This window comes from Streptomyces sp. NPDC003036, assembly GCF_040611175.1.
Classification (GTDB): Bacteria; Actinomycetota; Actinomycetes; order Streptomycetales; family Streptomycetaceae; genus Streptomyces.
Genome location: NZ_JBEXNO010000027.1, coordinates 1 through 103,321 on the forward strand (window position 1 = coordinate 1; position 103,321 = coordinate 103,321).

Annotated in this window: 96 protein-coding genes and 1 tRNA gene; 56 read left to right on the forward strand and 41 right to left on the reverse strand. The window is 71.7% G+C overall.

Going from position 1 to position 103,321, the window contains the following annotated elements:
* Positions 1-976 (forward strand): cyclopropane-fatty-acyl-phospholipid synthase family protein (locus tag ABZX67_RS20565; protein ID WP_355362143.1); only part of this gene is annotated, 976 nt, incomplete at its 5' end.
* Between the two features lie 62 nt (positions 977-1,038).
* Here ABZX67_RS20565 and ABZX67_RS20570 read toward each other — a convergent pair.
* Together ABZX67_RS20570 and ABZX67_RS20575 are read right to left on the reverse strand one after the other, a co-directional pair.
* Positions 1,039-3,579: an ABC transporter permease gene (locus tag ABZX67_RS20570; RefSeq protein ID WP_355362145.1), complete on the reverse strand. Its 2,541-nt coding sequence runs from the start codon at positions 3,577-3,579 to the stop codon at positions 1,039-1,041.
* Positions 3,580-3,651: 72 nt separating this feature from the next.
* Positions 3,652-4,422, reverse strand: a complete 771-nt coding sequence (locus tag ABZX67_RS20575) for an ABC transporter ATP-binding protein (RefSeq protein ID WP_355362147.1) — start codon at positions 4,420-4,422, stop codon at positions 3,652-3,654.
* 396 nt (positions 4,423-4,818) lie between these two features.
* Here ABZX67_RS20575 and ABZX67_RS20580 point away from each other — a divergent pair.
* Positions 4,819-4,900: transfer RNA gene (locus ABZX67_RS20580), tRNA-Leu, on the forward strand.
* A 67-nt stretch (positions 4,901-4,967) separates the two neighbouring features.
* On the opposite strand, the gene ABZX67_RS20585 is transcribed toward ABZX67_RS20580, so the two are convergent.
* Complete coding sequence (locus ABZX67_RS20585) at positions 4,968-5,618, reverse strand: hypothetical protein (protein WP_355362149.1); 651 nt, start codon at positions 5,616-5,618, stop codon at positions 4,968-4,970.
* A gap of 69 nt (positions 5,619-5,687) precedes the next feature.
* Between ABZX67_RS20585 and ABZX67_RS20590 the strand changes: the two genes are divergently transcribed.
* Positions 5,688-6,566, forward strand: a complete 879-nt coding sequence (locus tag ABZX67_RS20590) for a Bax inhibitor-1/YccA family protein (RefSeq protein ID WP_355362151.1) — start codon at positions 5,688-5,690, stop codon at positions 6,564-6,566.
* 77 nt (positions 6,567-6,643) lie between these two features.
* Here ABZX67_RS20590 and ABZX67_RS20595 read toward each other — a convergent pair whose 3' ends face one another.
* Positions 6,644-6,874 (reverse strand): DUF4287 domain-containing protein, encoded by a 231-nt coding sequence (locus ABZX67_RS20595; protein WP_355362153.1) that lies wholly within the window; start codon positions 6,872-6,874, stop codon positions 6,644-6,646.
* Between the two features lie 99 nt (positions 6,875-6,973).
* Between ABZX67_RS20595 and ABZX67_RS20600 the strand changes: the two genes are divergently transcribed.
* Positions 6,974-7,309 carry a hypothetical protein gene (locus ABZX67_RS20600; RefSeq protein WP_355362155.1) on the forward strand — a complete coding sequence of 112 codons (336 nt, stop codon included), beginning with the start codon at positions 6,974-6,976 and terminating at the stop codon, positions 7,307-7,309.
* Here ABZX67_RS20600 and ABZX67_RS20605 read toward each other — a convergent pair.
* The 3 genes from ABZX67_RS20605 to ABZX67_RS20615 form a co-directional block, all read right to left on the reverse strand.
* The gene (locus tag ABZX67_RS20605; protein WP_355362322.1) at positions 7,293-8,156 is read right to left on the reverse strand and encodes a hypothetical protein; all 864 of its coding nucleotides are present in this window, start codon (positions 8,154-8,156) and stop codon (positions 7,293-7,295) included. The two genes, ABZX67_RS20600 and ABZX67_RS20605, sit on opposite strands and share 17 nt — an antisense overlap.
* Positions 8,157-8,450: 294 nt before the next feature.
* Positions 8,451-9,671, reverse strand: a complete 1,221-nt coding sequence (locus ABZX67_RS20610) for an acetyl-CoA C-acetyltransferase (RefSeq protein ID WP_355362157.1) — start codon at positions 9,669-9,671, stop codon at positions 8,451-8,453.
* 156 nt (positions 9,672-9,827) lie between these two features.
* On the reverse strand, positions 9,828-10,844 hold the full coding sequence (locus tag ABZX67_RS20615; protein WP_355362159.1) for an SGNH/GDSL hydrolase family protein: 1,017 nt from the start codon (positions 10,842-10,844) through the stop codon (positions 9,828-9,830).
* Between the two features lie 106 nt (positions 10,845-10,950).
* Between ABZX67_RS20615 and ABZX67_RS20620 the strand changes: the two genes are divergently transcribed.
* Complete coding sequence (locus ABZX67_RS20620) at positions 10,951-12,339, forward strand: cystathionine beta-synthase (protein WP_355362161.1); 1,389 nt, start codon at positions 10,951-10,953, stop codon at positions 12,337-12,339.
* A 233-nt stretch (positions 12,340-12,572) separates the two neighbouring features.
* Here ABZX67_RS20620 and ABZX67_RS20625 read toward each other — a convergent pair whose 3' ends face one another.
* From ABZX67_RS20625 to ABZX67_RS20640, 4 genes are all read right to left on the reverse strand, one after another.
* Positions 12,573-13,412, reverse strand: coding sequence for a histidine kinase (locus ABZX67_RS20625; protein WP_355362163.1), 840 nt, complete (start codon positions 13,410-13,412; stop codon positions 12,573-12,575).
* A gap of 23 nt (positions 13,413-13,435) precedes the next feature.
* The gene (locus ABZX67_RS20630) at positions 13,436-14,053 is read right to left on the reverse strand and encodes a hypothetical protein (protein WP_355362165.1); all 618 of its coding nucleotides are present in this window, start codon (positions 14,051-14,053) and stop codon (positions 13,436-13,438) included.
* Between the two features lie 11 nt (positions 14,054-14,064).
* Positions 14,065-15,486, reverse strand: a complete 1,422-nt coding sequence (locus ABZX67_RS20635; RefSeq protein ID WP_355362167.1) for a hypothetical protein — start codon at positions 15,484-15,486, stop codon at positions 14,065-14,067.
* An 88-nt stretch (positions 15,487-15,574) separates the two neighbouring features.
* The gene (locus ABZX67_RS20640; RefSeq protein ID WP_355362169.1) at positions 15,575-16,042 is read right to left on the reverse strand and encodes a hypothetical protein; all 468 of its coding nucleotides are present in this window, start codon (positions 16,040-16,042) and stop codon (positions 15,575-15,577) included.
* A 263-nt stretch (positions 16,043-16,305) separates the two neighbouring features.
* Here ABZX67_RS20640 and ABZX67_RS20645 point away from each other — a divergent pair, with 263 nt between their 5' ends.
* Together ABZX67_RS20645 and ABZX67_RS20650 are read left to right on the forward strand one after the other, a co-directional pair.
* Complete coding sequence (locus ABZX67_RS20645) at positions 16,306-17,145, forward strand: MurR/RpiR family transcriptional regulator (RefSeq protein ID WP_355362171.1); 840 nt, start codon at positions 16,306-16,308, stop codon at positions 17,143-17,145.
* Positions 17,146-17,254: 109 nt separating this feature from the next.
* Complete coding sequence (locus ABZX67_RS20650) at positions 17,255-17,818, forward strand: hypothetical protein (RefSeq protein ID WP_355362173.1); 564 nt, start codon at positions 17,255-17,257, stop codon at positions 17,816-17,818.
* Between the two features lie 9 nt (positions 17,819-17,827).
* On the opposite strand, the gene ABZX67_RS20655 is transcribed toward ABZX67_RS20650, so the two are convergent.
* The 7 genes from ABZX67_RS20655 to ABZX67_RS20685 all read right to left on the reverse strand — a co-directional run bounded on the left by ABZX67_RS20655 (position 17,828) and on the right by ABZX67_RS20685 (position 23,231).
* Complete coding sequence (locus tag ABZX67_RS20655) at positions 17,828-18,217, reverse strand: hypothetical protein (protein ID WP_355362175.1); 390 nt, start codon at positions 18,215-18,217, stop codon at positions 17,828-17,830.
* A gap of 85 nt (positions 18,218-18,302) precedes the next feature.
* On the reverse strand, positions 18,303-18,674 hold the full coding sequence (locus ABZX67_RS20660) for a hypothetical protein (RefSeq protein WP_355362177.1): 372 nt from the start codon (positions 18,672-18,674) through the stop codon (positions 18,303-18,305).
* A gap of 2 nt (positions 18,675-18,676) precedes the next feature.
* Entirely contained in the window at positions 18,677-19,189 is a 513-nt protein-coding gene (locus ABZX67_RS20665; RefSeq protein WP_355362179.1) for a roadblock/LC7 domain-containing protein, read from the reverse strand.
* A complete protein-coding gene (locus ABZX67_RS20670) occupies positions 19,186-19,878 on the reverse strand; it encodes a transcriptional regulator (RefSeq protein WP_355362181.1) in 693 nt (230 codons plus the stop codon). Before ABZX67_RS20670 ends, ABZX67_RS20665 begins: the two co-directional genes overlap by 4 nt.
* Positions 19,875-20,306, reverse strand: coding sequence for a hypothetical protein (locus ABZX67_RS20675; RefSeq protein WP_355362183.1), 432 nt, complete (start codon positions 20,304-20,306; stop codon positions 19,875-19,877). Before ABZX67_RS20675 ends, ABZX67_RS20670 begins: the two co-directional genes overlap by 4 nt.
* A gap of 129 nt (positions 20,307-20,435) precedes the next feature.
* Entirely contained in the window at positions 20,436-21,797 is a 1,362-nt protein-coding gene (locus tag ABZX67_RS20680) for an APC family permease (protein ID WP_355362185.1), read from the reverse strand.
* 39 nt (positions 21,798-21,836) lie between these two features.
* On the reverse strand, positions 21,837-23,231 hold the full coding sequence (locus ABZX67_RS20685) for a diaminopimelate decarboxylase (RefSeq protein ID WP_355362187.1): 1,395 nt from the start codon (positions 23,229-23,231) through the stop codon (positions 21,837-21,839).
* A gap of 124 nt (positions 23,232-23,355) precedes the next feature.
* Between ABZX67_RS20685 and hutU the strand changes: the two genes are divergently transcribed.
* From hutU to hutI, 4 genes are all read left to right on the forward strand, one after another.
* On the forward strand, positions 23,356-25,020 hold the full coding sequence (hutU, locus tag ABZX67_RS20690; protein WP_355362189.1) for a urocanate hydratase: 1,665 nt from the start codon (positions 23,356-23,358) through the stop codon (positions 25,018-25,020).
* A gap of 11 nt (positions 25,021-25,031) precedes the next feature.
* A complete protein-coding gene (locus tag ABZX67_RS20695; RefSeq protein WP_355362324.1) occupies positions 25,032-26,222 on the forward strand; it encodes an allantoate amidohydrolase in 1,191 nt (396 codons plus the stop codon).
* Positions 26,213-27,553, forward strand: a complete 1,341-nt coding sequence (locus tag ABZX67_RS20700) for a formimidoylglutamate deiminase (protein WP_355362191.1) — start codon at positions 26,213-26,215, stop codon at positions 27,551-27,553. The genes ABZX67_RS20695 and ABZX67_RS20700 overlap by 10 nt, the downstream gene beginning before the upstream one ends.
* A 74-nt stretch (positions 27,554-27,627) precedes the next feature.
* The gene (gene hutI / locus ABZX67_RS20705; protein ID WP_355362193.1) at positions 27,628-28,875 is read left to right on the forward strand and encodes an imidazolonepropionase; all 1,248 of its coding nucleotides are present in this window, start codon (positions 27,628-27,630) and stop codon (positions 28,873-28,875) included.
* A 329-nt stretch (positions 28,876-29,204) separates the two neighbouring features.
* Here hutI and ABZX67_RS20710 read toward each other — a convergent pair whose 3' ends face one another.
* Both ABZX67_RS20710 and ABZX67_RS20715 read right to left on the reverse strand, forming a co-directional pair.
* Entirely contained in the window at positions 29,205-29,738 is a 534-nt protein-coding gene (locus tag ABZX67_RS20710) for a hypothetical protein (RefSeq protein WP_355362195.1), read from the reverse strand.
* A 320-nt stretch (positions 29,739-30,058) separates the two neighbouring features.
* Entirely contained in the window at positions 30,059-30,982 is a 924-nt protein-coding gene (locus ABZX67_RS20715; protein ID WP_355362197.1) for an RNA polymerase sigma factor SigF, read from the reverse strand.
* Positions 30,983-31,213: 231 nt separating this feature from the next.
* On the opposite strand from ABZX67_RS20715, the gene ABZX67_RS20720 reads away from it, so the two are divergent.
* Both ABZX67_RS20720 and ABZX67_RS20725 read left to right on the forward strand, forming a co-directional pair.
* Positions 31,214-31,582, forward strand: coding sequence for an STAS domain-containing protein (locus ABZX67_RS20720; RefSeq protein ID WP_355362199.1), 369 nt, complete (start codon positions 31,214-31,216; stop codon positions 31,580-31,582).
* A gap of 573 nt (positions 31,583-32,155) precedes the next feature.
* On the forward strand, positions 32,156-32,548 hold the full coding sequence (locus ABZX67_RS20725; protein WP_355362326.1) for an ATP-binding protein: 393 nt from the start codon (positions 32,156-32,158) through the stop codon (positions 32,546-32,548).
* 87 nt (positions 32,549-32,635) lie between these two features.
* Here ABZX67_RS20725 and ABZX67_RS20730 read toward each other — a convergent pair whose 3' ends face one another.
* A complete protein-coding gene (locus ABZX67_RS20730; protein WP_355362201.1) occupies positions 32,636-34,141 on the reverse strand; it encodes an oligopeptide:H+ symporter in 1,506 nt (501 codons plus the stop codon).
* 499 nt (positions 34,142-34,640) lie between these two features.
* On the opposite strand from ABZX67_RS20730, the gene ABZX67_RS20735 reads away from it, so the two are divergent.
* Positions 34,641-35,318, forward strand: a complete 678-nt coding sequence (locus ABZX67_RS20735) for a response regulator transcription factor (RefSeq protein ID WP_355362203.1) — start codon at positions 34,641-34,643, stop codon at positions 35,316-35,318.
* A 14-nt stretch (positions 35,319-35,332) separates the two neighbouring features.
* Positions 35,333-36,598, forward strand: coding sequence for an ATP-binding protein (locus ABZX67_RS20740; RefSeq protein ID WP_355362205.1), 1,266 nt, complete (start codon positions 35,333-35,335; stop codon positions 36,596-36,598).
* A 3-nt stretch (positions 36,599-36,601) separates the two neighbouring features.
* Here ABZX67_RS20740 and ABZX67_RS20745 read toward each other — a convergent pair whose 3' ends face one another.
* Positions 36,602-37,129 (reverse strand): GtrA family protein, encoded by a 528-nt coding sequence (locus tag ABZX67_RS20745; RefSeq protein ID WP_355362207.1) that lies wholly within the window; start codon positions 37,127-37,129, stop codon positions 36,602-36,604.
* A 138-nt stretch (positions 37,130-37,267) separates the two neighbouring features.
* Here ABZX67_RS20745 and ABZX67_RS20750 point away from each other — a divergent pair, with 138 nt between their 5' ends.
* The 4 genes from ABZX67_RS20750 (at position 37,268) to ABZX67_RS20765 (ending at position 41,391) form a co-directional block, all read left to right on the forward strand.
* Entirely contained in the window at positions 37,268-38,419 is a 1,152-nt protein-coding gene (locus ABZX67_RS20750) for a 5-(carboxyamino)imidazole ribonucleotide synthase (RefSeq protein WP_355362209.1), read from the forward strand.
* Between the two features lie 37 nt (positions 38,420-38,456).
* A complete protein-coding gene (gene purE / locus ABZX67_RS20755; protein WP_355362328.1) occupies positions 38,457-38,930 on the forward strand; it encodes a 5-(carboxyamino)imidazole ribonucleotide mutase in 474 nt (157 codons plus the stop codon).
* Positions 38,927-40,132: a dipeptidase gene (locus ABZX67_RS20760; protein ID WP_355362211.1), complete on the forward strand. Its 1,206-nt coding sequence runs from the start codon at positions 38,927-38,929 to the stop codon at positions 40,130-40,132. Before purE ends, ABZX67_RS20760 begins: the two co-directional genes overlap by 4 nt.
* A gap of 170 nt (positions 40,133-40,302) precedes the next feature.
* On the forward strand, positions 40,303-41,391 hold the full coding sequence (locus ABZX67_RS20765) for a dipeptidase (RefSeq protein WP_355362213.1): 1,089 nt from the start codon (positions 40,303-40,305) through the stop codon (positions 41,389-41,391).
* Between the two features lie 13 nt (positions 41,392-41,404).
* Here the strand turns inward: ABZX67_RS20765 and ABZX67_RS20770 are convergent, their stop codons facing one another.
* The 3 genes from ABZX67_RS20770 to ABZX67_RS20780 all read right to left on the reverse strand — a co-directional run bounded on the left by ABZX67_RS20770 (position 41,405) and on the right by ABZX67_RS20780 (position 43,632).
* On the reverse strand, positions 41,405-41,779 hold the full coding sequence (locus ABZX67_RS20770; protein WP_355362215.1) for a VOC family protein: 375 nt from the start codon (positions 41,777-41,779) through the stop codon (positions 41,405-41,407).
* A gap of 95 nt (positions 41,780-41,874) precedes the next feature.
* The gene (locus tag ABZX67_RS20775; RefSeq protein WP_355362217.1) at positions 41,875-42,171 is read right to left on the reverse strand and encodes a hypothetical protein; all 297 of its coding nucleotides are present in this window, start codon (positions 42,169-42,171) and stop codon (positions 41,875-41,877) included.
* A 117-nt stretch (positions 42,172-42,288) separates the two neighbouring features.
* Positions 42,289-43,632, reverse strand: a complete 1,344-nt coding sequence (locus ABZX67_RS20780; RefSeq protein WP_355362219.1) for a UDP-glucose/GDP-mannose dehydrogenase family protein — start codon at positions 43,630-43,632, stop codon at positions 42,289-42,291.
* 179 nt (positions 43,633-43,811) lie between these two features.
* Here ABZX67_RS20780 and ABZX67_RS20785 point away from each other — a divergent pair, with 179 nt between their 5' ends.
* The 8 genes from ABZX67_RS20785 to ABZX67_RS20820 all read left to right on the forward strand — a co-directional run bounded on the left by ABZX67_RS20785 (position 43,812) and on the right by ABZX67_RS20820 (position 50,811).
* Complete coding sequence (locus ABZX67_RS20785; RefSeq protein ID WP_355362221.1) at positions 43,812-44,969, forward strand: acyl-CoA dehydrogenase family protein; 1,158 nt, start codon at positions 43,812-43,814, stop codon at positions 44,967-44,969.
* A 123-nt stretch (positions 44,970-45,092) separates the two neighbouring features.
* On the forward strand, positions 45,093-45,656 hold the full coding sequence (locus ABZX67_RS20790) for a GNAT family protein (RefSeq protein ID WP_355362223.1): 564 nt from the start codon (positions 45,093-45,095) through the stop codon (positions 45,654-45,656).
* A 4-nt stretch (positions 45,657-45,660) separates the two neighbouring features.
* On the forward strand, positions 45,661-46,125 hold the full coding sequence (locus tag ABZX67_RS20795; RefSeq protein WP_355362225.1) for a hypothetical protein: 465 nt from the start codon (positions 45,661-45,663) through the stop codon (positions 46,123-46,125).
* Between the two features lie 54 nt (positions 46,126-46,179).
* Positions 46,180-46,500: a multidrug efflux SMR transporter gene (locus ABZX67_RS20800; protein ID WP_355362227.1), complete on the forward strand. Its 321-nt coding sequence runs from the start codon at positions 46,180-46,182 to the stop codon at positions 46,498-46,500.
* Positions 46,500-47,084: a TetR family transcriptional regulator gene (locus ABZX67_RS20805; protein WP_355362229.1), complete on the forward strand. Its 585-nt coding sequence runs from the start codon at positions 46,500-46,502 to the stop codon at positions 47,082-47,084. The genes ABZX67_RS20800 and ABZX67_RS20805 overlap by 1 nt, the downstream gene beginning before the upstream one ends.
* A 1,170-nt stretch (positions 47,085-48,254) precedes the next feature.
* Positions 48,255-48,989, forward strand: coding sequence for an ATP-binding cassette domain-containing protein (locus ABZX67_RS20810; protein ID WP_355362231.1), 735 nt, complete (start codon positions 48,255-48,257; stop codon positions 48,987-48,989).
* Positions 48,986-49,963 (forward strand): hypothetical protein, encoded by a 978-nt coding sequence (locus ABZX67_RS20815; RefSeq protein WP_355362233.1) that lies wholly within the window; start codon positions 48,986-48,988, stop codon positions 49,961-49,963. The genes ABZX67_RS20810 and ABZX67_RS20815 overlap by 4 nt, the downstream gene beginning before the upstream one ends.
* Positions 49,960-50,811: a hypothetical protein gene (locus ABZX67_RS20820; RefSeq protein WP_355362235.1), complete on the forward strand. Its 852-nt coding sequence runs from the start codon at positions 49,960-49,962 to the stop codon at positions 50,809-50,811. Before ABZX67_RS20815 ends, ABZX67_RS20820 begins: the two co-directional genes overlap by 4 nt.
* 115 nt (positions 50,812-50,926) lie before the next feature.
* Here the strand turns inward: ABZX67_RS20820 and ABZX67_RS20825 are convergent, their stop codons facing one another.
* The 3 genes from ABZX67_RS20825 to ABZX67_RS20835 all read right to left on the reverse strand — a co-directional run bounded on the left by ABZX67_RS20825 (position 50,927) and on the right by ABZX67_RS20835 (position 53,462).
* A complete protein-coding gene (locus ABZX67_RS20825; protein WP_355362237.1) occupies positions 50,927-51,718 on the reverse strand; it encodes an ABC transporter permease in 792 nt (263 codons plus the stop codon).
* Positions 51,715-52,713, reverse strand: a complete 999-nt coding sequence (locus tag ABZX67_RS20830) for an ATP-binding cassette domain-containing protein (RefSeq protein ID WP_355362239.1) — start codon at positions 52,711-52,713, stop codon at positions 51,715-51,717. The genes ABZX67_RS20825 and ABZX67_RS20830 overlap by 4 nt, the downstream gene beginning before the upstream one ends.
* A gap of 74 nt (positions 52,714-52,787) precedes the next feature.
* Positions 52,788-53,462, reverse strand: a complete 675-nt coding sequence (locus ABZX67_RS20835) for a DUF4097 family beta strand repeat-containing protein (protein ID WP_355362241.1) — start codon at positions 53,460-53,462, stop codon at positions 52,788-52,790.
* Positions 53,463-53,690: 228 nt separating this feature from the next.
* On the opposite strand from ABZX67_RS20835, the gene ABZX67_RS20840 reads away from it, so the two are divergent.
* The 8 genes from ABZX67_RS20840 (at position 53,691) to ABZX67_RS20875 (ending at position 61,359) form a co-directional block, all read left to right on the forward strand.
* Positions 53,691-54,434, forward strand: a complete 744-nt coding sequence (locus ABZX67_RS20840; RefSeq protein WP_355362243.1) for a helix-turn-helix domain-containing protein — start codon at positions 53,691-53,693, stop codon at positions 54,432-54,434.
* A 358-nt stretch (positions 54,435-54,792) separates the two neighbouring features.
* On the forward strand, positions 54,793-55,083 hold the full coding sequence (locus ABZX67_RS20845; protein WP_355362245.1) for a hypothetical protein: 291 nt from the start codon (positions 54,793-54,795) through the stop codon (positions 55,081-55,083).
* Positions 55,084-55,087: 4 nt separating this feature from the next.
* The gene (locus ABZX67_RS20850) at positions 55,088-55,444 is read left to right on the forward strand and encodes a hypothetical protein (RefSeq protein ID WP_355362247.1); all 357 of its coding nucleotides are present in this window, start codon (positions 55,088-55,090) and stop codon (positions 55,442-55,444) included.
* Between the two features lie 177 nt (positions 55,445-55,621).
* On the forward strand, positions 55,622-55,915 hold the full coding sequence (locus ABZX67_RS20855; RefSeq protein WP_355362249.1) for a lactococcin 972 family bacteriocin: 294 nt from the start codon (positions 55,622-55,624) through the stop codon (positions 55,913-55,915).
* 122 nt (positions 55,916-56,037) lie between these two features.
* Entirely contained in the window at positions 56,038-58,200 is a 2,163-nt protein-coding gene (locus ABZX67_RS20860; RefSeq protein ID WP_355362251.1) for a hypothetical protein, read from the forward strand.
* 55 nt (positions 58,201-58,255) lie between these two features.
* A complete protein-coding gene (locus ABZX67_RS20865) occupies positions 58,256-58,933 on the forward strand; it encodes an ATP-binding cassette domain-containing protein (protein ID WP_355362253.1) in 678 nt (225 codons plus the stop codon).
* Entirely contained in the window at positions 58,930-60,393 is a 1,464-nt protein-coding gene (locus ABZX67_RS20870) for a hypothetical protein (protein WP_355362255.1), read from the forward strand. Before ABZX67_RS20865 ends, ABZX67_RS20870 begins: the two co-directional genes overlap by 4 nt.
* A 99-nt stretch (positions 60,394-60,492) precedes the next feature.
* Positions 60,493-61,359, forward strand: a complete 867-nt coding sequence (locus ABZX67_RS20875; RefSeq protein WP_355362257.1) for a GNAT family N-acetyltransferase — start codon at positions 60,493-60,495, stop codon at positions 61,357-61,359.
* 114 nt (positions 61,360-61,473) lie between these two features.
* Here ABZX67_RS20875 and ABZX67_RS20880 read toward each other — a convergent pair whose 3' ends face one another.
* Together ABZX67_RS20880 and ABZX67_RS20885 are read right to left on the reverse strand one after the other, a co-directional pair.
* The gene (locus ABZX67_RS20880; protein ID WP_355362259.1) at positions 61,474-62,334 is read right to left on the reverse strand and encodes a helix-turn-helix domain-containing protein; all 861 of its coding nucleotides are present in this window, start codon (positions 62,332-62,334) and stop codon (positions 61,474-61,476) included.
* Positions 62,335-62,612: 278 nt separating this feature from the next.
* Positions 62,613-63,053 (reverse strand): ATP-binding protein, encoded by a 441-nt coding sequence (locus ABZX67_RS20885; RefSeq protein WP_355362261.1) that lies wholly within the window; start codon positions 63,051-63,053, stop codon positions 62,613-62,615.
* 145 nt (positions 63,054-63,198) lie between these two features.
* On the opposite strand from ABZX67_RS20885, the gene ABZX67_RS20890 reads away from it, so the two are divergent.
* Together ABZX67_RS20890 and ABZX67_RS20895 are read left to right on the forward strand one after the other, a co-directional pair.
* The gene (locus ABZX67_RS20890; protein ID WP_355362263.1) at positions 63,199-64,047 is read left to right on the forward strand and encodes a helix-turn-helix transcriptional regulator; all 849 of its coding nucleotides are present in this window, start codon (positions 63,199-63,201) and stop codon (positions 64,045-64,047) included.
* On the forward strand, positions 64,044-64,250 hold the full coding sequence (locus ABZX67_RS20895) for a DUF397 domain-containing protein (protein WP_355362265.1): 207 nt from the start codon (positions 64,044-64,046) through the stop codon (positions 64,248-64,250). Before ABZX67_RS20890 ends, ABZX67_RS20895 begins: the two co-directional genes overlap by 4 nt.
* A 41-nt stretch (positions 64,251-64,291) precedes the next feature.
* Here ABZX67_RS20895 and ABZX67_RS20900 read toward each other — a convergent pair whose 3' ends face one another.
* Positions 64,292-65,590 (reverse strand): LCP family protein, encoded by a 1,299-nt coding sequence (locus ABZX67_RS20900; protein WP_355362267.1) that lies wholly within the window; start codon positions 65,588-65,590, stop codon positions 64,292-64,294.
* A gap of 118 nt (positions 65,591-65,708) precedes the next feature.
* Here ABZX67_RS20900 and ABZX67_RS20905 point away from each other — a divergent pair, with 118 nt between their 5' ends.
* From ABZX67_RS20905 to ABZX67_RS20915, 3 genes are all read left to right on the forward strand, one after another.
* Positions 65,709-66,257 (forward strand): acyl-CoA thioesterase, encoded by a 549-nt coding sequence (locus ABZX67_RS20905; RefSeq protein WP_355362269.1) that lies wholly within the window; start codon positions 65,709-65,711, stop codon positions 66,255-66,257.
* Between the two features lie 113 nt (positions 66,258-66,370).
* Positions 66,371-66,736 (forward strand): hypothetical protein, encoded by a 366-nt coding sequence (locus ABZX67_RS20910; RefSeq protein WP_355362271.1) that lies wholly within the window; start codon positions 66,371-66,373, stop codon positions 66,734-66,736.
* A gap of 2 nt (positions 66,737-66,738) precedes the next feature.
* A complete protein-coding gene (locus ABZX67_RS20915; protein WP_355362273.1) occupies positions 66,739-69,300 on the forward strand; it encodes an ABC transporter substrate-binding protein in 2,562 nt (853 codons plus the stop codon).
* A 766-nt stretch (positions 69,301-70,066) separates the two neighbouring features.
* On the opposite strand, the gene ABZX67_RS20920 is transcribed toward ABZX67_RS20915, so the two are convergent.
* Positions 70,067-71,548 (reverse strand): LCP family protein, encoded by a 1,482-nt coding sequence (locus ABZX67_RS20920; protein ID WP_355362275.1) that lies wholly within the window; start codon positions 71,546-71,548, stop codon positions 70,067-70,069.
* A gap of 125 nt (positions 71,549-71,673) precedes the next feature.
* Here ABZX67_RS20920 and ABZX67_RS20925 point away from each other — a divergent pair, with 125 nt between their 5' ends.
* Entirely contained in the window at positions 71,674-72,714 is a 1,041-nt protein-coding gene (locus ABZX67_RS20925; RefSeq protein WP_355362277.1) for a glycosyltransferase family 2 protein, read from the forward strand.
* A gap of 71 nt (positions 72,715-72,785) precedes the next feature.
* On the opposite strand, the gene ABZX67_RS20930 is transcribed toward ABZX67_RS20925, so the two are convergent.
* The 4 genes from ABZX67_RS20930 to ABZX67_RS20945 form a co-directional block, all read right to left on the reverse strand.
* Positions 72,786-74,453, reverse strand: a complete 1,668-nt coding sequence (locus ABZX67_RS20930) for an LCP family protein (protein WP_355362279.1) — start codon at positions 74,451-74,453, stop codon at positions 72,786-72,788.
* Positions 74,454-74,483: 30 nt separating this feature from the next.
* Positions 74,484-76,241: an LCP family protein gene (locus ABZX67_RS20935; protein WP_355362281.1), complete on the reverse strand. Its 1,758-nt coding sequence runs from the start codon at positions 76,239-76,241 to the stop codon at positions 74,484-74,486.
* Positions 76,242-76,440: 199 nt separating this feature from the next.
* Entirely contained in the window at positions 76,441-77,793 is a 1,353-nt protein-coding gene (locus ABZX67_RS20940; RefSeq protein ID WP_355362283.1) for an LCP family protein, read from the reverse strand.
* Between the two features lie 165 nt (positions 77,794-77,958).
* A complete protein-coding gene (locus ABZX67_RS20945) occupies positions 77,959-78,711 on the reverse strand; it encodes a TIGR03089 family protein (RefSeq protein ID WP_355362285.1) in 753 nt (250 codons plus the stop codon).
* A 138-nt stretch (positions 78,712-78,849) separates the two neighbouring features.
* Between ABZX67_RS20945 and ABZX67_RS20950 the strand changes: the two genes are divergently transcribed.
* From ABZX67_RS20950 to ABZX67_RS20960, 3 genes are all read left to right on the forward strand, one after another.
* Positions 78,850-80,253 (forward strand): peptidoglycan recognition protein, encoded by a 1,404-nt coding sequence (locus ABZX67_RS20950; protein ID WP_355362287.1) that lies wholly within the window; start codon positions 78,850-78,852, stop codon positions 80,251-80,253.
* A gap of 111 nt (positions 80,254-80,364) precedes the next feature.
* Complete coding sequence (locus ABZX67_RS20955) at positions 80,365-81,447, forward strand: NDP-sugar synthase (protein WP_355362289.1); 1,083 nt, start codon at positions 80,365-80,367, stop codon at positions 81,445-81,447.
* 71 nt (positions 81,448-81,518) lie between these two features.
* Positions 81,519-82,490: a DNA-3-methyladenine glycosylase 2 family protein gene (locus ABZX67_RS20960; protein WP_355362291.1), complete on the forward strand. Its 972-nt coding sequence runs from the start codon at positions 81,519-81,521 to the stop codon at positions 82,488-82,490.
* A gap of 60 nt (positions 82,491-82,550) precedes the next feature.
* On the opposite strand, the gene ABZX67_RS20965 is transcribed toward ABZX67_RS20960, so the two are convergent.
* From ABZX67_RS20965 to ABZX67_RS20975, 3 genes are read right to left on the reverse strand one after another with little or no spacing between them, the layout of a single operon-like run.
* Positions 82,551-83,888: a coenzyme F420-0:L-glutamate ligase gene (locus ABZX67_RS20965; RefSeq protein WP_355362293.1), complete on the reverse strand. Its 1,338-nt coding sequence runs from the start codon at positions 83,886-83,888 to the stop codon at positions 82,551-82,553.
* On the reverse strand, positions 83,885-84,841 hold the full coding sequence (cofD, locus tag ABZX67_RS20970; RefSeq protein ID WP_355362295.1) for a 2-phospho-L-lactate transferase: 957 nt from the start codon (positions 84,839-84,841) through the stop codon (positions 83,885-83,887). The genes ABZX67_RS20965 and cofD overlap by 4 nt, the downstream gene beginning before the upstream one ends.
* Before the next feature lie 13 nt (positions 84,842-84,854).
* Positions 84,855-85,376 carry a cysteine dioxygenase family protein gene (locus tag ABZX67_RS20975; protein WP_355362297.1) on the reverse strand — a complete coding sequence of 174 codons (522 nt, stop codon included), beginning with the start codon at positions 85,374-85,376 and terminating at the stop codon, positions 84,855-84,857.
* A 684-nt stretch (positions 85,377-86,060) separates the two neighbouring features.
* Here ABZX67_RS20975 and ABZX67_RS20980 point away from each other — a divergent pair.
* The 3 genes from ABZX67_RS20980 (at position 86,061) to ABZX67_RS20990 (ending at position 91,883) form a co-directional block, all read left to right on the forward strand.
* Positions 86,061-86,324 (forward strand): WhiB family transcriptional regulator, encoded by a 264-nt coding sequence (locus ABZX67_RS20980; protein WP_023588371.1) that lies wholly within the window; start codon positions 86,061-86,063, stop codon positions 86,322-86,324.
* A gap of 325 nt (positions 86,325-86,649) precedes the next feature.
* Positions 86,650-90,345, forward strand: a complete 3,696-nt coding sequence (locus ABZX67_RS20985) for a glycosyltransferase family 2 protein (RefSeq protein WP_355362300.1) — start codon at positions 86,650-86,652, stop codon at positions 90,343-90,345.
* On the forward strand, positions 90,342-91,883 hold the full coding sequence (locus ABZX67_RS20990) for a DUF5719 family protein (protein WP_355362302.1): 1,542 nt from the start codon (positions 90,342-90,344) through the stop codon (positions 91,881-91,883). The genes ABZX67_RS20985 and ABZX67_RS20990 overlap by 4 nt, the downstream gene beginning before the upstream one ends.
* 16 nt (positions 91,884-91,899) lie before the next feature.
* Here the strand turns inward: ABZX67_RS20990 and ABZX67_RS20995 are convergent, their stop codons facing one another.
* Positions 91,900-92,307 (reverse strand): metallopeptidase family protein, encoded by a 408-nt coding sequence (locus ABZX67_RS20995; protein ID WP_355362304.1) that lies wholly within the window; start codon positions 92,305-92,307, stop codon positions 91,900-91,902.
* A 243-nt stretch (positions 92,308-92,550) separates the two neighbouring features.
* On the opposite strand from ABZX67_RS20995, the gene ABZX67_RS21000 reads away from it, so the two are divergent.
* The 8 genes from ABZX67_RS21000 to ABZX67_RS21035 all read left to right on the forward strand — a co-directional run bounded on the left by ABZX67_RS21000 (position 92,551) and on the right by ABZX67_RS21035 (position 100,950).
* On the forward strand, positions 92,551-92,991 hold the full coding sequence (locus ABZX67_RS21000; RefSeq protein WP_355362330.1) for a DUF3499 domain-containing protein: 441 nt from the start codon (positions 92,551-92,553) through the stop codon (positions 92,989-92,991).
* 53 nt (positions 92,992-93,044) lie between these two features.
* Complete coding sequence (locus ABZX67_RS21005) at positions 93,045-94,412, forward strand: phosphomannomutase/phosphoglucomutase (RefSeq protein WP_355362306.1); 1,368 nt, start codon at positions 93,045-93,047, stop codon at positions 94,410-94,412.
* 265 nt (positions 94,413-94,677) lie between these two features.
* A complete protein-coding gene (locus ABZX67_RS21010) occupies positions 94,678-94,860 on the forward strand; it encodes a Trm112 family protein (RefSeq protein ID WP_355362308.1) in 183 nt (60 codons plus the stop codon).
* Positions 94,861-94,925: 65 nt separating this feature from the next.
* Positions 94,926-96,062 carry an SIS domain-containing protein gene (locus ABZX67_RS21015; RefSeq protein ID WP_355362310.1) on the forward strand — a complete coding sequence of 379 codons (1,137 nt, stop codon included), beginning with the start codon at positions 94,926-94,928 and terminating at the stop codon, positions 96,060-96,062.
* 50 nt (positions 96,063-96,112) lie between these two features.
* Positions 96,113-97,294 (forward strand): mannose-6-phosphate isomerase, class I, encoded by a 1,182-nt coding sequence (gene manA, locus ABZX67_RS21020; RefSeq protein WP_355362312.1) that lies wholly within the window; start codon positions 96,113-96,115, stop codon positions 97,292-97,294.
* A 99-nt stretch (positions 97,295-97,393) separates the two neighbouring features.
* Complete coding sequence (locus ABZX67_RS21025; protein ID WP_355362314.1) at positions 97,394-98,365, forward strand: cation transporter; 972 nt, start codon at positions 97,394-97,396, stop codon at positions 98,363-98,365.
* Between the two features lie 311 nt (positions 98,366-98,676).
* Positions 98,677-100,134 (forward strand): adenosylhomocysteinase, encoded by a 1,458-nt coding sequence (gene ahcY, locus ABZX67_RS21030; RefSeq protein WP_355362316.1) that lies wholly within the window; start codon positions 98,677-98,679, stop codon positions 100,132-100,134.
* A gap of 201 nt (positions 100,135-100,335) precedes the next feature.
* Positions 100,336-100,950, forward strand: a complete 615-nt coding sequence (locus ABZX67_RS21035) for a hypothetical protein (protein ID WP_355362318.1) — start codon at positions 100,336-100,338, stop codon at positions 100,948-100,950.
* A gap of 3 nt (positions 100,951-100,953) precedes the next feature.
* Here ABZX67_RS21035 and ABZX67_RS21040 read toward each other — a convergent pair whose 3' ends face one another.
* The gene (locus ABZX67_RS21040) at positions 100,954-101,829 is read right to left on the reverse strand and encodes an RDD family protein (protein WP_355362320.1); all 876 of its coding nucleotides are present in this window, start codon (positions 101,827-101,829) and stop codon (positions 100,954-100,956) included.
* Positions 101,830-101,960: 131 nt separating this feature from the next.
* Between ABZX67_RS21040 and ABZX67_RS21045 the strand changes: the two genes are divergently transcribed.
* Positions 101,961-102,968 (forward strand): stage II sporulation protein M, encoded by a 1,008-nt coding sequence (locus ABZX67_RS21045; RefSeq protein ID WP_355362332.1) that lies wholly within the window; start codon positions 101,961-101,963, stop codon positions 102,966-102,968.
* The last annotated feature ends 353 nt before the right edge of the window (positions 102,969-103,321 follow it).

The window sequence follows — 103,321 nt, forward strand, 5'->3', positions numbered from 1 at the left end:
GGCGGCGGTCCGCGGGCTGGTGAAGATCGCCGGGCCCTGGCCGCCGCCCCCGCCGCCCGCCGAGGAGGTCCGGCGGCGCACCGGGCCGCTGCACACCAAGCGGCGCGACAAGGAGGCCATCAGCCACCACTACGACGTCGGCAACGACTTCTACGAGCTCTTCCTCGGCCCCTCCATGGTCTACTCCTGCGCGTACTGGACGGAGGGCGGCACCCTGGAGGACGCGCAGCGCGACAAGCTCGACCTGGTCTGCCGCAAGCTCGGCCTCAAGGAGGGCGACCGGCTGCTCGACGTGGGCTGCGGCTGGGGCTCCATGGCCATCCACGCCGCCCGCGAGTACGGCGCCAGAGTCGTCGGCGTCACGCTCTCCACCGCACAGGCGGCCTTCGCGCGCAAGCGCATCGCCGACGAGGGCCTCACCGACCGGATCGAGATCCGCGTCCAGGACTACCGGGACGTCAGGGACGGCCCGTACGACGCGATTTCCTCCATCGGCATGGCCGAACACGTCGGCGCCGTCCGCTACCGCGAGTACGCCGACGACCTGTACGCCCTGCTCAAGCCGGGCGGCCGGCTCCTCAACCACCAGATCTCGCGCCGCCCCGAGCCGGACGAGACCGCGTACCACGTGGATCCGTTCATCGACGCGTACGTCTTCCCCGACGGCGAGCTCGCACCCGTCGGCCGCACCACCGCCACCCTGGAGGAGGCCGGGTTCGAGGTGCGCGACATCGAGGCCATCCGCGAGCACTACGCCCTCACCCTGCGCCAGTGGGTGGCCAACCTGGAGGCCCATTGGGCCCAGGCGCAGCGCGTCACCTCCCCCGGCCGCGCCCGGGTCTGGCGCCTCTACATGGCGGCGTCCGCCGTCTCCTTCGAGCGCAACCGCATCGGCGTCAACCAGATCCTGGCGGTGAAGACGCCCGAGAGCGGGGCGTCGGGCATGCCGCTGCGGGCGCGGGTCTGGGGCGGCTGACAGCACGAGGGCCGGGCCCCCGCACCGCGGGAACCCGGCCCTCCGGCCGATCGGGTCAGGCGCTACTCCGCCTTGATCGCGCTCAGCATGTTCAGCTTCGCCGCGCTGCGCGCCGGCCACATCGCGGCCAGGACGCCGACCAGGCCGGCCAGCACCAGGAAGATCCCGATCCGGTCCCACGGCACGACCATCGCGTACCCGGGGATCGAGCCCTTGAGGGTCTGGCCGATGGCCCAGCCCAGGAAGGTGCCCATCGCGACGCCGACGAGCGCGCCGAACAGCGAGATGACCACGGCCTCCAGGCGGATCATGCGCTTGACGCGGCGGCGGTCCAGGCCGATCGCCCGCAGCATGCCGATCTCCTGCTGCCGCTCGAAGACGGACATGGCGAGGGTGTTGACGACCCCGAGGACCGCGATGATCAGGGCCATCGCCAGCAGGCCGTACATGATGTTCAGCATCATGTTGATGATGCCGCCGAACTCGTCGCGGATGTCCTGCTTGTCCATGACCTTGATGGCCGGGTTCTGGCCGAGCGCGTCGACCAGGGCCTGCTCGGCGGCCGCGCTCTCGCCGCCGTCCATCTTCACGAGGATCTCGGGGAGGTACGGCTTCGGCTGGTGCGGGTCGAGCACGGAGAGCGGGGCCATGACGGTGGAGACCATGTCGTTCTTCTCGTACGTGGCACCGATGGCGAGCTTGCCGCTCTTGCCGTCGTCGTACGTCACCGGCAGGGTGTCGCCGGTCTTCCAGCCGTGCTTCTTCGCCGTCTCCTCCTCGACCGCGATCCGGCCCTGGCCGAGCGAGGCCAGCGAGCCGTCGACGACCGTGATGTTCATGACCTTCTCGATGTCGCCCGGGACGACACCCGACACGGACCGGTCCACGCCGTCCAGCGTGAGGAACGAGGCCTGCTGCGGCGAGACCGCCGTCACGCCCTTCGCCTTCTGCACGGCGGTGAGCGCGGACCGGTCCATGCTCATGCCCTCGCCGGCCATGCGGATCATGTAGTCGGCCGTGATGTGGTCCGTGGTGCTGCGGTCCACGGCCTTGCCGATCGAGACGCCCATCACGGACAGGCCGGTCACCAGGGTGAGCCCGATCGCGAGCGCCGAGGCGGTGGCACCGGTGCGGCGCGGGTTGCGCACGGCGTTCTGGCCGGCGAGCTTGCCCGAGACGCCGAAGAGGCGGATCAGCAGCGGCCGGATGAGCGCGATGACCGGGCGGGACAGCAGCGGGATGAGGATGATCAGCCCGATCAGCGCGAGGAACGCACCGCCGGCCACGATCCACTTGCCGTCCTTGCCGACGGCGACACCCCACAGGATGACGGCCGAGCCGAGCAGCGTGACGGCCGCGCCGATGCTGTTGCGGACCACCAGGGACTTGGTCGTCGGCGCCGCGTGCACGCTGCTCATGGCGGCGACCGGCGGGATCTTCGCGGCGCGGCGGCCCGGCAGGTAGGCGGCGATCACGGTGACGAGGACGCCGACGGCGATGCCGGAGAGGATCGCGGTCGGGGAGACGACCAGCGGGCCGCCGGGGACCTTGAGGTCGAAGGCGTTCATGCCGGAGCGCAGCCCGACGGCGAGGCCCAGGCCGAGCGCGAGGCCGACCGCCGAGGCGATGGCGCCGACCAGCAGGGCCTCCATCAGCACCGACCTGGTGATCTGCTTGCGCGAGGCGCCCACGGCGCGCATCAGCGCGAGCTCCTTGGTGCGCTGGGCCACCAGCATGGTGAAGGTGTTGGAGATCAGGAAGACGCCGACGAAGAGCGCGATGGCGGCGAAGCCGAGCATCGCCTGGTTCATGCCGCTCATGCCCTCCTCGATCATCTTCGCCTCCTCGGCCGCGAGGGCGGCGCCGGTCTGGGCCTCCGCGTCCTCGGGGAGCAGTGGCTCGATCTGGGCGAGGATCTTCTCGTCGGAGGCGCCGGGGGCGGCGGTGACGGTGACGTTCTGGAAGTACCCGGGCTGGAGGTAGAGCTTCTGCGCGACGGAGGTGTCGAAGAGCACCAGGCTGCCGCCCGCGCTGACCTGGCCGTCGTCGGTGGTGAACACGCCGGAGAGGGTGTAGGTGTGCACGGGGCCGTTGGTCGCGACGCGCACGGTGTCGCCGACCTTGTACGCGCCCTTGGCGGCGGTGTCCTTGTCGAGCGCGATGTCGCCGGGCTTGACAGGGCCGGTGCCGTCGACGAACGCGTACCGCTCGTCCTTGCCGTCCTTGCCTGGCGCGAAGTTGGAGCCCTTGTTGGTCCAGCCGTTGCCGATGAGCTTGCCGCTGGGGTCGGCGACGCCCGCGAAGCCGTCGACGCGGCCGGACGCGGAGGCCACGCCGTCGAGCTTCGCGATCCGCTCGACGGTGGCGGCGGAGATGCCGGGCTGCTGCTTCTCGCCCTCCCCGGCGGGGCCCTGCCCGTACGAGGTGACGGCGACGGCGATGCCGTCGTAGCCCTTGGCGGTCTGGTTGCGGAAGGCCTGGGAGAGGGTGTCGGTGAAGACCAGGGTGCCGGAGACGAAGGCCACGCCGAGCATGACGGCGAGCACGGTCATCAGCAGCCTGGCCTTGTGCGCGAGCACATTGCGCAGGGCGGTACGGAACATGAGGTGAGTCCTGGGGTGGGTGCGTACGGGGGCGGTCAGCCGGCCCGGCCGGCTGTCAGCTGGTCGGCTCGTTCAGCTGGTGCGGCCCTTGGTGTCGAACTCCTTCATGCGGTCCAGCACGCCGTCCGCCGTCGGGCGGAGCATCTCGTCGACGACGCGGCCGTCCGCCAGGAAGATCACGCGGTCCGCGTACGACGCGGCCACCGGGTCGTGGGTGACCATGACGACCGTCTGGCCCAGCTCGCGCACGGAGTTGCGCAGGAAGCCCAGGACCTCGGCCCCGGAGCGGGAGTCCAGGTTTCCGGTGGGCTCGTCGCCGAAGATGATCTCGGGGCGGGAGGCGAGCGCGCGGGCGACCGCGACGCGCTGCTGCTGGCCGCCGGAGAGCTGCGCCGGGCGGTGGGAGAGGCGGCCGGACAGGCCCACCATGTCGATGACCTTGCGCACCCACTCCTTGTCGGGCTTGCGGCCCGCGATGTCCATCGGGAGCGTGATGTTCTCGGCCGCCGTCAGCGTCGGCAGCAGGTTGAACGCCTGGAAGATGAAGCCGATCTTGTCCCGGCGCAGCTGCGTGAGCTGCTTGTCCTTGAGGGAGCCGAGCTCGGTCTCGCCGATGCGCACGGAGCCGGAGCTGAAGGTGTCCAGGCCGGCGACGCAGTGCATCAGGGTCGACTTGCCGGACCCCGACGGGCCCATGATGGCGGTGAACTCGCCCTGCCCGAACTCCACGGTGACCCGGTCCAGGGCGACCACCTGCGTCTCGCCCTGTCCGTAGACCTTGGACAGATCCGTGGCGCGGGCGGCCACCGCGGTGGTGCGGTGAGCGAGGGGGGTGGTGGTCACGAGGGTGCTCCTGTCGGGAACGGCGGTTCGAATCGAGGACCTGTCCATCGTCCGCGCCGACCACCCCGCCGGACGTCCGTCCCCGTGCCCGTATCCAGGGCAGCCTGGAGTCGGACCGGGCGGCTCGCCCCTCCTCCTGAGGTATGACGCGACCCCTGAGAACCGCTCCGCCACCCGGCCCGGCGGCCCACGCAGCGGACCGAGGCGGCGACTTTCCGTCATTCCTTTGCGCAGTTCTTTGCTGCCGCGAGTCCGGTCCGGCTGCCGCGCCACACCGTTCACCTGCGCTGACGCTCCCTCAAGCGTCAATAAAATAAGACAACATCGGGCCAGCGTTCCGCTGTTCGAGGGAAGTGCCCGGATAGGCTCATGTGCCAACGCGGAGCCGCGCGCCGCGCCCGGGTGGTGGAATGCAGACACGGCGAGCTTAAACCTCGCTGGCCTTTGGGCCGTGCCGGTTCGAGTCCGGCTCCGGGCACTCACCGACCGCACCGCCGGGAGCGGTCCCACGGCCCTTGGTGCGGGGGGTTCCCGCACGCACACGGTCAGCCATGCACCCCGGCGGCGGCCGGGACCCCGGCCGGCAGGAAGCGGACCACGCCGTCCTCGTCGTTGAACGCCACAATGTCGGTGGCCCGGGCGCGCACGTCCGGGTGGGCGTTGGCGGGTGCGCCCGCCGATCGGCGACCGCGAACATGGGCAGGTCGTTGAGGTGGCCCCCGTACACGGTCAGCGGCTCCCGCCCCGCCCCGACGACCTCCGCCAGGTGCCGTACGGCGCGCCCCTTCTCCGCCTCCGGGTGCGCCACCTGCACCTCGGTCCACCCCGGTGCGCAACGGTTCGCTGCGGCCGGCACGGCGGCGCTGGCGCCGAGCGCCCCCTTCGAGCGCGGCGCCGGCCGCGCCGGCCTCCTCGTCCCGTACGAAGGCGATCAGCGCGGCGGTGCGGACCCCGGCCGCCGCGACGGCCCAGGCCGCCGACGCCGGGGTCGCCGTACGGGCTAGGGCGGGCAGCACGGCCTCGGGGCCGAGGGTGCGATGGGCCAGGTGGCGGCCGGAGCCCAGCTCGGTGAGGAACGCCCCGTTCAGCTCGACGACCGGCAGGCGCAGCGGCACCCCGGCCGGCAGGCTGCGCACGGCGACGGCGCTGACCGCCCTGTTCTGCGCGTTCCGCCCCGAAAGATCCTCCCCGAGCACTAGGGTGTTTCCTTTGCGTCCCCATTACTCTTGTCTCAAGGCCGCGCACGGCGGCCATGGAGGAGTGAGATGAGGAGCAGCAACCCGGTCTTCTCGCGACGGGGGTTCAGCCGCGACAACGGCGGCTACGCGGGCTTCAACGCGCAGCAGCCGGCCGGGGGCCCCGCCGCTGGAACCAACCCGTACGCGACGAACCCTTACGCCACCAACCCCTATGCGCAGGACACCGCGCAGCTTGGCGCCCCGCAGGGACCGGCGCGCACGGGGGCCATGACGATCGACGACGTGGTGACCCGCACGGGCATCACGCTCGGCACGGTCTTCGTCACCGCGACGCTCGCCTGGCTCCTGCTGCCCGTCGACCCGGCGAACATCGGCAGGTCGTACGGCATCGGCATCGGCGCGGCCCTGGTCGCCTTCGTCTGCGCGATGATCCAGGCCTTCAAGCGCAAGGCGTCGCCCGCGCTGATCCTGGCGTACGCCGCCTTCGAGGGCGTCTTCCTCGGCGTCATCTCCAGCGCCGTCTCCACGTACGTCACGCCGGGCGCGGTCCCGCAGGCGGTGCTCGGCACCATGGCGGTCTTCGCCGGCGTGCTCATCGCGTACAAGATGCGCTGGATCCGCGTCACCCGCCGCTTCTACGGCTTCGTGATGGCGGCCGCGCTCGGCTTCATCCTGCTGATGGCGGTGAACGCGCTGTTCGCCCTCTTCGGCGGCGGTGACGGCCTCGGCTTCCGCAGCGGCGGCCTCGGCATCATGTTCGGCGTCATCGGCATCATCCTCGGCGCGTGCTTCCTGGCCCTGGACTTCAAGCAGGTCGAGGACGGCATCACCTACGGCGCGCCGCGCGAGGAGTCGTGGCTGGCGGCCTTCGGCCTCACCATGACGCTGGTGTGGATCTACCTGGAGTTCCTGCGGCTGATCTCGATCCTGCAGGGCGACGACTGACGCCACCCCCGCACCACACGGAAGGCCCCGTACCGGCGACTGCCGGTACGGGGCCTTCCCGTCTGTTCCGTGTGCCGTCAGAGCAGTTTGCGGGCGGCCCGGCGCAGGTCGTACTCGTGGATGATCGCCTTGGCGTGCCCGTACGCGAGATTGTGCTCGCCCCGGAGCCAGCTGACCTTCTCCTCGAAGCGGAGGAGGGAAGGCCCTTCCTCGACGGTGCGAAGCCAGTCGGCCACTTCACGGCCGGTGCAGGCGGGAATGCGCGCGAGCAGATTGCGGTGGGTCTCTTCGGAGAAGACTTGGGACATCGGCGCCTCCGGACGCTGTGCGCGTGTGCTCCTTCACGTCACCGTGCCTGAGCGTTCGCGTATTGGCAACAGTGCCGTACCGGCGCATAGGGTCGCGGCGTGGTGGACACGACTGAACTGACCCGTGCCGTGGAACGTTTCGCCGACCGGCTGCGGGCCGCCCCGCAGAGCCGCCTCCAGCGGGGTGCGGCCGCCGAAGGGCTCGCGCTGGCAAGGGAGTTGGCGCTGCGGGCGCAGCGCCTGGAGGACCCGGCGGCGGAGCCGCGGACCATGCCCGACGCGGGGGTGTTCACGGTCGCGGACCAACTTGTGGTGGCCGGTAACGACCTGGCGGAGGTTCTGCGGACGCCTTCGTCCGCCGGCGCCGCGGCCGCCGAGCAGCTGGCCGAGGCCGTGCAGCTGGTGGAGCGGGCGGCGGCTAGAGCGAGGCTATGACGCGGTCGGCGAGGACGTAGACGTTCTCGGCGCCGCCGTCCCCCTCGCCGTCGGCGTCGCCGCACGCGAAGGTCAGGGCGTACGCGCCGGAGACGCCCGAGCCGCCCAGCAGGACCGGTGCCGCGCCCTTGCGCAGCGCGTCCGCGAGGCGCTCGGCGGTCTCGCGGTGGCCGGGGGTCATGCACAGCGTCGTACCGTCGGCGAAGACGTACACGTCGAGCGTGCCGAGGGGGCCGGGGCGTACGTCGGTGAGCGCCGTCCGGGCCGCGGCGAGCTCCTCCAGGCGGGCCACGGTGCGCTCGTGGTCGGTGACGACGGGCGTCTGGACCGGCACGAAGTCCGGGTGCGAGGGGTGGCGGCGGCGGGCGGCGGCGAGCTCGGGGGAGTCGTCGGGGAACTCGGGGAGCTCGTACTCGGCGGCGTACTCGGCGTAATCCGCGTCGTCGCGGTCGCGGTCGCCGTCGAGGTCCAGGGCCTCCAGGCCCACGAAGTCCGCCTGGCGCGGCACGAAGAACGGGCCGTCGTCGGACAGGCCGGACAGGCCGCCGCCCAGTAGCGTGCCGGGCGCGTCGGCGGCGTCACGGGCCTCCTGGGCGGCCCAGAAGGCGCGTGCCTCGGCGAGCTCGCGCTCGCGCTCCTCGGCCAGGGCCTCGGCGACGGCGGCGCGTATGTCGTCGGTGGTGGTGCGGGCGTGAGGGACGGCGGGGGCGCGGCCGACGAGATCGTGCGCGGCGGCCAGATCGGTGCGCAGGGCGGCCACCTGCTTGCGCAGCCCGTGCGCGGCGTGCAGGGCGGCGGCGCCCACGGCCGTGGCGGTGGCCGTCGTCATCAGCAGGGCGAGAGACATGGCGCTCACTGACTTACTCCCGGTTTCAATCGATCCCCCGCACTTCCTACATCAGCTTGTCGTGTGCTCGCGCCCCCTGTCAGTGCATTACGTCACGAATTGGACAGGTATTTTGGCTCGCGCATTTACCTGATCGACAGCCTGACCTGCATAAACGGATCTCCCCCGGGATGTAGGTCACATCCTGGGGGAGATTCGGTCACGGCTGGGACGCGGTGCGATTAACTGCCCAGCTCAGCTCAGCCGCTCGCTCTTTTGGTCGCGGTTCGCTTCGCTACCGCTGCGGGCAGGTGCTCAGCTCAGCCGCTCGATGACCATCGCCATGCCCTGGCCGCCGCCGACGCACATCGTCTCCAGGCCGAACTGCTTGTCGTGGAACTGGAGGCTGTTGATCAGCGTGGTGGTGATGCGCGCGCCCGTCATGCCGAAGGGGTGGCCGACGGCGATGGCGCCGCCGTTGACGTTCAGCTTCTCCAGCGGGATGTCCAGGTCCCGGTAGGACGGGATGACCTGCGCGGCGAACGCCTCGTTGATCTCGACCAGGTCGATGTCGCCGATGGTCAGCCCGGCGCGGCGCAGCGCCTGCTTGCTGGCCTCGACCGGGCCGTAGCCCATGATCTCGGGCGACAGGCCCGAGACGCCGGTGGAGACGATCCGGGCGAGCGGGGTCAGGCCCAGCTCGCGCGCCTTGGTGTCGGACATGATGACGAGCGCGGCGGCGCCGTCGTTCAGCGGGCAGCAGTTGCCGGCGGTGACGAGGCCGTCGGGGCGGAAGACGGGCTTGAGGCCCTGGACGCCCTCCAGGGTGACGCCCGCGCGCGGGCCGTCGTCCTGGGAGACGACCGTGCCGTCGGGCAGCGTCACCGGGGTGATCTCCCGCTGCCAGAAGCCGTTCTTGATGGCCTCCTCGGCGAGGTTCTGGGACCGCACGCCGAACTCGTCCATGTCCTGGCGGGTGACGCCCTTGAGGCGGGCCAGGTTCTCGGCGGTCTGGCCCATCGCGATGTACGCGTCCGGGAGCAGGCCGTCCTCGCGCGGGTCGTGCCAGTCGGCGCCCTCCTGCTGCGCGCGGGCCGCGGTGCGGGCCTCGGCCTCGGCGAAGAGCGGGTTGTGGGTGTCGGGCAGGCCGTCGCTGGTGCCCTTCACGGAGCGGGAGACCATCTCGACGCCCGCGGAGATGAAGACGTCGCCCTCGCCCGCCTTGATGGCGTGCAGCGCCATGCGGGAGGTCTGGAGCGAGGAGGAGCAGTAGCGGGTGACGGTGCAGCCGGGCAGGTGGTCCATGCCCATCTGCACGGCGACGATACGGCCGAGGTTGTGGCCCTGCTCGCCGCCGGGCAGGCCGCAGCCGAGCATCAGGTCGTCGATGTCGCGCGGGTCGAGCTCGGGCACCTTGGCGAGCGCGGCCTGGATGATCGTGGCGGTCAGATCGTCCGGCCGCAAGTCCTTCAGCGAGCCCTTGAAGGCCCGGCCGATGGGGGAGCGGGCGGCTGAGACGATCACGGCTTCGGGCATCGGGGCTCCAGGTGCGGTGAGGCGGATGGCGGACCTGTGAGGTGAAGTTACCTGCACGTACCGCGCAGGTCACTGCACGGAACGTGTGACGAGCGCCGCATTTCTAAGCGCTCGCTCAGCCGGACGGCGTACGGGGTCGGGCGGACGCGTACGGGCTCAGGCGTGCCGGTGCGGCGGCTCCGGCGGCTCCGGCATGGGCGACGGGTCCGTGACCAGGGGCAGGCGACGGCGACGGCGGTGCTTCAGGCGGGCCCAGGGGGCGCGGGCCGGGGTGACCTCCGTACCGGCCTCCTCCGCGGCCTCCGCGGCCGCCTTCGCGACCGGCAGCACGCCCTCGCGGCGGTCCGCCTCCAGCCGCTCCTCCTCCGGCCAGGCGCCGAGCACCGCGCAGACCGTCGGCAGGACGGCCATGGCCGCCGTCGCGTACCCCTCCGCCGAGGGGTGGTAGTTGTCGGCGCCGAACATCTCGCGCGGGTTGGCCTCGAACTCCGGACCCAGGAGGTCGCCGAGCGACACCGTACGGCCGCCCTGCTCCACGACCACGATCGTCTGGGCGGCGGCCAGCTGGCGCGAGGCCCGCCGCGCCACCCAGCGCAGCGGCTGGTAGACCGGCTCGATCGTGCCCAGGTCGGGGCAGGTGCCGACCACCACCTCGGCGCCCGCCGTGCGCAGCCGGCGCACCGTCGTCGACAGGTACCGCACGGACTGCGTCGGCGACATCCGGTGCGTCACGTCGTTCGCGCCGATCATGATCACGCACACGTCGGGGACCCGCCCCGGGTGCGCGAGCAGCAGCGTGGCCTGGCGTTCCAGGTCGTCGGAGCGGGCGCCGGGCAGGGCGACGTTACGCAGCTCGACGGGGCGTTCCGCGACCGCAGCGAGCCCCGAGGCCAGCAGCGCGCCCGGCGTCTGGCCGGCCCGCCGCACACCCTGGCCCGCCGCCGTAGAATCACCCAGAAGGGCGAGCCTGACCGGCTCGGCGCCCTCGAAACCACGGCCGTAGAGCCCGTCAGCCGCCGGTGGCAGCGGCGCCACCCCGCCGCCCACGGAACGCTTCGCCAGCTGGACCTCCGCCAGCAGCACCCCCACCGCCGCCGCGCCCAGCAGCCCGAGGCCCCCGCCGCCGTACGCCGCTCCCGCGGCGATCCGTCGCGCCACCCTCGCCCTCGACATAGGGGCAGCCACCTCCTCCAGGCCGGTTCAAGAGCTAACTGCCCCGTAACCGCCTCGTCCTACGCATACGCTGGCGGGACCATTACGGAGACCCCGGAGAACTACGGTGCAATTCCACGATTCGATGATCAGCCTCATCGGCAACACCCCGCTGGTGAAGCTCAACAGTGTGACCGAGGGCCTGCAGGCAACCGTCCTCGCCAAGGTGGAGTACTTCAACCCGGGCGGTTCGGTGAAGGACCGCATCGCCCTGCGCATGATCGAGGCGGCCGAGCAGAGCGGTGAGCTCAAGCCCGGCGCCACCATCATCGAGCCCACGTCCGGCAACACGGGCGTCGGCCTCGCGATCGTGGCCCAGCAGCGGGGCTACAAGTGCGTCTTCGTCTGCCCCGACAAGGTCTCCACGGACAAGATCAACGTTCTGCGGGCGTACGGCGCCGAGGTCGTGGTCTGCCCCACGGCGGTCGACCCCGAGCACCCGGACTCGTACTACAACGTCTCCGACCGGCTCGTACGGGAGACGCCCGGCGCCTGGAAGCCGGACCAGTACTCGAACCCCAACAACGCGCGCTCGCACTACGAGACCACCGGTCCCGAGGTGTGGGACCAGACGTCCGGGAAGATCACGCACTTCGTGGCGGGCGTCGGCACCGGCGGCACCATCACGGGTACCGGCCGCTACCTGAAGGAGGTCAGTGGCGGCAAGGTCCGCGTCATCGGCGCGGACCCGGAGGGCTCGGTGTACTCCGGCGGCTCCGGGCGTCCGTACCTGATCGAGGGCGTCGGCGAGGACTTCTGGCCCAGCGCGTACGACAGCAGCGTCACGGACGAGATCATCGCGGTCTCCGACAAGGACGCCTTCCAGATGACCCGGCGCCTCGCCAAGGAGGAGGGCCTGCTCGTCGGCGGCTCCTGCGGGATGGCCGTCGTCGCGGCGCTGCGGGCGGCCGAGGGGCTCGGCCCGGACGATGTGGTGGTCGTGCTGCTGCCGGACAGCGGCAAGGGCTACCTTTCGAAGATCTTCAACGACGAGTGGATGGCGGACTACGGCTTCCTGGAGGAGGCCGGCCCGTCCGCCAGTGTCGGTGACGTCCTGCGGCACAAGGAGGGCGACATCCCCAAGCTCGTCCACATGCACCCCGAGGAGACCGTCGGCGAGGCCATCGAGGTCCTGCGCGAGTACGGCGTCTCCCAGATGCCCATCGTCAAGCCGGGCGCCGGCCACCCCGACGTCATGGCCGCCGAGGTCGTCGGCTCCGTCGTCGAACGCCAGCTGCTGGACGCCCTGTTCACCAAGCGGGCCTCCCTCGACGACCCGCTCGAGAAGCACATGAGCCCGCCGCTGCCGCAGGTCGGCTCGGGCGAGCCGGTCGACGACCTCATGGCCGTGCTCGGCACGTCGGACGCGGCGATCGTGCTGGTCGAGGGCAAGCCCACCGGTGTGGTGAGCCGTCAGGACCTGCTGTCGTTCCTCGCGAAGGACCGCAAGCAGTAGCTTCGCGCAAACGGTACGAGCACGTCATGTCGCGGCAGCACCCGCTTAACACTGCTCGTGCACAGTTGTCCTTGTCGGCGTCAGGAACCTCCGGAGCGGCTCCCGGACCTTCCGCACGCCGCGGACGCGGAGACCGGCCCTGACCCGGGCCCGTGTCCCTCGCGGGGACCGCCGTCGTCCCGCCCCCCGGCAACGGGGGTGCGGCGGTCCCCGCGGCTCTCACCACCTGGGGATCAGGCCGCGGCGCCGCGGATCTCGGCGTCGTCCGGGAGCAGCTCGGTGATCCTCGTCCAGATGGTCTTCGCCTCGACGCGGACGAGCCGGAAGGGGCCGCCCGGGGTGATCTTCTCGGCGGGCACGGGCTCTTCGGGGAGTTCCCGCAGCCAGTAGCCCAGGGGGCCGCAGTCCCAGACGGCGAAGCCGCGCGCCGAGACGCCCGCCTGCTCCCCGGAAGTCCCCCGCCAGGCGGCGGTCATGCGCCAGCTGGAGCGGAGCTCGCACATCAGCTCGGTCAGGAACGTCAGGGACGGCTCGGCAAGCGTGCCGGTCGCCGCCATGGAGCGGTGCACGAGGTCTCGCTCTTCCTCGCCGGACCTGGCCCGGGCCGCGCCGTCCAGTCCGGCGAATCCCGCCTCGATCGTGCCCACGGTGGTCTCCAGGACGGAGAGGGGCGTGGCGGGGGAGACCCGGGGCTGCTGAAGGTTCACCATGTCGGCGAGCTTCCAGACCAGCATCTTCGGCTGGACGCAGGAGTACTCGGCCTCGGCTTCCCCCGGCCACGCCTCGTGGGCGACGACGTGGTCCTCACCGATGAGCATGCCGTGGCGCAGGTCTCCCTGCCGGCCGGCCGCCTCCAGGGATATGACCACCCCGGGATTCAGGACCGTCTTGAGCAGCGGCAGGAGCGAATGGACCAGTTCACCACCCGGGTTGATCAGGCCGCTGTCCACCAGCTCCTTACGGGCGGTGGCCAGATCTTCGGGCACCTCGTTCCCGGCCGCGAGCTCGCACAGCACGATGAGGTGATCGTCGGCCAGGCGGAACCGGGACCGGGAAATGTCGAACGAAGGCATACGTACTCTTTTGTTAGTCGCGGTCAGGGGGTGTAGGTCTCGGCCCAGAAGTGGGACAGCCTCGAGAAGCCGGCACGCACCACGCCTCCCCGGGTGAGAACGGCCCGGTCGACTCCGGCGAAGAGAACCGCCAGGGCAAGATCGGTGGGCAGGACCCGGCCGTTCGCCTGGACGGAGACCTTCTTGTTCTTCCCGAGCCCCGACTGCCGCACCGTGAGGACGACGCCGGGGTCGTCGGCGTCGGGCTTCCGCGAGAGCGTGTACGCCTTCCGATTGATCGCCGTCAGCCTGTAGTGGTCACCCAGGTACGTCATGCGCAGGGAACGGCCCCTCTTCGTCATGGCGAATCTGTTCCGGCTCAGTGACACGAGGCCGTCGCCCACGCGCGCGGTCGCGCGGTTCAGGGTCGGCATCCCCACGAGTTCGGCGTGGATGCCGCGGGTCTCAAAGGTGGCCGTCGGAATGAGACCACCGCTCACCTGTGTGGCGATGCGCTCGTCGACGTAGGGAGGCGCGGGCCAGAGGACGCGGATGTCCCCGTATTCCGGAGACGTACCCTGCCAGGCTCGCTGCAGCGGCGTGCCCCGAGACCGCTCCCCCTTCCAGAAGGTGAGCGTGAACGGGGTGATGGTGGTGTGCATGGGATCTCTCGCTAGTCGAACGGATTGAGGGCGCTGCCCAGCTTCTTCGCACCGCTGGAGATGCCTTCCCCGATGTCCGAGGCCTTGTCGCCGATCCAGTCGCCAGCCTTCTCGATCCCGTCGCCGATGGCCTCGTGGTTGTCCCAGATCAAGCAGCCGGCGTACACCAGGCCCGTGCCGAGCGCCACGCCGGCGGTCACCGGGCTCGGTGCCACGGCCAGCGCGGTCAGGGACCCGTTGAAGACCGTGCCGCTGAGGTCCGAGGCGAACTTGGACGGCTCGGCCTTGATCATGTCCGGGTTGTAGGTGGACAGATTCGCTATGCCGTAGGCGGTCGCCGCGACGCCACCCACCACACCGGCGCCACGAAGCCAGCCCGCGGTCTTCGCCGCTTCCGCGAGACCGCCGTTCCTGGCGACGGTGATCAGGCTGGCCTCGGCCGCTGTGGGGACGAAGGCGGAGCCGGCCCTCGCGTACGCGAGCTTGGCGGCCTCGTCCGAGCCGGTGAGGGCGCCCACCAGATTGGGTGGCATACGGCTCCAGAAGCTGCCCGGGGCGGCGGAGGCGATCCGCGCGTTGATGCGGCTCCCCAGGAAGGTGCCGGCCGCGGTGATCGGCTTGTTCTTCGTCAGGTACTTGTACAGCTTCAGGCCGGCCGAGCCACTGTTGGCCACCGCCCTGGCGAAGGCGCCGGCCGTGACCGTGCCCTTCTGGACGGCTGCGAAGAGGTCCGCGATCTCTTTGCTGCCGCTGATCTTCTCCACACCGGTGCGCTGCAGGCGCAGCAGGTAGTCCTCGAGGGTCTCGTTGTCGCGGATCTTCAGCGCGGCGAGCTGCGTACGATCCTGCTTCTGCTGGTCGTCAGCCGCCGAGACCTTCCCGGCGTCGCCGTTGAAGCCGGTGCCGAGCGTTTCGTCGTTCTTGGCGCCGTAGCCGTCCTTGACGACGGCCTCCAGGTCCTTCTTCAGGTCCTTGTCCGCGTCGTCGACGGCCTTCACGCAGGCCTTGATGTAGTCGGCCCACGACTGCTCGCTCTCCCGGACGGACCGGGCGTGGTCCGGGTCGTGGCGGGCGGCCTCGCGCTCGGCCGGGGTGAGCTTGTCCCAGTCGTACGCGACGTTGCCCTGCTCGGACACCTTCATGCCGGCCTTGACGGCGTCGGCGCGGGCGTTCTCCAGCTGCTTCTTCAGCTCGACGAACTGCTGGTGGGCGTTGCGCAGCAACGTGGCGGTCGCCTTGGCCTGGGTCTGGGCGGCCTGGTACTCGTAGCGCGTCGCGGCGAAGTTCGTGCGCGCCGCGAACTCGCTCTGACCCTGCCAGTTCCTGATCTTCTCGACGTTGTCCCGGTAGGCGATCTCGACCTTGTGGATTTCGGCCGCCATCGACTGCCACTTCTCGGCAGCGGTGTTCAGAGGGCCGAAGTCCGTGGACATGACTTCGTGGTACGTCAGCATTCTGTTTCCCTACGGGCGACGGGGCATCGGCATCGGCATCGAAGTCGTACGAGCGCCGTGACGGCGCTCAGTACGAGTTGAAACTCGATGGGACGCTGTTGATCCGCTGACCGCGGCCGGAGTCGACCCCGCCCAGGGTGACCACGGTGCTCCGCAGGGCGCGACTCTCATGGTGCAGTCGGCCGATGAGCGTCTTGACCTGCTTGTCCCACGTGGACTCCACGGTCTTGAGTCCGGCGGCGGTCTCCCAGCCCTTGAGGGAACCGATGGCGCCCGTCGTGGCCTCGTCCGCCCACTTCGTGGCGTCCGTGGTCTGCTTCACCAGGGAGTTGTCGATGGTGTTGGCGGCCGCGCGCTTCTCGGCGGGTGAAGACTCCAAGATGCCGCCCGGGCCTGCGACTCCGCCGCCGCCGCCCGGATCGGCGGGCAGCTGATTGAGCCGCATCGATGTCGCCTGCCTGGCCGCCGCCTCGTCCCGCAGCTGGGCCCATTCCTGGTCGAACCCCATGGCGCATCCCCCGATGCTGTTGATCATTGATCACAATGTGATGTCGCATTGTATGTCCGGCGGCGTGGGGCTTGGAGACGGTAGGCCGGGACCCTTATAGGGCTTCATCGCGATAACTCGGTCTCAACAAGGGCGAATTGAAGTCACGAGGCGATCAGCGCGGTTCGTGCGCGGCGCCGGCGCGGACCGGGCACCGAGCCCCGCTTCCCCCGGCATGCGCCTCTTGCATATGGTTTATTCAGTCACGGCGGTGACTGAATAAACACGCCGGTGAGGATCAGGGGGACGGGATGAGCGACAGCCCCGCCGCGCGGCTGCAGGCGCTCTTCGAAGGGCACCGGCTGACGCCGACGCAGCGCAGGATCGCGCACTGGATGGTGCGGCGCGCCGCCGATGTGCCGTTCCTGTCGAGCGTGGAGCTCGCCGAGCTGGCCGGGGTGAGCCAGCCGTCCGTGACCCGCTTCGCGGTCTCCCTCGGCTTCGACGGCTACCCGGGCCTGCGCAAGTACCTGCGCGAGGTGGCGCCCGCCGAGTCCGCGGCGGCCGGGGCGTCGGAGTTCAACGAGTACCAGCAGGCCGTCCACGCCGAGATCGAGAACCTGCGCCACCTCGCCGGGCTGCTCGCCGACCCCGAGCCCGTCGAGCGGGCCGGGCGGCTGCTCGCCTCCTCGCGGCCGCTGCCCGTGCTGGGGCTGCGGGCCGCCTCCTCGCAGGCGCGCGGCTTCGCGTACTTCGCGGCCAAGGTCCACCCCGACGTACGGCTGCTGGACGAGGGCGGCAGCATGCTCGTCGACCGCGTCGACGGCGCCGTGCGGGCCGGGGCCACGGTGCTGCTCTGCTTCGCGCTGCCCCGCCACCCCAAGGAGGTCGTCGAGGCGCTCGCGTACGCGCGGGAGGCCGGCCTCACGGTGGTGACCGTCGCGGACTCGGCGTTCGCTCCGGTCGCCAAGCACAGCGACGTGCTGCTCCCGGCGGCCGTCGGCACCGGGCTCGCCTTCGACACGGCGTGCGCGCCGATGATGCTGGGGCGGGTGCTGCTGGAGGCGATGTGCGACGGGCTGCCGGACGCGCAGGCGCGGCTGGAGGAGTTCGACGCGGGGGCGGCCGCGCGCGGCCTCTTCGTGGATTAGCGGCGATTCTCAGGCCGCGCGCGGATTCTCAGGAGACGTTAAGGGAAGGGCGTTAGCCTTCCGCCGCACAGACGCATCGGTGTCGCAGCGGTGAGTTGAGGAGGCGGACGTGGCGCGGGGCGGTCAGGCGCTGGCGAGAGTGGCCGTGGTCGTACGAGCGGGGGTGGCGCCCCTGTGGTGGCCGGGGTTGCTGGCCGCCGGGCTCGGGGCGCTGGTGCCCGGGCTGACCGGGCGGCGCATCGGACTGCTCACCGGGGCCGCGCTGTTCCTGGTGACGGCCGCGGCGGTGGCCCTGGCGCGGCGGGGGCGGTACACGCGCCTGGCCGCGGAGGCCACCCGGGCGGCGCGCGCCGACTTCCTCCAGGACCGGGCCGTGACCGCCCGCGCCTGGCGCCGCTCGCGCCGCTGGTGGCTGCTGGGCGCCTTCCTGGCCGCGCTGGGCCTCTCCTTCGCACTGCCCGGCGCGGGCGGGCTGTGGCTGGCCGGTGCCGGTGCGGGCCTGTGGCTGAAGGCCGTCTGGCTGGGCCGCTGGGAGCACCGGCGCGAGACGCTGCTGTGGGTGCGTACCGACTGGCTCGCCAAGGGCCCCGTCGGCAAGCCCGTGCGCGCGTACCGCACCACGGGCATCGCCGCGGGCGACGCCGCACCGGGCGGGGCGCGGCGCCGCCGCTGACGGGCCGTGTCAGAGGGCCAGCGCGAGGGTCATCGCGAACGGAACCGGGACCAACACGGCCGTGCCGAGCCACACCCCCCGTCGGCCGCCGCGCCGCAGCGGCAGCAGCACGTCGACGAGGAGCACCAGCCCGAGGACGAGCAGCCCGGACACCGCGAGCAGGAACATCGCGGGACCCGCGTGGTCCAGGGTGGTGTAGTTGCAGTTCGTGAGCCCTGGCCGGGCCGCCTCCGCCACGCTGCGGCAGTCCATCGGCAGGTACTCCGTCCAGAGCCACCACGCGAGGTGCAGCGGAATCATCGCGGGCACGCCGAGGGCGAGGTTCACCACGCCGGGCAGCCAGACGCCGCCACCCCTCGGCCGTCGGCCACCCTCGGCTTTCCCGTCCGTTCCCGGCACTCTCACCCCTCCTGCCCCTTCGCCGTGTGCTGGGAGGGACGGCAGTGATCCGGTCGCCGGTTCCGCGACGGGCCGCGGGCGGGCTTCAGACCTCCAGCTCGGCCTCGATCCGGCGGAGCTGGTGGCGGGCCATCGCCAGGTTGGAGCGCTCCTTGTCGAGGGCCAGGTAGAGGAACAGACCCGAGCCGCCACGGCTCTTGAGGAGGCGGATGAGGTGGTACTGGGTGCCCAGGGTGATCAGGATGTCCTCGATCTCGTCCTTGAGCCCGAGCATCTCCATCGTGCGGACCTTGGCGCGGACGACGTCGGTGTTGCCCGCCGCGGCGATCGCCAGGTCGAGGTCCTTCCCGCCGCCTATCGTGCCGAGGGCCATGCCGCTGGTGTAGTCGACGAGTGCGGCGCCCAGGGCGCCGTCGATCGTGGTGGTTTCCTTCAGGGCGGTTTCGACGTTGGCCATGCTCATGCTTCCTTCGGTGTGTGGGACGGCGGTGTGTGGGACGGCGGTGTGTGGGACGGGCGGGGCGGAATCGGGGGCCGCGCGGGCGGCCGTTGCTGCGGTACGAGGGCGGCGTCGACCACGCTGCCGATGCGGGCGCTGGAGCGGCGGGCCTCCAGGTGGAGGCGGCCGACGTTGACGCGGGGCTCCGCGAGGAGGGTCAGGACGGCCGAGCCGCCCGCCGCGTACGTGGCGACGTAGCCCTCCTCGCCACGGACCAGCAGCTCGCGGAAGCCGCCCTGGCCGGTCGCGTCGGTGAGCCGCTGGGCCACGCCGAGCGCGGCGGCCGTCAGCGCGGCGACGCCTTCCGCGATGCCGGTGTCGCCGCCCGTGTCGTGGGCCAGGACCAGGCCGTCGGCGCTCGCCGCGAGGGCCCCGGTCAGCTGCGGGAGCCGGGCCCGCAGGCGTCTGAGCTCGCCGAGCACCTGGGCCTGGGCTTCGGCGTGGGCGTGGGCTGCCGTGCGGGTCTTCGTCACAGGTGGGCCTCCAGGGCGTCGCGGAGCCGGTGGAGCAGGGCGGTGTCCGGGTCGGGGACGGTCGGCGGCATCCAGCGCGGGGGCGAGGGCGCCGGTTCCAACGGCGTCGCGATCAGCCCCGCCGCCGCGAGCCGCCGCACCTCCAGCAGCGTGTGGAAGGCGGGCCGCCCCAGCGCGCGGGCCAGCTCCGTCGGCGTACGCGTCCCGTCGGCGTACGCGAGGAGCGCGCGCTGCCGGAGGGTGACGGTCTGGCCGGGGGCCGCCGGGCGGGCCACCACGGGCGCGGTGTCGACGGCCGGGTACGGCCACACGCCGTCCAGCAGCTCGCGGCGGCGCCGGGTCTCGCGCTCCACGTCGGCCAACGGGACGGGCCGTACCGGAGGGAGGGGACCGGGCCGCTCGACGGGCCCGTACCGGAAGCGCGTGGGGCCGCTGCCGGGCGTCAGCGCGAAGAACGCCGCGTCGAACAGGGCGCCGAGGCGGCAGATCTCCAGCTCGCCGTCGCCGAGCCGCCGGTCCGGCGGGAGCCGGCCGCCGGCCGTGAGCAGGACGTCGAGGCCGGGTGCGACGGGGCTCTCGGCGTGCACCACGCGGCCGTCGACGAGGTGGAGCGTGCCGTGGTCGCGCAGCAGCGCGCCGGTGGCGGCCTCGGCGGCCAGCCGGAGCAGCAGGGGGGAGACGACGGTCATCCGAGGACCAGCCGTTCCGCGAGGTCGCGCAGGCGGATGCGGGCGAGGGCGAGGTTGCCGGTGGAGCGGTCGAGCCAGAGGTGGAGGAAGACGCTGCTGTCGAAGGTCGTCTCGACGAAGCGCAGGACGTGGTAACCGGAGCGGGTGGTGACGATGACGTCCTCGACGGGCGGCCCCTTGGGTAACTCGCCGCCGCCCGGCCCCTCTTCCCGTAACTCCTCGTCCTCCGCGCCGGGCCCGGCGAACGACTCGTACTCGGCCGCCGCCCGCGCCAGTTCGGCCGTCTCGGCGGCGGTCGTCTCGTGGTCGCCCACCGGCGAGTCCCCGATGACGCCCAGCGCCAGACCGCTGGTCCAGTCGACGAGGGCCGCTCCCCGCGCGCCCGGCACGGTCATGGCGTGGAGCAGGCACTCATCGATTCCGGGCACGCGGGCTCGCCTCCCTGATCCCCGTTGCGTGGACACGGCAGTGACGGCGACGTTACGCAACGTTCGCCCGCCCGGAGGGAGTTCTGGCATTTTCCAACGGAACATGCGCCCCAGACGGTACGGTTCGCCTCACGCCTCGCCGCGTGCGCGCATCACCACCTTGTTGACCGCCCACAGCCCGATGCCGATCGCCAGCAGCACGCCCGCCCTGATGTAGACGTCCGCGTCCCGGTCCGCGAGCGGGCTCGCCAGGATCAGGGACGTGACCGCCCCGAGGACCGGCAGCGCCGTCGGCGTACGGAAGTGCGCGTGCCCGACGCGGTCCCGGCGCAGGACGAGCACCGCGATGTTGACCACCGCGAAGACGCACAGCAGCAGGAACGCGGTCGTGTCGCCGAGCCCCTCGATCTCGCCGGTGGACACCAGGCCGATGGCCAGGAGCGCCACGAAGACGATGCCGACGACCGGCGTGCGCCGCCCGGCGAGCACGCGGCCCATGGCGCGCGGCAGGATCCGCTCGTTGGCCATGCCGTAGCAGAGCCGCGAGGCCATCATGATGTTGATCAGCGCCGAGTTGGTGACGGCGAACAGCGCGATCAGCGCGAACGCCTTGGGCGGGAAGTCCAGCCCGCCCGCCTTGACCACCTCCAGCAGCGGCCCGCTGGACTTCTCCAGCGTGCGGTGGTCGACGAGGAGCGAGGAGACCAGCGCCACCAGGACGTAGATGGTGCCGGTGACGGCGACGCCGGTGAAGATCGCCCGGGGGAAGGTGCGCACCGGGTCGCGGGTCTCCTCGGCCATGTTGACCGAGTCCTCGAAGCCGACGAAGGCGAAGAAGCCCAGCGCGGTCGCGCCGAGGACGCCGGTGAGCAGCGCGTACCCGGTGCCGGTCGCCGTGAGGTCGCCGAGGCGCGACGGTTCGCCCTCGCCCGTGAGCACCGCCCACGCGCCGATGGTGAGGATGACGAGGAGGCCCGTCAGCTCCACGACGGTGAGGACGACGTTCGTCTTCACCGACTCCGACACGCCCCGCAGGTTGAGCGCCGCGAGGGCGAGGATGAACAGGATGGCGATCAGCGTCGGCGGGATGGCGCCCTCGGTGAACTCGGCGAGGTAGTCCCCGCTGAAGGCCCGCGCGGCGGCGCTCGCGGACGACAGCCCCGAGCACATCACCATGAAGGCGACGATGAAGGTGAGGAAGGGGACCTTGAACGCCTTCTGGGTGTAGAGGGCCGCTCCGGCGGCCTTCGGGTACTTGCCGACGAGTTCGACGTACGACGCCGCCGTCAGGAGCGCGACGACGAAGCCGATCAGGAACGGCAGCCAGAGCGCGCCGCCGATCTTGCCGGCCACCTTGCCGGTGGTGGCGTAGATGCCGGTGCCCAGGATGTCGCCGATGACGAAGAGGATGAGCAGCTTCGGCCCGATGGCCCGCTTGAGCGTGGGCTCGTCTCCGGTCTCAGGACCCTGCTCGGGTGCGTGCGTTGCCATGGGGGACATCTGCCCGGCCGGGGCGGCGTCAGTCGGCCGTCAGTCCGTCACGAGTGCGTCCGGGTGCGTCAGTGCGTCCGGGTGCCCGCCGCCCGCCTCCGCGACGATCTCGGCCACCGTCTGCGGCGGCCGCACGGTCGCGAAGCGGACCGTCCCGTCACCGTCGGCGGCGTAGCCGTACACGCCGGGGCGGGGGAGGGAGTTGTACGCGTAGTGGTGCGCGAAGTAGTACGCCCCGGTGTCCAGGGCCGCGACGACATCGCCCGGCCGCAGCAGGGGCAGCGGGCGCGCGACGGCGAGGAGGTCGCCCGCGAAGCAGGCGGGGCCCGCCACGTCCTGGTCGACGGCCGGGCCCGTCCTCGGCAGCCCCTCCGCGTCGTACGCGGCGATCCGCAGCGGCCAGGAGGTGGGGTCGTAGACGGTACGGGTGGCGACCTGGACGCCCGCGTGGGTGACGGCGATGGGCCGGGAGCCGGACGTCTTGGCGTACTCGACGCGGGCGAGGACCGTGCCGTGCTTGGCCGGCAGGGACCGGCCGAACTCGGTCACCAGGCCGTAGCGCCCGTCGAACAGCCCCGGCACCTCGGCGGCGAGGAGGCGGGCGTACTCCGCGTACGTCGGGGTCTCCTCGTCGGAGGCGAAGTTCACCGGGAGGCCGCCGCCGATGTCGAGGGTGTCGACCTGGCGGCGCCCGGCGGCGGCGTTGATCTCCTCGGCGAGTTCGTACGCCGCGCGGACGCCGGTGACGAGGAGGGACAGCGGCAGGCCCTGGGAGCCGGAGTGGGTGTGCAGCCGGGTGAGCCACGGGCGGTCGAGGTACGCCTGGACGACGCGGGCGCGGGCGCCCTCGTCGCGCAGCGCCACGCCGAACTTGGAGGTGGGGGTGGCGGTGGACAGGGCGTCGATGGTGCCGCCGCCGATCTGCGGGTTCACGCGCAGGCCGAGGGGCGAGGCGCTGGGCGCCTCGTCGAGCAGGGCGTCGATACGGGCCAGCTCCTGCGTGTTGTCGGCGTTGACGGCGATCCCGAGCGCGAGGGCCTCGCGGAGTTCGGCGGGCGTCTTGGCGGGCGAGTCGAGGACGATCCGGGCCGGGTCGACCCCGGCGGCGCGGGCCAGGGCCAGCTCGCCGGGGCTCGCGACCTCGGCGCCGAGCCCCGCCTCGTACAGCAGGCGCAGGACGGGGACGAGGGGGCAGGCCTTGACGGCGAAGGCGTGCAGGACGGGCGCGTCGGTGACGTCCGCGAAGGCGGCGCGCAGGGCGGCGGCGGAGGCGCGGACGCCGGCGAGGTCGAGGAGGGCGGCGACGGGCTCGTCCTCGGTGAGGAGGGCTTGGTCGACGGCGGCCCGTACGGCCTGATCGCGCGCTGCCGCTCGGGCTTCGCGGAGTGCTCGTACGGCCTCGGGCGGCGCCTGGTCGCGACGGTCTGAAGCCATGTCCTCCAGCCAATCACCCGGTGTGCGCGACCGCAGCCGTTGACTACTTCTATTCAGCAAGTCAGTATGTGAATAACTGATTCTGCAACACGTCTTCGTGCAGTCGTTTCGAGGAGGCATCCCCATGTCAGGACCCCGCCCCGTACGGGCCCCGCGCGGTACGGAACTGAGCGCCCTGGGATGGCAGCAGGAAGCCGCCCTGCGGATGCTGCAGAACAACCTCGACCCCGAGGTCGCCGAGCACCCCGACAAGCTCGTCGTCTACGGCGGCACCGGCAAGGCCGCGCGCGACTGGCGCTCCTTCGACGCCATGGTCCGTACGCTGCGGACACTGAAGCAGGACGAGACGATGCTCGTTCAGTCCGGCCGCCCGGTCGGCGTCATGCAGACCCACGAGTGGGCGCCGCGCGTCCTCATCGCCAACTCCAACCTGGTGGGCGACTGGGCCAACTGGGAGGAGTTCCGGCGCCTGGAGCAGCTCGGCCTGACCATGTACGGGCAGATGACCGCCGGCTCGTGGATCTACATCGGCACCCAGGGCATCCTCCAGGGCACGTACGAGACGTTCGCCGCCGTCGCCGCGAAGAAGTTCGGCGGCACGCTGGCCGGAACCATCACCCTGACGGCCGGTCTCGGTGGCATGGGCGGCGCCCAGCCGCTCGCCGTGACGATGAACGACGGCGTGGCCATCTGCATCGACTGCGACCCGCGCGCCATCGAGCGCCGCATCGAGCACCGGTACCTCGATGTGAAGGCCGACTCCCTCGACCACGCGCTGTCCCTCGCCACCGAGGCCCGCGACGCCCGCAAGCCGCTCTCCATCGGCGTCCTCGGCAACGCCGCCGAGCTCGTCCCGCAGCTCCTCGCGATGGGCGCGCCCATCGACATCGTCACCGACCAGACCTCGGCCCACGACCCGCTCGCGTACCTGCCGGTCGGCGTCGCCTTCGAGGACATGGCGGCGTACGCCGCCGAGAAGCCCGCCGACTTCACCCAGCGGGCCCGCGAGTCGATGGCCCGTCACGTGGAGGCCATGGTCGGCTTCATGGACGCGGGCGCCGAGGTCTTCGACTACGGCAACTCCATCCGCGGCGAGGCGCAGCTCGCCGGCTACGACCGGGCCTTCGCCTTCCCCGGCTTCGTCCCCGCCTACATCCGGCCCCTCTTCTGCGAGGGCAAGGGCCCCTTCCGCTGGGCGGCCCTGTCCGGCGACCCCAAGGACATCGCCGCCACCGACCGCGCGATCCTCGACCTCTTCCCCGAGAACGAGTCCCTCGCCCGGTGGATCAAGATGGCCGGCGAGCGCGTCCACTTCCAGGGCCTGCCCGCCCGCATCTGCTGGCTCGGCTACGGCGAGCGCGACCGCGCGGGCGAGCGCTTCAACGACATGGTCGCGAACGGCGAGCTCTCCGCGCCGGTCGTCATCGGCCGCGACCACCTCGACTGCGGCTCCGTCGCCTCCCCGTACCGCGAGACCGAGGCCATGCTCGACGGCTCCGACGCCATCGCCGACTGGCCGCTCCTCAACGCCATGGTGAACGTCGCCTCCGGCGCCTCCTGGGTCTCGCTCCACCACGGCGGCGGCGTCGGCATGGGCCGCTCGATCCACGCGGGCCAGGTCACGGTCGCCGACGGCACGCCGCTGGCGGGCGAGAAGATCCGCCGCGTGCTGACCAACGACCCGGGCATGGGCGTCATCCGGCACGTGGACGCCGGTTACGACATCGCGGAGAAGGTCGCCGACGAGAAGGGCGTGCGCGTCCCGATGCGCGAGGGTGACCAGGCGTGACCTTCCACGAGATGTGGGCCGAGCTCGCGCCCGTCGGCCGGAACCGGGACAGCGGCGGCTACCGCCGCTACGCCTGGACCGAGGCCGACCGCGACTGCCGCGCCTGGTTCCGGGCTCAGGCGGAGGCGCGCGGCCTGACGTACGAGACCGACCGCAACGGCAACCAGTGGGCCTGGCTCGGCGACCCCCTCGGCGAGGGCGCGATCGTCACCGGCTCGCACCTGGACTCGGTCCCGGACGGCGGCGCCTTCGACGGCCCGCTGGGTGTGGTGTCCTCCTTCGCGGCCCTGGACGAACTCCGCCACAGGGGTGTGGAGTTCCGCCGGCCGGTCGCCGTCACCAACTTCGGTGACGAGGAGGGGGCCCGCTTCGGCCTCGCCTGCGTCGGCTCCCGGCTGACAGCCGGGCAGCTGACCAAGGAGGCGGCGTACGCGCTGCGCGACGGCGACGGCGTCGCGCTGCCGCAGGCCATGGAGGCGGCCGGGTACGACCCGGAGGCCATCGGCCCGGACCCGGAGCGGCTCGCGCGCATCGGCGCCTTCGTCGAGCTCCACGTCGAGCAGGGCCGGGCCCTGGACCTGTCGGGCGACCCGGTCGGCATCGCCTCCGCCATCTGGCCGCACGGCCGCTGGCGGTACGACTTCCACGGCGAGGCCAACCACGCCGGCACCACCCGGCTGGTGGACCGGCGCGACCCGATGCTGACGTACGCCGAGACGGTGCTCGCCGCCCGCCGCGAGGCGGAGCTGGCGGGCGCGGTGGCCACCTTCGGCAAGATCGCGGTCGAGCCGAACGGCGTCAACGCCATCCCGTCGCTGGTGCGTGGCTGGCTCGACTCGCGCGCGGCCGACCAGGAGACGCTGGACACCGTCGTGACCGGCATCGAGCGGGCCGCGCGCGAGTACGCCGACCGGCACGGGATCGACCTCACGGTCGTGCGGGAGTCCTTCACGCCGGTCGTCGAGTTCGAGCACGCGCTGCGCGACGAGCTCGCCAAGATCCTCGGCGGCGGCATCCCGGTCCTCGGCACCGGCGCCGGACACGACGCGGGCATCCTGTCGGCCTCCATCCCGACGGCCATGCTGTTCGTGCGGAACCCGACGGGCGTCTCCCACTCCCCGGCCGAGTCCGCGACCGAGGACGACTGCGTGGCGGGCGTCCGCGCCCTCGCCGACGTACTGGAGGGACTGGCATGCGCGTGACCACGTACTGGCTGGAGCACGCCTGGCTGGACCCGGCGGTCGAGTCGGGCGTGGTCCTGGAGGTGGCGGCGGACGGCCGGATCGCCGCCGTCCGCACCGGCGTCGCCACCCCGCCGCCGGGCGCGACCGTCCTGCGGGGCCTGACCCTCCCGGGCCTGGCGAACGCGCACAGCCACGCCTTCCACCGGGCCCTGCGCGGCTCCGTGCAGGTCGGCAGCGGGACTTTCTGGACCTGGCGCGAGGTCATGTACGGGGTCGCCCAGCGGCTCACCCCGGACTCCTACCACGCGCTCGCGCGGGCGACGTACGCCGAGATGGCCCTCGCCGGCATCACCGCCGTCGGTGAGTTCCACTACCTGCACCACGCGCCCGGAGGCGCCCCCTACGCCGACCCCAACGCCATGGGCGAGGCGCTCGTCGCGGCGGCCGCCGAGGCGGGCATCCGGATCACGCTGCTCGACACGGCCTACCTGTCGAGCGGCTTCGGCGAGCCGCCCAACGAGCACCAGCTGCGCTTCTCCGACGGCACGGCGGACGCGTGGGCGGAGCGCGCCGCGCTCCTCAAGGAGCGGGAGCACGCCCGCGTGGGCGCCGCCATCCACTCCGTACGCGCGGTCCCCGCCGACCAGCTCGCCACGGTCGCCCAGTGGGCCGCCGAGCGCCGGGCGCCCCTGCACGTCCACCTCTCCGAGCAGACGGCGGAGAACGAGGCGTGCCTGGCGGCCCACGGCCGGACCCCCACCCGCCTGCTCGCCGACCACGGCGTGCTCGGCGCGCACACCACCGGCGTCCACAACACCCACCTCACCGACGAGGACATCGCCCTGCTCGGCGCCTCGGCCACCGGCACCTGCATGTGCCCGACGACCGAGCGCGACCTGGCCGACGGCATCGGCCCGGCCGCCGCCCTCCAGCGGGCCGGCTCGCCCCTGTCGCTGGGCAGCGACAGCCACGCGGTGATCGACCTGCTGGAGGAGGCGCGCGCGATGGAGCTCGACGAGCGCCTGCGCACCCGCACCCGTGGCCACTGGACGGCCGCCGCGCTGCTGCGCGCCGCCACCGCCGACGGCCACGCTTCCCTCGGCTGGTCCGACGCGGGCCGCCTGGAGGCGGGCGCGCTCGCCGACTTCACGACGATCGCGCTCGACTCGGTCAGGACAGCGGGGCCGCCACCGCGTCTGGCAGCTGAGACGGCGGTATTCGCCGCGTCGGCAGCGGATGTGCGCCATACGGTCGTGGGAGGCCGCCATGTCGTGCGGGACGGGGCCCACGCCCTGGTCCCGGACGTCCCCCGGGCACTGGCGGACGCGATCGCCGCCCTGCGCGACTGACGCGACCGACCCCGCCGGTCCCGGCACCGGCAGCACGACCGACGCCCGCACGACCGAAGGAGGCATCCCTCACCATGAGCAGCGGTCCGGAGACCACGAACACCCCCGCGGCGACGCCCGCCCCCGCCACGACGAACAGCGCCGTCGCGGCGACGGCGACCGTCATCACCAACATCGCCAGCCTGGTCACCAACGACCCCTCCCTCGGTGACGGATCCCCCCTCGGCCTGATCCGGGACGCGGCCGTCGTCATCGACGGCGACCGCGTCTCCTGGATCGGTGAATCCAGCAAAGCACCCGCCACTGACAATCGGGTCGACGCGGGCGGCCGGGCCGTCGTCCCCGGCTTCGTCGACTCCCACTCCCACCTCGTCTTCGCGGGCGACCGCACCGCCGAGTTCAACGCCCGCATGTCCGGGCAGCCGTACGCGGCCGGCGGCATCCGCACCACCGTCGCCGCCACCCGCGCCGCCACCGACGAGGCCCTCGAAGCGAACCTCACCCGCTATCTGCGCGAGGCCCTGCGCCAGGGCACGACGACCTTCGAGACCAAGTCCGGCTACGGCCTCACCGTCGAGGACGAGGCCCGCGCCCTGCGCATCGCCGCCCGCCACACCGACGAGGTCACCTACCTCGGCGCGCACATCGTCTCCCCCGACTACGCCGACGACCCGGCCGGCTACGTCGACCTCGTCACCGGCCCGATGCTGGAGGCGTGCGCCCCGCACGCCCGCTGGATCGACGTCTTCTGCGAGAAGGGCGCCTTCGACGGGGACCAGGCACGGGCCATCCTCACCGCCGGCAAGGCGCGCGGCCTGCACCCCCGCGTCCACGCCAACCAGCTGTCGTACGGCCCCGGCGTCCAGCTCGCCGTCGAGCTCGGCGCCGCCTCCGCCGACCACTGCACCCACCTCACGCAGGCCGATGTGGACGCGCTCGCCGGCGGCGACACGGTCGCGACCCTGCTCCCCGGCGCCGAGTTCTCCACCCGCGCCGAGTGGCCGGACGCGCGCCGCCTGCTCGACGCGGGCGTGACCGTCGCCCTGTCCACGGACTGCAACCCCGGCTCCTCGTTCACCTCCTCGATGCCGTTCTGCGTCGCCCTCGCCGTGCGGGACATGGGCATGACCCCCGACGAGGCGCTCTGGTCCGCCACGGCCGGCGGCGCCGCCGCCCTGCGCCGCGACGACATCGGCCGCCTCACCCCCGGCGCCCGCGCGGACCTGGTCCTCCTCGACGCCCCCTCCCACGTCCACCTGGCCTATCGCCCGGGCGTCCCGCTGACCACGGCGGTCTGGCGCGGCGGCCGGCGGGCGTTCTAGGGGTGGGGGCGGCGGCAAAACCTGGTACCGCAGGAGACGCCCGTCTCCTGTACGGGCAAGGGCGGCGCGGAAGGAGCGCTGGCGGGTCTGGGAGCGGAAGCGCCGGAATGCGGCCCTGACGCCGTCGTAGACCAGCCTGAACGCGTCGATGGCCCGCTCGGCGGCCGACCCGTTCCGCCTTGACTCCCTCGTTCCCGACGCGGTTCGCCGGCGGTGTCACCGCGCTGATGTCGGCCGGACCCGTGCCCGCTCCCGCTCGCAGCGGTGCGGACCATGAGGGCCCCGGTGGTCCGGCGCCGGACCACCGGACGGCCGGGCGCCGACGCTGGTTACTGCTCGACGCGGAAGTAGGCGAACTCGCGGAAGTTGGGCAGCACCGTGTTGAACAGCTGGAGCCAGCCCTTGCCGCCGGAGGGGTAGGTGGCGTAGTTCTTGTGCTTGTCCGCGATCAGGAATCCACCGGACGACGGGACCACCTGGAAGACGGTGGCGTTCTCGCGCGTGTCCAGCCTGACGCCGTTGCCGACGCCCCTCCAGTAGGTGTATCCGCCCCAGTGACCGCTGGTGCTCTCGATGGTGTAACCGTCCCCCTGCTGGCGGAAGACGACCTTGGTCCCCTTGCTGCCGCTGTCGTTGGTCAGCAGTGCGTAGTCCCAGTTGGCGTACACCTCGATCGTGACGCCGCGGTTGCTGGCGTTCTCGATGAGGTGAACAGGGGTGTCCACCGGGACCGCGGCGGCCGCCCTCGCCGCCGCGACAGCCGGGGTGTTCGCCGGGTCGGCCTGAGCCCCGGGGACGGCGAGCGAGACGACACCGACAGAGGCGAGAACAGCGGCGACCACAGTACGGCGAAACGCGAACATATCTTCTCCTTCGATCACACCGACACTCGACCGAACGGGCCACGCCGCTTTCCGCGCACCCCCGTCGATCACCATCCGTGTTCCGAGGAAGCGCCCCCCATGCGACCGGTTCGGGCCCATCACCCGAATCAGCGACGCCGCGCCCGTCAGGCGATCGTCACGCGTCACTTCATGACGAAATGCGTAAGCCGCGTACCGCATGTGATCCCCTCGCCCCAGGGGACGATCCCGTCAAGACGCCGCAAGGGCCCATTCCTTGACGGAAGGGGCCCTTGCGGCAGGCGGTCACACCGGGGTGCGCCGGAGGTGGAACGGGGGAGTCACTCCTCCACGGTCAGCCCCTTGCGGAGCTTGCCCAGGGTGCGGGAGAGCAGCCGCGAGACGTGCATCTGCGAGATGTTGAGCTCCTCGCCGATCTCCGACTGCGTCATACCGGCGACGAAGCGCAGGGAGAGGATCTTGCGGTCGCGGGCGGGCAGCGAGGCGATCAGGGGCTTGAGGGACTCGATGTACTCGATGCCCTCCAGGCCGTTGTCCTCGTAGCCGATGCGGTCCGCGAGCGCGCCCTCCGTGTCGTCCTCCTCGGGCTGGGCGTCGAGCGAGCTCGCGGTGTACGCGTTGCTCGCCGCCATGCCCTCGACGACCTCCTCCTTGGTGATGCCGAGTTTCTCGGCGAGCTCACCGACGGTCGGCGAGCGGTCCAGCTGCTGGGCGAGCTCGTCACCGGCCTTGGCCAGGTCGAGGCGGAGCTCCTGCAGCCGGCGCGGGACGCGCACGGACCACGAGGTGTCGCGGAAGAAGCGCTTGATCTCTCCGACGATGGTTGGCATCGCGAAGGTGGGGAACTCGACCCCTCGGGCGAGCTCGAACCGGTCGATGGCCTTGATCAGGCCGATGGTGCCGACCTGGATGATGTCCTCCATCGGCTCGCTGCGGGAGCGGAACCGGGAGGCGGCGAACTTGACGAGGGCGAGGTTGAGCTCGACGAGGGTGTTGCGGACGTACGCGTACTCGTGCGTGCCCTCTTCGAGCGTCTCGAGGCGGGCGAAGAGCGTCTTCGACAGAGCCCGCGCGTCGAGCGCTGCGACCTCGTCGTACGGCGGGATCTCGGGCAGGTCGCTCAGACCGCTCGGACCGCTCGGACCGCTCGGGTGGTCGGGGGTGTGGATGAGTTCGGGCGGAGTTGCCGACGCCGCGTCGGGGGTACGCGTCTCGTCGAGCCGGGGTGACATGGTCTCCTCCATCGTTCTCGGCATAAGGCCGCCGATGCCGAATTGCGTCGCTGCGGTGTGCGGCGCCTCCAAAGCCGGCTGGGTGGGTCGATGAGTGTCCCTACTAGGCCTACCCGCTCTTCCTAGGTCGTTGCAAGTGTCAATTGTCCCATATGTCTGACTAACGGGGGAGTCCGACTACCGGCCGATCGAAGGAGGGCGTAGGGTTCTACCGACTCAACGGCATCGGCGAAGAGGGGCGGCATGGACCGCGGGACGGTCGGCAGCGCGAATCAAGGCCGGCTCAGCGTCGGGGTCCAGACGGTGGGCCGCAGTGAGATCGTCACACCGGTGGGTGAGTTGGATCACCACACCGCGGATCTGCTGCGCGAACCGCTGGAAGCCGCGCTGGCACAAGGGCGTTCACGGTTGGTGGTCGACTGCTCGCAGCTTGCTTTCTGCGACTCCACCGGCCTCAACGTCCTGCTGGGGGCCCGGCTCAAGGCCGAGGCGGCAGGGGGTGGAGTCCATCTGGCCGGAATGCAGCCCGTGGTGGCACGCGTCTTCGAGATCACCGGCGCGGAAGCGGTCTTCACCGTGCACGACTCCCTGGAAGCGGCGCTCGCCGACTGATCCGGCGCACCCTTCCCGAGCCGCCGCGCCCCCAGTGCCGCCGAGCACTGCCGCGACGGCCGACGGCGGCTGGTCGGGTTGCTCACGCGCATCGGATGACGAACCGGGTGTCGTACCCGCAACTCCGGGCAGAAGAACCTGCGCGAGGGCGTGACGGGTGGGACTCCGCGACTCTCCGTATCGAAACTTATTGGCAATGGCGAACTGGTGAATCGGTGAGGTGAAGCGCTGATGGGCAGCACCCAGCAGCATCCGCCGAGCGGCCTCGGCGGCGAGCCGGGCGGCGCGGGCGTCGGCGCGGGTGCCGAACCTGTCGCCGGCCCCGTCAAGGGTGTCGACGCCACGGCGCAGCGGGCCGCGGCAGCCGGCGGGACCGCGGTCCGCGCCTCCTCCTCCACCGGGCCGGGCACGCCGCCCGGCACACCGCCGGGCACCCCGCCCGGCTCCGGTGCCAGGGCACGCGCCGCGTCGGGTACGCCGTCGGGTGCGCAGTCCGGCCCGTCGTCCGGCGCCCCGGCCTCGCCGGACGCCGCGTCGCCGCGTCCCGCCTCCGAGGGCGGTCGGTTCCGGAGGCTGTCCCTGGGCAGTGCCAGCGGGATCGTTCCGCTCGCGCGCGACTTCACCCGGCAGGCGCTCTACGACTGGGGCTGGCTGCCCGCCGCCACCGCCGACCGGCGCGCCGCCGCCGAGGACGTCCTGCTCGTCGTCTCCGAGCTCGTCACCAACGCCTGCCTGCACGCCGAGGGCCCCGAGGAGCTGCGCGTCTCGCTCGACGCCAAGGTGCTGCGCCTGGAGGTCGACGACCGCGGCGCCGGCCAGCCCGCGCCCCGCACCCCGCACCGCGCCGGGCGGCCCGGCGGGCACGGCATGTTCATCGTGCAGCGCCTGTGCCTCGACTGGGGGGTCGTACGGGCCGACGGCGCCCCGGGCAAGACGGTCTGGGCGGAACTCGCGGCCCCGGCGTAACCGCTCTCGTACGAAGGAACGGCGAAGGGCCGCCGTACCGGATGCATCCAGTACGGCGGCCCTTTTCGTGCCCTGCGGGGGCAGGGGTCAGTGCACGCCGCCCATGAGGGGCTGCACCTTCCGCCGGTACATGAAGATCGCGACACCGGCGAGCACCGCGAGCGCGCCCTGGCTGGCGAACCACCACGTGGTGTCGGTCGGCGCGCCCATCAGCTGGAGCAGCGCGATGACCGAGTCGCCGGCGGTGACGGCCAGGAACCAGACGCCCATCATCTGCGAGGCGTACTTCTGCGGCGCCAGCTTGGTCGTCAGCGACAGGCCGACCGGCGAGAGGGTGAGCTCACCGACGGTCTGGATCAGGTAGACCGAGCACAGCCAGAGCGGGGTGACCATCACGCCACCCGCGGAGGCGGCCTGCGCCAGCATCATCACGAAGAACGAGGCGCCGATCAGCACCAGGCCCTGCGTGAACTTCACCAGCGTGCTGGGCTCCTTGGAGCGGCGGGCGAGCGCCACCCACAGCCAGGCGAAGACCGGGGCCAGCGCCATCACGTACAGCGGGTTCAGCGACTGGAACCAGCTGGCGGGGAACTCGAAGCCGAAGAGGGAGCCCGCGGTGTTGTGCTCCGCGAACAGGCTCAGGGTCGAGCCGGTCTGGTCGTAGATGCCCCAGAAGACGGCGGCGGCGACGAAGAACCAGACGTACGCCGACATCCGGGACCGCTCGACCTGGTCCAGGTCGGTGTCGCGCTTGATGCGCACCAGGTACCAGGCGGGCAGCACCAGGCCGAGGATGGTCAGCGGCCACAGCACCCAGTCGATGGTCAGCTTGCCGGCCAGGCCGGCGATGCCGTACGCGACGGCCGCGACGGCCAGCCAGATCAGCGCCTTCTTGATGATGCCGGCGCGCTCGGTGTCCGACAGCGGCGCGGGCACCTGGTTCGACTCCGGAGCCAGGTTGCGGAAGCCCAGGAAGTAGAAGGCGAGGCCGAGGGCCATGCCGATGCCGGCCATGGCGAAGCCGTAGTGCCAGTTGATCTTCTGGCCCACGTAGCCGATGGTCAGCGGGGCGACGAAGGCACCGAGGTTGATGCCCATGTAGAAGATCGTGAAGCCGCCGTCCCGGCGCGGGTCGTTCTTGTCCCGGTACAGGTGGCCGACCATCGTCGAGATGTTGGCCTTGAGCAGACCGGAGCCGGCGGCGATGAACGCCAGGCCGATGAAGAAGGAGATCTCCGTCGGCAGGGCCAGCAGGAAGTGGCCGGTCATGATGACCGTGCCGGAGATCGCCACGGTCTTCCGGGCACCCCACACCCGGTCGCCGAACCAGCCGCCCGGCAGCGCGAGGAGGTACACCATCGCGTTGTAGACGGAGTAGATGGCGACGGCGGTCGCCGTGTCGAAGCCGAGACCGCCCTTGGCCACGGAGGCCGACAGGTACAGCACGAGCAGGGCCCGCATGCCGTAGAAGCTGTAGCGCTCCCACATCTCGGTCATGAAGAGATTGGCCAGACCGCGGGGGTGGCCGAGGAACGTCTTCTCAAGGCCGGCGGCAGTGCTGCCGGCCGGGTCCCTCGTCAGGCTGGACGCCATGGTCGATCCTTGCTTGCTCGGGACGCGCCATCCGCTTCGTGAGCGTGACGCGCCCGGTGGGGGGCGCGGCCGGCACCGGCGCGCGTTCCGCCCCCGTCCCCCCGACGCCCGGACAGGGGTTCGCCCCCGTGTCGCACACGGAGGCGAGGGATCGGACGCACCGGGATCCACGCCCCGACAGGCGCGTCGTCGCGCATCGGGGCCCGGCCCACAGGTCGTTCACTGCCTCAAGGCTGGCAGGGCCGGCCCCGGGCAGAAAAGAGACCCTTGGCGCTCTTGGCGGGCCAAAGGTCCCGGAGTACTGCATCAGGCGTCTCGCCACCATACGACACGACAGTGGCGGATATGGAAGGACTTGAGATATGGATCACAGGGATACATGGAACCATCTGCCCATAATCGAAGGTGATGAACAGGATGCCGCCCCATAGTCCCAGGGAAAGTTGATCAAGCGTCGATCCCGCTCCGGCGCGTACCCCGCGCGGACTACCATCAGCCCATGACCCGTGTACTGCTCGCCGAGGACGACGCATCCATCTCGGAACCGCTGGCCCGCGCCCTGCGGCGGGAGGGGTACGAGGTCGAGGTGCGCGAGGACGGACCGACCGCGCTCGAGACGGGACTCAAGGGCGGGGTCGACCTCGTCGTACTGGACCTGGGCCTGCCCGGCATGGACGGGCTCGAAGTGGCCCGGCGCCTGCGGGCGGACGGCCACACGGTGCCGATCCTGGTGCTGACCGCCCGCGCCGACGAGGTCGACACCGTTGTCGGGCTCGACGCGGGCGCGGACGACTACGTCACCAAGCCGTTCCGGCTCGCCGAGCTCCTCGCCCGGGTCCGGGCCCTGCTGCGGCGCGGCTCCGCCGAGCCGGCCCCGGCGCCCGCCACCCACGGCGTACGCATCGACGTCGAGTCGCACCGCGCCTGGATGGGCGACGAGGAGCTCCAGCTCACGGCGAAGGAGTTCGACCTGCTGCGGGTCCTGGTCCGGGACGCCGGCCGGGTCGTCACGCGCGACCAGCTGATGCGCGAGGTGTGGGACACCACCTGGTGGTCCTCGACCAAGACCCTCGACATGCACATCTCCTGGCTGCGCAAGAAGCTCGGCGACGACGCCGCGAACCCGCGCTACATCGCCACCGTCCGCGGCGTCGGCTTCCGCTTCGAAAAGAGCTAGGACCGGGTAGGACCGTGCGCCGCCGACTGATCAACTCCACGCTCGCGGTGGTGCTCGTCGTCATCGCCGTCTTCGGGGTCTCCCTCGTCATCGTCGAGACCCGCACCATCAGCAGCAGTGCCCAGGAGAGCGTGGACTCCGAGGCGGTGAGCCTGATCTCCATCGTGGAGAGCCGGCTGATCGGCGGGGAGCCCGTCAACCCCGACATCCTCGCCGAGCAGAGCGGCGCCAAGCGGTACGCCGTGATCCGCATCCCCGGGCGCCCGCCCATCGAGATCGGCGAGCGTCCCGACGGCAGCGTCATCCGCGGCACCGCCGAGGGCGAGCGCGGCGAGACCGTCACCGTCGAGGAGCCGCGCTCCACCGTCACCGCCGAGGTCGGCCGCACGCTGCTGATCATCGGCGCCGTGGCGCTGCTCGCCGTGATCGCCGCCGTCCTCCTCGCCGTACGCCAGGCCAACAGGCTCGCCTCGCCGCTCACCGACCTCGCCGAGACCGCCGAGCGGCTCGGCTCCGGTGATCCCCGGCCCCGCCACAAGCGGTACGGCGTGCCCGAGCTGGACCGGGTCGCGGACGTCCTGGACGCCTCCGCCGAGCGGATCGCCCGCATGCTCACCGCCGAGCGCCGGCTGGCCGCCGACGCCTCGCACCAGCTGCGCACGCCGCTGACCGCGCTCTCGATGCGGCTGGAGGAGATCTCCGTCACCGACGACCCCGAGACGGTCAAGGAGGAGGCGCACATCGCGCTCACCCAGGTCGAGCGGCTGACGGACGTGGTCCAGCGCCTCCTGACGAACTCGCGCGACCCGCGCACCGGCTCGGCGATCGCCTTCGACCTCGACGAGGTCGTCAAGCAGCAGATCGAGGAGTGGCGCCCGGCCTACCGCAGCGCCGGGCGGGCCATCGTCCGCTCCGGCAAGGTCGGCATGCGCGCGGTCGGCACCCCCGGCGCGGTCGCCCAGGTGCTCGCCGCGCTGATCGAGAACTCCCTGATGCACGGCGGCGGCACGGTCGCGCTGCGCACCCGCGTCATCGGCAACCAGGCGGTGGTGGAGGTCACCGACGAGGGCCCGGGCGTCCCGCCCGACCTCGGCGCGCGCATCTTCGAGCGGACCATCAGCGGCCGCAACTCGACCGGCATCGGCCTCGCCGTCGCCCGCGACCTGGCGGAGGCGGACGGCGGCCGGCTGGAGCTGCTCCAGCAGCAACCGCCGGTCTTCGCGCTCTTCCTGAGCCGCGAGGTGCCCAGCCGCAAGGAGCACCCGCCGACGGTGCGGTGAGCGTTACCGGCGAGGCCCCACCGGCTCGGCGGCGGGCTCGTCGTGGTGCCGCCGCTGCTCCAGGAACGATTCGGCAGCGGGCGGCGCGGCCTCGGCACCCGGCAGCGTACGGAACACCCAGGTGCGGTACGACCAGAAGCGGAAGAGCGTCGCGACGCCGATGCCGAAAAACTTGAAGAAGTTGCTCTGCAGCGGGCTGTCCCAGCCGAAGCCGTACGTCGCGGCGAACAGCACGCCGTTCTCGATGACCATCCCCACCACGCTGAAGGCGAGGAAGAGCGAGAGCTCGCGCGTACGGCCGCTCTTGTCACGGTCCCGGTACGTGAAGTAGCGGAAGCCCACGTAGTTGAAGGCGATGGCGATGACGGTCGCGATCAGGCTGGCCCGTACCACCGGGATCTCGGTGGTGTGGCGCACCAGGTTGAAGACCGCCATGTTGACCAGCAGTCCGAGGCCGCCGACCACCCCGAATTTGGCGATCTCGCGGACGAGCCGGTCCAGCCGCACCCGCAGTGCGCCCCGTTCACTCATGGTGATCTCACAGCCCCGTCCGGTCGAGTGGGTCAACCAAGCCATGCTAACCAGGGCCCGCCGGCGCCGCTCGAGGAGCGGAAACGAGCCCCTTCCCCGGGGAGGGGGGTCCTTCCCGGGGCCGGATACCCTAAGAGGGTGACGTTCCCGGTAGTAGGCATGGTGGGCGGCGGTCAGCTGGCCCGGATGACACACGAGGCGGGCATCCCCCTCGGCATCAGATTCAAGCTCCTCAGTGACACTCCCCAGGACTCCGCGGCGCAGGTCGTGAGCGAGGTCGTCATCGGCGACTACCGCGACCTGGACACGCTGCGTGAGTTCGCGCGCGGCTGCGATGTGATCACCTTCGACCACGAGCACGTACCGACCGAGCACCTACGGGCCCTGGAGGCTGACGGCATCCCCGTCCGCCCGGGGCCCGACGCGTTGGTGCACGCCCAGGACAAGGGCGTGATGCGCGCGAGGCTCGGCGCGATCGGCGCTCCCTGCCCGCGCCACCGCATCGTGGCGGACCCGGCCGACGTGTCGGCGTTCGCGGCGGAGGGCGGCGGCGAGGGCGACGGCTATCCCGTGATCCTCAAGACCGTGCGCGGCGGGTACGACGGCAAGGGCGTGTGGTTCGTACGCTCCGAGGCCGACGCCCACGAGCCCTTCCAGGCCGGGGTGCCGGTCCTGGCGGAGGAGAAGGTCGACTTCGTCCGCGAGCTCGCGGCGAACATCGTCCGCTCCCCGCACGGCCAGGCCGTGGCGTACCCGGTCGTCGAGTCGCGTCAGGTCGACGGTGTCTGCGACACCGTGATCGCCCCGGCGCCCGACCTCTCGGCCGAGCTGGCCGGGCAGGCGCAGGAGCTGGCGCTGCGCATCGCCAAGGAGCTGGACGTCGTCGGCCACCTCGCCGTCGAGCTCTTCGAGACCCGCGACGGCCGCATCCTCGTGAACGAGCTGGCCATGCGGCCGCACAACTCCGGCCACTGGACCCAGGACGGCGCGGTCACCTCGCAGTTCGCCAACCACGTGCGTGCCGTGCTCGACCTGCCGCTGGGCGACCCGCGCCCGCGCGCCCCGTGGACCGTCATGTGCAATGTGCTGGGGGGCGACTTCCCGGACATGTACCAGGCGTACCTGCACTGCATGGCCCGCGACCCGCAGCTGAAGATCCATATGTACGGCAAGGACGTGAAGCCCGGCCGCAAGGTGGGGCACGTCAACACCTTCGGCGACGACCTGGACGACGTGCTGGAGCGCGCGCGCCACGCCGCCGACTATCTGCGAGGAACGATCGTTGAGTAACGCACTCGGTCAGAACGGACCCCTCGTGGGCATTGTCATGGGCTCCGACTCGGACTGGCCCGTCATGGAGGCCGCGGGCGCGGCCCTCGACGAGTTCGAGATCCCCTACGAGGTCGACGTCGTCTCCGCGCACCGGATGCCGCGCGAGATGATCGCGTACGGCGAGCGCGCGGCGGACCGCGGCCTGAAGGCGGTCATCGCGGGCGCGGGCGGCGCGGCCCACCTGCCGGGCATGCTCGCCTCCGTCACCCCGCTGCCGGTGATCGGCGTCCCGGTTCCGCTGAAGTACCTCGACGGCATGGACTCCCTGCTGTCGATCGTGCAGATGCCGGCGGGCGTGCCGGTGGCGACGGTCTCGGTGGGCGGCGCGCGCAACGCCGGTCTGCTCGCCGCGCGGATCCTCGCGACCTCCGACCCGGAGCTGCTGGCCCGCATGACCGACTTCCAGCAGGACCTGAACGACCAGGCCACGGAGAAGGGCAGGCGGCTGCGTTCGAAGGTGGGCAAGTGACGGCCTCCGGTCCGTCCGAGGCGCTCCTCGCCGAGGCGCGCGAGCTGCTGGGGGACTTCCCCGTGGTGGACGGCCACAACGACCTGCCGTGGGCGCTGCGCTCGAAGGCGTGGTACGACCTGGACCGCCTCGACATTGCGGCGGACCAGACGGGCCGGCTCCACACCGACCTCCGCCGGCTGCGGGCCGGCGGGGTCGGGGCGCAGTTCTGGTCGGTGTACGTGCGCTGCGAGCTGACGGGCGACGACGCGGTCAGCGCCACGCTGGAGCAGATCGACTGCGTCGACCAGCTCCTGGCCCGCCACCCGGCGGAGCTCGCGCCCGCGCTGACGGCCGACGACATGGAGGCGGCGCGGGCGGCCGGCCGCATCGCCTCCCTCAAGGGGGCCGAGGGCGGCCACTCCATCAACAACTCGCTCGCCACCCTGCGGGCGCTGTACGCCCTCGGCGTCCGCTACATGACGCTGACCCACAACGACAACGTCCCGTGGGCCGACTCGGCGACCGATGAGCCGGGCGTCGGCGGCCTGTCCGCCTTCGGCCGCGAGGTCGTCCGCGAGATGAACCGCCTCGGCATGCTGGTGGACCTCTCGCACGTCGCCGCCACGACGATGCGCGACGCCCTGGCCACCTCCGAGGCGCCGGTGGTCTTCTCCCACTCCTCCGCCCGGGCGGTCTGCGACCACCCGCGCAACATCCCGGACGACGTGCTGGCGCTGCTGCCGGCGAACGGCGGCGTGGCCATGGTCACGTTCGTACCGAAGTTCGTCCTCCCGGCGGCGGTGGAGTGGACCCGGCGCGCCGAGGAGAACATGCGGGAGCACGGCTTCCACCCGCTGGCCACGACCCCGGACGCGATGCGCGTCCACGAGGCGTTCGAGGCGGCGAACCCCCGGCCGATGGCGACCGCCGCGACCGTCGCGGACCACCTGGACCACATGCGCGAGGTGGCGGGCATCGCCCACATCGGCATCGGCGGCGACTTCGACGGCACAGCCTTCACGCCTTCGGACCTGTCGGACGTCTCGGGGTACCCGAACCTCATCGCGGAGCTCCTGTCCCGCAAGTGGTCGCGTACGGACATCGCGATGCTGACGTGGTCGAACCCGGTCCGCGCCCTGCGCGACGCCGAAGCGGTCTCCCGGGACCTGGTCTCCCGCCGCCCGCCGTCGAACGCCACGCTGGAGTCGCTGGACGGCTGAGGGCCGTATGCCCCCCGACGGCTGTACGCCCCCCGAGGGCCGTATGCCCCCCGAGCCCGGGCACGGGGGGCATACACCCGAACGCAGTACACCGCCGCGACCCCCGGCTCCCCCCGTGCCACCGTGGCCCTATGGCTCGCAACGCCGTTCACGGAGCCGGAGCCCCCGTCATGGCAGACCTGCAGGACCTTCCCTACGTCGCCCCGGCCACGGCCGGTGCACCCGACGGCACGACGGGCGGTGTCACCGCCGCCGAAGCCCCCACGCCCGCTGAGACCGACCTCGCGCGGGCCCGGATCCTGCTCGCCGCGCAGCTTGTCGTGGACGGGCACAACACCCTCGCCCAGGAGCTCGACCGCACGCACCACCACGCCCTCCAGCACGGTGAGGCCGCGCTCGACACCGACATACCCCGCATCCGGGCAGGCGGCGTCGGCGCCCAGTTCTGGTCGCTGCACGTGCCCCGCTCGTACGCGGCGGACCGCCTAATCGGCGGCACCCTGGACCTGATCGACGCCGTACGGACCCTCATCGAGTCCTGCCCGGAAGCCCTCCGCCTCGCCCTCACCGCCGCCGAGATGGCCGCCGCCCGCGACTGCGGACGCATCGCCTCGCTCCTCGGCCCCGTCTCCGGCGCCGCCCTCGGCGACTCGCTCGGCACGCTGCGCGCGTACCACGCCCTCGGCGTACGCAGCGCGGGTGTCGCGGGCGCCCGCTGGGCCGCCGGGCCCGACGGCCTGACGCCCTTCGGGCAGGACGTCGTCCGGGAGATGAACCACCTCGGGGTGCTCGTCGACCTGTCCGGCGCCTCCACCGACACGATGCGCCACGTCCTCGACGTCACCAAAGCGCCGGTGATCCTCTCCCACTCGGCCGCGTACGCCCTCACCCCGCACCCGGCGAACGTCACCGACGACGTCCTGCGCCGCCTGCGCGCCAACGGCGGCGTGTGCATGGTGAGCTTCGCGCCCGACCAGGTCGCCCGGCTCCGCGAGGCCCCGGCCACGCTGCGGGACGTCGTCGACCACCTGGAGCACGTCCGCGAGGTCGCCGGGCCGGAGTGCCTGGGGCTCGCGGGCTCGTACGGCATGGCGACCCACGCCCCGCACACCATCGGCCTGGAAGACGCCTCCTGTTACCCGAACCTCATTGCCGAGCTCCTGCACCGCGACTGGCCCGAGACCGACATCGCCGCGCTGACCTGGGGCAACGCGGCGCGCGTCGTCCGGGAGGCGGAGGCGGTGGCGCGGGGCGCCTGACTACGGACACCCCCTAGGCGCGGCAGAGGCAGAACGGATGCCCGGCCGGGTCCGCGTACACCCGCCAGGCGCGCTCGCGGTCGTCGGCGTCCAGCGCCTTCGCGCCGAGGGCGAGCACCCGCTCCTCGGCCGCGTCGAGGTCCTGGACGTCGAGGTCGAGGTGGAACTGCTGGGAGTTGCGGTCGGCCCGGGGCCACTCGGGCGGCTGGAGCCCGGGTGCCCCCTGGAAGGCGAGCCGCTTCCCGTCGGGCAGGCGCAGCTCCACCCACGTGTCCTGCTCGCCCGGGTCGATGGTGATCTCGCCGCCGAGGACCGCGGCGTAGAACTCGGCGAGCCGTCGCGGTGCGGGGCAGTCGATCGCGGTCAGGGCGAGCGTGGCGAAGCCCATGGACGTCCTCCTTGGCGGATCAGCGGGCACGGACACGCGCGTACCCGGCCCGCGGGAGCTGGGCCGGGAGCCGGCGGACTGTCGGGACGGCGACGTCAGGCGCCGAGGAACTGCTGCACGCCTGTGCGGACGTCGTCGGCGTTCATCACGGGGAACACCGTGATCTTCGCGTTGAACTCCATGAACAGCGGCTCGCAGATGACCGGCAGCTGAGAAGGTTCCTCCAGGTCGAAGACGAGGAACGCGGTGCGCATCCCGTCCAGCGCCCCGAAGTACGCGGCTTCCGGCTGCAGCCGTTGCATAAGAGGTCCGAGGACCTCGTCCAGCCTGTTGGCCTTGATCGCAGCGCTGCCCTTCTCCGTGTCCATCTGGCACATCAGCATGGTGCGCATGAGCCGCCTCTTCCGGGTCGAAGTCACTTCCACTCGGACCCAGTGTTCGCGGCCGCGCGGTGCGCCGCATGCAGTCGGACCCCATCCGGGTGGCGGCGCCCGGGCACCCCGATGCCCCTACGCGCGCGGGCGGCCCATCGCCCGGTACGTCCACCCCGCCTCGCGCCACCGGACCGGGTCCAGCGCGTTGCGGCCGTCCAGGATGAGGCGGCTGTTGACGACCTCGCCCAGCTCGCGCGGGTCGAGCTCGCGGAACTCGCGCCACTCCGTCAGGTGCAGCACCACGTCCGCGCCGTGCACGGCCTCCAGCGCGCTGTCCGCGTACGCCAGCGTCGGGAAGACGCGCCGCGCGTTGTCCATGCCCTTGGGGTCGTAGACCGTGACCTGGCCGCCCTGGAGGTGGATCTGCCCGGCGACGTTGAGCGCGGGCGAGTCCCGGACGTCGTCCGAGTCCGGCTTGAACGCCGCGCCCAGCACCGCGACCCGCTTGCCGAGGAAGGTCCCGTCGCCGAGCGCCTCGCGCGCCATGCCGACCATCTGGCCGCGCCGCCGCATGTTGATGGAGTCGATCTCGCGCAGGAAGGTCAGGGCCTGGTTGGCGCCCAGCTCGCCGGCGCGCGCCATGAAGGCGCGGATGTCCTTCGGCAGGCAGCCGCCGCCGAAGCCGATGCCGGCGCGCAGGAACTTCGCGCCGATGCGCTCGTCGTAGCCGATGGCCTCCGCCAGCTTGGCGACATCGCCGCCCGCGGCCTCGCACACCTCCGCCATGGCGTTGATGAAGGAGATCTTGGTCGCCAGGAAGGAGTTCGCGGCGGTCTTCACCAGCTCCGCCGTCGGGAAGTCGGTCACCACGAAGGGCGAGCCTTCCTCCACCGGAGTGGCGTACACCTCGCGCAGCAGCTTCTCGGCCGCCGCGCTCTCCACGCCGACCACGATCCGGTCCGGGTGCAGCGTGTCCTGCACGGCGAAGCCCTCGCGCAGGAACTCCGGGTTCCACGCCAGCTCCGCGTCCGCGCCCACCGGCGCCCGCTCGGCGAGCAGCCGGGCCAGCCGCTCCGCGCTGCCGACCGGCACGGTCGACTTGCCGACGACCAGCGTCGGGCGCTTGAGGTGCGGGGCGAGGGAGCCGAAGGCGGCGTCGACGTACCGCATGTCACACGCGTACTCGCCGTGCTTCTGCGGAGTGTTCACGCACACGAAGTGGACGTCGCCGAAGGCGCCGACCTCCTCCCAGGAGGTGGTGAAGCGCAGCCGCCCGGTCGAGCCCTCGATCCCGGCGACGTGCTTGCGCAGCAGCTCCTCGAGCCCCGGCTCGTACATCGGGACGCGGCCGGCGGCCAGCATCTCGATCTTCTCGGGTACGACGTCGAGGCCCAGCACCTCGAACCCCAGCTCCGCCATGGCCGCCGCATGGGTGGCGCCGAGGTATCCGGTGCCGATCACAGTGATCTTGAGGGCCATGCGGTTCTCCATTGACGAGCGGGAGGCGGTGCGCGCCCGAGCATAGCCGCGCCCCGCCCCGGGCACGTTTTCGCCGGAGCCGCGCTGTCAGCAAGGTCACCTATGCCATTCCGGTTCCGGCGCACTAAAATTCGGGTTACTTAACGGTAGTTAGCACACGCCCAGGGGAGTGAGTGATCGTGGCGGGAACGCCTGATTTCGACCTGTACCGCCCGTCCGAGGAGCACGACATGCTCCGGGACACCGTCCGCTCGCTCGCCGAGGCCAAGATCACGCCGTTCGCCGCCGCGGTGGACGAGGAGGCCCGCTTCCCGCAGGAGGCGCACGACGCCCTCGTCGCCGCCGACCTGCACGCGGTGCACGTCCCCGAGTCGTACGGCGGCGCGGGCGCCGACGCGCTCGCGACCGTGATCGTCATCGAGGAGGTCGCGCGCGCCTGCGCCTCGTCCTCCCTGATCCCGGCCGTGAACAAGCTCGGCTCTCTCCCGGTGATCCTCTCCGGCTCGGAGGAGCTGAAGAAGAAGTACCTGGGCCCGCTCGCCAAGGGCGAGGGCATGTTCTCGTACTGCCTCAGCGAGCCGGACGCGGGCTCGGACGCCGCGGGCATGAAGACCCGTGCCGTCCGCGACGGCGACTTCTGGGTCCTCAACGGCGTCAAGCGCTGGATCACCAACGCGGGCGTCTCCGAGTACTACACGGTCATGGCCGTCACCGACCCTTCGATGCGTTCCAAGGGCATCAGCGCCTTCGTCGTCGAGAAGTCCGACGAGGGCGTCTCCTTCGGCGCCCCGGAGAAGAAGCTCGGCATCAAGGGCTCCCCGACCCGCGAGGTCTACCTCGACAACGTCCGCATCCCCGCCGACCGCATGATCGGCGAGGAGGGCACCGGCTTCGCCACCGCGATGAAGACGCTGGACCACACCCGCATCACCATCGCGGCCCAGGCGCTCGGCATCGCGCAGGGCGCGCTGGACTACGCCAAGGGGTACGTCCAGGAGCGCAAGCAGTTCGGCAAGCCGATCGCCGACTTCCAGGGCATCCAGTTCATGCTCGCCGACATGGCCATGAAGATCTCCGCCGCCCGCGCCCTCACCTACCAGGCCGCCGCCGCCTCCGAGCGCGGCGACGCCGACCTCACCTACCTCGGCGCCGCGGCCAAGTGCTTCGCCTCCGACATCGCGATGGAGGTCACCACGGACGCGGTCCAGCTGCTGGGCGGCTACGGCTACACCCGTGACTACCCGGTGGAGCGGATGATGCGCGACGCCAAGATCACCCAGATCTACGAGGGCACGAACCAGGTCCAGCGCATCGTGATGGCGCGCAACCTGCCGTAAGCCCCCCGGCGGGCCCTCTCCGGCTCGGCCCCGCACCCGGCGCACCGCAGCGTGCGCCGGGGCGGGGCCGCTCCACTTCACGGGGGGATGGACGCCGCGCCCGCCCCGTGATCATCTGGCGGAATGATCTCTGGAACGACCTCCGGAACGACCTCCTTCTGGACCGGCGAGCGGATACGCCTGCGCGGTATCGAGCCCGACGACTGGCGCGCGTTCATGCGCTTCGCCACGGACGAGGAGCGCCTGGGCGACCTGCTGGGCCCGCCCCGCTCCACCGAGAGCCACCGCGTCTGGGCGCGGGAGCGGGCCGCCGTCCCGCCCGACGGCGACTGCTTCCAGCTGGTGATCGAAGCCACCGGCTCGGGGGAGGCGGTCGGCGCCGTCGGCACGAACCACGCCGACCCGCGAGCGGGCCGTTTCGAGTACGGCGTCACCATCGCCGCCGAGCACCGGGGCAAGGGCTACGCCTCGGAGGCGGTGGCACTGCTGCTGCGGTTCATGTTCGCCGAGCGGCGCTACCACAAGTGCGAGGCGCGGATCTTCGCGCACAACGAGGCCTCCCTCGCGCTGCACCGCCGCCTCGGCTTCGTGGAGGAGGGCCGCCTCCGCGACCACGTCTTCCTCGACGGCCGGCACCACGACCTGGTGCTGATGGGCCTGCTCGCCGGGGAGTTCGCGGGGCGTTAGGACGATGAGCGAGACGAGAGCGATCTCTGCCGCGGTACGCATGCTGGAAGCCATCCGGCAGCTCACCCCACTGACCCGCGAGGGCGTGGCGGCCTTGTTCGCCGCGCAGGGCTGGGACGGCTCCGGGGCCTCCTGGGACAAGGACGGCACCGGAGGCTGGGTCCACCCCTACAACGGCGGTGTGCGCGTCGAGTTCACCCTCTGGATGCGGGAGCCCGACGAGGACACCGGCTACTTCGACGACGTGGAAGCCGCCTACGCGGCGGGCGAGCGGGCCCTGGCCGCCTTCCTGCCCCGGCTGGAGTCGTCGGCGCTGGCGCGGCACCTGCGGCCGGCCGGGAGTACGGAAGAGGACGCGGACGAGTTCGTCGCCCACAAGAGGTGGTCCCTGGGCGGCCGCACGCTGGTGGCCGGCGTCGTGCAGGAGGACACGGACCTGCCGGTGCGGGTCGTCCTCGCCTTGGAGTAGCAGGCCCTCCACTGTTGTGTACGCCTGTACGCAACGATGCGTACACTCGTACACATGGGATACGGACTGCTGGCCGCGGCCATCGCCGCGGAGGTCGCCGGGACGACCGCCATGAAGTACAGCGAGGGGTTCAGCAGGCTGTGGCCCTCGCTGGGCGCGGTGGCCGGGTATCTGGTCGCCTTCGCGCTGCTCGCGCAGACCCTCAAGGTGATCCAGGTCGGCACGGCGTACGCGATCTGGGCCGGAGTGGGCACCGCGGCCGTCGCCGCGATCGGCATGTTCTTCCTCGGGGAGTCCACCGGCCTGGCCAAGCTCGCCGGGATCGCCTTCGTGATCATCGGCGTCGTCTTGCTCAACCTCGGCGGGGCGCACTGATGGCGGCGGCGACGACACGGCGGTACGACCCCGAGCGGCGCCAGCGGATCATCGACGCCGCGATCCGGGTGGTGGGCCGCGCCGGCATCGCCGGCCTGAGCCACCGCACCGTCGCCGCCGAGGCGGACGTACCGCTCGGCTCGACGACGTACCACTTCAAGACCCTCGACGACCTGCTCGTGGCGGCCCTCCGGCAGGCCAACGAGGGCTTCGCCAAGGTCGTACGCGAACACGGCGACGCCCTCACCGACCCCGGCCGCGACCTCGCCGCCGAGCTGGCCCGGCTGACCGGCGCGTGGCTGGGCGGCGACCGCACCGGTGTGGAGCTTGAGTACGAGCTCTACCTCGCCGCCCTGCGCCGCCCCGCACTGCGTGCCGTCGCCGCCGAGTGGGGCGAACAGGTCACCGAGCTCCTCACCCGACGCACCGACCCGCGCACGGCACGCGCCGTGATCGCGCTGCTCGACGGCATCTGCCTGCACGTGCTGCTGATGGGCGGCGCGTACGACGAGGAGTACGCGCGCGACGCCCTCGCCCGCATCCTCGGCACAGGCGCCGGCCCCGCTGCCGATAGCGCCGAGTAGCGCGTACGCGTCACTATGTGAGGGCCTACTTCCAAGTGCTTGAGCCGTGGCGTCTGTCCCACCAACCCCGCCGCCGTCGAAGCTCTAGTTGACGTCGAGTGCGACGAGCTGCGCCGACGGATCCGGGCAGATCGTGCCGTGTGGCTGGAGAGCGGGTTTTTCGAGCTGCTTGAGGGGTATGCGCCCCGTAGAGGCCAGCGGTGACCGGGGGCCCGCTCTGTGGCGGCGGCTGGCACATACCGGACTCTGGTGGCGACCCGGGTCACTTGACCATCGTCCTCGTCCCCATCCCAGCCGGGCGAGGAGTGGGAGGGTTTGGCTGAATCCCTCTACGGACTGCGCACCTTCTACCGTAGAGCGGCGGAGCGCGGCTGCGACGTGGTCAAGCACTTTGCAAATGATGGCCCAACGGCCTTCCGAGGCTGGGGAGGGCGGCTCCAGAGCGCTGTCGGACGAGCGGGACTGCAGGCGCGGGGACGATGCGCACCAGCGCCTCTGGGGCTGTCCGCTCTAGCGATTTCTGCCTTCGCAGCGGCCACCGTATGGGAAAAGGTTCACATCCGTAACTGTTGCGCTCAAGCTTCCAGCGGATCCAAAGGCGCGGCGGATACCGCGCACAGCCCTGAGCAGGGGCGATGCATTTCGGTCAACATCAGGCCGTGAGGTTGCAGGAGAGTTGGCCATTGATGATGATCAATCGGCTTTTGCAACCTACCCTGGAAGGGTCACTCTCAGTGATAGTCGCGATGCGGCGAGCGGCTACGGCTCTGGCTGCGGCCGCTCTTATTCCCCTCGCAGGTGCTACCAATGCCAGCGCCGTTACCGACTCCTTCGGCTGGACTGCCTCGGCGTTTAGTAAGGGGAGCGAATCCCGTCGCTGGGATTCGGCGGGTGGTAACACCCAGGATCAGTACTCGTGCACCAGAACGCAGGGTTCCAGAGGTGGATACGTCGAGTACAAGTTGTTTAAGGCCGTCGACTGGGCGCCGGACCCCTACATGGGCATTACCACCTTTGAGTGCTCTCTGACCGACCAGCGTCACTCGTGGCCTAAGCAATCCGCTGGCACGTTCTACTGGCAGCTGGGAGAAGTGCCCCGGGACTGCCTTACCGGCGGTGGATATTGCCCCATGGACATGACCGGGCGAACCTACTACACACGCTGACAGGATGACGCACATTCAACCACCGGCTCTTGCCCTGGTTCGGGCTTCCCGGACCTACGGCGCGCACCGGGCCGTGTCCGAGGTGACACTCCACGTCGGGGCGGGAGAGGTGGTGGGTCTTCTCGGTGCCAACGGCGCCGGGAAGACCACCCTCATGCGCATGGCGTGCGGCCTGATCCGCCCCAGCTCCGGAACCGTCGAGGTCTTCGGCAAGAAGCCCCCGCTCACCCTCACCGACGCCCGCAACGTCGGCGCGGCCCTCGACACCCCCGCCTTCTACCCCTGGATGACCGGCCCCGCGCAGCTGCGCAGCCTGCTGCACTCGTCCGGTGTCCCGGACCGGGGGCAGGTCGACCGCGCTCTGGAACGCGTGGGCCTCGACGACCAGCGGCGCAAACGCATCCGTGCCTACTCGCAGGGCATGCGCCACCGCCTGGCCCTGGCCGCCGCCCTGCTGCGGCAGCCGCGGCTGCTCGTCCTCGACGAGCCCACGAACGCCCTCGACCCGCACGCCATCGCCCAAGTGCGCGCCATCATCCGCGAGGAGCAGCAGCGCGGAACCGCCATCCTCATCTCCAGCCACCAGCTGGACGAGGTCCAGCGCCTGTGCCAGCGGGTCGTGGTCCTCGACCGCGGACGCGTCGCGGCGCAGGGCACCGTCGAGGACATCGGCCTGGACGGGGCTACTTCGCTGGCCGAGTGGTTCTTCAACGTCAGCGGACACGAGGGGTCGTGGTGACGTTCTGGCATGCGGCCGCCGAATGGCACAAGTCGTTCTGGCGCCCGGTGACCCTGTTCCTGGTCGCCGTCATTGCGGCGGGGTGCGTCACGACCACCTTTTACGCCCAGATGTGGTGGTCGGGCACACTGCAAACCGCCCGGAGCAACGCCGAGTACAGCGAGAGCGGTGCGAGTCTCGCTGCGTGCAAGCAGCTCAATCCCACACCCGAGGGCCGGGACATCTGCGAGCGGACTGCTCCGCTGCAGAGGGCCAACGACCGTGAACAGCTGGCCTTGGCGGAGACCCACACGCCCAAGGCCGCCGCCGCCCAGACGCTTCCGGGTGCCTTCGGGTGGGCGGCCCAGGCCCTCGGGACAGCCCCCGGGCTGGTCCTGATGCTGACGCTCGCCGCCGTACACACGGCAGGCGAATGGCGGCGGCGTACGGCGACGGGGCTTCTGCTGGCCGATCCCGACGTACGCCGTCACATCGCGGCCAAGACGCTCGCAGTCTGGTCGACGGTAGTCGCGACCCTGGTCGCCTCGGGCCTGAGCGTCTACGTCTTCGCGCTGCTGAAGGGCCGCAGGAGCTATCCGCTGCACGAGCTGTACCTGCCCCGAGGTGCGGCGTGGGCCGACGCCGCGAGCATGGTGGCCGGGGCTCTGACCATCGCCGCGGTGTGGTCGCTGGCCGCCGTGTCTCTTGCCGTGGCAACGCGAAGCCGGGCCCGGACGCTCGTGTACGGCGGAGCGCTGCTGCTCGCGCTCACGTGGAGTTCCGCGCTGCCCGTCTGGTCGTGGCTGCCGGGCGGAGTCCTCGCCGAAGCCATGGACGTCTCGTCCGCGTGGGTGATGTGGAACGCGTGGTGGCCCGACCCGTCCCCTGACGCGGGGGCGCCGTTCGCGGTGCGAGCGGTGTTGGTGTCGGTTGCGGCCGGCCTCGCGTGCTGGTGGCTGGTCCGGCGCGCTCGTACCCGGGCGGAGGCGCTGTGACGGGGCGTGGGCGCGGGGGTGGGCGCGGCCTGGCCTGGCGGGCGGAGCTGACCAAAGCGCTGTCCCCGACCGTCGTCGTCACCATGGCCGTCGCGCTCGCGGTCGCCATGGCGATGGAATGGTACGGCTACCGCGAGGCCTACTCCCGCTTCCGTGACAGCGATCCCGTCACGGCACCGGGTACGGTCGCGGGGGCGCTGTGGGCGGCGTCGCAGCAGTCGGGCACCCTCCTCGGGCTCGTGGTCATCGCGGCGTTGGCCGCCGCCCTGTACGCCACGGAGTCCGAATCCGGCACGTGGCCCCTCCTTCTGGTGGCGCGCCCGGGGCTTGTTCGGCTCCTCGCGCGGAAGCTCCTGTGCGCGCTGGCGGTGAGCATCGCGTTCACCGCGGCTGTCGCCCTCGCTCTCTTCGTATCCGCGTATGCCGCGGAGGCGGCGGCAGGGGATACGGGCGCCCTCGCCGGGCGGGCGAGTTGGGATCCGCAGAGCCGGATCACGTGGGGTGACGCGGTCGAGGGCTTCGCACGGTCCCTCGTCGTCCAGGCCGTGTTCGCGGTGGTCGCGTTCGCCATGGCCGCCGTGACGCGTGACACGGTGATGACCTTCGCCGCCACCCTCGCTCCCGTCCTGGTCGCGGCACCCCTCGTCGGCATAGCGGGCCTCACGGCGTTCCACCCGCAGGCCTGGGCCGCCACCTGGCTGCACCTGTCGGACGAGGCCCAGTACAGCCTGTACCTCTGGACGAGGGAGCCCGCCTCGACCGCGACCCCAGGACTGTGGGGCCTGCTCGGGCTGGCCGCGGCCTACGCCCTGGCACTCGCCTACTGCAGCCGCCCGCAACGCCTCTGACGCCCCCACACACGCCAACAGGGCGGCGTACGCCGACACTCGCGTCGGTGTACGCCGCCCTCGGTACCGGGTGGTGGGACGAGCTGCGGGCCGGGGGCCCGCGGGGGCACCGGGGTTACCTCGGGTCCTGCTGGAACTTCGAGGTCGACCAGACGTAGCCGAGTACCGCGAGGCCCAGGCACCACCCCACCGCGAGCCATCCGTTGTGGCCGATCTCGGTGCCGAGCAGCAGGCCGCGCAGGGTCTCGATGGCGGGCGTGAAGGGCTGGTACGCGGCGATCGGCTGGAACCAGCCGGGCATCGCGTCGAGCGGTACGAAGGCGCTGGAGAGCAGCGGCAGCAGGATCAGGGGCAGCGCGTTGTTGCTGGCCGCCTCGGCGTTGGGGCTGATGAGGCCCATGCCGACGGCGATCCAGGTGAGCGCCAGGGCGAAGAGCACGAGGAGTCCGAAGGCCGCCAGCCACTCCAGGGCGGTGGCGTCGGTGGAGCGGAAGCCGATGGCCACGCCGACGGCGCCGACGAGGACCACGCTGACGATCGCCTGCAGCACGCTGCCGATGACGTGCCCGACGAGCACCGAAGCGCGGTGGATCGCCATCGTGCGGAAGCGGGCGATGATGCCCTCGGTCATGTCGTTGGAGACGGAGACCGCGGTGCCGACCACCGTGCTGCCGATGGTCATCAGCAGCAGCCCCGGGACGATGTACGCCACGTACTGGGAGCGGTCCGGAACGCCGCCGCCTATGCCCGCGCTCATCGTGTCGCCGAAGACGTAGACGAAGAGCAGCAGCAGCATGATCGGCGTGAGCAGCAGGTTCAGCGTGAGGGACGGGTAGCGCCGGGCGTGCAGGAGGTTGCGGCGCAGCATCGTGGAGGAATCGCGTACGGCGAGGGCGAAGGAGCTCATCGGACAGCCTCCTTGGGCTGGTGCGGCTGGTGCGGCTGGTGCGGCTGGAGGGACTGCTGAGGGGAGACGCCGCCGCCCGTCAGGGCGAAGAAGACGTCGTCGAGGTCGGGGGTGTGCACGGTCAGCTCGTCCGCCTCGATGGCGGCCGAGTCCAGCCGGTCGAGGAGGGAGCGCAGCGCGCGCTGGCTGCCGTCGCTCGGGATCTGCAGGGCGAGGGCCTCGTCGTCCGGGGCCGCCCCGCGCAGTGCGGAGGCGGCGCTCCGGTACGCGGCCGGGTCGGTGAAGCGGAGCCGGACGTGTCCGCCGGGGACGAGCCGCTTCAGCTCCTCGGCGGTGCCCTCGGCGGCGATCCCGCCGTCGTTGAGCACGGCGATCCGGTCGGCGAGTTCGTCGGCCTCCTCCAGGTACTGGGTGGTGAGGAAGACGGTGACGCCGCCCGTGACCAGCTCGCGGATGATCTGCCACATGTTGTGCCGGGAGCGGGGGTCGAGGCCGGTGGTCGGCTCGTCGAGGAAGATGATCCGCGGGTCGCCGACCAGGGTCATGGCGATGTCGAGGCGGCGCTTCATGCCGCCGGAGTAGGTGGAGGCGGGCTTCTTCGCCGCCGGGGTGAGGTCGAAGCGCTCCAGCAGCTCGGCGGCGACCCGGCGGCCCTCCCGCCGGGAGAGGTGGTGCAGGTCCGCCATGAGGAGCATGTTCTCCTCACCGGTGATCAGGCCGTCGACGGCGGAGAACTGCCCGGTGACGCCGATCGCCGCGCGCACGGCCTGCGGGTCGGCCGCGAGGTCGTGGCCGCCGACGCGGACCGCGCCGGAGCCGGCGTCCGCCGTGATGAGCGTGGAGAGGATCTTCACGGCGGTGGTCTTGCCGGCGCCGTTCGGACCGAGCAGGGAGAAGATCGTTCCTTCGGGTACGGACAGGTCGACACCGTCGAGGACGACCTTGTCGCCGTAGGACTTGCGCAGCCCGTGCGCCGCGATGGCCAGGTTGGTCATGGTGGGGTGCTCCTTCTCTAAGAACTCTGCGAACTCTGCGAACTCTGCGATCTGCGAGCTCTGTGAGCCGCGGCTCAGATGCTGCGGGCGGCGATGTCGCCGTATGCGGTGGTCGCGTGGATGCTCAGGGGCGCGTCGTCGCCGCCGTCGGTGTTCTTCAGCGCGTTGTGGATGCGGCCGTACCCGGTGCCGGCGTCCAGGGCGGCGGAGACTCCCCGGGCGGCGCCGACCGCGATGTCGCCGTGCTCGGTGCGGAGCGTGACCTCGCCGCGTACGGCCTCGGTGATGCGGAGGTCGCCCTTCTGGGTGCGGATCTCCGCGGCGGCGCCCAGGCGGCCGACCGTGATGTCGCCGGCCTGGAGGACGAGGCGGGCGCCCGCGGTCTCGTCGAGCTTGACCGTGCCGTGCGCGGCCTCGAAGGTGACGTCCCCGAGCCGCCCGACGCCGCGGAGTTCGGCGCTGGCCGCCTGCACCTCGACGCGGGAGCCGGCGGGCAGCTGGACCGTCACCTCGACGGACCCGGAGGAGCCGAACAGCTGGTTCTTCGCCTCCGGGGCCTCGATCCGCAGGACGCCGTCGCCGTACGAGACCCGGGTCTGCTCCGCGGCCTTCACGTCGCGGCTCTTGGAGGTGTCCACGGGCAGGACCTCGACGGTGGTGTCGGCCCGGTCGGCCGCGATGAACCGGATGTGCCCGGCCGGGATGTCCAGGACGGCGGAGACCGGGGCGGGGGTGGTGAACGTCTGCATCGTGCGCTCCTTGGTGTCGCTGCGTTGTTTCCGATGAGAGAAACGCTACGTTGCATTCGAGGAACCGGCAACGAGAGCGTTGCGACGAAACAGCAAAAGCGCAGGCCAGAGCGGGGAAATCGTTGCAACGATTGAGAAAGTAACGCAACGTCATACCCACTGCACGTTGCAATGGGCTGGAAGTGAACGCTATGCTGGAGACCTCAAGGACCACACAAGGAGGCCGCGATGCCGGGAGGCAGGCTCACCGAGCAGGAACGCCAGCAGATCGCGCTGGGGCTGGCCGACGGCCTCGCGTACGCGGAGATCGCCAGGCGCCTCGACCGCCCGACGTCGACCATCACGCGCGAGGTCATGCGTAACGGCGGCCCCACCGCCTACCGCGCCGACCTCGCCCACCGCGCCACCGAACGCCGCGCGCACCGCCGCAGGCCGGCCGCCCCCCGAGGGGCAGGGGCGCCCGAGCAGAGCCCCGGGCGGGACATCGACGCCGTGCGCGAGTACGAGGAGGGGTTCACCACGCTCCTCATGCAGCAGGGCGTACCGAAGATGATGGCCCGGGTGCTGACCTGCCTGTTCACCACTGACGCCGGAAGCCTCACCGCGTCCGAACTGGTCCAGCACCTCCAGGTCAGCCCGGCGTCCATCTCCAAGTCGGTCGCGTTCCTCGAGGCCCAGGGCCTCATCCGCAGGGAACGTGACGAGCGCCGCCGCGAGCGCTACTTCGTCGACGACGGGGTCTGGTACCAGTCGATGATCTCGGCCGCCCAGTCCAACGCGCAGCTCGCCGCGACGGCCCGGGAGGGCGTCGGCATCCTCGGGCCCGGCACCCCGGCGGCCGTCCGCCTGGAGAACGTCGCCCGCTTCCTCGACTTCGTCTCCGAGAGCATCCTCCGTGCCGCCGACCAGGCCCGCGACGTCCTCTACGCGAAGCCCCCGGCGGCCTCGGAGGGTGCGGAGAAGGCGCCTTAGCCACCCTGGCGGCCCCCGAACGTGATCACACGCATCCAGGACAGGGCGACAGGGCTACAGAACGACAAAACGCCCATGTTGTCGGTTCAAGGTTCCCTCCGCGCGCGGTGATCGTGTTCACGTCTTTCCGCCTGGCGGAAGATCGTCGGAGTGGCGTAAATTCGCCATGTCCACCCGGTCGGCTGACCTCCGAAGCGGGTGGCTCACGGGGGAAGGTGAGCGGCACGCGGATCGCCTCGGCCATACGGCCAGGACGCCATCCGGTGTTTCGCGGCGGTGGCGGGTGAATGCGAAGACGGCATCACCCGACCCGCCCACCCCCGGACATAGGACGTATCGATCCCTGGGGGACCACTCAATGCGCAAGTTGCGGGCCGTCGGCCCTCTCCTCACCACCGCTGTCGCGGCGGCGCTTCTCTCCGCCGGCATCGCCGCTCCCGCGGAGGCTGCGGGGCGCGGATGGCATGCGCACGTGCAGTGCACCAAGATGCGCATCTCGGACGACACCGCCCATGGCTTCGTACAGGGCCACGGCATCTCCGAGACGAAGCCGAACGCGTGGAAGGCCGCCATCAAGAACGCCAACGACCAGATGCCCACCGGCTACCGTGCGAAGCACTGCACGAAGAAGTCGATCAAGAGGGCGTGAGTCGATGAGGACGCGCACACTGACGTTCGGTCTGTACGCGGACGAGCAGGGGCTGGCATGGGTCAGGCGACTCGTCCAGGAGGCCGCGGCCTCCCGCAGCGCCCGGATCGTCCGGGAGACCGTCGCGCGCACGCTCCCCGGGAGCGAGCTGTCGACCGCTGACGTGTACGGCATGCTGGCGGAGCAGTGGGCCTGGGAGCACCCCGGCCAGAGCGGCGGCGCACGGGAACCGGTCGAGCTGCGCGTCCACGTGGTGTGCTCCCTGCGGACGTGGCGGGCGATCCGCAAGACGGTGATCAGGAACATGTGCCCTGAAGGCACGGCGCCCCACGTGTGCCGTGTCCCGTGGATCGCTGCCTGAACCGCAACCGCCCCGTTCACAGATTCAGCGACCGGCACACCACCGCACAACACACCACCACACCAACAGCCTGGTCACGTCCCACGAAGACGAACAGACCACCGGCTGTCGCTGCGCCGCGCCCTGAGACCGGTGCGTCGCCAGCTCCGTCATCCCACGCAGGAAAGTGAGTCAACCATGACCATACGAAACGGACTCAAGGCCGTCGCCGCCGCCGGTGTCATCGTCATGGCCGCCACCGCTCCGGCGCTGGCCAAGTCGGTCGACGTCAGCGGCGGTCGGTGGAGCTACGACGTCGGCGCCAACTACGCCTACTCGAACTTCTACCACAAGGTCAACTGGCACTCCTCCTCCGTCCACGGCAGGAGCTGGGCCTACAGCGGCTGCACCGAGAACAAGAAGTGGTCCAAGGCCTCGGTGGAGAAGTCGAGCATCCACCCCAACACCGCGCACTACGACGCCTCCTGCTGACGAGGCATCGGTCACCATCGCCCCGGTCGCGGGAGAACTCCTCTCCCGCGGCCGGTGCCGTGCATTCCCCGCCAACGTCCGACGAGACACGCGCTCCCCGAGCGCCCGGAACCAGGTAGCCGATGCTCCACCGAGGTATCAAGTTCGTCCACGCCGCCGTGTTGGCCGTCTCCGCGGTCATGGCCTTCCTCTTCGTACGCGGCCTGGACGAGGAGCTGGTGCTGGGCAATTCGGCCCAGGTCTGGGTCTTCGACTCCGATGACGCGGTGAGCGGCGCCGACATCGCCCGCGCGATCGCCTCCTTCTCGGACGACCACGGGGTCACGGTCGCCCGCGAGCTGCCCGACCTGAAGAACCCCGACCGCCTGCGGCACCTGTATCTGGCCCCCGGCGGCCCCGGGTCCGAGGCGGCGTCCTGGCTGGACGAGGGATACCCCCGGTTCGGCCGGCAGGTCGAGACGGACGTGCACCCGATCGCCGAGGTCGGACAGCGCGACCCGCGCGGCTACTACTACGTCTTCGGCCCGCCCGAGGCGGCGGGCGCACTGGCGGACGAGCTCTCCGAGCTCGGCCTCCGCGTGAGCGTGCAGCACCCTCTCGCACCCGCGAACCTGCCCCTCCTCTTCTCGGGCGGAGACCTCTTCGGCTCGTTCTGGGTGGTCGCTCTCGCCGCGGTGACGATGACGGGTGCGAGCGTGCTGCTCGGCGCGAGGGCCTACGGGGTGCTGCGCCTCCAGGGCAAGTCCTTCATGGACCTCCTCCTCCGGGACCTCCGACAGGTGGCGCTGTTCTGGTCGGTCGCGGCCGGTGTCGTGGCGGCGGCGGCGCTCGCCTTCCTCCACCTCTACAACGGCCTCGCCTGGCTGGGACTGTTCGCCGCCGTGACCGCGTGCCTCGCCGGCCTGCTCGTCCTGTTCGTCCTGGCCGCCCACGCGGCCGCGCTCGCCCTGACCTTCAGGGTCGACGTGCTGCGCGCCCTCAAGGGCCGGCTGCCCGCGCGGGCCGCGTTCGTCGGGACGTACCTGGTGCGTGTCCCGGCGTTGCTGCTCGCCCTCGGCGTCGCCATGGACGTGGCCCTGGCGGGCCAGCACGTGCTGGCGCGCCAGGAAAGCCAGGACACCTACGCCCGGGCGGGAGACGCCGTGACCCTCCGCCTCAACGGCAGCCTGGTGGGCGAGGAGAAGCGGATGATCACCCAGGTGGGCGGGTGGCTGCGCCGCGCCGACGCGGCGGGCCAGGTCATCGTCGCCGGGCGCCGGGACCTCCAGAGCGTTTCCTCCGACGCGCCCCTGCCGCAGGGCGAGATACTCGTCGTCAACGACGCCTTCCTCGCGGCACAGCCGGTCCTCGACCCGAAGGGACACCGGTACGCACCGGCGGAACCCCGGCCCACAGCGCAAGCCACGCACCCGCAAGCCGCGGAGCCCTGTACGACAGCCCGCCCGGCAGCCTGTGCGGTCCGGCTCATCGTCCCCGAGTCCCTCTCCGCCCACGCCCCCGCCCTCAGCGCGGCGGTCCCCGGCGTCTTCGGCCGCCTGGATCCGGACCTCCGCCGACGCCTCACGGTCGAGACGCTCCCGGCCAAGAGCGGCCAGCGCCTCTTCGGCTACAACTCCGGCCGCCTGAGCCCCAACACCGCCCACACCCCGGACGACGACCGGTCCCTGGTACGCGACCCGGTGCTCGTGGTGGTCCCCAACGGCTCGAAGATCCTCACCGACGACACCTACACCGCGTTCGCCACCCAGGACGGCATCGTCTTCCCCGACCCCGACGACGCCCTGAACGCGCTCGCGGTCGACAAGGACGACCTGCACACGTACGTGACGGCCGTGCGCCCGGTCCGGCACAGCGCCGCCCTGGCGCTGAGGGAGGCCGTCAACGACTTCCGGCTTCGGCTCTTCAACCTCGTCGCGGCCGTGGCCGTACTCCTCATCACCGGCGTCGGAGTCTGCGTCATCCACGCCCGCAAGCACGCCCAGGCCATCTTCGCGCAGCACATCAGCGGCTGGAGGTTCACCAGGATCCACCGCCAGGTCCTCGCCGTCGAGGCGCTCCTCGCGGTCTTCCTCGCCGCGTGGGTGCCCCTCCAGGTGTGGCAGCAGAACCAGGACCTCGCGGAGTTCACCTCCCAGGGCATCCCCGCACCCTTCCCGCCCGTCCGGATCACCGCCTTGGACACCGGTGTCATCGCCGGACTGGTCACCGCCGAGGTCTGCGCCGTGCTCCTCGCGCTTGCGGTGTTCCACCGGCGCGTCGTCAAGGAGGGGGTGGCCGGGACGTGAGCCCCGAGCCCGCACCGCTGTCGCCGTATCTTCTCCACCCCGCAGGAGCACTGTCGTGATCGATATCGTGAAGCTCTCGAAGTCCTTCGGCACCCGGACCCTGTGGTCCGACGTCACCGCCACCGTCAGCCGCGGCGAGATGCTCGCGCTCGTCGGTCCCAGCGGATCGGGGAAGTCCACCCTCCTCAACTGCCTCGGCCTCCTCGACAGGCCGACCTCGGGGGCGATCCGCCACGACGGCAAGGACATCACCCGGTTCGGCGGGCGCGAGACGCGCCTGTACCGTCGCGACGTTCTCGGTTACCTCTTCCAGAACTACGCCTTGATCGAGGAGTCGACCGTCGCCGCCAACCTGGAGATCGCCATCACCCCACAGCGGACCACCCGGGGCGATACCCGTGCCGTCATCGCCGACGCCCTCGACCGTGTCGGGCTGGCGGGGCGGGAGGCGGAGAGGATCCACCACCTCAGCGGCGGAGAGCAGCAGCGTGTGGCGCTCGCCCGGCTCATCGTCAAGCAACCGGCGCTCGTCCTGGCCGACGAACCCACCGGCGCCCTCGACCACGCCCACACCACAGCGGTCATGGACATCCTCCGCGAGATGAGCGAGGGCGGATGCGCCGTCGTCATCGCCACCCATAACGAGTACGTCCGCGACCGCTGCGACGCGGTCCTCACCGTCGGTGAGGACACCCCGATCACCGCAGCCACCACCACCCGAATACCTTCATGACCTCCCACATAGCCCCTGCCGACAGCAGCCGCCGCCGCCCGCCCCTCTGGGCCGTTCCCGTTCTGTGGACCCTCGCCCTCGGCGCCTGGGGGCTGTCCCGGCAGCACAGCGTGTGGCGGGACGAGGCCGCGACCTGGCAGGTGGCCCAGCGGTCCACCGGCGAGATCTGGCACATGCTGGGCCAGGTCGACGTCGTACACGGCCTGTACTACCTGCTGATGCACGGCCTCTTCGCCACCTTCGGCGCCGGCACCACGACCCTCCGGCTTCCCTCCGTGCTGGCCATGGCGGTGGCGGCGGGCTGCGTGACGGTCATCGGCCGCCGACTGGCCGGGCTTTGGGCGGGCCTCGGGGCGGGGCTGGCGCTCGGACTGCTGCCGGCCGTGCAGTTCTACCTCCAGGAGGGGCGCCCGTACGCGCTCGTCGCCGCCGGCGCCGGGATCGCGACGCTGCTGCTGGTGACGGCCCTGCAAGGGCGGGCCTCGGCGGCGCACTGGACGGCGTACGGCGGCACCGTCCTGCTGTGCGCGCTGCTGAACTGGCTCTCGCTGCTGATGCTGCCCGCCCACGCGGTGACCCTCGCCTGGACCCGGGCCGGGCGCGGCACCTGGGCGCGCTGGACGGCGGCCTCGTCGTTCGCCATGGCGGGGGCGCTGCCGCTGATCCTGTTCAGCCGGACCCAGTCGGGCCAGGTGTCCTGGATTCCGCCGCTGACCTGGCACATGCTGATCGGCCCGGCGGTCCTGCTCGCGATCGGCGCCCTCGGCGCCCTCGCGGACCGACCCTCCCACCCGGGCGGCCGCCTGTCGGTGGCGGCCGTCGGACTGCCGTTGCTTGCGGTGCCACAACTCGGCCTGATCGGCCTGTCCCTGTTCCAGCCGCTCTTCCTCGACCGGTACGTGCTCTTCAGCATGCTGGGGCTGGCGCTGCTGATCGGTACGGCGCTGGGCTCGGCCGTCCGCGCGCTCACGCCCCGGTTCCCGCGCGCGTCGTCGTGGCTCGTCCCGGTCGCGGTCACGGTGGCGGTGGTGGCGCTGCTGCCGCAGTCGCTGAGCAAGCGGTCCCCGGCCAGCCGCGTGGACGACGTCCTGGCGGTGTCGGCCGACGTGCGGCGGCTCAAGCACCCCGGAGACGCGGTGCTCTTCGTCCCGGCGGCCCGCCGCGACACCGCGCTCGTCTCCCCGGACGACTTCGCCGGCCTGAGCGACATAGCGCTGGCGGTGACCCCGGTCGCGTCCGGCACCCTGAAGGGCGAGGAGGCCAACCCGGCCCGGATACGCACCGCGATGCTGGCCCAGCACCGGATACTGCTGGTCACGGACGCGGCCAAGGTGGCCCGGCCGGTCTCGGCGGAACGCGACAAGGTGAAGACGGCCGTGCTGAAGGAGCACTTCCGGGCCGTGTCGGACGAGCAGGTCCGGGGACGCCGGGTGACGGTGTACGAGCGGCGCTCCGGCTAGGGCGTGCGTGTCCTGTCGATCTGACCGGCTGAGACCGGCTGAGACCGGCTGAGTAAAAGCAGGTGCGGCCGGTCGCCGCGATGGTGTGCGATGCGGGACATGACGATCGTTCTGAACGAGCCCGGCGTCGACGGGCTGACCGGGGCCGTGGACGCCCTCCGCGCATGGCAGGACGACCGCACGCCGCTGCAACTCCATCCGGGAGACCTCGGCTGGGCCTGGGCGCTGGGCGCGGAGAGGCTGGCCGCGGCCGTCCGCACCTGGAGCGTGGACGGACGGATCATTGCCGTCGGATACCTGGACGCCCCTGATCTGCTGCGCCTGACGACCGCACCGGACCTGCGACAGGACGGTGATCTGGCGCGCCAACTGCTGGCGGACCTCGATGATCCGGAGCGCGGGGTCCTGCCGCCCGGGAAGGTCGGCCTCGAAATCCCCAACGGCGCCCTGCTCCGCGAGGTCCTCTTGGAGGCGGGCTGGAATCTGGACGAGCCGTGGACGCCCCTGCGCCGCGACCTCGCCGAGCCGGTGACGGCCGCCGGCCTGCGGGTCGAGGTAGCCGGTCCGGAGACGGCGGGGGTGCGGACCGCGGTGCACCGCTCGGCGTTCGGCAGCCCGAGGTTCACCGAGGAGGTCTGGCACGTCCTCGCGGCCGGGCCGGTCTACGCCGACGCCCGCTGCCTGATCGGCTACGACGACCAGGACAACGCGGTGGCCGCGGCGACGGTCTGGTCGGCCGGGCCCGGCAAGCCCGGCTTGCTGGAGCCGGTGGGCGTGCACGCCGACCATCGCGGTCGCGGCTACGGGACGGCGATCAGCGTCGCCGCTGCGGCGGCGCTGCGTGAACTGGGTGCGTCAAGCGCGCTCGTCAGCACCCCGAGCTCGAACGTTGCCGCCGTCGCCGCCTACAGGGCAGCTGGATACGAGCCGTTGCCCGAACGGCTGGACGTCAGCCGAGCCGCCTGAAAATGATCGGGCGGCGGTATCGGGCAGGCCGCGTCGCTGCCCCTGGCTGCGGCCGCACGCCCTTTGAGCGACAGGACACGCCCTAGGCCGAGGGGTACCGGGGGAGGCCCCCGGTCAGGCCGCATTGGCGAAGCGCGTTCTGCACCCGGGGCAGTCGCCCCGCTCCGGGGAGCGGAAGGCGCGGTCGCAGGTGTCGCAGTTCTGGAGCGGGTCGGGGCGGTTGGGCCCCGGTGGCGCGGCGGGCAGCGGTGGCGGCAGCAGCGCCGTGAGCCGGTGGGCGAGGAGCCCGGCGGGCTGTTTCAGCTGCGCGGGCAGGTTGGCGGTCAGCGCCTGTCGTACGGCCTCGGGATCGGCATCCCGCTCCAACCAGGCGGCCACGGCGGGCGCCAGGCGCCGTACGTCCTGCTCGGCGAGCAACAGCCGGGGCTCGTGGCGCCGCAACCCGGCGAGGAGGTCGGTGGCCAGGCGGTGGCGCTCCAGGTCGTGGGCCTGGGGCTGAGGAAGCGGTGGCGGAGGAGCTTTTACGGGCGCGGGCTCGGGCTCCGGTTCGGGTTCCGGTTCCGGTTCCGGTACAGGCGGCACCGGCTCGGGCTCCTGGGGCGTCGGCACCGCACGCGGCTGGTTGTACGAGACCGTCCGCGTGACCAGCTTGCCGCTGGGCAGCCGCACCCGCGTGCGCTCCAGGTAGCCGAACTCCTCCAGCTCCCGCAGCGTCTCCGCGATCCGGGCTTCGCTGTCCGGGAAGCGTTCGGCCAGCGCCTTGATGCCGACCTTCGCCCCTTCGGGCAGCGACTGGATGTGAACCGCCAGCCCGATCGCGGCCATCGACATCTCGCGGTGCTGGGCGAGGTGGTTGCCTACGACGGTGAAGCGGCTGCGCTGCGCGGACTTCACGTGGGTCACCCCGGAGACGGTGACGCGCCCGGAAGCACGGGACGAGGCGCGCGAGGGCGCGCTAACCTGCAAAGTATCCATCGGGAAGTGCAGTTCCTTGGTGGTCAGGCCCTCGATCGGGATGCCAGTCCCGGCCGGGGGCCGTCATGTGTCTGGGGTTGTCGCGGCGAGCATATGCCCGCCAACCCGCCTTAAATCCAGCCGAATCCGGAAACCTCACCCGTGTGAGTGAGCCGGGGGCAGGGTGGGGTGGGGAGGGTTTTTCCCGGTCCTTATCGAGGGTCTTAAAAGCCTTTGCGTCGTGCGCCACCGCGTCGCGCTCCACCGGGTCGTGGAAAACCGCGACCCGGTGAAGTCCGTCACGGTACGAGGTCGAGCTCGGCCCAGACGGTCTTGCGCGGCACGGGCCCGAACATCACGCCCCACCGGTCCGCGAGGGCCTCCACGATCAAGAGCCCCCGCCCCGCCTCCGAGTCACTGGCCGGTACGGCGACGGCTCCAGGTCCGGGCGGCAGGCGATCACTCCGGGTGTCGGTGACCTCGATCCGCAGGCGCTTGCCGTCGTCCTCCACGGCCAGGTCCAACCGGAAGTCCCTGCCGGGCACGCGGCCGTGGACCGTGGCGTTGGCGGCGAGCTCGGCCACGATCTGCGCCGCCGTCTCCGACTCCATGCCCCAGGAGCCGAGTTGTGCCGAGGTGAGCAGCCGGGCGAGCCGGGCGCCCCGGCGGGTGGGGGAGAGCAGCACGGTGAACTGCCGTGCGGGAGTGGAACGTTCGGTTCGGGTGATTTTCAGAGTCACGTGACTCAGAGTGGTCGTTCCGCGCTTACGCTGAAAGAAGCGACGCCTGTACGGAGAGTGACTGTCCAGGGGGTGTACGGCCCTGTCCACCCGGTACGGCGTCGAGCGGCAGCACGGTACAGGCGCGGGCGAAGGCAGGTGTCGTATGACAGAGGGCGTGGAAGAGCCGGACCAGGACGTCGACCTGGAGGACGACGACTGGGGAGCGGTGATCGCGGTGGTGGGCCGCCAGATCAGGCTCTGGCGCGAAGCCGCGGGAATGCGCGCGGTGGACCTGGCCAAGGCGATCGGGTACAGCGAGAACCTGGTCTACAAGGTGGAGTCCGGCACGCGCATCCCCCAACCGGAGTTCCTGGACAAGGTGGACGAGGTCCTGGACGCGGGCGGCAGGTTGTCGGGGATGAAGAAGGACATCGCCGAGGCGAGGTACCCGAAGAAGGTCCGGGACCTGGCGAAGCTGGAGCGGAACGCCGTCGAGCTCGGCGCGTACGACAACCACAACCTGAACGGCCTCCTGCAGACCGAGGAGTACGCGCGTGCGCTGTACGAGATGCGACGGCCGTCCTTCACCCGTGACCAGGTCGACCGCTATGTGGCGGCGCGGATGTCGCGGCAGGACATCTTTGAGCGGCAGCCGTTGACCACGCTGACGTTCGTCCTGGAGGAGGCGACGATCAAGCGCCCGCTCGGGGGCAGGATGGTGGCGCGCCGCCAGCTCGAACGTCTGCTGGAGGTCGGCCAGTTGCGGAACGTCGAGATCCAAGTGATGCCGACCGAGCGGGAGGACCACGCCGGGATGGGAGGCCAGTTCCAACTGCTGATGTTCGACGACGGTACGGCGGTGGCACACTGGGAAGGCCAGCTGTCCAGCCGCCTGGTCTCGGACCCCAAGGAGGTCCGGATCGTCGAGCTGCGGTACGGAATCATTCGGGCTCAGGCTCTCAGCCCACGGGAGTCGTTGGCCTTCATCGAGAAAGCGCTGGGAGAGACATGACCCGCAAGACCTCGGGCGCAGAGGGCTCCGCCCTCGAGTGGTTCAAGAGCAGCTACAGCAGCAACGACGGCCCTGCGTGCGTCGAGGTGGCGGCCGCTCCCAGCACGGTCCACGTCCGGGACTCCAAGAACGTCCCGGGCCCGCAGCTCGGCTTCGCCCACGCCGCGTGGGCGGACTTCGTCACGTACGCGTCTGGGAGCTGACGCGCGAACCCGCGCCCGGCACACCGGGCGCGGACGCACGCTCACTTCTCGGTGACGGTCACCTTCTCGTCGTTCTGGATCTGCTTCACCAGCTGCTGCACCTTCGCCTTGTCCCAGACGAGGTTGCCGCCACGGGTGCCGTTGATCGGCATGTTCATCGACGTGCCCTCGCCGCCGCTGATGCCCTTCATCGCGAAGAACATCTCGCCGAGGTCGAACAGCGACATGTCCTTGTCGACGATGAGCGTGTCCAGCCCGGCACCCATCGTCGGGTAGAGCTTGAACGGGTTGAGGATGGTCCCCGGGGTGGCGGCCTGGCTGGCGAGGGCCGACAGGAACTTCTGCTGGTTCTTCGTACGGGCGAGGTCGGACTCGGCGAAGGCGTACCGGGTGCGGACGAAGGCGAGGGCCTGCTCGCCGTTGAGGGTCTGCTTGCCCGCCTGGAAGTCGGCGCCGGACTTCTTGTCCTTGAAGCCCTTCTCGATGTTCATCTCGACGCCGCCGAGCGAGTCGACGATGTTGGCGAAACCGGCGAAGCCGATCTCCGCGTAGTGGTCGATGCGCAGCCCGGTGTTGTGCTCGACGGTGCGGACGAGCAGCTCGGGGCCGTCCTCGGCGTACGCGGCGTTGAGCTTCACGCGGCGGCCCTGGGCCGGGAAGGTCTTGCCGGACTGGGAGCCGACGAAGGACGGGATCTCCACGTCCGAGTCGCGTGGCAGCGAGATCATGGTGTTGCCGCTGGAGCAGGCCGCCAGGATCATCATCGAGTCGGTGCGCTTGCCCTCGGCGGAGCCGGTGTGCAGCCGCTTCTTGTCGTCGGCGGTCATGCCCTCGCGGCTGTCGGAGCCGACGATCAGGTACGTGGTGCAGTCGCCCTCCGCCGGGCGGTCGATGACCTTGGCGAGGTCGACCTCGCGGCGCATCTTGCCGTCGGCCCAGAAGTACGTACCGATGGTGGTGCCGAGGACCGCCACCAGGACCACGACGGAGCCGACCTTGATCCGGCGCCGCCAGTCGGGCGCCGGGCCCGGGGCGCGCACGGAGCCCCGGTCGGGGACGCGAGGCCCGCCACCGCGAGGACCGCCGGGCCGGGGGCCCTGGGGGGTGCCGTAGACCTGACCTGTGTTGTAACCGCTGTCGTACGTCCCGTCGTACGCCGGTGCCTGCGACGGAACGGCCTGCCCGGCGCCCACCGGCTGCGGCGGGACCGCTTGCGGCGGCACCGCCGGGCGGCGCCGCACATGCGGCATGGACCGTACGCCCTCGGGCTGGGCATCGGCGCTGCCACGGCCGTAACGGGCGTTGCGGTCGTCGGACCATCCTTCAGGCCAGTCATTCATGCGGACCAGTGTGCAGGCCGCCCCGGTCGGCCCGACAGGGCGGGTGGGATTCCGCAGCGGGCCTGTAGCGAACCTGATGCAATGAGGCCGTAACGTACTCGGGCATAGGGTGGAGGGCATGACAGATCAGGCCCCGCCGCAGGGCGTCCAGCTGGAGGGAAAGCCCACGTCGGCCTCCCGTACGACCCTCAGCCACATCATGACCGGCAGTGACACCAACCTCCTCGGGACGGTGCACGGCGGCGTGATCATGAAGTTGGTGGACGACGCGGCGGGCGCCGTCGCGGGCCGTCACTCCGGGGGCCCGGCCGTGACCGCGTCCATGGACGAGATGGTGTTCCTGGAGCCGGTGAGGGTCGGAGATCTTGTTCATGTGAAGGCTCAGGTGAACTGGACCGGCCGCTCCTCGATGGAGGTCGGCGTCCGCGTCCTCGCCGAGCGCTGGAACGAGTCCACCCCCGCGACCCAGGTCGGCTCGGCGTACCTCGTCTTCGCCGCCGTCGACGCCGACGGCAAGCCCCGCCCCGTACCGCCGGTCATACCGGAGACGGAGCGCGACAAGCGCCGCTACCAGGAGGCCCAGATCCGCCGTACGCACCGCTTGGCGCGCCGCCGCGCGATCAAGGAGCTGCGCGAGAAGCGCGCGGCGGAGGGCATCGAGGACTGAGGCCCTCCGGGTCGGCGGTCCGGCCCCGTGACGGAGGTCACCGTGGATAGGATCGGTGCTCCTGGTGCTGATCGGGCGGCGGGCCGCCCGAGTGGGGGACGGAGGGCACGCGCATGCAGGTCGACATCGTGGTCCAGACAGGGGGCGACGACCGCATAGTCGCCTCGCTGTACCGATGGCTCGCCCAGGACCCGGACGTGGCCCGGCACACCACTGTCACCCTCGTGCCCGGCCCCGAGCGGGCCGGGGACATGGGGGGCGCTTTCGAGATCATCAACGCCGTCGTCGCCAACAGCATCGCGCTCGGGAGCCTGGCGGTGGCGTGTGCCACATGGCGGGGTTCCAGGGGTACGGCCCCGGTGGTGCGGATCAGGCGAGGGGATGTCACCGTCACCGTCGAGAACGGCTCACCGGAAGAGGTGAGCGGCATCGTCGACGCGCTGGGTGGCTCCGGAGCGGATGGGACGGACCGACCGTAGCCATGTCGGCCCTGCCCGATCCCGCAGCCTCCCGCGCCCTCCTCATCGGCGTACACGCGTACCGGACGCTGACGGACCTGCCCGCCGTCGAGCAGAACCTGACGGGGCTGGCGCAGGCGTTCACCGATCCGGACCTGTGGGGGCTGCCGTCGTCCCACTGCGTCACGCTGGCGCAGCCGGCGAGCGCCCAGGCGGTGCTCGACACCCTGACCCGCGTGGCCCAGAGCGCCGAGGACACCCTGGTCATCTACTACGGCGGGCACGGGCTCACCGACCCGTACAGCGACGAGCTGTACCTCGCCCTGCCCGACTCCGACCAGGAGCGGCTGTACACCGCGCTGTCGTACGACTGGGTGCGCCGGGCACTGCTGGACCCGCGCGTACGAGCCCGCCGCAAGGTGGTGATCCTGGACTGCTGCTACAGCGGGCGGGCGCTGGTGGGCGGCATGAGCGCCACGGACCAGGTGGCCGACCACGCGGACATCGACGGCACCTCGCTGCTGGCCGCCTCGGCGGAGACGCGCAGGGCGTTGTCGCCGCCAGGGGAGCGGTACACGGCCTTCACCAGCGAGCTGATCACGGCGCTCACGGAGGGCATTCCGGACGGTCCGGAACTGCTGGACATGGACACCCTGTACCGACACGTGTACGGGAGGCTGGCGGCGAAGGCACGGCCGCTGCCGCAGCAGCGCAACCGGAACGCGGGAGGGCGGATCGCGCTGGCGCGCAACCGCGCCCTCGCCGTACCGGAGCCGGAGTCGGAGCCCCCGAAGCCCCCGGCGCCAAAGCCCTCGAAGCCGAAGCCGCCCCCGATCCTCGTGGCACAGCGGCCCCCCGTGGTACCGCCGGCACCACGTAAGGACAGAAGAAGGCGCCGATTCGTCATCGAAGCGGCCGTGGCCGTCGTCCTCCTCGCCGCCGGCATCCCCGCCCTCATCGCCTGGCGGGACGACGCCGCACCGAAAGGCACCGACAAGGCGGCGGGCGCGGGGTACGGCGCCGCGACCGGCAAGGTGGTCAACAAGTCCAGCGCCACGGGCGGCGAGCTGAGGTTCGTCGCCACCGCGGACGCCGACTCGTGGGACCCCCAGCGCATGTACTACGGCTTCGCGTGGAACTTCGCCCGCTTCTACACCCGCCAACTGGTCACGTACGCTCCGGAGCCGGGAGCCCAGGGCACCGAGCTGGTGCCCGACCTGGCCACCGACCGGGCGGAAGTCACCGACGGCGGGAAGACGTACACCTACACGCTCCGCCCCGGGATCACCTGGGAGGACGGCTCGGACATCACCTCCCATGACATCAAGCACGGCATCGAGCGCGCCCGGAACCAGGACGCCCTCCCCGGCGGCCCGCGCTACCTCCTCGACACCCTGAAGGCCATCGAGACGCCCGACGCCAGGACCATCCGCTTCAGACTGAACAAGCCCAACGGCGACTTCGAGCACATGCTGGCGATGCCGGCCGGGTCCCCGGTGAAGAAGGAGAAGGACACCGGCGCCGACTACGGTTCCCGCCCCTTTTCCAGCGGCCCGTACAAGTTCGCCACCTACAACCCGAACGAGTCGCTCACACTCGAACGCAACCCCAAGTGGCAGAGGGCGTCCGACACCATGCGTGCCGCGCTGCCGGACAGGATCACGGTCACCTTCGTCGCCAAGAGCCAGCAGGCGGAGCACCTGCTCGGCGAGGGGAAGGCCGACCTCGACCTGAACGCCGCAGGGATGGCGCCGGGGGTCGCCCAAGCCCCCGAACTGAGGGCGCACTTGGACAACCCGCGAAGCGGCTTCCTCTCCTACGTGGCCCTCCCGCAGACCGTCGCGCCGTTCGACAACCTCCACTGCCGCAAGGCGGTCCTGTACGCGGTCAATCGGGTGGACGTGCAAGCAAAGCGCGGCGGCCCGCAGGACGGCGGCGAAATCGCCCCCCACATGCTGCCGCCCTTCATCAAGGGCAGCGACCCCGCGTACGACCCGTACGGCGTCCGGCGCAACGCCAAGGGAGACCGGTCCGCCGCGCTGAAGGCCCTGAAGGCCTGCGGCCGGCCGGACGGCTTCACCACCACCATCGCCGTCCGGAGCTACAGGGATTCCGACGAGCACACGGCCGAGGTCCTCACGCAGTCGCTCGCAGCGGTCGGCATCACGGCGCGCATGGAAAAGGTCGACGCCGCGCTGGCGGCGGACCCGACCGCCTTCCGGAAGACGATCAAGGAGAAGGGCTACGGCCTCGTCATCCGTGGCTGGGGCGCCGACTTCCCCACCGGCCAGGGCTTCCTGCGGCCGCTGATCGACGACAGGGTGACGGGCTCCTACAACTTCGCCGAGGTCGACGACGCGGTCCTCCGTCAGCTCATCGACCAGGCCATCGCCGAGTCCGACCCCTACAAGGCGGCGAAGACCTACGCCGAGATCAACCGCAGGCTGGCCGACGCCGCCTACTACCTGCCGCTCCTCCACGACCGGCGCCTGATCTGGCGCGGCCCCCGGCTGACCAACGTCTACACGACCGACGCCTACGGCGCCTACGACTACGTCTCCCTCGGCGTACGCGGCGTCGGCTGACAACCGCACGCTTCAGTCCATCTTCACCGGCGCGTACCCGCCCGCGACGCGGCCCCCGCCGGCACCGACACCGGATTCGTCCGCGAACCCGGGGGCACACTCAACTCCATGCGCACCGGCGGGAAGAGCTACTACTGCCTCACCGACGCGACCGGGGCTGGGGTCGCCTCCGCTGTAGGCACCGGGGGACTGTCCTCAGCGGTTTCCTGGGCGGCCATCGGCGCCGGGGTGGGCTTTGTCGGAAGTGGCATCAGTGCAATGGATGAGTGCTGATGAGTAAGGCATCCGTCCTCACGCTCCTGATCTGGCTCGGCCTCGCTCTCGGAGTAATCGGGCTCATTCTGAGCCTCATGAACTGACGGTGGGGAAGGAACAGCGCCAGCTGCTCCTCCCCCAGCAGCTCGCCGTCAGGCCCTCGACCTGACCGGAACCACCTGGGAAAGGAGAAGCCATGGACCTCGCACGGTCCGGATTCGCGAGTCTGCCCACCGCCTTGGCTGTCGCGGTCCTCGTCATGGGCCTGGCGATCGGCGTACTCCTTGTCATCAGGAGCAGAAAGAGAGGAGGCCGATGATGCTCGTCAAAGGAAGGCGACGTTGAGGCCGGGAGTTCTCATGCGATCATCCATCGACTCTGATGTGCTGGCCTACAAGGGACTCGACGGCGTCCCCCTCTGGGTGTTGTTCGGAATCGCCGTCCTGGCTTTCGTCGTCATCGGAGTCGTACAGGCCAGGAAAAGGAAGTAGACGGCCGACGCCACAGGCCCCTACCCGCAGATCACCTGGTCCCCCGTCACCACCCCGAACTCCCCCTGGAACGCGTTCTCCGCCCGCACCGGCACCACGCCCGTGAAGTTCGTACCGGCCGTCACCTTCAGCAGGGCGCCCTGGCCCGGGACCGGGCGGAGTTCCGCGCCCGGGAGGGCCGTGGCGAGGGAGCGGGCCGAGCGGTCCCAGCGGGGGTCGAACCAGACGATGGTGCGGTGGACGTCGCGCCGCGCCCAGTTCAGCGGGGCGCGGGTCGTGCGGAAGCCCGTCGCCCGCAGCGCCGAGTCGACCCGCGCGCCGAGGCCGTGGACGCGGGTGCCGTTGTAGACCTGCACGCGGATCTGCTGGGGGGAAACCTCCACGAGCTTCTTGCGCACGGAGCTGCGGGTCGCGTACGGCGCGAGCGGCTTGTCCTCGCGCAGCGCCCGGAACAGCTTTTTCGACTTCACCGGGTCCCACCGCACCGTCGAGCCGAGCCCCTTCACCGGGAAGCTCGTCTGCGCGACAGGTACGGACGTGAACTCCGACGACGCCGCCTTGAAGCCGCGCATCGCCTTCGCCAGCGCCAGCATCTCCTCCGTACGGAACCCCTCGTCGGCCCGTACGGAGCTGAGGACGGAGCCCACCACCTCCTGGAAGCGCACCGGGTTCAGCAGCACGCCCTCGCTCGTCGCCCGGTCGATCAGCGCGGCCAGGAAACGCTGCTGGCGCTGCATCCGCCCCAGGTCGGAGGCGCCGTCGATGTGGCGGGAGCGTACGTACTGGAGCGCCTGGCCGCCGTTGAGCTCGTGGGTGCCGGCGGGCAGGGCGAGGCCGGTGTAGCTGTCCTTCATCGGCTTGGCGGTGCAGATCCGCACCCCGCCGACCGCGTCGACGGTCCGCATGAAGCTGGTGAAGTCGACCTCCAGGTAGTGGTCGACCTTCACACCGGTCATGTGCTCCACGGTCCGCACGGTCAGCTGCGGCCCGCCCTCCGCGTACGCGGCGTTCAGCTTCACCGGGTGCTTGGGGTGCAGCTCACCGGTACGGGTGTCGGTGTGCTCGGGGATCTCGGCGTACGAGTCGCGGGGCAGCGAGACCGTGCTGGCCCGCTTCCGGTCGGCGGAGATGTGGACGAGCATGATCGTGTCGGTGCAGCGGCACCCGGCGCCGCCCAGCCGGTAGCGCATCTTCTCGGCGGGCGTGATCTTGTCGCGGCCGTCGGTGCCGACGACGAGGATGTTCGTGCCGTGGCCGGCCGAGGGCCGGTTCTTCATGTCCCGGAAGGGGTCAACGCGGCCGATACCGGTGTCCAGGCTGGTCACCACGGCGTGCCCGATCCCGCCGACGCCCAGCACCAGCACCGAGAGGGTGGTCACCATGCGCATGCCCCACCGCGGCCGGGGCGCCCGGCCGGTCGTACCCGGCCCCGGCCCCGGCCGTTTCGGCTGCCCGGGGGCGGGCGGCCTGGGGCCGGCAGGACGGCGGGGCGGCGTGGGCACGAAGGACACCTCCGCGGGCGTACAGGGGGATCATGAGCACAGTAGGCCCATACGATCAGCGCCCGACCGCATCGTCCGGGCGGCGCGCACCGGTGTCGCCCGTTCGCGGTAACGTGGCGGGCGATATGAACGCGACGCCTCCGCCCCTGCCCCCGGTTTCCGTGATCATGCCGGTCCTCAACGAGGAGCGGCATCTGCGCACCTCGGTCCGTCACATCCTCGAGCAGGAGTACGACGGCGAGATGGAGGTGGTGATCGCCCTCGGCCCGTCCACGGACCGTACGGACGAGATCGCCGCCGAGCTCGTGCGGGAGACCGCGTCCGACAAGCGCCGGGTCCACACCGTGCCGAACCCCACCGGGCGGACCCCCGCGGCCCTCAACGCCGCGATCAAGGCCTCCCGCCACCCCATCGTGGTGCGGGTCGACGGGCACGGCATGCTCTCGCCGAACTACATCGCGACCGCCGTCCGCCTCCTGGAGGAGACCGGCGCGCAGAACGTCGGCGGCATCATGCACGCCGAGGGCGAGAACGACTGGGAGCACGCGGTCGCCGCCGCCATGACCTCGAAGATCGGCGTGGGCAACGCCGCCTTCCACACGGGCGGCGAGGCGGGCCCCGCCGAGACCGTCTACCTCGGCGTCTTCCGCCGCGAGGCGCTGGAACAGCAGGGCGGCTACAACGAGGAGTTCATCCGCGCCCAGGACTGGGAGCTGAACTTCCGCATCCGCGAGGCCGGCGGCCTGATCTGGTTCTCACCGGAGCTGAAGGTCAGCTACCGCCCCCGCCCGTCGGTGCGCGCCCTCGCGAAGCAGTACAAGGACTACGGCCGCTGGCGCCATGTCGTCGCCCGCTACCACCAGGGCTCCATCAACCTCCGCTACCTCGCCCCGCCGACGGCCGTCTGCGCCATCGCGGCGGGCGTCGTCGTCGGCGCGACCCTCACCCCGCTGGGCTTCGTCATCCCCGGCGGCTACCTCGCGGCGATCGTCGCGGGCTCCCTCCCGGCAGGCCGCGGCCTGCCGCTGAAGGCTCGCCTCCAGATCCCGGTGGCGCTGGCCACGATGCACATGTCGTGGGGGTACGGCTTCCTGACGAGCCCGCGCTCGCTGGCGAAGAAGGTCATCGCGAGCCGCCGCCCGGCGGTGACGGCGAAGGCCGGCTGACCGCCCTCGTACGCGTACGAAAGGGCCCCGGGAGACGAACACCGCCTCCCGGGGCCCTTTCGCGTATCGCCCTACCAGGTGAAGTTCGGGTCGACCTCCATGCACTTCGTCGTGTCGCCCGCGCTCAGCGGGTTCGCCGACTTCGGGGTCTTGCCGTCCGTCTTGCCCGCGGACTTCGGGTAGGTGTCGCCCTCGCGCCAGTCCGCGCCCACGACGAGCGTGATGCGCGTGACGTCGGCGGACTTCTTCACCGCGGAGGCCGGGATGCCGAGCGCCTTGGCGAGCGCCTGCGCGTCACCCTCCAGCTCCGCGCTCGGGAACCGCACCACCGTCTTCTCCTGTGGATTGGTCGCCGCGTCCGCCTTCGCCAGCGTGTAGCCCTTGCCGGACAGCACCGCGGCGATCGTGGTCGCGCGCCCCTTCGCCGACCCGAGCTGCGGGGTGTAGGTGCCGTTCTGCACCATCACCTCCGTCTCGGCGACCGGCGCCGCCGGGTCCTTGGAGGCGGTCGGCTGCTTGCGCTTGGACGCCTTGCCGTCCAGCGGGATGTCCTCGCGGATCATCTCGAAGATCTGCTCCGCCTCGCCCGGCTTGGGCTCGACCTTGCCCCGCAGGCGCGTCGAGTAGACGTTGGGCATCGTCGTCATCGTGATGCGCTCGGTCGGGACGCTCTTGAGCTCCTGCCCCAGGTCGTACAGCTTGGTGATGGTGCCGAGACCCTCGTCGACGGTGAGCGCCTCGGTCGCCGCCTCGGCGAGCTTGCGCAGCTTGTTCGGGTCCGTCAGCTTGGCGTTGGCACGCAGCTCCCGCACCATCGAGTTCATGTACATGTGCTGGGCGCGCGCCCGGTAGAGGTCGCTGCCGTCGCCGAAGCCGTACCGCGTGCGCAGCCACTGCAGCGCCTGCTCGCCCTGGATGGGGTGCGTGCCCTTCGGGAGCTTCAGACCGGAGCCCTTGCCGTCCCGCGTGCGCGAGTGGATGTTCTTGTCCACGCACACCGGTACGCCGCCGACGGCGTCCGCCATCGACACCACACCCGCGAAGTCGATCATCATGAAGTGGTCGATGGTGATACCGGTCAGCTCGTACCAGGTGGCCACCGTGCAGCCGGGGCCGCCGCGGCCGAGCGACTCGTTCGTCTGCGCCCACTCACGCGCCGGGTAGACCTTGCCGGTCTCGGGGTCGGTGCACTCCGGGATCTTCAGCATGGTGTCGCGCGGCATGCTGATCACGGAGACGTTGCTGCGGTCGGCGGAGAGGTGGATGAGCATCTGCACGTCGGCGAGCGGGGGGCTGTTGAAGGTGTCCCTGGCCCCGCCCAGCGCCTGGTTCTCCTTGGAGTCGCGGGCGTCCGAGCCGATGAGCAGGATGTTCAGCGGGGTCTGGCCCGCGGCGTTCACCTTGTGCTCGGCCATCTTGTTCTTGCCGAGGTTGAGCTTGTCTTTCTTGATGTTGCTGTTCAGGTGCTCGTAGTACACGTAACCGGCGCCGGCCGTGCCGAGTATCAGCAGCGCCAGCACGGCGGCCACCCAGCGCCCGACGCGCCGCTTCCCCGTCTTCTTGCCCTGCTTGGCGGCAGGGGAGGGCCCGGGCGCGCCGTCGCCGTCACCGGCGGGGGCACCGGGGGCGCCCTTCTTCCTCGTTCCGTCCTCCTCGTAGAGGCTGTCGTCCCAGCCGAGGTCACGGGCGTGCGGTACGCGGTGTCGTGTCCCCTCCCCGCGTACGCGGCTCTGTCCCACCCCAGGTCCCCCTGTCACGTCAGGTACGCGTCACTGAGCGCATACCTGCTTGTCCGCCTCTACCTTGTCCACGTCCGGCACCTTCGTCGGAGCGGCGATGGGCACCCCTGCGCCCTTGAAGTCGCCGCCGAGCGTCAGCACCATCGCCTGAAGCCCCTGCGCGTCCTGCGTCCCCTGCTTCAGCGCCGTGGCGGGCAGCCCCATCAAGTCCGCGAGCTTGCGGGCCTGATCGGCCTGGTTCGGAGCGAACTCCAGTGTCGTCTTGGCGATCTTCTCAGGTGCGTTGCTCTTGTTCGTCGACTTGAGCACGCCCTGACTGTTCTGCAGCCAGAGCAGCGTCGACTGCGCGGCACCGTAGGTCTCGCTGCCGTTGTAGATGTCGACGCGTACGTCGGAAGCCTCGGCCCGGGGGCCGTTGAGCAGCGCGGCCTGCTTGCTCTTGGCCGCGTCCGACTTCTCCTTCTCCTTCTTCTTCACCTCGGTGAAGGAGACGTCATTCTGCAACATGCGGAAGACCTCGGGCGCCTTGGTCTCGTCGAGGACCACGGTCGCCTTCACCGTCTCCCTCGGGTTGTCCTTCACCGGGACCGTCATGAACGAGATGTTCTTGAGGTTGATCCCGCCCAGCTCCTTGGCGAGGGCGGTCAGCTTCGGGATGTCGCCGATGCCGCTGTCCACCGTGAGCGCCTTGGTCGCCGCGTCCGCGAGGTCCAGCATCTTCGACGGGCTCTCGAGGGTGTCTTCCTTCATCTTGCGGATCATCGACGCGACGAACTGCTGCTGCATCTTGATCCGGTCGAGGTCGCTCTCGTTGCCGAGCCCGTGCCGGTTGCGGAGGAAGGCCAGGGCCTGCTCGCCCTGGAGGGTGTGCTCGCCGGCCGGCAGGTCCAGCTGGGAGTAGTCCTTGTCCTTGATGGGCTTCGTCAGACAGACGTCCACGCCGCCGATCGCGGTGGTGAGCGTCTTGACCGCGTTGAAGTCGGCCATCATGAAGTGGTCGATCGGCACCCCGGTGATCTGCTTCACCGTACGCATCGTGCAGCCCGGGTCCCGGCCGTTCACGCCGTAACTCTCGTTGAACTTCGTGTCCGGCGAACCCGGGATCACCTTGGTCGAGCCGTCCGGCTGCTTCGTGGGGCAGTCCGGGATGTCGATCTTCAGGTCGCGGGGGATGCTTATCGCCGCCGCGTTGGTGCGGTCCTCGGAGACGTGGAAGAGGAACGTCGTGTCGGCGTGACCGGTGGTGTTCTCCCGGTTGCCGTAGCTCTCGTTGCCCTCGCCGGTGCGCACGTCGGAGCCGATGAGCAGGATGTTGATCGGCCCGTCCTTGAGGGAGCCGCCGCTGGCCGCGTCGCCCACGTCCACCGTGTTGAGGTTGCCGTTGAGGCGGTCGTAGATGAGGTACACGCCGACCGACGCCCCGACGACCACGACGCCCATGACGCCCGCCGTCCACAGCAGCGCCTTCTTCTTGCCGGACTGCTTCTGCTTGCGCTTGCGGCGGCCACTGCCACCGCCGCCGTCCGCGGCGTTGGCGCTGCGCCGACCGCGCTGGCCCGGAACCGAGCGGCCGGGGGCGGTTGTCGTGCGCGAAGCGGGGGAAGAGGACGAAGCGGCGGAGGAGGCGCTACGGGTACCCCGGGCACCACGGGGGCCGCGGGGCGGGGTCACCTTGGCTTGCTGTGCGGATTCGCCCAGTCGCAGTTCGTAGTTGCCGGTGTCGGGGTTGAGTACCCACTGGTCTGCGGGATCGATGTCGTCCACCCGCCCACGGCTCTGCGCATCCACGGTTGCTTGAGTCCTCCGTCGGTGCCACTCGAGACGCCCCTCCCCCGGAAAGGAGACGCTCGGCTCGAAAAACCGGTTGTGCGCGACCTCGCGGCCTGTCTCAGCAACCGGATCGCGTCACACTATCCGCTCAGTTCAGCGCCGGGCGACGCCCGTGACAAATTCCACGGCCCTTACAACCGGGCATTCCGCCCAATCGTCATAGACCGCCGCCCCCGGTGTCCCGACTTTTGCCCACTCCCTTGCCTTCTCTTTGCCCACAGGCCCCGGTGGCCGCGTTCGTCCCCGCGAACGTCGGCGTGGCGGACGGGCTGGACGACTCGTCCTCGTCGGGCTGCCCGCGGCCCGGCCGCCGGTCGGCCGGGACCACCGCGACGGGCGCGTCGTCGCGCAGCCGCTTGAAGAGGGTGTCGGCCTTCGGCTGCACGAGCATGTCCCGGTTGGGGTCACCGCTGTACGGCTGCCGCGGCACGGTCAGGAACTGCACCTTCTCGGTCGGTACGCTCCGCAGGGCGCGCGCCAGGTCGTACAGGTCCTTCAGGGAGTCCAGTCCCGGGTCGGTCGTGACCGACTTCGTGGCGGCGTCCAGCACCGGGTAGAGGCGCGCCGGATTGAGCAGGACGCCGTTGCTCTGCACCTTGTTGACCAGCGCCCCCAGGAACTGCTGCTGGCGGTCCATGCGTTCGGTGTCGCTGCCGTTGCCGAGCGATTTGCGGGCCCGTACGTACCCGAGGGCCTGCTCGCCGCGCAGCGTCTGGGCGCCCGCCTTGAGCTTGATGCGGGCGTCCGGGTCGTCGATCGGCTCCGTGACGCAGACGCGTACGCCGCCGACGGCGTCCACCATGTCCTTGAACCCGCGGAAGTCGATCACCATGTGGTGGTCGACGCGGATACGGGTCATCTTCTCGACGGTGCGGATCGTGCACGCCGTACCGCCGAGCTGGTACGCCCAGTTGAACTGCGCGAACTGCGGCCGCGTGCGCGCACCGCCCCGCTTGCCGCAGGCGGGGATGTGCACCATGAGGTCGCGCGGCAGCGAAACGGCGGTCACCCCGCGCCCGTTGGCCGCCAGGTGCAGCAGGATCGTGGTGTCGGAACGCTGGCCGTCGGCGTCGTCGCCGTATGCGGCGTTGCCGTCGCCGACGCGGGTGTCGGAGCCGATGAGCAGGATGTTCCGCGCCCCGCGCACGAGGGAGGAGGGCCGCTCCCGCTCGTACCGCTCCAGCTCGGCGGCGGCGGAGGTGTCGGTGGTGATGTTGCCGTCCAGCTTCTGGTACAGCCACCAGCCGCCCCCGGCAGCCCCCAGCACGAGCAGCGAGGCCCCGAAGGCGCCGCAACGCAACCAGCGCCGCGCGGGATGCCCGGCGGGCGGCGGGGGAGCGGCGGGTGTGGCGGGTGTGGCGGTCGTGGAGGGGGCGGCGGCGGTGCGGGGGGTGTCGCCGGCGGCGCGGGGCCGCTTCTTCTTGCGCTTCTTCGACGGGGCACTGGCACGCGGCGGCTCGGATCCGCCCCTGCGGGGCGGCTCGGCGGGCGTGCCAGTGCTGTCCGTCACGTCGTGGTCCGTCCTTCTGCCGTCGGGCCGATCGAGGAGGATCGAGGTGGTCTGTGACGATCATCCATCGGAGTCGGCCCCGGGACCCGGAGGAGCGGGCGCACCGTGCGCCGGACGGGTGCACGTGCGGCGTATTCGGTGGCTTCGGCGGGCCGGAGCGCCGGGTCAGAGCGCGCGGTGCGTGATGCGCTCGCTCTCGACGCGCTTCTCCAGCCCTTCGGCCGCCAGCCGGTCGAGGTTCCGGCACAGGACGACCGACCCGCCCGCCGCCAGCGGCGCGTACAGCCCGGCCGACACGCCCTCCCAGGTGTCGTACCCGAGCCCGGACAGCAGCCGGGACCCCGCCCCCAGCCCGAGCCGGCGCGCGTCCGCGAGCGCCCGCTCCACGATGTCGCTGCCCGTCAGCTCCGCACCGGCGACCGTCAGCGCGGGCGCGTCCGCGTCGACGGGCGCGTACGGGCGGAAGACGTCGCCCTGTGTGGGAACCTCGACGGCGTAGTCGTCGTACCCCTCCGGCGCCGTGGGGAAGCGGCGCCCGAGCGGGGCCAGGGAGAGCGCGAGCCGCTCGCCGCGGCAGGCGCGCCCCTCGTCGAGCCGGTCGGGACCGGCGACCACGTGGTCCGCGCTGGCGGGGTCGCCGTCCAGATCGGCGACGACACCGACCGACGCGCAGGCGAGCAGCCACACCGCGGTCTGCCAGTGCGCGGGCAGCAGCAGCGCGACGCGGTCGCCGGGCTCGGCGGACAGGTGGTCCTGGAGGAGGTTCGCTGTCTTGGCCACCCAATTGGCGAAGGTGGCGACGGACAATTCGACGCGCTCACCGGTGGCGTCGTCGTAGTACGTGACCAAGGGGCGTGCCGGGTCCGCGGCGAGCGCGGAACGCAGCAGGTCGGCGGGGGTACGGTCGCTGGCGTTCACCCGGGCAAGCGTACGCGCGCGGGGCCCGCGCGTGCGGCCGTCCCGGTGACACCGTCCACCGTCCGGACCGATGGGCCGTCACTTTTCGGAGTGTTTCCCCGAGAAGCGCATCACGCCGGGAATGTCCACGATCGCCTCATGCGTGCCTTCCTTGCATCCTCGATCGGCGTCGCGTGTGCCGCCGCCGCCCTCGTACTGCCCCCGCTGTCGGGCGACGCCCGCGCCGACGACGCGTCACTGCCCGGCTCCACCCAGTCCCTCCCGCTGGTGCCCCTCACCGCCGAACGGGCCCCGGGCGTGCCCCAGCAAGGGCTGCTGCGACGGGACGTCAGGCCGTTCTCGCTGGTCGGCGTGGTCTGGGACGACCCCGACGACGAACTGCACGGCACCGTCCAGGTCCGCACCCGGGCCACCAGCACCGGCAAGTGGTCCGGCTGGCAGGCGGTGGAGACGCACAACCACGCGCACGCCGCCGACCTCGGTACGCCCGAGCGCGAGTCGGCCTCGGTGCGCGGCTCCACCGCGCCGCTGTGGGTGGGCGACTCGGACGGCGTGGAGGTCCGCGTACGGTCCGAGGCGCCACGCGCCGGCGGTTCGGTGGCGCCGCTGCCGAGGGGCCTGCGCATCGAGCTCGTCGACCCGGGTGACGACCCGCCGCCCGGCACGGGCACCCCGGCGCCCGGCCCGGAAAACCCCAGCACGGGCACCGGAACCGGAACCACGCCCACCACCGGCACCGGAACCGGCAGCGGCGCCGACACCAACCAGGACCAGACCTCCGGCGCCGCCCTCACCCCCGAAGAGGCCGCCAGCTCCGCCGTCAACGCCGACCTCGCCGTCATCGGCGCCCTCGAAATCCCCGAGCTCACCAAGGAGGAGACCGAGGCGAGTCTCGACTACGGAGCGGAAACCGACACCGAAGTCGTGGCGAAGCCGTACATCGGCCCGCGCCCCCGCATCGTCACCCGCAAGGGCTGGGGCGCCGACGAGAAGCTGCGCGAGCGCGACTTCGTCTACACCAAGTCCGTCCAGGCCGCGTTCCTGCACCACAGCGCCACCGGCAACAACTACAGCTGCGCGGAGGCCCCCTCCGTCCTCCGCAGTATCTACCGCTACCACGTGGTGAGCAGCGGCTGGCGTGACATCGGCTACAACTTCGCCGTCGACAAGTGCGGAAACATCTACGAGGGCCGCGCGGGAGGCGTGGCCAAGCCGGTGATGGGCGCGCACACCCTGGGCTTCAACAGCAACAGCATGGGCATCGCCGTGCTCGGCACGTACAGTTCCAGCACGCCACCCGCCGCCTCGGTGACCGCCGTCGCACGGCTCACGGCGTGGAAGCTCGGCCTGCACGGGAAGGACCCACGCGGCAAGGCGACCCTGACGTCCGGCGGCGGAAACCTCTACCCGAAGGGAACCAAAGTCAAGCTGAACGTCATCTCCGGTCACAGGGACGGGTTCTCGACCGACTGCCCGGGTGACCGCCTCTACGGCAAGCTCGGCACGGCCCGGGCCTCGTCGGCCAAGTACCAGGGCCGATGACGAACCGGGGGCGGCTGTACCGAACGGTCTGCATACACTGTCCGGTCGTATCGGTCATATGACCGGTGTATCCCTCCATCGACCGGCCCCAGCAGGAAGCAGAGACGACTGGTGACAGAAGCGATCCTCCTGGTCGGTGGCAAAGGAACCCGGCTGCGGCCGATGACCGTCCACACGCCCAAGCCGATGGTCCCGGCGGCCGGCGTGCCGTTCCTGACGCACCAGCTGGCCCGCGCGCGGGCGGCCGGCGTCGAGCACATCGTGCTGGCGACCTCGTACCTCGCCGAGGTGTTCGAGCCGTACTTCGGCGACGGCTCGGCGCTCGGCCTGCACATCGAGTACGTCACCGAACGGGAGCCGCTCGGCACGGGCGGAGCCATCCGCAACGTCGCCTCACGCCTCCACTCGGGGCCGGACGAGCCGGTCCTCATTTTCAACGGCGACATCCTGACCGGCCTCGACATCCGGGCGCTCGTCGACACCCACCGGTCGTCGGGCGCGGACATCTCACTGCACCTCACCCGCGTCGAGGACCCGCGCGCCTTCGGGCTCGTACCGACCGACCCCACCGGCCGCGTCACGGCCTTCCTGGAGAAGCCGCAGACGCCCGAGGAAATCGTCACGGACCAGATCAACGCGGGTGCGTACGTCTTCCGGCGGTCCGTCATCGACACCATCCCGACCGGGCGCCCCGTCTCCGTCGAGCGCGAGACCTTCCCCGACCTGCTGGCGGACGGAGCGCACCTCCAGGGCATGGTGGACAGCACGTACTGGCTGGACCTCGGCACGCCGCAGGCGTTCGTCCGCGGCTCCGCCGACCTCGTGCTGGGCCGCGCGCCGTCGCCCGCGGTGCCGGGCCGCTGCGGCGACCGGCTGGTGCTGCCGACGGCGACGGTCGCCGCGGACGCCAAGCTGACGGGCGGCACCGTCATCGGCGCGGGCGCGACGGTCGGGGCCGGCGCCCGGATCGACGGCAGCGCGGTGCTGGACGGCGCGGTCGTGGAGGAGGGCGCGGTCGTCACCGACTCGCTGATCGGCGAGGGCGCGCGCATCGGGGCGCGCACGATCCTGCACGGCGCGGTGATCGGCGACGGAGCGCACGTGGGCGCGGACAACGAGCTGCGCGACGGCGTACGGGTGTGGTGCGCGGCACACATCCCGGACGGGGCGATCCGCTTCTCGTCGGACCAGTAGCGGCGGCCGGGGGCGCGGCGGCGCGGGGGGCTAAGCTCGAAGGGCCCCCGAACCCCCGAAGGACTCCTCCCGTGGCCGGTCGTTACGCCCCCCGCCCGGCCGCCGCCGTACCGGCCCAGGCTTCCGGACCGCGCGCCGCCGCCCGGACGCGTACCTGGACGCCGCCGTGGCCGCTGGACGTGGCGCTGGTCCTGTCCCCGCTGCGGCGCGGCCCGGGCGACCCCACGTTCCGTACGACACCCGACGGCGCGGTCTGGCGGGCCAGCCGCACCCCGGTGGGCCCCGGCACGCTGCGGGTGGCGGTACGCGGCGGCCGTATCGAGGCGGAGGCGTGGGGTCCGGGAGCGGAGTGGCTGCTCGACGGCCTCCCGGCGCTCCTCGGCGCCGACGACGACCCCTCGCAGTTCACGCCTCGGCACCGCCTCCTCGCCGCGACGCTCCGCCGCCGCCCGGGCCTGCGACTGGGCCGCTCCGGCCTGGTCCTGGAGTCGCTGATCCCGTCGATCCTGGAGCAGAAGGTCACGACGGACGAGGCGTACGGCTCCTGGCGCGTCCTGGTCCGCCGCTTCGGCGAGCCCGCACCGGGCCCGAACGACCGGCTGTACGTCATGCCGGAGCCCCGCACCTGGGCGCTCATCCCGTCCTGGGAGTGGCACCGCGCGAACGTCGACTCCAAGCGCTCCGCCACCATCCTGCGCGCGGTCCGGGTGGCCCGCCGCCTGGAGGAAGCGGCGGCGATGGCCCCGGAGCAGGCGCAGCGCCGCCTGGAACTCATCCCGGGCATCGGCCCCTGGACCTCCGCCGAGGTGGTCCAGCGCACCAACGGCGCCCCCGACGCGGTCACGGTCGGCGACTACCACCTGCCGAGCATCGTGGGCCACGCCCTGGCGGACAACCGCGACGCCGACGACGCGGAGATGCTGGAGCTCCTGGCCCCCTACGCGGGCCAGCGCCACCGCGCCGCCCGCCTGATCCTGCTGAGCGGCCACACCCCACCGCGCCGGGCCCCGAGGATGACGCCGAGGGACATCACGACACTCTGAGGCCCTGTCGTGTGAGGCCCTGTCGTGTGAGGCCTTGCTTCGTGAGGAACGCCGGAACGCTCACCGCACCTCCACGAACGCCTCCACCTCCCGCTCCGCCCGTTCCCGCGGGGCCGCCGCCGGCCGCCCGACAGCCACCGCCCCCATCGGGTCCCACGCGTCCGGCAGCTCCAGGACCTCCCGCACCACCTCACGGCAGAACATCGTCGACGACACCCACGCCGACCCGAGCCCCTCACCGGCGAGCGCGACCAGGAAGTTCTGCACGCCCGCGCCCGCCGCGACCACGAACATCTCGCGCTCCGCCGTGTCCCGCCGCGCGTCGCCGTACGTGTGGGCGCCGTCCGTCACGAGGCACGGCACCACCAGGTACGGCGCCCGGCGCAGCACGTCGCCGCGCCGCACCCGCCGGGCTATCGCCTCCTCGCCGAGGCCGTCCGCGCGCAGGTCCGCGACCCACGCGTCCCGCATCGCGTCCAGCAGCCGCAGGCGCGACTCGGCGGACTCCAGCAGGACGAAGCGCCACGGCGTGGTGTGGTGCGGCGCGGGCGCCGTCAGGGCCGCGGCCACCGCCCGCCGCACCGCGCCCGGGTCCACGGGGGCGTCCGTGAACTCCCGCACCGTCCGCCGCAGGGTCACCGCCTCCCGTACCGCCTCGGACGTGCCGAGCCGGAACATGTCGTTCGTCGCGTCCCGTACCAGCGCCCGCGCGCCGTCGGCCCCATCCGCGCCCTCGGGGGAGGCGCTCACGAGGTGCGGCAGCCCGCGCACCACCGCGACCGGCAGCCCCGTGGCCTTGCCCTTCACCAGGTCACCGGCCGCGGCGAGCTCGTCGGCGCTCGCGACGATCGTGGCCACCAGCGCGTTGCCGTACGCGTCGGTGCCGCCGCGCAGGTCGTCCAGCACCCGCACCCCCGCCGCCCCGATCGCGACATCGGTCAGCCCGCTGCGCCAGGGACGGCCGAAGGTGTCGGTGATGACGACCCCCACGTCGACACCGAGCGCGGCCCGCAGCCCCTCCCGGATGGCGCGCGCCGACGCGTCCGGGTCCTCGGGCAGCAACAGCACCGTCCCGGCAGGGGTGTTGGACGCGTCCACACCCGCCGCCGCCATGACGAGACCCTGCCGGTTCTGCACGATCCGCAGGGTCCCGCGCCGCGCCACCACCCGTACCGTCTCGGCGTCGATCGCCGCCTCACGGTCCTCGGCGGCGACGACCCGCCCCTCCGCCTTGGAGACGATCTTCGACGTGACGATCACCACGTCCCCGTCGGCCAGCTCCGGCTCCGCCGCCGCGATCAGCCCGGCGAGGTCGTCCCCCCGCCGGATCTCCGGCAGCCCCGGCACGGCCCACACCCGGTACGACGGCGGTGACGGCGGCGGTGACGTCACGCTCACGCACGCACCTCCTCGGCGAGGTCCAGCGCCTCACGCGCCATCCGCGCCGTCGCGTCGACGTCGGTCATCATCAGCGGCACCGCCTTGCAGCGGATCCCGGCCGCCTCGACCCGCTCGACCACGCCCGCGTCGACCGTGTCGACGAGCCACCCGTCGAGCAGCCCGGAGCCGTAGTGCTCGGCGACCGCCGCGGCCGTCGCCTCGACGCCCACCGCCGCCAGCACCTTGTCCGCCATGCCGCGCACGGGCGCGCCCCCGACGATGGGGGAGAGGCCCACGACCGGCACGCCCGCGTCGGCGATGGCCTCGCGGATGCCGGGCACGGCGAGGATGGTCCCGATGGAGACGACGGGGTTGGACGGCGGGAAGAGCACCACGTCCGCCTCGCCGATGGCCTCCAGCACCCCGGGTGCCGGCTTGGCCTGGTCGGCGCCGACGGGCACGATCGCCTGCGCGTCGACGGAGGCGCGCAGCTTCACCCAGTACTCCTGGAAGTGGACCGCCTTGCGCTGCCCCTCGATCTCGACGGCGACGTGGGTCTCGACCCGGTCGTCGGACATCGGCAGCAGCCGCACGCCCGGCTGCCACCGCGCGCACAGCGCCTCGGTGACGGCGCTCAGCGGATAGCCGGCGCCCAGCATCTGCGTACGCACGATGTGGGTCGCGAAGTCGCGGTCGCCGAGCCCGAACCACTCGGGCCCCACCCCGTACGCGGCGAGCTCGCTCTTGACGGTGAAGGTCTCGTCCGCGCGCCCCCACCCCTGCTCTTCGTTGATGCCACCGCCCAGGGTGTACATCACCGTGTCGAGGTCGGGGCAGACCTTCAGCCCGAACAGATGGATGTCGTCACCGGTGTTGCCGACGACCGTGATGTCCGCGTCCGGCGCGGCCTGCTTGAGGCCGCGCAGGAAACGGGCACCGCCGATGCCACCGGCCAGAGCCACAATGCGCATACGCAGCAGTGTGTCAGGCGGGTACGACATCCTGCGTCGTCGGGGAGCACGACTGGCTCGCATGCGACACGTGCATCGGCATCTCGGTCAGGCCCGGGTAGTAGACGTGCAGGCTGACGGCCGGTTCGAGCGAGTCGTTGACGACATCGTGCGCGTACCCGGGCGCGAAAATCCGCTGCGCGCCCTGCGGCAGCCTCCGCGCGCCCCCCTCCGCCCGCTCCGTACGCTCCGTCAGTTCGCCCGCCAGGACGGTCAGTACGCCGGAGGAGCCGCCGTGGTCGTGGAGGCCGGTGCCCTGCCCGGGCACCCAGGACAGCAGCCACACCTCGTAGCCGGGGCCGGTGCGGAGCCGGTGGTACCAGCGGGTCGTGGCGTCGTACCGGACGAGCGGCTCCCACTGCGCGCGGTCGGCGGCGATGGAGCGGGCGAGCCCGGCGAACTCGGCCACGGTGGAGGGGTGGGCCTTGGCGGGCTGGAGCAGGTGCTGGACGGCGAGGATGTCGCCGGCGATCTGGAGGTCGCTGTCGCTGTTCATGGAGTGGGGTGGTCCCTCGGCATAAAGAAGCGGTACGCAAAGACGGCGGAGCACGCGTGAGAACGCGGGGGAGGCGGCGGTGGCTGGAGCTCTACGGCATCAACAGCAACAGCGACAACGACAGCGACACTGCGCGCCGAGGCGCGTCGGGGCAGCGCTGCGGAACCCACGGGCGTGGGTCGCGGAGGGCGCTGTGGTCGCTGGCATGCGTCAAAGGTGACCGGCCCGATATCCCGCTGTCAACCCAATGCCCGGTTTGGCCGCAATGTTTCACCTCATCCGGTTACTCCGTCCGGAGAAAGGTTTGTGCGCTCGCGAAGCGGGACACATGGCGCAGCAACCGCCCGCGCAAACGTCGTCGCGGTCTCGTGACCTGACTGTGATCCGGGTCGCTTCACCGTCTCGATCGCAACAAGATCGAAGTCGTGGACGTCTCCCTTGATGAGGGGCGCAGACGTGCCGAAAGACAAGGGTGCGGGTGCGGAGGCGGCATGTGTCTCATTTTTGCTGATTTGAACACTTTCCGCATAGCTTTGGTTCCGCCGAGTGAATACCGGGCCCAATAGCAGATCTCGGCTTGACTGGCCCGGAGCACCGCACTTGTAATTTCACCCGTGTCGTTCGCCCGAAAACGGGAAAGCGGGGCGACATACGCGGGGACGCAATGACAGACGAGGGGCGCACATGACCGAGTTGTTCCAGGAACTGCTGGTCGAGGACGCGGACGAGGAACTCGGCTGGCAGGAGCGCGCGTTGTGCGCCCAGACCGATCCGGAGTCCTTCTTCCCCGAGAAGGGCGGTTCCACGCGCGAGGCGAAGAAGGTGTGTCTCGCGTGCGAAGTCCGTTCGGAATGCCTCGAGTACGCGCTCGCCAATGACGAAAGATTCGGAATCTGGGGCGGGCTGTCCGAGCGTGAGCGCCGACGGCTGAAGAAAGCCGCCGTCTGAGCGCCGCTCGGCCACATCCCGGTCTCACCCGGACCGGATCCGGACCGCATCCCGACCGCAGACGACCGTACCGGGCCCGGCCGCCCGGGAGCGGGGCACGAGCCCCGTCGTACGACCCCATGGCGCACACGCGTACGCAAAGACGCAAAGAGACGTGCCGCGTGGCGGGGGAGAAGGCCGACGAAAAGACGTGAGGAACGGTCCGCCGCCCGTGCTCTGTCCACAGGCGGCGGACCGCTGTCGTGTCAGCCATTAGTGTGGGGCTCCGTCCGAGACGCTCCCACGCCCCCAGCGGGCGACCCCCGGCCGGAGGGCCCGTACCTCGATGTCCGCCACCACAGCCGCGTTTTCCCCCGCTTCCGCCACGTCCGCCGCCTCCTCGGCGGGCGGGCCGGAATTCCCGCGCCACGTCGTCACGGCCGTGCTCGTCTCCCACGACGGCGCACGCTGGCTGCCGGACGTCCTCGCCGGGCTGCTCGGCCAGGAACGCCCCGTACAGAACGTCATCGCCGCCGACACCGGCAGCGCCGACGACTCCGCACGGCTGGTCACCGAGGCCATCGGCGACGAGCGCGTGCTGCACCTCGCCCGCCGCACCGGCTTCGGCGCCGCCGTCGAGGAAGCCGCCCGCACGGCCCCCGTCCTCGGCCCCGACGACCTGCCGTACCTGAAGCGGCCCAGCGGCTGGGACCCGGTCAGCCGGACCTGGCGCGACGACGCGTACGAACTGCCGGAGCTCCCGCACGGCGAGCCCGTCCAGTGGCTGTGGCTCCTCCACGACGACTCCGCCCCCGACCCCGACGCACTCGCCGAACTGCTGCGCGTCGCCGACGCCGACGAGCACGCCGCGATCGTCGGGCCCAAGCTGCGCGGCTGGTACGACCGCAGGCAGCTGCTCGAAGTGGGCGTCTCCATCGCCAACAGCGGCCGCCGCTGGACCGGCCTCGACCGGCGCGAACAGGACCAGGGGCAGCACGACCAGGTCCGCTCCGTCCTGTCCGTCTCCAGCGCCGGCATGCTCGTCCGCCGGGACGTCTTCGAGCGGCTCGGCGGCTTCGACCGGCGCCTGCCCCTGATGCGCGACGACGTCGACCTGTGCTGGCGCGCCCACGCCGCCGGCCACCGCGTCCTCGTCGCCCCCGACGCCGTCCTGCGCCACGCCGAGGCCTCCGCACGCGAGCGCCGCACCGTCGACTGCGTCGGCCGCTCGGTCGCCAGCCCGCACCGCGTCGACAAAGCGGGCGCCGTCTACACCCTGCTCGCCAACGCGCGCGGCGCCGCGCTGCCGTACGTCCTGCTCCGCCTCGTCGTCGGCACCCTCCTGCGCACCCTCGCCTACATCGTCGGCAAGGCGCCCGGCCAGGCCGTCGACGAAGTGATGGGCCTCTTCGGCACGCTGCTGCGGCCCGAGCGGATCATCGCCGCCCGCCGCAGAAGAAAGAGCAGGGCCGTCGAACCGGCCGAACTGCGGCCGCTGTTCCCGCCGCCCGGCGCGACCGTCCGCGCGACCGTCGAACAGGTCATGTCCAACTTCGGCGGCACCGACGCCGATTCGGGCGGCTCCCGGCACGGCGCCGTGGAGTCCGGGCCGGGCGGCGACGACGCCGACTACCTGGAGATCGAGCAGTTCGCCCGCCTGAAGAAGATCGCCCGCAAGCCGGGTCCGGTCCTCTTCGCGCTCCTGCTGCTCGTCTCCGTCGTCGCCTGCCGCGGTCTGTTCGGCGGCGGCTCCCTCGCGGGCGGCGCCCTGCTGCCCGCCCCCGACGGAGTCGGGGAGCTGTGGAGCCGCTACGCCGACGCCTGGCACCCGCTCTCCACCGGCGGCACCCAGACCGCGCCCCCGTACCTGGCGGTGCTCGCCGCGCTGTCCGGGCTGTTCCTCGGCTCCACCGGCCTCGCGCTCACCGTGCTGCTCGTCTGCTCGGTGCCGCTGGCCGGCATCACCGCGTACTTCGCCTCCCGCTCGCTCGTCGAGTCCCGGCTGCTGCGCGCGTGGGGCGCCATCGCGTACGCCTTCCTGCCCGCCGCGACCGGCGCCCTGGCGACCGGACGCCTCGGCACCGCGGTCCTCGCCATCATGCTGCCGCTGCTCGCGCGCGCCGCCGTCGCCGCCCACGGGCTGCGCGGAGGCGGTACGGGCACGGGCGCGCCGCGCGGCAGCTGGCGCGCGACCTGGGCGTACGCCCTCCTGCTCACCTTCACGACGGCCTTCACGCCCGTCGTGTGGCCGCTCGCCGTGGTCCTCGGGATCGCCGTGCTCGCCCTGCGGCGCGACGACATCACCGCGTACGCCCTGCGCTTCCTGGCGGCCGTCGCCACCCCGCTGCTGGTCCTGGCCCCCTGGTCGCTGTCGCTGCTGACCGACCCGTCCGCCTTCCTCCGGGAGGCCGGCATGGACGTCCGTACGGGGACGGCGACGGCGCTCGACCTGCTCGGCGCCGACCCGGGCGGCCCGAAGGCCGTCGGCGGGCTCGTCCTGATCGGCCTGGTCCTGGCGGCGCTGGCGGCCCTGCTGCGCGGGGAGCGGCAGTTCGCCGTCCGTACGGCCTGGGTGACCGCGATCACCGGCCTGGTCACCGCCGTCCTGTCCAACGGCTCCGGTACGGACGGCTCCGGCTGGGCCGGCCCCGCGACCCTCGTGTACGGCGCCGCCCTGATCGCCGCCGGCATGCTCGGCGCGGAGGGCGGCCGCACGCGCGTCGCCGCGCAGAGCTTCGGCTGGCGCCAGCCCGTCGCCGTCCTGATCGCGCTCGCCGCCGCCGTCGGCCCGGTCCTCTCCGCCGCCGCCTGGATGGCCGGCGGCGCCGCCGGACCCCTGGAGCGGCGCGACCCGGTGCAGGTCCCGGCCTTCGTCGCGGAGGAGTCCGACACGCGCGACCAGCCGCGCACGCTGGTCCTCGGCGGTACGTCGCCGGGCGAGGTCGCGTACACGCTGGTCCGCGGCTCCGGCGCCCGCCTCGGTGACGCCGAGCTGACCGAGGCCGGCGGCGGCGACGCCCGCCTCGACAAGGTCGTCGCGCACCTCGTGGCGGGCTCCGGCGCCGACCAGTCCGACCAGCTCAGCGGCTTCGCGATCCGGTACGTGCTCGTCCGGGACGGGGCGCCGCGCCAGATGAGCCGCGTCCTGGACGCCACGCCCGGCCTGAGCCGCCTCAGCCAGCTGGACGGCAGCGCCCTGTGGCGGGTCGACCGCCAGGTCGCGCGCGCCACCATCGTCCCGGGCGGCGACGACAAGGCCGGCCAGGGCACGTCCGGCGAGGGCAAGGGCGAGCGCCTCCCGGTCGCCTCCGGGCCCGTCGAGGCGCACACGGAGATCCCGTCCGGCGGCCCCGGCCGCGTGCTGCGGATCGCCGACCGCGCGGACGACGGCTGGCAGGCCACCCTCGACGGCCGCACCCTGAAGAAGACCACCGTGGACGGCTGGGCCCAGGGCTTCGAACTGCCCGCAGAGGGCGGCCGGCTCGACCTGACGTACGAAACCCCGCTCACCCACCGGGCGTGGATCTGGGGCCAGTGCCTCCTCGCCGTCGTGCTCCTGATCCTGGCCCTGCCGGGGCGGCGCCGTGACGTCGACGACGACCTCCCCGAGGAGCCCGTCGCGATCCCGGCGCAGGACATCACGGGTGACGGCCGCCGGGCGCGCCGCCTGCGGGCGGCGGCGGAAGCGGCGGAGGCTCCGGTCCCCGACCCGGAGCCGGAGCCCGAGCCCGCGCCCGTACCGGATGCGAATCCGGTTCCGGATCCGTACCCGTACGCACAGCCGGAGCAGCAGTACGACCCGTACCAGCAGTATCCGCAACAGCAGTACGAGCAGTACTCGCAGCAGCAGTATCCGCAGCAGCAGTACGACCAGCAGCAGTACGACCCGTACGGGCAGGGACAGGCCACCTACGGCCAGGGCCCGTACCAGCAGGACCAGTACGGCACGTACGACGCGTACGGCACGTACGACCCGAACGGCACCCCGCAGGGCTACGAGTACGAGAACGAGCAGCGTCCCGACGGGAGCAGCAACCAGTGAACCGGACGACCCTCTCCCTCTTCGCGGCCGTCACCGCCCTCGCCGCCGTCACCGGCTTCGCCGTGCTCACCGAGCCCGACGCAGGCGCCGCGTCCGCCCCGGCCGCGAAGGCCCCGACGCGGCTCCCCGTGGAGCGCTCCACCCTGCTGTGCCCCGCCCCCAGCACCTCGGAGGTGGCGGAGACGGTCTACACGTCGTTCACGCCGGAGGGCTCCGCTTCGGGTGCCGAAGCGGGCCGGGCGGAGCTGAAGCCGGCGACGGCGTCCGCGGGCGACGACACGACGGCGACGCCGAAGAAGAAGGACGAGCCGGCCGCGAAGAAGCCGGCCGCCGCCGACAAGGCCGTGGTCGCCCTCGCCCAGCCCGGCACGCCGGTCTCCGCCGAGGCGAACGGCGGCGACGCCCCCGCCCTGGTCGGTACCGCCTCCGGCCGCCTCGCCCCCGGCTGGACCACCCAGCAGACCACCACGGTCCCGGCGGGCGGCGCGCGCGGCCTGCTCGGCGTCGGCTGTACGGCCCCGGACACCGACTTCTGGTTCCCCGGCGCCTCCACCGCCAAGGAGCGCCAGGACTACGTCCACCTGACCAACCCCGACGACACGGCCGTCGTCGCCGACATCGAGTTGTACGGCCCGAACGGCGCCGTGAAGTCCCAGCTCGCCGAGGGCATCCCGGTCCCGGCCCGGTCCAGCGTCCCCGTGCTGCTGTCCACCCTGACGACGGACCCGGCCGTCCCCGACGTCACCGTCCACGTCACCACCCGCAGCGGCCGCGTCGGCGCGGTGGTGCGCTCGGCCGACGAGACGGCCGGCAGCGACTGGCTGCCCGCCTCCACCGACCCGGCCGCCACGCTGGTGCTGCCGGGGATCCCGGCGGACGCCACGTCCGTACGGCTGGTGGCGTACGCGCCCGGTGAGGACGACGCCGACCTGAAGGTCCAGCTCGCGACCGGGACGGGCACGATCGTCCCGGCCGCCGCCCGCGAGCTCCACGTCAAGTCGGGGATGACCGCCTCCGTCGACCTCAAGGACGTCACGCGCGGCGAGGCCGGCTCGCTGATCCTGTCCCCGGCCGGGAAGGGCCAGGCGACGCCCGTGGTCGCGGCCCTGCGCGTCGTACGCGGCAAGGGGGACAAGCAGGAGGTCGCGTTCATCCCGGCGACCGGCCCGGTCGGGCAGCGGGCGACCGTCGCCGACAACCGCGCCGAGGGCACCACCCTCGCGTTGACCGCGCCGAGCGCGACCGCCCAGGTCAAGGTGACGGCGTCGGCGGGCACCGAGGGAGGCACGCCGGCGAGCAAGACGTACACGGTCAAGGCCGGTACGACGCTCCCGGTCGAGCCGCCGGTGCCGGCCGGCCTGAAGGGCTCGTACGCCCTGACGGTCGAGACGGTGTCGGGCGGCCCGGTCCACGCGGCGCGGATGCTCGCGGTGCCGGACGACGGCGTGCCGATGTTCACCGTGCAGACGCTGACGGACGACCGGGGCACCGTGGAGGTCCCGGCGGCCCGCCAGGACCTGTCCGTACTGGAGGACTAGCCGGCACTGGCCGGCACTAGTCCTGCCCGTAGCGGGGATCGACCGACTCGGGCGCGAGCCCGAGCAGGTCGGCCACCTGCTCGACCACGACCTCGTGGACGAGCAGGGCCCGTTCGTCGCGGCTCTTGGCGCGCAGCTCGACCGGCCGCCGGTAGACGACGATCCGGGCGGGCCGGTCGCGGCCGGCCGGGAGCGAGACCCCCAGCGGTACGGACTCCTCCGGGGACTCGGGCACCTCCAGGACGTGGAAGTCGACCTCGGCCAGCTGCGGCCAGCGCCGCTCCAGCCGCTCGACGGAGTCCTGCACCAGGTCGCGGAAGGTGTCCGCGCGGGTGGCGGAGAGCGGTACCTGGGGCGGGGCCACGGGCCCGCGCATGCCGCGGCCGTGTCGATCGCGGCGGCGGGGCGGTACGGAACTGTCCATCACTCACGCAGGGTAGCTCCCCCCTCCCCCCTGTCGCTTATTGAACATTCCGGCCAAGCTTGGGATCGATTCGGCACGGGGGATCGACCGTGGAGACGGCCGGTATTGACCGCATTCGTTCCGCCCGGCGTCGGCCCGCGCGGCTGCGCGGATCCCGGCCGATCGCCCTCCCGCGCAGGTCAGCGAAGCCGCCGCGGAGGGCCCTGTGCCGGACGTCACACCGCGACACGGCCGAGTGACGTGGTGGAGAGTCGTCGCGGCCCGCTCAAGAGTGCGGTACCGTCCAACATCGTGAGCCCTGTACGTCGCTGTTCGCGCACCGCGTGCGGCCGCCCTGCCGTCGCGACACTGACGTACGTCTATGCCGACTCGACCGCGGTCCTCGGCCCGCTCGCCACCTACGCCGAGCCCCACTGCTACGACCTGTGCGCCGAGCACAGCGAGCGCCTGACCGCGCCGCGCGGCTGGGAGGTCGTCCGCCTCTCGGACGGCTCCGCCCCCGCCCGCCCCAGCGGTGACGACCTGGAGGCGCTCGCCAACGCCGTACGGGAAGCCGCCCGCCCGCAGGAGCGGGAGCGCGCCGCCCAGGCCCAGGCGGGCGGCAAGCCCGGCGGCCGGGCGGGCGATCCGGTCGAGGTGGGCCGCCGAGGCCACCTCCGCGTACTGCGCTCCCCCGACTCGTAGGTAGGTTGTTCCTCCTCATTCAAAGGCTTGAAGGCTTGCAGGAGGGTTGGGCAGTGACTGCTGCTGATCTGTCACGGATCGTGAAGGCGTACGACGTCCGCGGGGTGGTGCCGGATCAGTGGGACGAGGAGCTGGCCGAGCTCTTCGGCGCGGCGTTCGTCCGGGTGACGGCCGCGGAGGCGATCGTCGTCGGACACGACATGCGCCCCTCCTCGCCGGGCCTGTCCGGCGCCTTCGCCCGGGGCGCGGCGGCCCAGGGCGCCGACGTCACCCTGATCGGCCTCTGCTCCACGGACCAGCTGTACTTCGCGTCGGGGATGCTCGACCTGCCGGGCGCGATGTTCACGGCGTCGCACAACCCCGCCCAGTACAACGGCATCAAGCTGTGCCGCGCGGGCGCGGCGCCGGTGGGCCAGGACACGGGCCTCGCCGAGATCCGCGAGCTCGTCGAGTCCTGGCTGGCGGCGGGCGCCCCGGCCGCGGCGGACCGCCACGGCGCGGTGAGCGAGCGCGACACCCTGTCCGACTACGCCGCGCACCTGAAGTCGCTGGTGGACCTGGCGTCCATCCGCCCCCTGAAGGTCGTCGTGGACGCGGGCAACGGCATGGGCGGCCACACCGTCCCCACCGTCTTCGAGGGCCTGCCCCTCACGCTCGTACCGATGTACTTCGAGCTGGACGGCACGTTCCCCAACCACGAGGCGAACCCGCTGGACCCGGCCAACCTCGTGGACCTCCAGGCCCGTGTCGTCGCGGAGGGCGCGGACCTGGGCCTGGCCTTCGACGGCGACGCCGACCGGTGCTTCGTGGTCGACGAGCGCGGCGAGCCGGTGTCCCCGTCGGCGATCACGGCCCTGGTGGCGGCGCGCGAGCTCGCCAAGCACCCGGGCGGCACGGTCATCCACAACCTGATCACGTCGTGGTCCGTCCCGGAGGTCGTCCGCGAGAACGGCGGCACGCCGGTACGCACGCGGGTGGGCCACTCCTTCATCAAGGAGGAGATGGCCCGCACCGGCGCCATCTTCGGCGGCGAGCACTCCGCCCACTACTACTTCCGCGACTTCTGGAACGCGGACACCGGCATGCTGGCCGCCCTCCACGTCCTGGCGGCTCTCGGCGGCCAGGACGGCACGCTGTCGGCGCTGGTCTCCTCGTACGACCGCTACGCCGGCTCCGGCGAGATCAACTCCACCGTCCCGGACCAGGCCGCCCGCACCGCCGCGGTCCGCGAGGCCTTCGCCTCCCGCCCGGACGTCACCCTCGACGACCTCGACGGCCTCACGGTCACCTCCTCCGACTGGTGGTTCAACCTCCGCCCCTCCAACACGGAGCCCCTCCTCCGCCTGAACGTCGAGGCGAGGGACGAGCCGACGATGACGAAGCTCCGCGACGAGGTCCTGGCCCTGATCCGCGCCGCCTGACCGCGCGCTGCGGCGGGGGGCGCGGGCGGCTCGCGTGAGCCAGGCACCGGGCTGGGCGCGGCACCGGCTTCGGGCCGGGGGTCCGGGGGCTTGCCGCCGGTTCCGGGAGGGGGCGGGGTGGGGGAAACCCCAGGTCCGCCCCGCCAAGCCGCGTCGCCCGCCCCCCAGCGGTAGGCTGACGTGGCGTTATCGCACAGCCGCCGCATACCGCGGTCACCACCCCGCGGCCACCACCACGCTCGACACGCTCGAAGGGACCCACCCCATGCCGCTCGAAGCCGGCCTCCTCGAGATCCTCGCCTGCCCCGCCTGCCACGCGCCGCTCAGCGACCGCACGGCGGACGAGACCCCCGAGCTGATCTGCACCGGCAAGGACTGCGGTCTGGCGTACCCCGTACGGGACGGCATCCCCGTGCTCCTGGTCGACGAGGCGCGCCGCCCGGCCTGACGGGCCCGCCACCCCGCCCGGCCACCCTGCCCCACCCACCGCACGGCGATCGGAGGCCCCACCCCATGCTCGACGAGTCGCTGCTCGACGACCCGGACGCCCTGGCCCGCGCCGACACCCGCAGTTTCCTGCGCGAAGCCGCCGAAGCCGGCGCGCGCGTACGAACCGCCGCGCGCCACGCCGCCGAGGCAGGCGTCACCGAGCTGCAGCCGGAGGGCCGCCCGCGCGCCGTGCTGGTCGCGGGCCCAGGCACCGCCGCCGCCGGCGTCGCGGACCTGGTCGCCGCCCTCGCCGGCGCCTCCGCACCCGTCGCCCACCTGCACTCCACCGGAGTGGCGCCCGCCGCCGGCGCCCTGCGCTGGGCGCTCCCCGGGTGGGCCGGTTCCGTGGACCTGCTCCTCATCGTCACCGTCGACGGCAGCGAACCCGGTCTCGCCCTCCTCGCCGAGCAGGCGTACCGCCGCGGCGCCACCGTCGTCGCCGTCGCCCCGCAGAGCTCCCCGCTCTCCGAGGCCGTGGGCGACCGCCACGGCCTCGTCGTCCCGATGGCGACCACGCCCCACGAGCTCTCCCAGGAGACGCACGCGGCGAGCTCCGGCGCCCTCTGGGCCCTGTTCACGCCGCTGCTCGCGCTCCTCGACCGCGTCGGCCTGATCACCGCCCCCGCGGACGCCGTCCAGAAGGTCGCCGACCGCCTCGACACCACCGCCGAACGCTGCGGCCCGGCCGTCGCCACGTACAGCAACCCCGCCAAGACCCTCGCCGCCGAGCTCGCCGACACGCTGCCCCTCGTCTGGACCGAGGGGACGACCGCCGCCCCGGTCGGCCGCCGCTTCGCCGCCGTACTGTCCGAGCTCGCCGGCCGCCCCGCCATCGCCGCCGAGCTCCCCGAAGCGCTCCCGGCCCACGGCATCCTCCTGGAGGGCGATTACGCCGCCGGCGCCGACCTCGACGACTTCTTCCGCGACCGCGTGGAGGAGGCGCAGGCCCTGCGGGCACGGGTCGTGCTGCTGCGCGACCACTCCGTGGGCGGCCTCACCGCCGCACCGGCCGCCCGCGAACTCGCGCTCAGTCACGACACGGCCGTCAGCGAACTCGAACCGGACGAGGGCACCGAGCTCGAAGCCCTGGCCGAACTGCTCGCCGTGACGGACTTCGCGGCCGTCTACCTGGCGCTGGCGTCGGGTTCCCCCACCCCCTAGACCTGGCAACCCACGCGACGGACGAGAAAAGCGCGAGAAAAGCAAAGAACATGGACCGCCTCTCCAACACCGTCCGCCCCTACGCCTGGGGCTCCACGACGGCCATCCCGGGACTGCTCGGCACCGCCCCCACCGGCGAGCCCCAGGCCGAGGTGTGGATGGGCGCCCACCCCGGCGCCCCTTCCCGCGTCACCCGCACCGGCGGTGCCGGAGCCGGTGAACAGCTGCCCCTCTCCGCCCTCATCGACGCCGACCCGGAGCGGGAGCTCGGCCCGGCCACCGTCGCCGCGTTCGGCCCCCGCCTCCCCTTCCTCCTCAAGCTCCTCGCGGCCGCCGCCCCCCTCTCCCTCCAGGTCCACCCCGACCTCACCCAGGCCCAGGAGGGGTACGCCGCCGAAGAGCGCGCCGGAATCCCCCTCGACGCACCGCACCGCAACTACAAGGACGCCCACCACAAGCCCGAACTGCTCTGCGCCCTCACCCCTTTCGAGGGACTGTGCGGCTTCCGCGACCCGGACCACACCGCCGAGCTCTTCGCCGCCCTCGACGTCGACTCCCTCAAGCCGTACGCCGACCTCCTCCACGCCCACCCCGCGGACGCCGCCCTGCGCGAGGTCCTCACGGCGGTGCTGTCGGCCGACCGCACCGAGATGGCGGCCACCGTCGCCGAAGCCGCCGCCGCCTGCGAACGCCTCGGCGGCCCCCACGCCCCGTACGCCGCCCTCGCCCACCACTTCCCCGGCGACCCGGGCGTCATCGCCGCCATGCTGCTCAACCACGTACGGCTCCAGCCCGGCGAGGGGCTCTACCTCGGCGCCGGAGTCCCGCACGCGTACCTCAGCGGCCTCGGCGTCGAGATCATGGCCAACTCCGACAACGTCCTGCGCTGCGGCCTCACCCCCAAGCACGTCGACGTCCCGGAGCTGCTCCGTGTCGTCCGCTTCGAGGCCGGGGACCCCTTGATCCTGCGCCCGGAGGCGTCGCCCGTGTCCGGCGAGGAGGTCTACGAGACGCCGGTCGACGACTTCCGCCTCTCCCGTTACGTACGGGCCGAAGGCGCCGCCCCCGTCGACATCACCGCCCACACCCCCCAGATCCTCCTCGCCACCGCGGGCTCCCCCCGGGCGAACGACCTCACCCTCACCCCGGGCCAGTCCGTCTTCGTCCCGGCCGGCGAAAAGACCGAACTGTCGGGTACGGGCACGATCTTCCGCGCCACCGTGGTGGCGTGAGCGGTGGCCTGACGCACCCTCCGCCCCGCCTGCTGCAACAATGTGCGGCCGTACGAACCACCACCCCCCGCAAGGACCAACGAAGGGACACCCGCACGCATGAGCGCGTCAGGCGGAACCAAGGCGATTGTGGCGGCGCTCGCCGCGAACCTCGCGATCGCGGTGGCCAAATTCGTGGCATTCGTCTTCAGTGGTTCGTCGTCGATGCTGGCGGAGAGCGTCCACTCCCTCGCCGACTCCGGCAACCAGGGCCTGCTGCTCCTCGGCGGCAAGAAGGCACAGCGCGAGGCCACACCGCAGCACCCCTTCGGCTACGGCCGGGAGCGCTACATCTACGCCTTCCTCGTCTCGATCGTCCTCTTCTCGGTCGGCGGCATGTTCGCCATCTACGAGGGCTACGAGAAGATCAAGCACCCGCACGAGATCGAGGCCTGGTACTGGCCGGTCGGCGTCCTCGTCTTCGCGATCATCGCCGAGTCGTTCTCCTTCCGTACGGCCATCAAGGAGTCGAACGCAATCCGCGGGAACCTCTCCTGGAAGGAGTTCGTCCGCCGCGCCAAGGCCCCGGAGCTGCCCGTCGTCCTCCTGGAGGACCTCGGCGCGCTGGTCGGCCTCATCCTGGCCCTGGTGGGCGTGAGCCTGGCGCTGGTGACCGGTGACGGCGTCTGGGACGGCATCGGCACGCTGTGCATCGGCATCCTGCTGATCCTGATCGCGATCGTCCTCGCCGCCGAGACGAAGTCGCTGCTCCTCGGTGAGGCGGCGGGCGTCGACGAGGTGAAGAAGATCGAGGAGTCGCTGGTCGACGGCACCACCGTCACCGGCATCATCCACATGCGTACGCTCCACCTCGGCCCCGAGGAGCTGCTGGTCGCGGCGAAGATCGCCGTCCGGCACGACAACACCGCCGCCGAGGTCGCGGCGGCCATCGACGCCGCCGAGGAGCGGATCCGCGCCGCCGTCCCGATCGCGCGCGTGATCTACCTGGAGCCGGACATCTACAACGAGACCGCCGCGGCGGCGGGCGCCGACTCCGTCAAGGCCCCCGGCGGCCCGGGCACCGTCCACTGACCTCGCCCGGAAGCCCGGAAACCCAGGAAGGCCCCCGCACGCAGCCGCGCGCGGGGGCCTTCGCGCCGCGCTCACGGCCGGAAGTGGCCGAATCCCACGCCCGGCCGGACTGTGGGACGCCGGACCGATCGGTGTAGATTCGTGACACAGCCAGACGTCGCTGCTGATGGCGGTCGGGCGGTCCCCGACGGACCGGCCGAGGGAGAGAGGGCCTCCGACGACTGCACTGCGCGTGCCCGGGCATCCTTGTGCCCGTCACACGCAGAGCCAGCCGTACCCACCCTCGACCCAACACGAGGAGCAGCTCAACAATGACGACTGTCGCCAACCGACAGGACTTCAAGGTCGCCGACCTCTCCCTGGCCGAGTTCGGCCGCAAGGAGATCAGCCTCGCCGAGCACGAGATGCCGGGGCTGATGGCGATCCGTGAGGAGTACGCCGCGGCCCAGCCGCTGGCGGGCGCCCGCATCACCGGCTCGCTGCACATGACCGTGCAGACCGCCGTGCTCATCGAGACCCTGGTCGCCCTCGGGGCGCAGGTCCGCTGGGCGTCCTGCAACATCTTCTCCACGCAGGACCACGCCGCCGCCGCCATCGCGGTCGGCCCGAACGGCACCCCGGACAACCCCCAGGGCATCCCGGTCTTCGCCTGGAAGGGCGAGACCCTCGAGGAGTACTGGTGGTGCACGGAGCAGGCCCTGACCTGGCCGGACACCCCGACCGGCGGCCCGAACATGATCCTGGACGACGGTGGTGACGCCACCCTCCTGGTTCACAAGGGCGTCGAGTTCGAGAAGGCCGGCGAGGCCCCGGCCCCGTCCACCGCGGACAGCGAGGAGTACGCCTGCATCCTGCGTCTCCTGAACCGCACGCTGGCGGAGAGCCCCCAGAAGTGGACCCGCCTCGCCTCGGAGATCCGCGGCGTGACGGAGGAGACCACGACCGGTGTCCACCGCCTGTACGAGATGCACCGCGACGGCACCCTGCTGTTCCCGGCGATCAACGTCAACGACGCGGTCACCAAGTCGAAGTTCGACAACAAGTACGGCTGCCGCCACTCGCTCGTCGACGGCATCAACCGTGCCACCGACGTCCTGATCGGCGGCAAGGTCGCGGTCGTCTGCGGCTACGGCGACGTCGGCAAGGGCTGCGCGGAGTCCCTGCGCGGCCAGGGCGCCCGTGTGATCGTCACCGAGATCGACCCCATCTGCGCGCTCCAGGCGGCGATGGACGGCTACCAGGTCACCACCCTCGACGAGGTCGTCGACCAGGCCGACATCTTCATCACCACGACCGGCAACAAGGACATCATCATGGCCTCGGACATGGCCAAGATGAAGCACCAGGCGATCGTCGGCAACATCGGCCACTTCGACAACGAGATCGACATGGCCGGCCTCGCGAAGGTCCCCGGCATCGTCAAGGACGAGGTCAAGCCGCAGGTCCACACCTGGACCTTCCCGGACGGCAAGAAGATCATCGTGCTGTCCGAGGGCCGCCTGCTGAACCTGGGCAACGCCACCGGCCACCCGTCCTTCGTGATGTCCAACAGCTTCGCGGACCAGACCCTGGCCCAGATCGAGCTGTACACGAAGCCCGAGGAGTACCCGACCGACGTCTACGTGCTGCCCAAGTACCTCGACGAGAAGGTCGCCCGTCTCCACCTCGACGCGCTCGGCGTGAAGCTCACCAAGCTCCGCCCCGAGCAGGCCGCCTACATCGGCGTCGAGGTCGACGGCCCCTTCAAGCCGGACCACTACCGCTACTGATCCCTAGGCGCCGGCCCACCGGCCACCGCCGACGACACCCGTGCACTGGTGCACATCGGCAGCGGCCGGGGGCAGGCGGCAGGTAGCAGGCTCAGCCGGTCAGAGCAGCAGCACGCACCAAGGCAGGCCCCCGCACCCCCGTGTCGGGGGCTTGCCTCGTACGCGGGCTCCTTAACGCCGACCCCAAGGACCCGAGGACCCATGCCCCGCGGCCGTTATTCGCTCCATGATCCGCACGATCACACCCCCCTCGGCGACGAGCACTTCCACTGCGCCCCAGGCCCTTCCGGCTGGCGCTACGTATCCCAGATCACCACCCCCTCCGGCACTCATGCCGGCTCGGTCGACCTCGCCATCGACGAACTCGGCCGTCCCATCCGCCTCGAGCTGCACGCCGCGAGCTGGCAGGTCCGCGGCGCCGCCCTCGACGGCGTCACCTGGGTCCGCACCGACCCCACCGGCACGCATGCCACCGAAGGCAATGTGCGCGCCCATGCCTTCACCGGCACCTCACCGGCGTTCCTCATCGCGATCTCGCGTCTCCTGCGCCTCACCCCCTCTTCCCCCGCGACCCGCGTCCGCCTCGTGGCGTTCACGGACCCGGTGCTCGCACCGCTCACCGTCGACCAGTCGTGGGCCCTGGTGAACAGTGAAGCGCACACCACTGACAACGGCCCCCTGACCGTGGACGAGTACCAGGTCAGCGCCCTCGACACAGGCGAGCAGCACATGATCCACATCGCCGGCGACGTCGTGCTCGCAGCCCCCGGAATCGAGCTGGAAGACCTCGACACCCCGCCGTCGGTCTTCTCCTGACACCTACGCAGGCGGCGCGAACCCCGTCGCCCGTGCGCTCCGCTCGCCGGCGCCCTCCGCACCGCCGCCGGCCCCCGGGCCCGTAACGGCACGTGCGCCCGAGCCCGCGCTACCGCCATCAGCAGTACCAGCGGGCGAGAAAGCGCGCCGAGCTTCCCGCGCCTGCCGCTCGCTCACCACACCGGCCAGATAGTCCGCCGCGGGCACCCCCGCCGGCGGAGGCGTCCCTGTCCTCGCCACCAGATCGTCGGCGAGCCGCTCCGCCAGCTCGCGCCCCACCTGCGGGTCGAGCTGCCGCATCCGCGTCAGGTACTGCCGGATCGCCAGCCACAGGTCGTCCGGCACCGCCGACAGATCAAGCTGCGTGAACCGCCCCACCAGCCAAGGCGGCGGCGGAGGCACGGCCGTCGCCCGCGCCGCGGGAACCCGCTCCCGTACCACCAGCGTCCCCGCGAAGACATCGCCGATCCGGCGCCCCCGCGCCGACATCAGCGAGGCGATACACGCGACGACCCCGAAGGTCATCAGGATCTCCACCACCCCCATCGCCCCGCGCACCAACGCGTGCCGGAACCGGATCGGCCCCCCGTCGTCCCGCACCACGCGCAGCCCGCACGCCGCCTTCCCCAGCGAGCGCCCATGCGTCAGCGTCTCCACCGCGATCGGCGCGCCCACCAGTACGAGCAGAAACGTTGCTATCGACACGGCCATGACAGCCGCTTCGTCCAGCGACGCCGTCGCGACCGCCAGCCCCACGGATATGAGCAGATACGCCGCCCACACCACCACCAGATCGATGAGCAGGGCCAGCGCCCGGCTCGGCAGCCTGGCGGGCTGCAGCCCGAGTACGACGGCGTCCCCCGTCACAACCCCGCTCATGGCGCCCACCCTTCTTCGCCCTTCCCCGACCCCTTCGAACCCCAGTCTGCCAAGCTGACCATCAGCGCGCCGCCGCAGTGGAACCCGCACGCACGCCCGTACGCACCGAGTGCCTGGAGCAGCAGCCGATCATGGACCTCGACGTCTACGTCACCGCCCACCAAGCCGAGTGGGACCGCCTGGACCAGCTCCTGCGCCGCGGCAACCACCTCACCGGCGCCGAGGCCGACGAACTCGTCGCCCTCTACCAGCGCACGGCGACCCATCTCTCCCTGATCCAGTCCAGCGCGCCCGACCCCATGCTCACGGCCCGGCTCACCCAGCTCGTGGCCCGCGCCCGCGCCACCGTCACCGGGACGCGCCGCGCGTCCTGGCGCGACGCCGTCCGCTTCCTCACGGCCGGGTTCCCTGCCGCGGTCTACCGCTCCCGCCACTGGTGGATCCCGACGGCGGTCCTCTCCACCCTCGTCGCCGCGATCATCGGCTGGTGGATCGGCACCCACCCCGAAGTCCAGTCAGCCATCGCCGCCCCCTCCGAGCTGCGGGAGATGACCCGCCCCGGCGGCCAGTACGAGACGTACTACTCCAGCCACCCGGCCGCCTCCTTCGCCGCCCAGGTCTGGACGAACAACGCCCAGGCCGCCGCCCTGTGTCTGGTCCTGGGGGCCTTCCTCTGCCTCCCGGTGCTCGGAATCCTGTTCCTGAACATGCTGAACCTCGGTATCGGCATCGGCCTGATGTCCTCCGCCGGCCGCCTCGACACCTTCCTGGGCCTGGTCCTCCCACACGGCCTGCTCGAGCTCACCGCCGTCTTCGTCGCCGCCGGCACGGGCCTCCGCCTGGGCTGGACCCTCATCGACCCGGGCCCCCAGCCCCGCCGCACGGCCCTCGCCCAGCAGGGACGCGCCGCGGTCGGCATGGCCATCGGCCTCGCACTGGTCCTCTTCGTATCCGGTGTGATCGAAGGCTTCGTGACCCCTTCCGGCCTTCCGACATGGGCCCGCATCACCATCGGCATCGCCGCTGAGCTGGCGTTTCTTCTGTACGTCTACGTCCTCGGCGGCCGCGCGGCCCGAGCCGGCGACACGGGCGACGTGGACGCCGCCGAACGCAGTGCCGAGCTCCCGACCGCCGCTTGATGTGCGTGCAACCCCTCTGACCTGCTAGCCTCCTCATCGCCGACCAGACCCATTGACACGGGGCTGGTGGGGAGGTAGATTTAAACGGTTGCGTGGAGCTGGACAAGCTCGAGCGCAGGAGTTAATCTCGATCTCGCTCCACTCGGGAATGCGATTCCCGCGGAGCCAATCCGATTCCCTTTCGAATCACGAAGCCGATTAGGTCGGCGGAAATGATTCTGATAAAGTCGGAGCAGCCGAAAGGCAAAGGCCCTCCAGCGGCCACCGGAAACTGAATCCGAACCGGAAACGGAACGGAAAAAGAATCTGGTAAGGTTGGAAACACCGAAGGGAAGCGCCCGGAGGAAAGCCCC

Coding starts and splice junctions, on each gene's coding strand:
- ABZX67_RS20630 (WP_355362165.1), bottom strand. CDS start 14,053: ATGCACACCACCATCACCCCGTTCACGCTCACCTTCTGGAAGGGGGAG.
- cofD (WP_355362295.1), bottom strand. CDS start 84,841: ATGCGCATTGTGGCTCTGGCCGGTGGCATCGGCGGTGCCCGTTTCCTG.
- ABZX67_RS20660 (WP_355362177.1), bottom strand. CDS start 18,674: ATGGCCAACGTCGAAACCGCCCTGAAGGAAACCACCACGATCGACGGC.
- ABZX67_RS20570 (WP_355362145.1), bottom strand. CDS start 3,579: ATGTTCCGTACCGCCCTGCGCAATGTGCTCGCGCACAAGGCCAGGCTG.
- ABZX67_RS20910 (WP_355362271.1), top strand. CDS start 66,371: ATGCAGGTCGACATCGTGGTCCAGACAGGGGGCGACGACCGCATAGTC.
- ABZX67_RS20985 (WP_355362300.1), top strand. CDS start 86,650: ATGTCCGCCACCACAGCCGCGTTTTCCCCCGCTTCCGCCACGTCCGCC.
- ABZX67_RS20890 (WP_355362263.1), top strand. CDS start 63,199: ATGACAGAGGGCGTGGAAGAGCCGGACCAGGACGTCGACCTGGAGGAC.
- ABZX67_RS20635 (WP_355362167.1), bottom strand. CDS start 15,486: ATGTCCACGGACTTCGGCCCTCTGAACACCGCTGCCGAGAAGTGGCAG.
- ABZX67_RS20775 (WP_355362217.1), bottom strand. CDS start 42,171: ATGCGCACCATGCTGATGTGCCAGATGGACACGGAGAAGGGCAGCGCT.
- ABZX67_RS20685 (WP_355362187.1), bottom strand. CDS start 23,231: ATGGCTTCAGACCGTCGCGACCAGGCGCCGCCCGAGGCCGTACGAGCA.
- ABZX67_RS21035 (WP_355362318.1), top strand. CDS start 100,336: ATGCCCCGCGGCCGTTATTCGCTCCATGATCCGCACGATCACACCCCC.
- ABZX67_RS21010 (WP_355362308.1), top strand. CDS start 94,678: ATGCCGCTCGAAGCCGGCCTCCTCGAGATCCTCGCCTGCCCCGCCTGC.
- ABZX67_RS20980 (WP_023588371.1), top strand. CDS start 86,061: ATGACCGAGTTGTTCCAGGAACTGCTGGTCGAGGACGCGGACGAGGAA.
- ABZX67_RS20860 (WP_355362251.1), top strand. CDS start 56,038: ATGCTCCACCGAGGTATCAAGTTCGTCCACGCCGCCGTGTTGGCCGTC.
- ABZX67_RS21025 (WP_355362314.1), top strand. CDS start 97,394: ATGAGCGCGTCAGGCGGAACCAAGGCGATTGTGGCGGCGCTCGCCGCG.
- ABZX67_RS20640 (WP_355362169.1), bottom strand. CDS start 16,042: ATGATCAACAGCATCGGGGGATGCGCCATGGGGTTCGACCAGGAATGG.
- ABZX67_RS20880 (WP_355362259.1), bottom strand. CDS start 62,334: ATGGATACTTTGCAGGTTAGCGCGCCCTCGCGCGCCTCGTCCCGTGCT.
- ABZX67_RS20735 (WP_355362203.1), top strand. CDS start 34,641: ATGACCCGTGTACTGCTCGCCGAGGACGACGCATCCATCTCGGAACCG.
- ABZX67_RS20905 (WP_355362269.1), top strand. CDS start 65,709: ATGACAGATCAGGCCCCGCCGCAGGGCGTCCAGCTGGAGGGAAAGCCC.
- ABZX67_RS20950 (WP_355362287.1), top strand. CDS start 78,850: ATGCGTGCCTTCCTTGCATCCTCGATCGGCGTCGCGTGTGCCGCCGCC.
- ABZX67_RS20745 (WP_355362207.1), bottom strand. CDS start 37,129: ATGAGTGAACGGGGCGCACTGCGGGTGCGGCTGGACCGGCTCGTCCGC.
- ABZX67_RS20805 (WP_355362229.1), top strand. CDS start 46,500: ATGGCGGCGGCGACGACACGGCGGTACGACCCCGAGCGGCGCCAGCGG.
- ABZX67_RS20810 (WP_355362231.1), top strand. CDS start 48,255: ATGACGCACATTCAACCACCGGCTCTTGCCCTGGTTCGGGCTTCCCGG.
- ABZX67_RS20915 (WP_355362273.1), top strand. CDS start 66,739: ATGTCGGCCCTGCCCGATCCCGCAGCCTCCCGCGCCCTCCTCATCGGC.
- ABZX67_RS20795 (WP_355362225.1), top strand. CDS start 45,661: ATGAGCGAGACGAGAGCGATCTCTGCCGCGGTACGCATGCTGGAAGCC.
- ABZX67_RS20720 (WP_355362199.1), top strand. CDS start 31,214: ATGGACCGCGGGACGGTCGGCAGCGCGAATCAAGGCCGGCTCAGCGTC.
- ABZX67_RS20870 (WP_355362255.1), top strand. CDS start 58,930: ATGACCTCCCACATAGCCCCTGCCGACAGCAGCCGCCGCCGCCCGCCC.
- ABZX67_RS21045 (WP_355362332.1), top strand. CDS start 101,961: ATGGACCTCGACGTCTACGTCACCGCCCACCAAGCCGAGTGGGACCGC.
- ABZX67_RS20830 (WP_355362239.1), bottom strand. CDS start 52,713: ATGACCAACCTGGCCATCGCGGCGCACGGGCTGCGCAAGTCCTACGGC.
- ABZX67_RS20840 (WP_355362243.1), top strand. CDS start 53,691: ATGCCGGGAGGCAGGCTCACCGAGCAGGAACGCCAGCAGATCGCGCTG.
- ABZX67_RS21040 (WP_355362320.1), bottom strand. CDS start 101,829: ATGAGCGGGGTTGTGACGGGGGACGCCGTCGTACTCGGGCTGCAGCCC.
- ABZX67_RS20900 (WP_355362267.1), bottom strand. CDS start 65,590: ATGAATGACTGGCCTGAAGGATGGTCCGACGACCGCAACGCCCGTTAC.
- purE (WP_355362328.1), top strand. CDS start 38,457: ATGGGCTCCGACTCGGACTGGCCCGTCATGGAGGCCGCGGGCGCGGCC.
- ABZX67_RS20925 (WP_355362277.1), top strand. CDS start 71,674: ATGAACGCGACGCCTCCGCCCCTGCCCCCGGTTTCCGTGATCATGCCG.
- ABZX67_RS21015 (WP_355362310.1), top strand. CDS start 94,926: ATGCTCGACGAGTCGCTGCTCGACGACCCGGACGCCCTGGCCCGCGCC.
- ABZX67_RS20875 (WP_355362257.1), top strand. CDS start 60,493: ATGACGATCGTTCTGAACGAGCCCGGCGTCGACGGGCTGACCGGGGCC.
- ABZX67_RS20710 (WP_355362195.1), bottom strand. CDS start 29,738: ATGTTCGCGTTTCGCCGTACTGTGGTCGCCGCTGTTCTCGCCTCTGTC.
- ABZX67_RS20995 (WP_355362304.1), bottom strand. CDS start 92,307: ATGGACAGTTCCGTACCGCCCCGCCGCCGCGATCGACACGGCCGCGGC.
- ABZX67_RS20765 (WP_355362213.1), top strand. CDS start 40,303: ATGGCAGACCTGCAGGACCTTCCCTACGTCGCCCCGGCCACGGCCGGT.
- manA (WP_355362312.1), top strand. CDS start 96,113: ATGGACCGCCTCTCCAACACCGTCCGCCCCTACGCCTGGGGCTCCACG.
- ABZX67_RS20615 (WP_355362159.1), bottom strand. CDS start 10,844: ATGTCGAGGGCGAGGGTGGCGCGACGGATCGCCGCGGGAGCGGCGTAC.
- ABZX67_RS20845 (WP_355362245.1), top strand. CDS start 54,793: ATGCGCAAGTTGCGGGCCGTCGGCCCTCTCCTCACCACCGCTGTCGCG.
- ABZX67_RS20800 (WP_355362227.1), top strand. CDS start 46,180: ATGGGATACGGACTGCTGGCCGCGGCCATCGCCGCGGAGGTCGCCGGG.
- ABZX67_RS20730 (WP_355362201.1), bottom strand. CDS start 34,141: ATGGCGTCCAGCCTGACGAGGGACCCGGCCGGCAGCACTGCCGCCGGC.
- ABZX67_RS20895 (WP_355362265.1), top strand. CDS start 64,044: ATGACCCGCAAGACCTCGGGCGCAGAGGGCTCCGCCCTCGAGTGGTTC.
- ABZX67_RS20780 (WP_355362219.1), bottom strand. CDS start 43,632: ATGGCCCTCAAGATCACTGTGATCGGCACCGGATACCTCGGCGCCACC.
- ABZX67_RS20695 (WP_355362324.1), top strand. CDS start 25,032: ATGTGGGCCGAGCTCGCGCCCGTCGGCCGGAACCGGGACAGCGGCGGC.
- ABZX67_RS20855 (WP_355362249.1), top strand. CDS start 55,622: ATGACCATACGAAACGGACTCAAGGCCGTCGCCGCCGCCGGTGTCATC.
- ABZX67_RS20700 (WP_355362191.1), top strand. CDS start 26,213: ATGCGCGTGACCACGTACTGGCTGGAGCACGCCTGGCTGGACCCGGCG.
- ABZX67_RS20825 (WP_355362237.1), bottom strand. CDS start 51,718: ATGAGCTCCTTCGCCCTCGCCGTACGCGATTCCTCCACGATGCTGCGC.
- ABZX67_RS20645 (WP_355362171.1), top strand. CDS start 16,306: ATGAGCGACAGCCCCGCCGCGCGGCTGCAGGCGCTCTTCGAAGGGCAC.
- ABZX67_RS20850 (WP_355362247.1), top strand. CDS start 55,088: ATGAGGACGCGCACACTGACGTTCGGTCTGTACGCGGACGAGCAGGGG.
- ABZX67_RS20670 (WP_355362181.1), bottom strand. CDS start 19,878: ATGACCGTCGTCTCCCCCCTGCTGCTCCGGCTGGCCGCCGAGGCCGCC.
- ABZX67_RS20595 (WP_355362153.1), bottom strand. CDS start 6,874: ATGTCCCAAGTCTTCTCCGAAGAGACCCACCGCAATCTGCTCGCGCGC.
- ABZX67_RS20835 (WP_355362241.1), bottom strand. CDS start 53,462: ATGCAGACGTTCACCACCCCCGCCCCGGTCTCCGCCGTCCTGGACATC.
- ABZX67_RS20790 (WP_355362223.1), top strand. CDS start 45,093: ATGATCTCTGGAACGACCTCCGGAACGACCTCCTTCTGGACCGGCGAG.
- ABZX67_RS20680 (WP_355362185.1), bottom strand. CDS start 21,797: ATGGCAACGCACGCACCCGAGCAGGGTCCTGAGACCGGAGACGAGCCC.
- ABZX67_RS20610 (WP_355362157.1), bottom strand. CDS start 9,671: ATGCCCGAAGCCGTGATCGTCTCAGCCGCCCGCTCCCCCATCGGCCGG.
- hutU (WP_355362189.1), top strand. CDS start 23,356: ATGTCAGGACCCCGCCCCGTACGGGCCCCGCGCGGTACGGAACTGAGC.
- ABZX67_RS20770 (WP_355362215.1), bottom strand. CDS start 41,779: ATGGGCTTCGCCACGCTCGCCCTGACCGCGATCGACTGCCCCGCACCG.
- ABZX67_RS20625 (WP_355362163.1), bottom strand. CDS start 13,412: ATGCCTTCGTTCGACATTTCCCGGTCCCGGTTCCGCCTGGCCGACGAT.
- ABZX67_RS20590 (WP_355362151.1), top strand. CDS start 5,688: ATGAGGAGCAGCAACCCGGTCTTCTCGCGACGGGGGTTCAGCCGCGAC.
- ABZX67_RS20605 (WP_355362322.1), bottom strand. CDS start 8,156: ATGTCTCTCGCCCTGCTGATGACGACGGCCACCGCCACGGCCGTGGGC.
- hutI (WP_355362193.1), top strand. CDS start 27,628: ATGAGCAGCGGTCCGGAGACCACGAACACCCCCGCGGCGACGCCCGCC.
- ahcY (WP_355362316.1), top strand. CDS start 98,677: ATGACGACTGTCGCCAACCGACAGGACTTCAAGGTCGCCGACCTCTCC.
- ABZX67_RS20715 (WP_355362197.1), bottom strand. CDS start 30,982: ATGGAGGAGACCATGTCACCCCGGCTCGACGAGACGCGTACCCCCGAC.
- ABZX67_RS20975 (WP_355362297.1), bottom strand. CDS start 85,376: ATGAACAGCGACAGCGACCTCCAGATCGCCGGCGACATCCTCGCCGTC.